The 84367-nt window shown below is 65.7% G+C and carries 79 protein-coding genes and 1 tRNA gene (1 of these 80 running past the window's edge); 38 read left to right on the top strand and 42 right to left on the bottom strand.

What is annotated here, in order from left to right:
- Positions 1-305 precede the first annotated feature (305 nt).
- The gene (locus tag ACP5M5_RS02385) at positions 306-1244 is read right to left on the bottom strand and encodes an FkbM family methyltransferase (RefSeq protein WP_427935274.1); all 939 of its coding nucleotides are present in this window, start codon (positions 1242-1244) and stop codon (positions 306-308) included.
- Here ACP5M5_RS02385 and ACP5M5_RS02380 point away from each other — a divergent pair.
- Positions 1243-2265 (top strand): glycosyltransferase family 2 protein, encoded by a 1023-nt coding sequence (locus ACP5M5_RS02380; protein ID WP_427935273.1) that lies wholly within the window; start codon positions 1243-1245, stop codon positions 2263-2265. The genes ACP5M5_RS02385 and ACP5M5_RS02380 overlap by 2 nt on opposite strands.
- Before the next feature lie 8 nt (positions 2266-2273).
- Here ACP5M5_RS02380 and xrtA read toward each other — a convergent pair whose 3' ends face one another.
- The 10 genes from xrtA to ACP5M5_RS02330 all read right to left on the bottom strand — a co-directional run bounded on the left by xrtA (position 2274) and on the right by ACP5M5_RS02330 (position 13021).
- Positions 2274-3779 (bottom strand): exosortase A, encoded by a 1506-nt coding sequence (gene xrtA, locus ACP5M5_RS02375; protein ID WP_427935272.1) that lies wholly within the window; start codon positions 3777-3779, stop codon positions 2274-2276.
- Entirely contained in the window at positions 3776-5002 is a 1227-nt protein-coding gene (locus ACP5M5_RS02370; RefSeq protein WP_427935270.1) for a TIGR03087 family PEP-CTERM/XrtA system glycosyltransferase, read from the bottom strand. Before ACP5M5_RS02370 ends, xrtA begins: the two co-directional genes overlap by 4 nt.
- Positions 5003-5008: 6 nt before the next feature.
- Positions 5009-6052 carry a FemAB family XrtA/PEP-CTERM system-associated protein gene (locus tag ACP5M5_RS02365; protein WP_427935269.1) on the bottom strand — a complete coding sequence of 348 codons (1044 nt, stop codon included), beginning with the start codon at positions 6050-6052 and terminating at the stop codon, positions 5009-5011.
- A 6-nt stretch (positions 6053-6058) separates the two neighbouring features.
- Positions 6059-6913, bottom strand: a complete 855-nt coding sequence (locus tag ACP5M5_RS02360; protein WP_427935284.1) for an XrtA system polysaccharide deacetylase — start codon at positions 6911-6913, stop codon at positions 6059-6061.
- Positions 6914-6938: 25 nt separating this feature from the next.
- Entirely contained in the window at positions 6939-7937 is a 999-nt protein-coding gene (locus ACP5M5_RS02355; protein ID WP_427935268.1) for an XrtA/PEP-CTERM system-associated ATPase, read from the bottom strand.
- 7 nt (positions 7938-7944) lie between these two features.
- Complete coding sequence (locus tag ACP5M5_RS02350; protein ID WP_427935267.1) at positions 7945-9684, bottom strand: hypothetical protein; 1740 nt, start codon at positions 9682-9684, stop codon at positions 7945-7947.
- A 32-nt stretch (positions 9685-9716) separates the two neighbouring features.
- Positions 9717-10598: a hypothetical protein gene (locus ACP5M5_RS02345; protein WP_427935265.1), complete on the bottom strand. Its 882-nt coding sequence runs from the start codon at positions 10596-10598 to the stop codon at positions 9717-9719.
- Entirely contained in the window at positions 10595-12181 is a 1587-nt protein-coding gene (locus ACP5M5_RS02340; RefSeq protein ID WP_427935263.1) for an XrtA system polysaccharide chain length determinant, read from the bottom strand. Before ACP5M5_RS02340 ends, ACP5M5_RS02345 begins: the two co-directional genes overlap by 4 nt.
- 9 nt (positions 12182-12190) lie before the next feature.
- A complete protein-coding gene (locus ACP5M5_RS02335) occupies positions 12191-12817 on the bottom strand; it encodes an XrtA/PEP-CTERM system exopolysaccharide export protein (protein ID WP_427935261.1) in 627 nt (208 codons plus the stop codon).
- A gap of 132 nt (positions 12818-12949) precedes the next feature.
- Positions 12950-13021 (bottom strand) — tRNA-Val (locus tag ACP5M5_RS02330).
- Positions 13022-13590: 569 nt separating this feature from the next.
- Between ACP5M5_RS02330 and ACP5M5_RS02325 the strand changes: the two genes are divergently transcribed.
- The 7 genes from ACP5M5_RS02325 (at position 13591) to ACP5M5_RS02295 (ending at position 25057) form a co-directional block, all read left to right on the top strand.
- Complete coding sequence (locus tag ACP5M5_RS02325; protein WP_427935260.1) at positions 13591-14958, top strand: exopolysaccharide biosynthesis polyprenyl glycosylphosphotransferase; 1368 nt, start codon at positions 13591-13593, stop codon at positions 14956-14958.
- A 40-nt stretch (positions 14959-14998) separates the two neighbouring features.
- Complete coding sequence (gene prsK / locus ACP5M5_RS02320) at positions 14999-17041, top strand: XrtA/PEP-CTERM system histidine kinase PrsK (RefSeq protein WP_427935259.1); 2043 nt, start codon at positions 14999-15001, stop codon at positions 17039-17041.
- A gap of 223 nt (positions 17042-17264) precedes the next feature.
- Positions 17265-18671 (top strand): PEP-CTERM-box response regulator transcription factor, encoded by a 1407-nt coding sequence (gene prsR / locus ACP5M5_RS02315; RefSeq protein ID WP_427935258.1) that lies wholly within the window; start codon positions 17265-17267, stop codon positions 18669-18671.
- Entirely contained in the window at positions 18671-21451 is a 2781-nt protein-coding gene (gene prsT / locus ACP5M5_RS02310; protein WP_427935257.1) for an XrtA/PEP-CTERM system TPR-repeat protein PrsT, read from the top strand. Before prsR ends, prsT begins: the two co-directional genes overlap by 1 nt.
- A 16-nt stretch (positions 21452-21467) precedes the next feature.
- A complete protein-coding gene (locus tag ACP5M5_RS02305) occupies positions 21468-22796 on the top strand; it encodes a putative O-glycosylation ligase, exosortase A system-associated (protein ID WP_427935256.1) in 1329 nt (442 codons plus the stop codon).
- Between the two features lie 205 nt (positions 22797-23001).
- Positions 23002-24204 (top strand): glycosyltransferase family 4 protein, encoded by a 1203-nt coding sequence (locus tag ACP5M5_RS02300; protein ID WP_427935254.1) that lies wholly within the window; start codon positions 23002-23004, stop codon positions 24202-24204.
- Positions 24205-24238: 34 nt separating this feature from the next.
- Positions 24239-25057 carry a class I SAM-dependent methyltransferase gene (locus tag ACP5M5_RS02295; RefSeq protein WP_427935252.1) on the top strand — a complete coding sequence of 273 codons (819 nt, stop codon included), beginning with the start codon at positions 24239-24241 and terminating at the stop codon, positions 25055-25057.
- Positions 25058-25154: 97 nt separating this feature from the next.
- On the opposite strand, the gene ACP5M5_RS02290 is transcribed toward ACP5M5_RS02295, so the two are convergent.
- The 5 genes from ACP5M5_RS02290 to hemE all read right to left on the bottom strand — a co-directional run bounded on the left by ACP5M5_RS02290 (position 25155) and on the right by hemE (position 29444).
- On the bottom strand, positions 25155-25943 hold the full coding sequence (locus ACP5M5_RS02290; RefSeq protein WP_427935251.1) for an SDR family NAD(P)-dependent oxidoreductase: 789 nt from the start codon (positions 25941-25943) through the stop codon (positions 25155-25157).
- Positions 25944-26774: a DUF6134 family protein gene (locus ACP5M5_RS02285; protein WP_427935249.1), complete on the bottom strand. Its 831-nt coding sequence runs from the start codon at positions 26772-26774 to the stop codon at positions 25944-25946.
- A gap of 83 nt (positions 26775-26857) precedes the next feature.
- The gene (hemJ, locus tag ACP5M5_RS02280) at positions 26858-27307 is read right to left on the bottom strand and encodes a protoporphyrinogen oxidase HemJ (RefSeq protein ID WP_427935247.1); all 450 of its coding nucleotides are present in this window, start codon (positions 27305-27307) and stop codon (positions 26858-26860) included.
- On the bottom strand, positions 27304-28362 hold the full coding sequence (gene hemH, locus ACP5M5_RS02275; RefSeq protein WP_427935246.1) for a ferrochelatase: 1059 nt from the start codon (positions 28360-28362) through the stop codon (positions 27304-27306). Before hemH ends, hemJ begins: the two co-directional genes overlap by 4 nt.
- A gap of 47 nt (positions 28363-28409) precedes the next feature.
- Positions 28410-29444 carry a uroporphyrinogen decarboxylase gene (hemE, locus tag ACP5M5_RS02270; protein WP_427935245.1) on the bottom strand — a complete coding sequence of 345 codons (1035 nt, stop codon included), beginning with the start codon at positions 29442-29444 and terminating at the stop codon, positions 28410-28412.
- A gap of 310 nt (positions 29445-29754) precedes the next feature.
- Between hemE and ACP5M5_RS02265 the strand changes: the two genes are divergently transcribed.
- From ACP5M5_RS02265 to ACP5M5_RS02245, 5 genes are all read left to right on the top strand, one after another.
- The gene (locus ACP5M5_RS02265) at positions 29755-30633 is read left to right on the top strand and encodes a pyruvate, water dikinase regulatory protein (RefSeq protein WP_427935244.1); all 879 of its coding nucleotides are present in this window, start codon (positions 29755-29757) and stop codon (positions 30631-30633) included.
- Positions 30630-31265 carry a Maf family protein gene (locus ACP5M5_RS02260; RefSeq protein ID WP_427935242.1) on the top strand — a complete coding sequence of 212 codons (636 nt, stop codon included), beginning with the start codon at positions 30630-30632 and terminating at the stop codon, positions 31263-31265. Before ACP5M5_RS02265 ends, ACP5M5_RS02260 begins: the two co-directional genes overlap by 4 nt.
- Before the next feature lie 207 nt (positions 31266-31472).
- Positions 31473-33194: a pyrroloquinoline quinone-dependent dehydrogenase gene (locus ACP5M5_RS02255; RefSeq protein WP_427935241.1), complete on the top strand. Its 1722-nt coding sequence runs from the start codon at positions 31473-31475 to the stop codon at positions 33192-33194.
- 69 nt (positions 33195-33263) lie between these two features.
- The gene (locus ACP5M5_RS02250) at positions 33264-33584 is read left to right on the top strand and encodes a c-type cytochrome (RefSeq protein WP_427935240.1); all 321 of its coding nucleotides are present in this window, start codon (positions 33264-33266) and stop codon (positions 33582-33584) included.
- Positions 33585-33586: 2 nt separating this feature from the next.
- Positions 33587-34348 carry a transporter substrate-binding domain-containing protein gene (locus ACP5M5_RS02245; protein WP_427935239.1) on the top strand — a complete coding sequence of 254 codons (762 nt, stop codon included), beginning with the start codon at positions 33587-33589 and terminating at the stop codon, positions 34346-34348.
- 287 nt (positions 34349-34635) lie between these two features.
- Here the strand turns inward: ACP5M5_RS02245 and radC are convergent, their stop codons facing one another.
- From radC to ACP5M5_RS02230, 3 genes are all read right to left on the bottom strand, one after another.
- Positions 34636-35340, bottom strand: coding sequence for a RadC family protein (gene radC / locus ACP5M5_RS02240; RefSeq protein ID WP_427935283.1), 705 nt, complete (start codon positions 35338-35340; stop codon positions 34636-34638).
- Positions 35341-35372: 32 nt separating this feature from the next.
- A complete protein-coding gene (gene map / locus ACP5M5_RS02235; protein WP_427935238.1) occupies positions 35373-36182 on the bottom strand; it encodes a type I methionyl aminopeptidase in 810 nt (269 codons plus the stop codon).
- 127 nt (positions 36183-36309) lie between these two features.
- A complete protein-coding gene (locus ACP5M5_RS02230; RefSeq protein WP_427935237.1) occupies positions 36310-37479 on the bottom strand; it encodes a D-alanyl-D-alanine carboxypeptidase family protein in 1170 nt (389 codons plus the stop codon).
- A 513-nt stretch (positions 37480-37992) separates the two neighbouring features.
- Between ACP5M5_RS02230 and ACP5M5_RS02225 the strand changes: the two genes are divergently transcribed.
- Entirely contained in the window at positions 37993-38379 is a 387-nt protein-coding gene (locus ACP5M5_RS02225; RefSeq protein WP_114913997.1) for a phasin family protein, read from the top strand.
- 463 nt (positions 38380-38842) lie between these two features.
- Here the strand turns inward: ACP5M5_RS02225 and ACP5M5_RS02220 are convergent, their stop codons facing one another.
- Complete coding sequence (locus tag ACP5M5_RS02220) at positions 38843-39910, bottom strand: tartrate dehydrogenase (RefSeq protein WP_427935236.1); 1068 nt, start codon at positions 39908-39910, stop codon at positions 38843-38845.
- A 91-nt stretch (positions 39911-40001) separates the two neighbouring features.
- Between ACP5M5_RS02220 and ACP5M5_RS02215 the strand changes: the two genes are divergently transcribed.
- Positions 40002-40727: an orotate phosphoribosyltransferase gene (locus tag ACP5M5_RS02215; protein ID WP_427935234.1), complete on the top strand. Its 726-nt coding sequence runs from the start codon at positions 40002-40004 to the stop codon at positions 40725-40727.
- Positions 40728-40750: 23 nt separating this feature from the next.
- Here ACP5M5_RS02215 and ACP5M5_RS02210 read toward each other — a convergent pair whose 3' ends face one another.
- The 4 genes from ACP5M5_RS02210 to ACP5M5_RS02195 form a co-directional block, all read right to left on the bottom strand.
- Positions 40751-41860, bottom strand: coding sequence for a calcium:proton antiporter (locus tag ACP5M5_RS02210; protein WP_427935232.1), 1110 nt, complete (start codon positions 41858-41860; stop codon positions 40751-40753).
- Positions 41861-42035: 175 nt separating this feature from the next.
- Positions 42036-42773, bottom strand: a complete 738-nt coding sequence (locus tag ACP5M5_RS02205; protein ID WP_427935231.1) for a TlyA family RNA methyltransferase — start codon at positions 42771-42773, stop codon at positions 42036-42038.
- Between the two features lie 12 nt (positions 42774-42785).
- Positions 42786-43712 (bottom strand): polyprenyl synthetase family protein, encoded by a 927-nt coding sequence (locus ACP5M5_RS02200; protein WP_427935229.1) that lies wholly within the window; start codon positions 43710-43712, stop codon positions 42786-42788.
- Positions 43709-43954 carry an exodeoxyribonuclease VII small subunit gene (locus ACP5M5_RS02195; RefSeq protein WP_427935227.1) on the bottom strand — a complete coding sequence of 82 codons (246 nt, stop codon included), beginning with the start codon at positions 43952-43954 and terminating at the stop codon, positions 43709-43711. Before ACP5M5_RS02195 ends, ACP5M5_RS02200 begins: the two co-directional genes overlap by 4 nt.
- Positions 43955-44173: 219 nt before the next feature.
- On the opposite strand from ACP5M5_RS02195, the gene ACP5M5_RS02190 reads away from it, so the two are divergent.
- The 3 genes from ACP5M5_RS02190 (at position 44174) to ACP5M5_RS02180 (ending at position 47695) form a co-directional block, all read left to right on the top strand.
- On the top strand, positions 44174-45346 hold the full coding sequence (locus tag ACP5M5_RS02190; RefSeq protein ID WP_427935226.1) for an acetyl-CoA C-acetyltransferase: 1173 nt from the start codon (positions 44174-44176) through the stop codon (positions 45344-45346).
- Positions 45347-45477: 131 nt separating this feature from the next.
- Positions 45478-46200, top strand: a complete 723-nt coding sequence (gene phbB / locus ACP5M5_RS02185; RefSeq protein WP_427935224.1) for an acetoacetyl-CoA reductase — start codon at positions 45478-45480, stop codon at positions 46198-46200.
- 64 nt (positions 46201-46264) lie between these two features.
- Complete coding sequence (locus tag ACP5M5_RS02180; RefSeq protein ID WP_427935222.1) at positions 46265-47695, top strand: methyl-accepting chemotaxis protein; 1431 nt, start codon at positions 46265-46267, stop codon at positions 47693-47695.
- Positions 47696-47710: 15 nt separating this feature from the next.
- Here ACP5M5_RS02180 and ACP5M5_RS02175 read toward each other — a convergent pair whose 3' ends face one another.
- The gene (locus ACP5M5_RS02175) at positions 47711-48211 is read right to left on the bottom strand and encodes a Rap1a/Tai family immunity protein (protein WP_427935220.1); all 501 of its coding nucleotides are present in this window, start codon (positions 48209-48211) and stop codon (positions 47711-47713) included.
- 223 nt (positions 48212-48434) lie between these two features.
- On the opposite strand from ACP5M5_RS02175, the gene ACP5M5_RS02170 reads away from it, so the two are divergent.
- Both ACP5M5_RS02170 and ACP5M5_RS02165 read left to right on the top strand, forming a co-directional pair.
- On the top strand, positions 48435-49556 hold the full coding sequence (locus tag ACP5M5_RS02170; RefSeq protein ID WP_427935219.1) for an NAD(P)/FAD-dependent oxidoreductase: 1122 nt from the start codon (positions 48435-48437) through the stop codon (positions 49554-49556).
- A gap of 224 nt (positions 49557-49780) precedes the next feature.
- Entirely contained in the window at positions 49781-50428 is a 648-nt protein-coding gene (locus tag ACP5M5_RS02165) for a PEP-CTERM sorting domain-containing protein (protein WP_427935218.1), read from the top strand.
- Between the two features lie 67 nt (positions 50429-50495).
- Here the strand turns inward: ACP5M5_RS02165 and ACP5M5_RS02160 are convergent, their stop codons facing one another.
- Both ACP5M5_RS02160 and ACP5M5_RS02155 read right to left on the bottom strand, forming a co-directional pair.
- The gene (locus ACP5M5_RS02160; RefSeq protein ID WP_427935216.1) at positions 50496-51224 is read right to left on the bottom strand and encodes a 2OG-Fe dioxygenase family protein; all 729 of its coding nucleotides are present in this window, start codon (positions 51222-51224) and stop codon (positions 50496-50498) included.
- Positions 51221-53554, bottom strand: a complete 2334-nt coding sequence (locus tag ACP5M5_RS02155; protein ID WP_427935215.1) for a mechanosensitive ion channel family protein — start codon at positions 53552-53554, stop codon at positions 51221-51223. The genes ACP5M5_RS02160 and ACP5M5_RS02155 overlap by 4 nt, the downstream gene beginning before the upstream one ends.
- 120 nt (positions 53555-53674) lie before the next feature.
- Between ACP5M5_RS02155 and ACP5M5_RS02150 the strand changes: the two genes are divergently transcribed.
- The 6 genes from ACP5M5_RS02150 (at position 53675) to ACP5M5_RS02125 (ending at position 59678) form a co-directional block, all read left to right on the top strand.
- The gene (locus ACP5M5_RS02150; RefSeq protein ID WP_274964291.1) at positions 53675-53854 is read left to right on the top strand and encodes a twin transmembrane helix small protein; all 180 of its coding nucleotides are present in this window, start codon (positions 53675-53677) and stop codon (positions 53852-53854) included.
- Between the two features lie 97 nt (positions 53855-53951).
- Positions 53952-54701 carry an electron transfer flavoprotein subunit beta/FixA family protein gene (locus tag ACP5M5_RS02145; protein ID WP_427935213.1) on the top strand — a complete coding sequence of 250 codons (750 nt, stop codon included), beginning with the start codon at positions 53952-53954 and terminating at the stop codon, positions 54699-54701.
- Positions 54702-54703: 2 nt separating this feature from the next.
- On the top strand, positions 54704-55642 hold the full coding sequence (locus ACP5M5_RS02140; RefSeq protein ID WP_427935211.1) for an electron transfer flavoprotein subunit alpha/FixB family protein: 939 nt from the start codon (positions 54704-54706) through the stop codon (positions 55640-55642).
- Between the two features lie 56 nt (positions 55643-55698).
- A complete protein-coding gene (locus ACP5M5_RS02135; protein WP_427935282.1) occupies positions 55699-56571 on the top strand; it encodes a 3-hydroxybutyryl-CoA dehydrogenase in 873 nt (290 codons plus the stop codon).
- Positions 56572-56725: 154 nt separating this feature from the next.
- Positions 56726-58516: an EAL domain-containing protein gene (locus ACP5M5_RS02130; protein WP_427935210.1), complete on the top strand. Its 1791-nt coding sequence runs from the start codon at positions 56726-56728 to the stop codon at positions 58514-58516.
- 151 nt (positions 58517-58667) lie between these two features.
- Positions 58668-59678 (top strand): extracellular catalytic domain type 1 short-chain-length polyhydroxyalkanoate depolymerase, encoded by a 1011-nt coding sequence (locus ACP5M5_RS02125; protein WP_427935209.1) that lies wholly within the window; start codon positions 58668-58670, stop codon positions 59676-59678.
- Between the two features lie 106 nt (positions 59679-59784).
- Here the strand turns inward: ACP5M5_RS02125 and coaBC are convergent, their stop codons facing one another.
- Together coaBC and ACP5M5_RS02115 are read right to left on the bottom strand one after the other, a co-directional pair.
- Positions 59785-60993: a bifunctional phosphopantothenoylcysteine decarboxylase/phosphopantothenate--cysteine ligase CoaBC gene (gene coaBC, locus ACP5M5_RS02120; RefSeq protein ID WP_427935208.1), complete on the bottom strand. Its 1209-nt coding sequence runs from the start codon at positions 60991-60993 to the stop codon at positions 59785-59787.
- The gene (locus ACP5M5_RS02115) at positions 60993-61757 is read right to left on the bottom strand and encodes a class I SAM-dependent methyltransferase (protein WP_427935207.1); all 765 of its coding nucleotides are present in this window, start codon (positions 61755-61757) and stop codon (positions 60993-60995) included. The genes coaBC and ACP5M5_RS02115 overlap by 1 nt, the downstream gene beginning before the upstream one ends.
- 30 nt (positions 61758-61787) lie before the next feature.
- Here ACP5M5_RS02115 and mutM point away from each other — a divergent pair, with 30 nt between their 5' ends.
- The 4 genes from mutM (at position 61788) to dnaA (ending at position 65776) form a co-directional block, all read left to right on the top strand.
- Entirely contained in the window at positions 61788-62630 is an 843-nt protein-coding gene (gene mutM, locus ACP5M5_RS02110; protein WP_427935205.1) for a bifunctional DNA-formamidopyrimidine glycosylase/DNA-(apurinic or apyrimidinic site) lyase, read from the top strand.
- A 21-nt stretch (positions 62631-62651) separates the two neighbouring features.
- Complete coding sequence (locus ACP5M5_RS02105; RefSeq protein WP_427935204.1) at positions 62652-63446, top strand: enoyl-CoA hydratase; 795 nt, start codon at positions 62652-62654, stop codon at positions 63444-63446.
- A gap of 110 nt (positions 63447-63556) precedes the next feature.
- On the top strand, positions 63557-63826 hold the full coding sequence (rpsT, locus tag ACP5M5_RS02100; protein ID WP_427935203.1) for a 30S ribosomal protein S20: 270 nt from the start codon (positions 63557-63559) through the stop codon (positions 63824-63826).
- A 429-nt stretch (positions 63827-64255) separates the two neighbouring features.
- Complete coding sequence (dnaA, locus tag ACP5M5_RS02095; RefSeq protein ID WP_427935202.1) at positions 64256-65776, top strand: chromosomal replication initiator protein DnaA; 1521 nt, start codon at positions 64256-64258, stop codon at positions 65774-65776.
- A 40-nt stretch (positions 65777-65816) separates the two neighbouring features.
- Here dnaA and ACP5M5_RS02090 read toward each other — a convergent pair whose 3' ends face one another.
- The 4 genes from ACP5M5_RS02090 to ACP5M5_RS02075 all read right to left on the bottom strand — a co-directional run bounded on the left by ACP5M5_RS02090 (position 65817) and on the right by ACP5M5_RS02075 (position 68329).
- Positions 65817-66818, bottom strand: coding sequence for a zinc-binding alcohol dehydrogenase family protein (locus tag ACP5M5_RS02090; RefSeq protein WP_427935201.1), 1002 nt, complete (start codon positions 66816-66818; stop codon positions 65817-65819).
- A 108-nt stretch (positions 66819-66926) separates the two neighbouring features.
- Positions 66927-67640 (bottom strand): M48 family metallopeptidase, encoded by a 714-nt coding sequence (locus ACP5M5_RS02085; RefSeq protein ID WP_427935200.1) that lies wholly within the window; start codon positions 67638-67640, stop codon positions 66927-66929.
- Between the two features lie 45 nt (positions 67641-67685).
- A complete protein-coding gene (locus tag ACP5M5_RS02080; protein WP_274964300.1) occupies positions 67686-67964 on the bottom strand; it encodes a DUF2312 domain-containing protein in 279 nt (92 codons plus the stop codon).
- Between the two features lie 53 nt (positions 67965-68017).
- A complete protein-coding gene (locus ACP5M5_RS02075; protein WP_427935199.1) occupies positions 68018-68329 on the bottom strand; it encodes a DUF1244 domain-containing protein in 312 nt (103 codons plus the stop codon).
- A gap of 93 nt (positions 68330-68422) precedes the next feature.
- On the opposite strand from ACP5M5_RS02075, the gene ACP5M5_RS02070 reads away from it, so the two are divergent.
- From ACP5M5_RS02070 to ACP5M5_RS02045, 6 genes are all read left to right on the top strand, one after another.
- Positions 68423-69712 carry a glycerate kinase type-2 family protein gene (locus tag ACP5M5_RS02070; protein ID WP_427935280.1) on the top strand — a complete coding sequence of 430 codons (1290 nt, stop codon included), beginning with the start codon at positions 68423-68425 and terminating at the stop codon, positions 69710-69712.
- Positions 69713-69729: 17 nt separating this feature from the next.
- A complete protein-coding gene (gene pyk / locus ACP5M5_RS02065) occupies positions 69730-71163 on the top strand; it encodes a pyruvate kinase (protein ID WP_427935197.1) in 1434 nt (477 codons plus the stop codon).
- 240 nt (positions 71164-71403) lie between these two features.
- Positions 71404-71883, top strand: a complete 480-nt coding sequence (locus ACP5M5_RS02060; RefSeq protein ID WP_427935195.1) for a DUF1203 domain-containing protein — start codon at positions 71404-71406, stop codon at positions 71881-71883.
- Positions 71880-72941 (top strand): bifunctional DNA-binding transcriptional regulator/O6-methylguanine-DNA methyltransferase Ada, encoded by a 1062-nt coding sequence (gene ada, locus ACP5M5_RS02055; protein ID WP_427935194.1) that lies wholly within the window; start codon positions 71880-71882, stop codon positions 72939-72941. The genes ACP5M5_RS02060 and ada overlap by 4 nt, the downstream gene beginning before the upstream one ends.
- Positions 72942-73085: 144 nt before the next feature.
- Positions 73086-74264 carry a lytic transglycosylase domain-containing protein gene (locus ACP5M5_RS02050; RefSeq protein WP_427935192.1) on the top strand — a complete coding sequence of 393 codons (1179 nt, stop codon included), beginning with the start codon at positions 73086-73088 and terminating at the stop codon, positions 74262-74264.
- Between the two features lie 109 nt (positions 74265-74373).
- A complete protein-coding gene (locus ACP5M5_RS02045) occupies positions 74374-75036 on the top strand; it encodes a MarC family protein (RefSeq protein WP_274964306.1) in 663 nt (220 codons plus the stop codon).
- Between the two features lie 62 nt (positions 75037-75098).
- Here the strand turns inward: ACP5M5_RS02045 and ACP5M5_RS02040 are convergent, their stop codons facing one another.
- The 6 genes from ACP5M5_RS02040 to ACP5M5_RS02015 all read right to left on the bottom strand — a co-directional run bounded on the left by ACP5M5_RS02040 (position 75099) and on the right by ACP5M5_RS02015 (position 79675).
- Entirely contained in the window at positions 75099-75896 is a 798-nt protein-coding gene (locus ACP5M5_RS02040; protein WP_427935278.1) for an exodeoxyribonuclease III, read from the bottom strand.
- 2 nt (positions 75897-75898) lie between these two features.
- Positions 75899-76588, bottom strand: a complete 690-nt coding sequence (locus ACP5M5_RS02035; protein WP_427935190.1) for a fumarylacetoacetate hydrolase family protein — start codon at positions 76586-76588, stop codon at positions 75899-75901.
- 27 nt (positions 76589-76615) lie between these two features.
- Positions 76616-77782 carry a cupin domain-containing protein gene (locus ACP5M5_RS02030; protein WP_427935188.1) on the bottom strand — a complete coding sequence of 389 codons (1167 nt, stop codon included), beginning with the start codon at positions 77780-77782 and terminating at the stop codon, positions 76616-76618.
- A gap of 140 nt (positions 77783-77922) precedes the next feature.
- Complete coding sequence (locus ACP5M5_RS02025; protein WP_427935276.1) at positions 77923-78702, bottom strand: gamma-glutamyl-gamma-aminobutyrate hydrolase family protein; 780 nt, start codon at positions 78700-78702, stop codon at positions 77923-77925.
- Positions 78703-78757: 55 nt separating this feature from the next.
- Positions 78758-79408, bottom strand: a complete 651-nt coding sequence (locus ACP5M5_RS02020) for a LolA family protein (RefSeq protein ID WP_427935186.1) — start codon at positions 79406-79408, stop codon at positions 78758-78760.
- Positions 79409-79450: 42 nt separating this feature from the next.
- Positions 79451-79675, bottom strand: a complete 225-nt coding sequence (locus tag ACP5M5_RS02015) for a hypothetical protein (RefSeq protein ID WP_427935185.1) — start codon at positions 79673-79675, stop codon at positions 79451-79453.
- Positions 79676-79755: 80 nt separating this feature from the next.
- Between ACP5M5_RS02015 and ACP5M5_RS02010 the strand changes: the two genes are divergently transcribed.
- Positions 79756-80835, top strand: a complete 1080-nt coding sequence (locus ACP5M5_RS02010; protein WP_427935183.1) for a quinone-dependent dihydroorotate dehydrogenase — start codon at positions 79756-79758, stop codon at positions 80833-80835.
- Positions 80823-81671, top strand: a complete 849-nt coding sequence (locus ACP5M5_RS02005) for a TIGR01459 family HAD-type hydrolase (protein ID WP_427935182.1) — start codon at positions 80823-80825, stop codon at positions 81669-81671. Before ACP5M5_RS02010 ends, ACP5M5_RS02005 begins: the two co-directional genes overlap by 13 nt.
- A 49-nt stretch (positions 81672-81720) precedes the next feature.
- Here the strand turns inward: ACP5M5_RS02005 and ACP5M5_RS02000 are convergent, their stop codons facing one another.
- The 3 genes in view from ACP5M5_RS02000 to ACP5M5_RS01990 are tightly spaced (at most 19 nt apart) and all read right to left on the bottom strand, a layout consistent with a single transcriptional unit that may run on beyond the window.
- Positions 81721-83001: a glycosyltransferase gene (locus ACP5M5_RS02000; protein ID WP_427935181.1), complete on the bottom strand. Its 1281-nt coding sequence runs from the start codon at positions 82999-83001 to the stop codon at positions 81721-81723.
- A 9-nt stretch (positions 83002-83010) separates the two neighbouring features.
- Positions 83011-84096, bottom strand: coding sequence for a hypothetical protein (locus ACP5M5_RS01995; protein ID WP_427935179.1), 1086 nt, complete (start codon positions 84094-84096; stop codon positions 83011-83013).
- Positions 84097-84115: 19 nt separating this feature from the next.
- A protein-coding gene (locus ACP5M5_RS01990) for a glycosyltransferase (protein ID WP_427935178.1) crosses the window boundary here: on the bottom strand, positions 84116-84367 show its end. The gene runs 2856 nt beyond the window's last position; the window shows 252 of its 3108 coding nt (coding positions 2857-3108); its start codon lies beyond the right edge, outside the window; the stop codon is at positions 84116-84118.

Genomic DNA, 84367 nt, shown 5'->3' with positions numbered 1-84367 from the left:
TTAAAAATTCATTCAATGTGTTCACGTGATCTGTGAATTTTATAAAATATTCTTAATAGGCTGCATCTTCCGTGCGCCCGGTAAAACGCCAATTCGCCCGGCGCGACGATCTATGAACGCGTGGCCAAACAACCGTCGATCTCAGAGCCCATCCTAAAATTCGGTTGATCGGCCTCGTGTCGTTTGATTCCCTCGATTTATCACAGCGTTGTTAGCGGCGCGCGGGTCGTCACGCGAAGGCTCGGTGGGATCAATCGCGCGCATCGTCTGTCCGCTGATGCTCGCCATGTTTTAAGAACTGGGTTTTAAGATGTGGCGGTCACACTCGGGCCCGGCGCCATGTCAGGAAAACGAAGGGCGGCGATCAAATCGGCGCGCTCGGCGCGGCAGGCGATATAGTTGGGGCCAAGGAAATCTTCATCGGCGATCGCGTATGGCTTGAACATCACCCCCTCGGGATAGAGCTTTCCAACCACGAAGCCGCGCGCGGTGAAAAATTTATAGTAATCCTCCAGAAAATCGCGGGTTTTAAGATTGATTTCGCCATATTCGAACTGCACGAGGTCAATCGCGTTGCGAGCGAACGCGTTTTGGAAGCCGTTAAGCACCGAAAACTCCGCCCCTTCGACGTCGATTTTCAGGAAATCGACATGCGCGATCCCATGCTCGGCAAGAAACGCATCGCCGGTGGTGACGCGTGCCGCGACCTCGGCGATCGTCGCATCATCATTCCCGTCGGCGGAAACCGTGACGGCGTCGCGGAGCGTGCTATTGGCGGTGTCATGTCGCGGCGAGAGATAGACCGTGATCGCCCCCTCATGATCGCCGAGCCCAAAGGGATGGATGGTGAGACGCTGGCCAAACGGCGCCGCGTTGACGGCGAGGGTTTCGGCGGTCGCGGGCGTGATCTCGAAGGCGTGAAGGCGTGCGTCGGGCAGCAAAGCGGCGGCGGCCAGCGACCACTCGCCGATATTCGCGCCGACGTCGAACAGCACAGATGGCTTGAACGGCGCCAGTGCCGCGAGCAGCGCCGCCTCGCCATTCAGATGGACGTCATATTGCCGGTTTTTCCACGCCTCGACGCATTGCTGCGAGAATGCGGCGAAAGCACGTGTATTGGCGTCGCGCCGGTCCCGCATCACCCGCCGCGCGAGCCACGCCGCGTTCTCCGGCCCCATCCGCGTAATCAAGCGGGCGAGCACGCGGATTTGAAATTCCGTCGTTAATCTGGTGAAATTAGGCATGAATGACACAACCCTCGAACAAAACGCGCGCGCCGGGATGACGCTTTCGATCGGCGTCGTCGTGCCCACCTATAATCGCGCCGGCTTTCTTCCCGAAACCCTCGATGCCATTCTCGGCCAGACACGGCAGCCGGACGCGATCATCGTCGTCGATGATGGCTCGACCGACGAGACGCAAGCGGTGCTCGCCCGCTATGCACCGCGGGTCAAGGCGCTGCGGATCACGAATTCGGGCGAACTGGTCGCGCGCAACACCGGCGTTGCGGCGCTCAAGACCGATCTTGTCGCGTTTTGCGACAGCGACGATCTCTGGCGCCCGGGTTTCCTCGCGGCGATGGAAGCGTTGTGGCGGGCGGAACCCGGCACCCGCGCCGCCTACGGCGATTTCGTCATCGTCCGCGATGGCGTTTGGCAAAACGAGAGCAAATTCGCCCAGGCGCCAGCCGGTTTTTGGGAAGGGCTGCGCGCGCTGGGGGCGGAGATCGGCGTGTTCGATACCGCGATCATCGCGCGCCTGATCGCCTTTCAGCCCTTTTTCCCCTCCGCCATGGTCGTCGATCGGCAGTATTTCCAGTCGGTCGGCGGCTGGGACGAAGCGGTGAGCCGGACCGTCGGCATGGATTTCGCAACCCATCTCCGCAACGCCGAACACCCGCCGCTCGGCGTGCTCCGCGCGCCGCTGGTCGGCATCAGGAAACATGGCGACAATTACTCCGCCGATGTCCAGAAAATGAATCTCGGCGATGCCCGCGTCCTCGAACACGTGCTGCGCACGCGCCCTGCTCTCGCCCCGCATGCGGCGCTGATCCGGGCGAGCATCGCGCGGCGCCGGCGCGAGGCGCTGGAAACCGCGTTCGCGCGCCGCGATTTCGCCGCCGTGCGGGAAATCCACGCCCTGCTGCCGACGGCCGAGCGGGGCGGGAAAATCGCCGTCAAACATGCCATCGCGACCTTGCCGGCGCCGCTCGCCAAACCCCTCGCCGCCGTGCTGCTCGCCGCCGGCTCGGCGCGCGCGCGATAATTTCCCCCTCATCGCGCCGCCGCCGAAGCGGCTGCGAGCGTGGTGGCGAGGTCGGGCATCGCCGCGAGGAAAGCCTCGAGCTTTGTCGCCGCCGTCGCCTCATCCATCGCGCCGGCCGGCGCCAGCACCGCAATCAGCGGCACGCCACTTGCAGCGCCAATCCCGAGGCTGCGCCACGCCTGGCGCAGGCGAAGCGTGATCCCCGGCCCGGTGGGCTCACCCGCCAGCCACAAGGCGCCGGCGACGACGCGAAACGGCGCCTCGGTCTCCGCGCGGGTCGCAATCAGCCGCCAAGGTTTCGCGGGGAGCGGCGAAATCAACGCATCATCGGCGCCCGCTTCTCCGGTGAGCACGCGCATCACCCGCAGAACGAGGCCAGGATCGGTCCGCGCCGGCAACGCCGCGACCGTCAGCCGGATCTCTCCGCCGGCGCACAGCAACGCGCGCATGGTGCCGTTGGCCACCGCGAGCAAGGCTGGCCGCGCCTCACTTGGGGCGGCGATGCAGCCGGCTGGCGCCGAAAAAGCGAGCCGCACGCCGGACGCCGCCGCCGCCCCGTCGAGCGCCATGGCGCTGAGCGGCGCGGCCAGCGCCAAGAGACCGAGCGCAAGGCCGGGCCAGAGCACCCGCGGTGCCGCAGACGGACGGGCAGGGATTGCCGGCGGCACCGCCATCGGCTCGCGGAACGGCAGCCCGCCGAGAATGAGAACAAAAGTCACGAAGGCGAAAAACCCCCAGCCATAGATCAGATGATCGGCGGTCGCGGCGCGGGCGCTGCCGATGATGTGGCCGAGCACGACGATGCCGAGCGCGCGCATGCCATTGGCGAGCACGGGGACGATCAGGGACGCGGCGATGAAAACCACCCGGCGCCCCGGGCTGCGATACATCACGCCGGCATAGAGCACCCCGAAGGCGATCGAAGCGACGAGAAAGCGGAGCCCAGCGCAGGCTTCGGCGACGTAGAATTTCCCCTCTGCGATCTCGATCGAAAAACCATCCGAGAAATAGGGAATGCCGAGCAGCGCGAGACCGTGATCGATGAAGCCAAGGGTAAAATTCTGCAAAGCCGGCACGAGAAAGCCGCCAAACGGCACCAGAAAGAACAGATAAAGCGCCGGCCAGAGCAGGCGGCGATAGAAATCCCACCCGAGACTGGCAAGCAACAAGACTTGCACCAGCGCCATCGCCGCGAGTTGCCGCCCTTCCATGATGCCGAGGCGCTCGGCGGCGAACCAGATCGCCGCCAGCGGCACGGCGGCGAGGAGTGCCAGCGGCCACGGCCGCGCGAACGCGCCGGCCAGCATCGCGCGCCGCTCCCAAAGCAGCCAGACGGCGATCGGCAGCACCAGAAAACCATGATTATAGGCAGTGGAATCCCACCAGGTCGCGACCGCGGCGTCCGCCTCGCGGTAAAACGCGAGCGCGAGCAGGATGAAGCCCGCCGCCAGCGCCGGCGCCGCCGGGCGAAACCCCGCCCACCACATGGGCGCCGACATCGTCGTCGGTTTCATGCTGGCACCTCCCCGCGCTTCACCGGCGCCGGGACGAACAGGGTATCAAGCGGCGCCAGCGTCTCCTCCCACGCGTAATGGCGTTGCATCGCCGCCCGCGCCGCCCGCCCAAGCTCCGGATGCCGCCCGGCGAGCACCGAAATGGCCGCCGCGATCATCGCCGGTGCGCCGTCCGCAACCAGGAGATCGCGCCCCGGCGCGGCGGTGATCCCCTCGAACGCCGCCGGTGTCGCGAGCACCGGCCGCGCCATCGCCATCGCCTCCAAAACCTTGTTTTGAACGCCGCGCGCGATGCGAAGCGGGGCGACGACCAAGGCGGCATGGGCGAGATAGGGGCGTGTGTCGGGCACGCGGCCGGTCACGACAACGCCAGGCAGGCGCGCAAGCTCACGCACCCCCCGCCCAGGCCGCGCGCCGACGATGTAAAATACCGGCGCCTTCCCGCCCGGCCGTGCTGCGCGCACGCCCGGCAGCACGGCCTTGGCGAACCAGATGACGGCATCCTGGTTTGGCCGATAATCCATGGTACCGGTGAAGACGATCGCCGGGCTGGCCTCGGGATAGGGGTTGGGCAGGCCGAGATCGGGGGCGAAACGAGCGAGATCGACGCCATTGGCGAGCGCGGTCACGCGCCCGCCGAGGTCTGGCGCCAAGAGCGCGAAATGCGCGCATTCCGCCGCCGAAACCAGGAACGTGTGGTCGAACTCGGCGGCGGCGGCACGCTCAAGGGCAAGCAGGGTGCGCGCCTCGCGGGCATAGAGCCAGCGCCCCGGCCAGGCGCTTGCCTCGGCGTAAGCGCGCCATTTCTCGGAATCGATATCGACCATGTCGAGAATACGCCGCCCGCCCCGCCTTCCCATCACATAGGGCGCCATCGCCGAGGAATAGACGAACACGTCACGGACGCCGCCGGCCCATTTGTCGGCGACCCAGCGGGCGAGGCCGCGATGGGAGAAATAATCGCGCGTCAGCGGCCGCCCCGGCCGCATCGCAAGGAGTGCCGTCAGCCGCCGCCGGCGGCGATGCAGCGGAAAACAGGCGAGATCGGCGCAAAATGTGCGCAAATCCGCGACATGCCGCCAATCTTCGGGATCATCGATCAGACAACCGACATGCACGCGATGATCGCGCGCGAGATGGCGAAGAATGTGAAAAGCGCGGATCTTCTCGCCCTTGTCCGGCGGATAGGGGATGCGATGGCTGAGAAAAAGCAGATCGGCCATGGCGGATCAGCCAATCCCGCGCACGATCGGCGGGCCGAGGACATTGGCGAGCGCAAGCGGCAGCCGCTTCCAGGTCGCGATCAGCAAACGGTATTTCGGGTTGAGCGGGTTGGTGTCGGGGATTGCCGCGCCCTCGGCGAGGAGATAGCGATAGCGGAGCGGCGTCGGCGAAAATCCCCAGTTTTTCTTGAAGGAAAACGCGCCGGTGCCAAGCTTGCTGCGTCCGAAATCAAAGAGCCGCACACCGCGCGCCGCAGCCCTGCGCATCACCTCCCAATACATGAAATCATTCGCCGCCCGCAAGCGCGCCCGTTCGGTGCCGCCGCCGTAATAGGGCAGTACCTCGTCACGAAAATAAAAATTCAGCACCGCCGCAACCGGCGCCCCGTCATCGAGGACGGTGAGGATATCGGCGCAATCGGCGAAAATCTCGAGCAGTAGGCGGAAATAGCGGCGGGAAAACACGGGCGTGCCAAGATTGCGCACGCTCTCGGCATAAATCCGATAAAACGGTTCGATGCTGGCGCCGACGCGCGAGGCCAGCCCGTTGCCGATACCCTTGCGCACCATCGCCCGCTGCTTGCGCGGGATCGCTTGGAGATTGGCCTCGTCCTCGGCGGCGATCGGCTTGCGGAACGTGACATAGCGCGCCGGCCCCTCGACCCAGCCATCGGCGAGCGGCGCGGCCTCGGCGGGACCATGGCGAAATTCGACACTTGGGGCGCCGCAAGCGCGCATTTTGTCGGCGGCGTAGGCGGCGAGGGCGGCGGCGGCTTCATCGTCGGCGGCGAGGGGGCCGCCATAGACGCAAAACGGGCTCGAGACCAGCGCATTGCCGAACAATAGCGAGGTCTTGTGAAACAGCGGCAGGACGCCAACGATGGCGCCATCGCGTTCGGCGAAGGCATAAAGCGGCCCATGGCCGAAAGCGCGCGCAATCACGTCACGCCAAGCGGCGCGATGGAAAAACGTGCCGGCGGGGAGGGCGGCAACGAACGCATCCCAAGCCGCGTCGGCGCGTTCGGTCAGCGGTTTGACGGTGACGGCCATGCCAGATCAAGCGGCCAAGTGTGCGGCGAAGACGCGGTCCATTCGGTCCCAGGTGAAATCGCGCAACAGCCGCTCGAGACGTCCGGCGGTCTGCGCGAGATTGACGTAATGGCGGAACCGGGCGCGGCGCGAGAGCCCCGCGACGCGCGGCTGGGCGGCGTCGATTTCCCAGGGATGGATATAGAAAATCCCGGCCCGCCGCTCCTGCCGATTGAGCCGGGCGAGGCCCTGGCGAAACAGCCGGTAAGGGAGGAGCCGGAAATAGCCGCCGCCGGCGCACGGCAGATTGCGCCCGAGCAAGCGGATAGTGGTCATCGGGATTTCCCAAAGCGCGCCATCGGCGGTGCGGAACGGCGTGCGCGGCGCCTCGGGCATGCCGTAAAGATCATGGCGGATCGGATAGACGCTGGAGCTATAGCGATAGCCCTGCTCGGCAAGCACCGAGAACGCCCAGGGGTTGCGCTGATTGATCGAGAATGTCGGGGCGCGATACCCCGCGACCGGAACGCCGCCGATCTGTTCGAGAATGGTCTTGGTGCGCGCGATATCGGCGGCGAAAGAGGCGGGGTCGAGGCGATCGACGCGGACATGGTCATAGCCGTGGCTCGCCAATTCATGCCCGCCGGCGACGATCCGCCGCACCATCGCGGGATGACGCTCGGCGATCCAGCCGAGGGTGAAGAAGGTGCCGCGCACCCCGGCCGCCGCGAAGCGATCGAGAAGGCGGGCGACATTGTCCTCGACCCGGCAGGCGATGCCCTCCCAATCGGCGCGCGCGATCACGGAAGACAGCGCCTGGACCTGGAAATAATCCTCGACATCGACCGTCATGGCATTGGCGATCGCCGCGCTTTCGCCCATCACGACCCCATCTCCCCCGTTCCGATCATCGCTTGAGACCGACATCACTGCCGAGCAGGTCAAGAAGACGCTCGAAAACCCGTTCCCGGCGCGCCACCACCTGCTCCAGCGCCTGCACCCGCTGCAGCAGATCGAACACCATCGAAACCTGCGGCTGGGCCGGCAGCGCAAGAGATTGGCCGGGCTCGGGCGTCACCGCGACCGGGGTTCCCGCGCCGAGATCGTCATTCAGTTCGCGCGCCGTGGTCTCGACCATCGGCTCGCTGATCTGCGATGTCTCCTCGAGCGCGCCATAGAGCAGAACCCGCGAACAGAGCCGGTTGATGCGGCGCGGCACGCCGCCGGTGTGGCGATAGACGGCGGCGAAGGCGCCGGCCTCGAAACTTGGATTGCTCCCAGACCAGCCGGCGGCCTTGAGACGATATTCGATATAGGCGCGGGTCTCCTCCTCGTTCAGCGGGCCGAGATGATAGGAGGCGAGAACGCGCTGGCGGAGCTGGTCGAGATCGGGGCTCGCGAGCGTGCGGCGGAATTGCGGCTGGCCGAGCAGGATGGTTTGCAACAAGGCATGCCCGCCATCGGTGATGTTGGAGAGCATACGCAATTCCTCGAGCGCCGGGATGTCGAGATTCTGCACCTCGTCAACAACGAGCAGGGTGCGCCGGCCGCACGCGCGATGATTGCGCAGCATCGCCTCGAAGTCACGTAGCAAAGCGGCCTTGTCACTGCCATCGATCCCGAACGCGGCGGCGATCAGGCGAAAGAGATCATTGCCGGAAACCTGCGTCGTCACGATCCGCGCCAACACATAGCTCGCTTGGTCGATCTCGGAGGCGAGACGCTCGACCAGCGTCGTCTTGCCGGCGCCGACCTCGCCGGTGATGATGATGAACCCCTCCTCCTGCGATAGGCCATAGACGAGATGGGCGATGGCGCGACTATGCACGCTCGATCCGAAGAAGAAGCGATGATCGGGGGTGAGCTGGAACGGCGGCAGCTCGAGCTTGTAGTATTCCTGGAACATGCACTCGCTATTGAAAGGTTTTGGTCAACCCGACGGTCACCATGTTCGCGGTCGCGCTGACGCCGGGCAAATTGCCGAGAAACTCCATATAGGTATATGTCGCGATAGCACTTAACGTTGGACTAATGGTGTAGGTGAGCGAACTCGATGCCTGAACTGTGGTGAAATTCTCCGCCGGCGACCCTGCGATATAAAACGACATCGGCCCATAGGTGAAAGAATTGGTCGCGCTCAGATCATCGGAAATCGTGTGGGTCCAAGACAGCGTCCCGTAAGACATGCGATCGGAATAAGACAGAATGCCCGGGACGACGGCGATCGCATAATCGGTCTCGTGGCTCCCGGTGAGCGAGAACGTGTCGCGGTCATAGGTGGTGGTGATGCCGGCATTAAAAAGCTTGGTCTGGAGCAATCCCTCCTCGAGGGCGAAGAACGGGTTGGCGATGGCGATCGGCGCGCCGGTCGCGGTCGAGGTGGTCTGTCCCGTCGGCAGCAGCGTCGAATTGGCGAGGTTGTTCTGGATCGCCTGCGGCGCGGTGTCGAGATATTCGGTGTAATTGGCGTTGATCTTGGTGCGTTTGGAAAGCTGATACTCGCCGTCGAGATAGGGATAGGTGAGGCCGTATTTGTGGCCGTAGGTCGCGATCACGGTGCTATCGGCGTTGGGCTTCCATTTGAAGCCGACATCCCAGATCGCATCATGGATCGCGATGTCGGGCTGCATGTTGTAGTTGATGTCTTCCCAGCCGCCGCCAAAGAGCAGCGCGAAGCTGTGCGTCAGCGCATAGGAAAATTCGTTGTCATAGATATTCTGATAGGAGTCCGGCCCCATGCCGAAGCCGTTATATTGCTGCAGATCGGCGGTGCTCTGAAGTTGCAGGCGGCCGAGGAAGTTCCCGGTGGTGAATTGCGCCTGCTCCTCGCTGGTCATCAGATTGCCGTTGAAGGGATTGAAGTAGGCGGGATACTGCGAGCTTGGCGGGATATAGCTGTCGACGCCATTGAGCCCGGCCAAGCCAAAATTTGTGTTGTTGAAGGAATACATCAGCTTGCCGGTGCCGTAATCACCGAACTGGTGCTGAATATAGGGGGCGACCGAGAAGCTGGTGATCTGCTCGGTAAAAGCCGGGTTATAGCCGAACGGGCCGATCGAGCCGCCGGGTGTGTCCTGGGTCGAGGCAAACCCCTGAAGATTGAGGAACAGCGTTTCGGGCACGAGGGTGATCGTCGCCTGCGCGGTGCCGTTCTCGTCGATCTGATTGAGCCCGGAATAGCCAGGATATATCAGGAAATTGGGATCATAGACCGCCGTCGCTTGGACACGCTGGGTATCGCCGACGATCGAGATCGAGGGGTTGATCGAGGTATAGATGTCAGAATCGCGCGGCGCGCTGATCATCAGCACGTTGTCGATATAGGTCTCGCTGACATTGAGGCTGGACGTGATCGCCCACGCCGGCGGCGTGCCGCCCGCTGGCGGCGGCGCCGGGGCGGCCGGGGTGAGCGGCGTCGGCAACACGTCGGGGTTGGCGAGCGGCGGCGCGCCGAGATTGACTTGCGCCACCGCGATCGGTGAGGCCGGGGCGGCCGGCGGGGCGGGGAGCAGAGCGGCGTCCTGCGCCCGGGCTGCGGTACCGCCGAGACCAAGCCCGCCCGCGCCGAGCACCAGGCCGGCGGCGATCCGCCGAAAATACCCGCCGGCATGGCGGCGAGGGCAGGCCGCGGCGCTACCGCAAAAAGCGCTCATGTGATGACCACCCTGCCTCCCGTCCGACGCGATCAGTAATAATAGGCGCCGAAGGTGCTCTTTGTCGTCAACTGAGATTTGTTGAGCAAGAGAGTGATCGTCGAACACGCGGCGATGAGATCGAGCGAGGACTCCACCTCGCCGCGCTTTGTCCGCTCGGCCTCGACCACGAAAACAATCTGCCCGACCACCGGGGCGAGCGCGCTCGGGTCGCTCGTCGAAAGGCAAGGCGGCGCATCGAGCATGATCACCATCGAGGAGAAGCGGCGGGCCAACCGCTCGACGGTGGTCGCAATCGACACCTTGGCGGCGAGATCACCGCGGCCAGGACCGACACCGCCGATCGGCAGGATCGACAGGGTCTCAAGCCGCGTCGGCACCACCAGCGCCTCGGGGCGTGGCATGAGGCCAGCGCCGAAATCGAGCAAGCCGGGCTGTTCGGTGAGGTTGAGATGGTGTGAGAGCGACGTATGTTTGGCATCGGCATCGACGAGCAATACCTGGCGCGCGCCGAAATGTGCGATGGCGGCGGCAAGGTTGAGGGCGACGAAGCTTTTGCCCTCATTCGGCCGGGAACTGGTGATCATCACCAGGTTTGAGAGGCCAGAGCTCTGTTGGCCGGGTTTGGCGCCGGCGTCGAGCTGGCGCAGAACCTGGCTCTGGACGAGGCGGAATTCCTCGGCCACGCGGTCGCGCTTGCGCCCCCAAGGGATCATGCCGGCTTGCTCCAAAACCGCCAACTCGAGGGGCGGCGGCGGCACGAAGGCGGCGGGAGAAAGCGGCGCCGTCCGCGCGGCGGGAGCCTCCTCGCTGGGCGCTGGCGGCAACGGCGCCGAGCGAGTGAGCTCCTCGAGACCACGGAGATGCTTCGCCGCGCGCTCGATGAGATGAGACGTCTTGGTTTGCACCGTCACACGAACCTCGCCAGCCAATGCGAGCCCGGCATGGCGGCGAACCAATGCGGCCCGGTGATGAAGGCGCCGAACATGAAAACCAGCAGGATGACGCCAAACCCGAAGGTGATGATGGGCATCATCGCCGCGCCCCGCGGTCCGTGCGAGGTCAGCGAAATGCCACCGAGCACCGGCAGGCCGAAGCTGCGGAGATCGTTCGCGGTATAGAAGCAGGAATCGAGATGCGCGAGCAGCAGCGCAAGGCCCGCGCCACCGCCGAGCCCGGCGACCAGCACGCCGGCCATCAGCAAGGCACGCTTTGGCGCCACCGGCGCCCGCGGCATCTGCGGCGGATCGATGATTTGGAGGCGCAGCTTGTCGGCATCGGTATCGGCCGCCGAGGAGAGCCGCATCACCTCACGCCGGCTGAGCAATTCCTCATAGGTCTTGCGGACCACCGCGTAATCGCGATCGAGATCCATGTATTCGGCCTGCAACCCCGGCTCGTTGCGCACGATCGCGGCGAGCCGATCGCGCGATTTGATCGCCTCGTCACGCTGGCGACGGAGCGAATTCACCGTCGCCTCGGCGTCAAGCAGGCGAACCTTGATCTGGTCGTAGACCGCGTTCGGCAAACCATGTCCCGCGTTGGCGCCAGCATGCGCGCCGCCGCCGCCGCCGGCGCCGGCGCCGGTATAAGGCGCGGCTTTCAGCGCCTCGACCAAGCGGCGCGCGGCGATCACCTCGGGGTGGTCCTCGGTATATTTCAATCGCAGCTCACGGAGTTTCTTCTCCGCGGCGATGAGATCGGGGTCGGCGGCGGCGGCGCCGGCGTTGTGCTGCAGCGCCGCCCGTCCCGCTTCTGACATCTGTAGCGGCGAATTCGAGTGGAGATCTTGGGCGAGCATGTCACGCTTGGCGATCGCATCGGCGAGTTCGCCTTCGAGCTGAGTGACCTGCGCGCGTGCCGCTTCCAGCCCGCCGACCCCGCCATTCGCGTCAGAGGGCAGCAGCTCCATGTATTTGGCCTGAAACTCGGCCCGTCGATGCTCGGCCTCACGCAGCTTGGCCTCATATTCGGCGATCTGGGCATCGAGGAAGCGTCCCGCGTTCTGCATCTGCGAGCGATTGGTGCCGGTCGCGCTTTCGACGAAAATGGTGATCAGCGTCTGCACCACGTCATAGGCAAGGCGCGGGCGGGTGTTGCGGTAGGTGATGGTGAAAAGGTTATTGGTCTGTGACTGGATGCGGATCGCCGTCGCCAATTGCTCGATCAGCGCGTTGCGGCGGACCGGATCGGGGGCAAGCAGGTCGAGATCGGTCTTCGAAATCAGCTTTTCGAGATTGGGCCGGCTGAGCAAAGTGCGCTGCAGGAGATCGACCTGGTTCGCCGGCGTGCTGTCGATGGCGAGCCCCCGCAGCAGCGGCGTGAGCACGGCGTCGGCATCGACATAGAGCCGCGTGCTCGCCTCATATTGATTGGGCATCAGCACGACACCGACCCAGCCGCCAAGACAGAGAAGCCAAGCGCCGGCGAGCGCGAGCCACCGCCGCCGCCAGGCGCCGACGAGGTAGCGATGCAGAAGCGTGGAAAGCTGGTCCATCGCCCCCACTCAGAACCAGGATTGCGGAATGATCAGCGTATCGCCTGGCTTCATTTCGACATTCTGCGACACATCGCCATCCTTCAAGAGACTGCTCAGCTTGATGTGGATGATTTCCTGCTGGCCGTTGGCGCCACGGCGGACGATCACCGAACGGTTGCCGGCGGCGTATTTGGTCAGCCCCTTGGCCTCGATCATCACGTCGAGCACCGTCAGATGGTCGCGATAGGGGATCGCCATCGGGTCGGCGGCCTCGCCGATCACCCGCACCTGGCGGTCAAACGGCCCGACGAAGGAGTGCATCATCACCGTCACCGTCGGGTCTTTGACGTATTTCTTCAGCTTCTCGGCGATGTCTTCGCCGAGCTGGGTCGGAGTCTTGCCGGCCGCCATCATGTCGGGGACCAGCGGCACCGAAATCCGCCCGTCGGGCCTGACCGGCAGCGCGGTGACGCTGAGATCGGCCGCCTGATAAACGAAGATCGACAGCGTATCGCCGGGGCCGATGATATAATCGCTGGCGGTGGCCGGGGTGCTGGTATTGGTCGGATCAAGCGCCTTCGGCGCCGGTGAACACGCCCCGACCAAGACCCCGATGAGGGCCAAGGCGACGATCCCCAAAGTCACTCGCTTCATGCTCACCACCGCCCGCGCGTTACGTCGCCGTCCAAGATCAGCTGTTATTAGTAGAGGTTCACCGTCGAAGACATCCCATCCGATCCCAGCAGACCCGCTTTTGGCGGACCAGGCGCAGCGCCGCGGCTGGCATAGGCGCGGAAGGAATTGAACCCCCAGCCTCTGCCATGTGATGGCAGCGCTCTGCCGTTGAGCTACACGCCTTCAAAATGCCGCCACAGTCACGCCACCTTACCTCGGCAGGAAATAGCAAAGAGATTATTTTTTTGTAAAGTTTGCTCCGATCGACACCCAAGCTTACCGACCCGGCGGTGACGCCGCCACCAAAAATTAACAATCCCTTCACATCGATGGCATGGCAGCCGCATTGACGGTGGCTTAACATCATCGTTGACATAGCTTCAACATCCGTCGTAAATTTTGCCTCAGATGGCAGAAATTAGTACATAACCGAAGGTTGTTGTCGGTTCGATATGAGATAAATAAATAGAACCGTTAGGTAAATTGCTCAAATGTTCATTTTTAAAATACAACTTTCATAAAAAATTTCATTCGTGAAGAGTGATTAGCATGGCGATTAAAATCGCATCAACCCTTGGGTTGTGTTGAATTAACGAATGTTCGGGGAACAGGGGTCGGCGCCGATCATGGAGTCATGCGGTTTTTTGAATGATGCCGAAATATCGACCGAGCCGTGAGAGTTCGGTGCCTGCTTCAGAGTCATCACGGTGTGATTTTCGAGACGCCCTCCGGAGTGTTGCTGTGAGGATACGATGACCAAAATATTCGGCCATTACATGCCTTCGGAAATGCTGATGCTGTGGCTGGTCGAGGCCGCGCTCAGCTTTACGCTGATCGCTGCCCTGCTCGCCTTCGGCGCGACCGGCCTCTTGCCGGCGAACCAGTCCGTCTACGGCGGCGCAGTCCAGGCGGTTGACGTCGCGGCACTGATCACGCTTGCCTTCGGTCTCGCGGGCTCGGCGCTCGGGCTCTATCGGCGGGAAACGCTACTTTATACGCGGCAGCTGCTGGTCAATATCGGTATCGTCGCGCTCATCGTGCTGCCGGCGCTGGCGATGTTCGCGCCTCTCTTTCATACCGATCTCTTCGCTCTGCTCGCCAGCCGGGAGGCGCTATGGCTGCCGCGTATCCTGTTCGCCTGGCTGCTTTGTCTCGCCCTCACCCGCTCACTCTTTCGCGTCGCCCTCCGCCATGGGGTTTTCGCCCACCATATCCTGGTGTTGGGCGACCCCGATAATATCCGCGGAACGCCCGCGCCGCGGCTCGATGACGCCGGCTTTTTTACCATTGCCGCGTCCGTGAGCGACCCTGCCGCGCTCGATCCGGACGCGCTGCGCGCGCGTAAAATCTGGGGGATCGTGATCGCCGCCGCCGCCCGCGCAAGCCTGCCGGCGGCGGCGCTTTTGCGTTGCAAGAGTGCCGGTATCCGTATCTTCGACGAGGTCGACTTCCGCGAACGCCGCTTCCGTCGCCTCGATCTCGACCGCTTGCCACCGGACTGGCTGGTTTTTGCCGAGCGCGCCTTCGCGAGCCGGCTCGATCAGGCCTTCAAACGCGGCTTCGATCTCCTGCTCAGCGTCATGATGCTGATCCTGGTGCTGCCGCTCATGCTGCTCGCCGCCCTCGCCATCCGCCTCGATAGCGCGGGGCCGGTGTTTTACCGCCAGGAGCGCGTCGGGCTGCACGGCAGGACCTTCATGCTGCTGAAATTCCGCAGCATGCGCACCGACGCCGAGGCCGCCGGGCCGACTTGGGCCGCCGCCCATGATCCCCGCATAACCCGCGTCGGCGGCTTTCTGCGCCGCACCCGGATCGACGAACTGCCGCAACTAATCAATGTGCTCCGCGGCGAGATGAGCCTCATCGGGCCGCGCCCCGAGCGGCCGCATTTCGTCGCTAAGCTCGCCGCCGCGATCCCCCGTTACCATGATCGCAGCTTCGTCAAACCCGGCATCACCGGCTGGGCGCAGGTCAATTTCCCCTATGGCGCCTCGATCGAAGATGCCCGGATGAAGCTCGCCTACGATCTCTATTATGTCGCTCGTCGCAATTTTTTCCTCGATCTGCTCATCCTCTTCTCCACCGTCCGGGTGATCCTGTTCCGCGAAGGCGCTCGCTGATCCCGCGACAGGGTGAGAAAAATCGCGTATCTCGGCAGGAATGGCATGGATCGACCCTTTCCTCTATCCGGTTTGCGCCGCGGCTTATCTCGCGCTCGCGCTGTTCGTCGCGCTCGCGGGGCAAAAGCGGCGTAAGGGGCTGGTGCTGAGCGACGTCGCCCTGGTCATCGCCAGTCTGGCCACGGCCGCCTGGGCCGCCGCCATCGCCACCGCTCCGGAAACACCGCTCGCCGCCCTGCCCGGGGGGCTCGAATTGGCGCGTGATGCCGCTTGGTACGGCTTTGGCCTCCTTTTGCTGCCGTCACCGTCGCCCGGGATCAGGCCGCTTCGTCGTCCCCTGGTTGGCTTTGGTGTGATCGTTCTCGTCTTTGCCGTTGGCGCCGCGTTCATCGCCCCCTCCTCCGGCGCGGAAATGACCCTCGCCTCGCCGGCGATCGCGGCCAGGCTCGGTTTCGCCGTCGCCAATCTGCTGCTCATCGAAAATCTCTACCGCAACAGCCGTCCCGAGCGACGCTGGCATATCAACCTGCTTTGCATCGCGCTCGGTGCCCTGTTTGCCTATGATCTCGCGCTTTACGCGGACGCGGTGCTGTTTCGCCGGCTGTCGCCACCGCTTTTCGCCGGCCAGGCCATCGTCGTCGCTGGCCTCGCGCCGCTCATCGCGTTGGCGACGCTGCGCAACCGCAAGCACGGAATCACCCTTCAGATTTCCCGCAGCGTCGTCTTCCACACGACGACGCTGATCGGAAGTGGGCTTTTCCTCCTTGCCCTCGCCGCCGCCGGCGAAGTCTTCCGGCGCTTCGGCGCGAATTGGGGAACGCTCGCGGAAATTTCTTTTCTTTTCGGCGGTCTGGTGATCATCGCGGTGCTGCTCAGCTCCGGCTCGGCGCGTTCGCGCCTGACCGCGCTGGTCGTCGATCATTTCTTTACCACTCGCTACGATTATCGCCGGGAATGGATGCGCTGTATCACCGCCCTCGCGACACCCGACCCCGCCGTCCCCCTGCACGAGCGGGTGATCCGCGCGACCGCCGAGGTGGTGGACAGCCCCGGCGGCGTCCTGTTTCTGCGCGCCGCCGAGGAAACCGGATTCCACTGGGGGGGCTCGCTCAACCTGCCGCCGGCCGGTGTCATGCTCGGGTCCGACCACCCCCTGCTCGCCCGGCTGGACGCGGGCGAGCAGGTGCTCGTCGCCGCGCCTGGAACCGCGCCCTGGATCGAGGGCTTTCCGCCGCTCTGGCTCGCGGTGCCGCTGGTCCATGCCGGGCGGCTGATCGGGCTGATCCTGCTGTCCCCGCCACGGGCCCCCTTCCGTCTCGACGGCGAGGTCTTCACGCTCCTCCGCACCATCGGCCAGCAGGTTGCGGTGTTCCTCGCCGAACAGCGCGCAACCCAAAGCCTGGTCGAAACCCGGCATCTGCGCGAATACGGCCAACGCTTTGCCTTCGTCGCCCACGATATCAAGAATGTCTCGAGCCAGCTCTCGATTTTGCTCGCCAACGCCGAATTCCACCTCGACAACCCCGATTTCCAGCGCGACATGCTGGCGACCGTGCGCGCCGCGGTGGCAAAAATCACCGCTCTTCTGGCGCGCCTCAACGCCTCCGAGAGCGACACCCCGGCAAGCGCCGTCGCGCCACTCGAGCGGATCGCCGCCATCGCCGCGACCTTGCGCCAAAGCCGCGGTGTGCCGATCGCGATCGCACCGGCCCAACCCTGCGGCAAAATCGCCATGCCCCTCGAAGCCTTCGACGCCGTCATCACCCATCTTCTCGACAATGCCCTCGACGCCGAGGCGAGTGCTGGCCGTCCGGGCCATGTCGAAGTCCGGCTGCGCGAGGAAAGCGGCGCCGTGGTGATCGAGATCAGCGACCGCGGCACCGGCATGAGCGCGGATTTCATCCGCGACGAATTGTTCCGCCCCTTCCGCTCTTCCAAACACAGCGGATCTGGAATCGGGGCTTTCCAAGCGCGCGCCCTGCTCCAAAAGGCCGGCGGCAGCCTGCACGTCACCAGCACGCTCGGCGAAGGCACCACCATGCGCCTGTCGCTCCCTCTCGTCAGCCACCCCGTCACCGCATGACGCGCGAAAGCAGCAAGGCCAGGGCCGCTGCCCCTGGACCCCGCCAGGGACACTGTCTCTGGACCCTATTGCGCAAGGATTTTTCTGGAGGGGCGCGACAAAACGCCGGCTGGCGCTCCGTTGCGCCCCTCCAGAAAAATCCTCCCGGGATGTGGGTCTGGGGGCACTGCCCCCAGCGGGTCCAGGGCAGCGCCCTGGCCTTGCTCCCCACAGGCGGCGTGTCATGAGTGTCGCGAAATTATTGATCGTCGAGGATGATGAGGGGTTATGCGGCCAGTATCGCTGGGCGTTTCCCGGTCTCAAGCCGATCATCACCCATCGTCGGGCGCAAGCGTTGGCGGCGCTGGCCAAGGAGCGCCCGGGAGTGGTGGTGCTCGATCTCGGCCTGCCGCCCGATCCTGACGGGGTGAGCGAGGGGTTTGCGACGCTCGAGGAGATTTTGCGCGCCGCACCTGCGACCAAGGTTATTCTCGCAACCGGCGCCAATGAGCGCGAGAACGCGCTCCGTGCGGTGGCCGCTGGGGCCTATGATTTCTACGAAAAGCCGATCGATATCGCGGTCTTGCGCGGGATCATCGATCGCGCGATGCGCCTTTATGAGCTGGAAGCGGAGAATAAGCGTCTCGCCGAAGCGGCGGCGCAGAGCCCGCTGCCGCGCATCATCACCGCCGCCGAGCCGATGCTGAAAATCTGCCGCGACATCGAGAAGCTGGCGACAGCCAACGTGCCGGTGCTGCTGCTCGGCGAAAGCGGCACCGGGAAGGAAGCGTTGGCGCGGGCGCTGCACGATCTCGGGCCGCGCGCCAAGGGGCCGTTCATCGCCCTCAATTGCGGCGCCATCCCAGAGAATTTGCTGGAGAGCGAACTTTTCGGCCATGAGCGCGGCGCCTTCACCGGCGCCGTCAAGCAGACCATCGGCAAGATCGAGATGGCGCATCTCGGCACCCTTTTTCTCGACGAAATCGGCGATCTGCCGCACCCGCTGCAGGTCAAACTGCTGCGCGTCCTTCAGGATCAGGTGGTTGAGCGGATCGGCGGGCGGCAGCGGATCCAGGTCGATGTGCGCATCGTCTCGGCGACCAACCAGGGGATCGAGGCCGAGGTCGCAGCCGGGCGGTTTCGTGGCGATCTCTTCTACCGTCTCAATTCGGTGACGCTGCGCATCCCGCCGCTCCGCGCCCGCGAGGGTGATGCGGTGCTGCTCGCGCGCTATTTCCTGCATCGCTTCAATGGCGAGTTCCACCGCAACGTGCGCGGCTTGAGCGAAGCGGCGGTCGCGGCGCTCGCCGCCCATGACTGGCCGGGCAATGTGCGCGAGCTGGAGAACAGGGTGAAGCGGGCGGTGGTGATGAACGAGACGCGCCTGATCGAGCCCGTCGACCTCGAACTCGCCGAGCCGGTGAGCGCGAGCAGCGATGACGGCGAACCATGTCTCGATCTCCGCGCCGCGCGAAGCCGGGCCGAGCGCGAGGTGATCGAACGGGCATTGGCCCGCAGTGGCGGAAATCTCTCGCATGCGGCACAATTGCTTGGCGTCAGCCGCACGACCTTGTACGGATTACTGCGAACCCATGGCCTCGACGCCTCGCTCCCCGACGGGGCTGCGCAAGACATAACGGAAAACCGATAATGCTCGCATCTCACCCGCGTCCTTCCCGACTGGCCCGGCTCGCGCTCACCGGCACGGCGCTGGCGGCGCTGCTTTGGCCAGGGTTTGCCATGGCTGCCGATCATTACGCCAAGGCGCAGGCGCTGCTCGCTGCCGGCGATCTGCGCGGCGCGCAGATCGAACTCCGCAACGCCGTGCGGGACGATCCCGAGAATGGCCGCGCGCATCTCGGCCTCGCCGATGTCGATCTCCGCCTCGGCGATCCCGCGGCGGCGGAAAAGGAAGCGGGCAAAGCGCGCGATCTCGGCACCGAGCCGCGGCGCGCGACGGAAATTCTGCTGCAATCCTATCTCGACCAGCAGCGCCCGCGCGATTTGCTGCAGACGTTTCCGGCGACCGGCAATCCGCCCGATCTCGCGCCGACCATTCTCGCCGCCCGCGCCCGCGCCGAGCTGATGCTCGACCAGGTGGACAAGGCCGCCGCCGATATCGACGCCGCCAAGGCCATCGCGCCTGACTCACCCGAGGTTCTGCTCACCGCCTCGCAAGTCGCCAGCGCCAAGGGCGACCCCAAGGCTGCGGAAGCGGCGATCGCGGCAGTGCTCAAGGCCGATCCAGAGAACGCTGCGGCGTTGCGGCGCAAGGCACAGTTCACGGCCAATGCGGGCGACCGCGCCGGCGCGATCACGATCCTCGATGGTGTCATCGCGCACGATCCCAACGACATCGTCGCCCACTTGCAGCGCGCCGATCTCCTGATCGCGAACCGCCAGAACGACAAGGCGAAGGAGGATATCGCCGTCGTCCAGAAAATGCTGCCAAACAACGCCCAGGCAGTCTATCTCCACGCCCTGATCCTGGCCGAGGCCGGGGATTTCAAGGGCGCCGGCGCCGATATGGAAAAGCTCTCGAGCGTGCTTTCGCGCATGCCGAACGCTTACTACATCGACGCCTTAGTCAAAAACCAGCTCGGCGAGCGTGAGCAAGCGCTCGATTCGGCCCGGCGCTACGTCGCCCGTTTCCCCAATGATGCGCGCGGCGTCGCCCTTCTGGTCCAGATCGACATGGCGCGCCACGCCCCGGATGATGCGATCGCGGCGCTCAACAAAGCGATCCTGCTCAATGACAAGAATCCCGCTTTGCATGAGTTGCTGGGCCAGGTCTATCTCGCGACCGGCAAGCTCGCGCCGGCGATCGCGAGCTATGAAACGGCGAGCGCGCTGGCGCCCGATAATGCCGCGCTTTTGAGCCGGCTCGGGGAATTGAAGCTCGATGCCGGCGACAATGACGGCGCGGCGGCGGCGTTCGAGCGCTCACTCGCGCTCGATCCCAAGCAAGCCAAGGCTGGCGAGATGCTGGTCCTCACCGGGATCGTCGCCGGGGATTTCAGCCAGGCCGAGAGCCATCTTGCCGAACTCAAGAAGCAGGAGGGTGACAGCGCCGTGGTCGGCAATCTCACCGGCCTCCTGAAACTCGCGGAGATGGATTATCCCGCCGCCGAAGCGGCCTTCGCCGGTGTCATCAAAGCCCATCCTGAGGCCATCGCCGCCAAGCTCAGCCTCGCGCGGCTACAATTGCTCGAAGGGCAGAATGACGATGCCTGGAAATTACTCGACGAGGTGCTTGCCAAACAGCCGGGGAACCGCACCGCGCTCACTATCGCCGTCGCCGCCCGCGAGCAGCAGGGCGATACGAAAGCAGCACTCGCGCTGCTTGCGCAAGCGCATGCGGCCATGCCGAACGACGCCGCCATCGCCGCGAGCTATGCCGGGCTGCTGCTGCGCACCAATGACGCCAAAGGGGCGCTCTCGGTCACTCTCGGCAAAGATCAGCCGGCAGCGGTCGCGCTGCTGATGGTTCAGGCGGCAGCGCAGGCTTCGCTCGGCCTCAATGACACCGCGCGCGACACCTACCGCCAAATCCTCACCCTCGATCCCTCGCAGACGACGGCGCGGATCAATCTCGTGCGCTTGCTGGTCCAGGCCAAAGATTATAGCGGCGCCGACGCGGTGATCGATGCCGGGCTCAAAGCCTATCCCGCCAATTACGAGCTGATGCAGGCCTCGCTCGGCGTCGCCCTCGCCTCGGGTGGCGCCGATGCGGCGCTGGCGCGCGCCGCCAGCCTCGCCAAGGACGCGGCGCATCTGCCGGCCGCGCGCGCCTTGCCGGGGGATTTCTACATGTCGCAAAAAAATTATGACGCGGCGGCGAAAGCCTATGAAACGGCCGCCGCCGACCAGCCTTCGACGATGCTCGTGCTGCGCGAGGCGGCGGCGGAAAACGCCGGCGGCCACAAGAAAGCGGCGATGGCAACGCTCAGCGACTGGGTCGGAAGCCATGCCGACGACGTGCCGGCGCTGGTCGCGCTTGCCGATTTCGAAATCGCCGACCATCAATACCCGGTGGCGGCCGGGCATCTGGAGACCGTGCTCGGCCATCAGCCGAACAATATCATCGCCCTCAATAATCTCGCCTGGATCGATCAACAGCTCGGCAAGCCGGAGGCGCTGAAACTCGCCGAGCGCGCCTATCTCCTCGCCCCCGGCGCGCAGACCGCCGATACGCTCGGCTATATCCTGACGCAGGCGAAAAACCCGACCGGACTTGCCTTATTGCGTCAGGCACACGCCGAATTGCCGGGCGATCCCGCCATTCAGTATCACCTCGCAACCGCGCTGGCAGCAAGCGGGCACCGCGACGAGGCAGTCACGCTCTTGACCCCGATCACGGGCGACAAAGTCAATTTCCCCGAAAAAGACGGCGCTCGCCAATTGCTCGCCGATCTCAACGCCGGCAAGTAGGGGCGGCGGACGGGCGATGCGCAATCTCGCTTTCATCGCCGCGATGATGGGCGGCATGCTGCCGATGACGATCGCACGCCCGTTCGTCGGCGTCATCCTCTGGTGTTGGATCTCGTTTCAGAACCCGCACGAACTTACCTGGGGCATGTCGATGACCATCCCCTGGGCGATGATGATTTTTTTTGCCACCGTCATGGGCTGCTTCGCCGCGCGTGAGCCCAAATCCTTCCCGATCAACGCGACCACCGTGCTGATCATCCTGTTCATCATCCTGATCTCGCTCACCTCGCTCGCTGCCCTCGCGCCGCCCGACATGGTGGAATATAAATGGTCGTTTGTCGCGAAATCCTTTTTCGCGCAGCTGCTGATCTTCGCGCTGCTCACCGAACGCCGGCGCATTCATGCCTTGATTTGGGTGATGGTGGTTTCGCTCGGCTATTATGGGCTGCGCGGCGGCGTTTTTACCTTGACCCATGCCGGCAATTACCGGGTTCTGGGCCCGCCGATGACGATGATCACCGACAATAATCATCTCGCCGCGGGTCTCCTCGTTTGCATGCCGATGATGAATTATCTGCGCATGCAGTCGCGTCATCGCCTGGTGCGTCTTGGGCTCTTGGTGGTGATGATGTTTACGTTATTCTCGGTGCTCGGCAGCTACTCGCGCGGCGCCTTGATCGGGCTTGCCGCGATGTCGCTGTTTCTGTGGTGGAACAGCCCGCACAAAATCGTCTCGGCGACGGTGGTCGGCGTTGCGCTCGCCGGCGCGATCTCGTTCATGCCGCCGAGCTGGACGGCGCGGATGTCAACGATCGGCGCCGAGCACGTTGACGATTCAGCACAGGGACGCCTCAATATTTGGCACGCCTCATGGAAAATCGCCCTCGCCCGCCCGCTTACCGGCGGCGGTTTCTATGCGCCGTATCGGCAAAACATCGTTGACGAATATGATTACGGCACGACCGCGCGCGCCGTGCACAGCATCTATTTCGAGGTGATCGGCGAACATGGGTTCCCGACATTTTTCGTCTGGCTCGGGATCACGCTCGCCGGGATCGTCAACACTGTCCGCATCATCCGCGCGACGCGCAAACGGCCCGAGCTGCGCTGGTGTTACGATCTCGCCAAGATGGCGCAGGTCTCGATCATCGCCTATCTCGTCGCCGGCACGTTTCTTTCGCTTTGCTATTGGGATTTCTATTTCACCTTGCTGATGGGGGTCGCCGCGACCTGGGAGCGGGTCAAGGCAGCGACGCGCGTGCCGGCAGCGGCCCGCGCAACCCCGCTTGCCGCACGCGCGGCTCCCGCCGCAGGCGGCGCCGCGCTGCCCGCGCCGCGCGGCTGACCGCCATGGATACGCTCTATTTCCTGTCCTGCATCGGCGGCATTTTCTGGCTCGCGCTCTGGAGTATTCGCGACCCACATCGAAGCTCGCGCTTCTGGTGGCCCTTCGACATGAAGGACGATGATGCGGCCCCAACCCCCGCGCCGACTCCCTCGGGTCCGCCACGCAGCCCCCGCCGCAACGAGCGGCCAGCGCCCCGCGCGGCATGGACGCCTCGCCGGCGCGCGACGTGACCACACCGCTTCGCCTGCTCACCTTCAGCACGCTGTACCCCAACGCGGCGCGGCCCAATCACGGCGTCTTCGTGGAAAATCGTCTGCGCCATTTGCTGGCGAGCGAGGCGATCGTCAGCTCGGTGGTGGCGCCGGTGCCGTTTTTTCCCTTCACCTCGCCGCGTTTTGGCGCCTGGTCAGCCTATGCGCGAGCGCCACGTTTCGAGGTCAGGCATGGGATCGAGGTGTATCATCCGCGCTATGGCGTCATCCCCAAACTCGGCACCGCGCTCGCGCCGTTTCTCCTCTATCACGCCGCCCGGCAAGCGATCGAAATTTTGATCGCGCGCGGCCTGCGCTTCGATATCATCGACGCCCATTACGTCTATCCCGATGGGGTCGCCGCGACCTGGCTCGGGCGCTGCTTCAAACGCCCGGTGGTGATCACCGCGCGTGGCTCGGATGTGACGCAATTACCCGATTACGTCGTCCCGCGCCGGCTCATTCAACGCGCCATCGCTGACTCCGATCGCCTGATTTCGGTCAGCGCCGGGCTCAAGGAAGCGCTGATCGACCTTGGCGCGCCACCCGACAAAGTGACGGTACTGCGAAACGGTGTCGATCTCGCGATGTTTCGCCCGCACGCGCGCGAGGCTACCCGTCTCGCGCTCGGCCTCGACGGCCCGACACTGATTTCGGTCGGGCATCTCATCCCGCGCAAGGGGCACGATAAAGTGATCGAGGCGCTGGCGGCGCTGCCGGGGTTCCGCCTGCTCATCCTCGGCGAAGGGCCGGAACGGGCACGGCTCGAAGCGCTGATCGCAGCGCGCGGGCTCGGCGGGCGGGCGCACCTCCTCGGCGCGGTGCCGCATGAGAGCCTCGCGGGTTATTACAGCGCCGCTGACGCGCTGGTGCTGGCGTCGAGCCGAGAGGGCTGGGCGAACGTTCTCTTGGAGGCGATGGCTTGCGGAACCCCGGTGATCGCGAGCAAAATCCCCGGCAACCCGGAAGTGGTCACGGCGCCGGAAGCGGGGCTAATCGTTGAGGAAAATTCTCCTCACGGGATCGCCGCGGCTATCCGCCGGCTCTTTGCCGCTCTTCCCGGGCGGGATGCGACCCGCGCCTATGCCGAACGTTTCGGCTGGGCGGAAACCAGCGCTGGGCAGGCAACGCTGTTTCGCGCGCTGATGTCTTGATTTTTGTCGATCGCGGCAACGAGAAAGAGACGACATGGACGACCTCGACGACATGGACGAGCGCCAGCGCCGTGAATTCGAATATCACCGCGCATTCGCCGCCCGCCATCGCGACAAAAGCGAAACGCCGGTCGATCTTGATGTCGTCAGCCCGGGGCCGCGGCGGCGCTGGAACGCGTATTGGTCGTCTTATGACGCGATCATGGCGCTCTCAGTCGCCGGCAAGAAAGTACTGGTGCCGGGCTGCGGTTTCGGCGAGGATGCGATCCGGGTCGCGACACTCGGCGCAGACGTTTACGCCGCCGACCTTTCCCCCGATCTCATCGCCATCGCCCGTGCCCGCGCCGAACGCATGGGAATTGCTGGGATTCATTTTGACGTCATGCCGGCAGAGCGGATGACCTATGACGAGAATTTCTTCGATCTCGTCTATTTCAATGACATTTTGCACCATGTCGATATTCCGCGCACCCTCGCCGAAGTGCGGCGGGTGTTGCGCGCGGGCGGCAGCGTCGTCGCCAATGAGCTTTATACCCATTCACTCTCTCAAAAAATTCGCGAGAGCCGCCTGGTCTCTCGCGTCCTTTATCGCCGCATGGTGCCGTTCATTTACGGCACCAGCAATCCGTACATCACCGAGGATGAACGCAAGATCAATGAACGGGAATTAGCGATGATCGAGGGCATTCTACTGGCACCCGTTTGCGAGTATTTCCTGCTGCTCGGCGGCCGCTTGGTGCCGCCTTACTGGCCACGGGTCGGCGCCTTCGATCACGCGATGCTCAACCTCATCCCGTCGCTCGGGCGGCTCCTCGCCGGACGCGTGCTGGTGGTCGGGACGGTGCGAAAATAGCGGCCGGATCGCGCCGCAGACTTGCCCAGACAAGCAATCAATCATGTTTGCTTTTTTGTCGTGACATCGCGCGGGGAAAAAAGCCCCAGCGAGCGTGTCAGCCGCGGCCGCGGGCGAGAGCACCGAGCGCGAAAAACCATCGCCAAGGCAGCAGCCGCGCCAGTTTCAAAAGCCAGACGGTCGGCCGCGGAAAAGCGATTTCAAAGCCGGTGCCGGCGAGACCCCGCTGGATGCGCAAAGCCGCCGCCTCGGCGCTGAGGAGAAAGGGTTTGGACGCGGTATTGGCGGCGATCATCGGGGTTGCGACGAAGCCGGGATTGATCACCTGCACCAGAATGCCGCTCTCGGCGGCCTCGAAGCGGAGCGAACTCGCCATGTGGATCAAGGCTGCTTTGCTGGCGCCATAGACGCTGGCGCGGGGGAGGCCGAGATAGCCGGCTACGGAGGCGACAATGCCGATCTGACCAAGCCGGCGGGCACGCATGCCGGGCAAAACAGCGGCAAGCATATTGGCGACGCCCAGCACATTGACCGCCATCACGTGCGCAAAAGCCTCAGCGTCGAAATCGCTCAATCCCATCCGCCGCCACACCCCGGCATTGGCAATCGCAAGGGCAACCGGCCGGCCGGCTTCAGCCTCGATTCTGGCGAGCGCGGCAGCCATCGCCGGCGCGTCGGTGACGTCGGCGGGGATGACGAAAACCCGTTCGGCGGGATAATGTTGTGCGAAGGCTTGCAATTCCGCCTCTCGCCGCGCGGTCAATGCGACCGTCCAGCCCTCATCGAGCAAAAACCGCGCGAGTTCGCGCCCGATCCCAGACGAGGCGCCGGTGATCCACGCAACGCCGTCTTCCGGCCGCGCCGGTCGTGGCCCGCGCTCTGTCATTCAGAGCCTCTCATAGGTGATATGTGAGCCGTCCGAGCCGGTGAGGGCCAAACCAACCCAATGTTTCGGCGGCGGCGTCTCGCCGGGCTTTGCCTTGTCCTCGGCATACCAGAGATGGACATTGAGATCACCGCTCGCAGCGTAATGGACGGCCTCGATGCGGTCCCCATTGGCGGCCGAGATGGTTTCCGGACCGAGCGCGACGATTTTGGCATGGAGCAGCTTGCCGTTGATATTATCAATCAGCGGCGCGCTCAGGGTGCGAGGATTCCAATACGTCGTGACGATCGCGCCCTCGGGAGCGGCATATTTTTCCTTGATCGTCTCGACCCAGAGCGTGCCACCCTCGCGATGGGCGATGACCTTGATGTGGGTGCCATTATCGTTGGTTTTGGAGTCAAAGCGGGTGAGCGTGTCACCATCCCAGAGTTCAGTGCTTTCGTTATTATAACGATAAAGCGGGATCGGCCCAAGCTTGACCGCAATATCGATCACCACCTTCACGATGAGCGGGCCGAGCACGGGCGGCGATTTTTCCGGCGCCGGCGCCGGCGCAGGCTTGGCGTTACCAGGGGGGCTGCCAGCGGCAGCGGTCGTGGCCGCGGGCGGCGGCTGATCGGTGCGGCCTTTTTGGGTAAAGGTCAGGCCATGGGTGCCGATGACGTTGCCATTGCGCATGATGCGAAAGCGAAGGCTGCCACTCGCCGGCACTGGTAAATCGGCGCCGGGCTGGGCGGGGGCGTTCTTGCTTGCGGTCGCGGCAAAAACTCGTGCTGGCACCACGAGCCCCATGCCCAGCGCGACCAATCCTCGCCGTCGAAGCAGCATCATATCCGATCTCCCTTTGCCGAAGCTTGCCGGCACGATCCCTTGTCGGCAAGCCACGATGCAGCGAGCAGAAAAGCCATACTGCCTTATGGCCGGACGATCACCATGATCACGATCACGATCATCAAAACCGTCGGGATCTCATTGGCGATACGATAAAATTTCGCGCCATGGCGATTGCGGTCGTGAAGGAACTCGCGCCGCCAGCGAGACAGCGCGCCATGAAACCCCGACATCAGCAAAACCGCGAGCAATTTGACATGCCACCAGCCGGCCTGCCAGGTGATCACGCCAGGGGTGAGGACGAGGAGGATACCAAAGCTCCAGGTCGCGATCATCGCCGGATTGATGATCTGCTTCAAGAGCCGCCGCTCCATCACCTTGAACTGTTCGGAAGCCGACGATCCCGGCGCCACGGCGCAGTGATAGACATAGAGCCGTGGCAGATAGAACAAACCGGCCATCCAGGCGATCACCGCCATCACATGAAACGCCTTGATCCAGTGATAGAGCGGTGTGAGAAACGCAAGCGTCATGATCGATCTCCAAAGGGGCAGCCGCCATGGCGCGCAGCGCAGACCCGCCCGCCCTGATGGCTGCAAAGCCCCGGCCCGCGCGCCAGCGCCGCCTCTGCCAAAGCGGCGAGAGCGGCAATGAAGCCGGGATCGTCGTTTTGCGCCGGCACGCGGAAATAGCCTGGCACGCCATGTTTTTTGGCGACCTCGGCATATTCGATATCGAGTTCGACGAGGGTTTCGGAATGGTCTGAGACGAAAGCGATCGGCGCGACGACGAGGGCGACACCCTCCTCCCCGGCGCGCATGATTTCGGCTTCGGTGCTCGGCTCCAGCCATTTTTGCGGCGTCGCCCGGGATTGATAACACACCCGCCAATCGAGATCAGGCTCGCCCAGCGCCGCCGCGATGGCGCTCGCACTCACTTCCACCTGTGCCTGATAGGGATCGCCGCCTTTGACGATCACCTCCGGCAGACCATGCGCCGAAAATAAGAGGCGAAGCGGTATGCCTGGCGCAAGCTGCGCACGCGCCGCAGCGATCGTGTGACGAACCAGGGCGGCGCTCGCGGCGATAAAGCCAGGATCGTCCGACCAGCAGCAAAGCGTCGTCACCGGCGCTGCAAGGCCAGCGCGCGCCGCCGCTTCACGCCAAGCGGCGAGCGAGCTTGCGGTGGTGGTGGTCGAAAATTGCGGATAGAGAGGGAGAAGCAATACCCGCTCCGGCTTCCAGGCGGCAACCGCGCGCGCAGTTTCGGTGCTGAATGGATGCCAGTAGCGCATGGCAATGAACACCCGCACCGGGTCGGAAAACCGCGCGGCAAGCGCCTTCGCCTGCCGTTCGGTGAGTTCGAGAAGTGGCGATTTCCCACCCATCAGCGCGTAGTTCGCGCGCGCCGGCGCGCGCCGCGCGCGCGCGATCCAGCGGGCGAGAAAAGGGCGGATGAAGAAAGGGACGCGCAAAATCGCCGGATCAGTAAAAAGGTTTTTCAAAAATGGTCCAACCGCTTCCATCCGGTCGGGCCCGCCGAGATTAAAGAGAACGATGGCGGTGCGAGGGAGATCCGTGTCCGGCATGCTCCGGTCAGGTAATGCCATGCCGGAAGCGGTCAAGCCGTCCAAAATCATGCCGTCTCGCCGCCGCTGCGCACCAAGGCGATGAGTTCGGCGACATGGGCCGGCGGCGTTTCCGGGAGGATGCCATGGCCGAGATTGAAGACATGCGCGCGCCCGCGCAACGCACCGAGAAGCCGCCTGACCTCGGCGATCATCGGCGCGCCGCCGGCAAGCAGCGCCACCGGGTCCAAATTGCCTTGCAAGGCAACCGGTGGCGCGACCAGGGAGGCGGCCAGCGCCGGATCGGTCGCGGTATCCATCCCCACCGCGTCAACCCCACTGATCGCCGCATAGAGGCCGAGCTGGCCGCCGGCGAGGCGCGGAAACCCGATCACCGGCACCTCTGGAAATTGCTTGCCAAGCGCGCTTTTGATCCGCGCCGCCGGGTTGGCAACATACTGACGAAACAGAGAAGTCGGCAGAACACCGGCCCAGCTATCGAACAGCATCACCGCCTCTGCCCCGGCTTCGATCTGGAGCGCAAGACTGGTGATCGTCGCCTCGGTCAGCACCGCGAGCAAATGCTCGAAATCCCGCGGCTCGCGATAGGCGATGGCGCGCGTGCGGGCGTGGTCTTTCGAACCGCCGCCCTCGATCATGTAACAGGCGACGGTGAAGGGTGCCCCGGCAAAGCCGATCAGCGCCGTATCCTCGCCAAGCCCGACGCGGACCCGCGCGATCGCTTCCATAACCGGCGCGAGTGCGACCTCAAGCCGGCGAAGATCGAGACCGGCGGTATCTTCGGGCTGCCAACGCGGCAGCACTGGGCCTTCGCCGTCTGCAAAGCGCAGGCCATAGCCGAGCGCCCAGGGGAGTATCAAAATATCGCTGAACAGAATCGCGCCATCCATGCCGAAACGCCGCACCGGCTGCAGCGTGGCTTCGGCAGCAAGCTCGGGCGTCGTGCAGAGGGTAATGAAATCGCCGGCGCGAGCGCGCAGGGCGCGATATTCCGGCAAATAGCGCCCGGCCTGGCGCATTAGCCAGAGCGGCGGCGGCCAGGATGGCGTCCCCCGCAGGACCGAGACCAGCTTTTTCGCCACACCCTATCCTTTCGCCGCTATCCTTCTCCTCTTAAAGAGAAGAGAGATAAAAGAAAATATGAGGCTTGAGTGGAACCCTGTGGATTATGGGGTACCCACCAAAGCACCGTCTTATCATTATCTTGTCCACAGCGTGATGGCGGCGCAACCGCCCGGAAAAGCGGCTTATTTCTGACCTATCCCGAGTCGGCGGATTGAGCCGCGGCGAGCTTGCACAGGATCTCGTCGCGTGCCGCGTTATCCCCACTATTCACAGCCGCGATGACAGAAGCGGCTGTTTTTCCCGCTTATCCCCGCTATCCTCGCTCCCATGACCCACCAACGCATGAACCTCCATCTCGTCTCGGATGCGACCGGCGAGACCCTCAATTCGGTTGCCCGCGCGACCGTCGCCCAGTTCGAGCATGTCGAAATCGTTTATCATCGTTGGTCGCTGATCCGCTCGCGCTTGCAACTCCATCGTGTCCTCGAAGGGATCGAGGCCGAGCCGGGGCCGGTCTTGTCGACGCTCGTCGATCGCGCACTTCGCCATGAGCTGGATGTGTTTTGCGAGCGTTTGGGGATTGGCGTCGTCAATGTTCTTGACCCGGTGATCGCCGTTCTCCAAGAAAAGATTGGCGAGGTGGCGACCGCGCGGCCGGGGCGACAATATGTTCTGGACGCTGATTATTTTCGCCGCATCGATGCCATGCACTACGTTCTCGCCCACGATGACGGGCAGGCGGAAGCCGGCATCGCCGAAGCCGATGTCTGTCTCGTGGGCGTCTCGCGCAGTTCGAAGACGCCAACCGCCTTCTATCTCGCCAATCGCGGCGTTAAGGCGGCGAACGTGCCGCTCGTTCCCAATCTTCCGGTGCCCGCGGTGCTCGAGAATTTATCCTGTCCGATCATCGGCTTGACGATCGAGGCGCAGGCTCTGATCGATATCCGGCGGCATCGCTTGCGCTTGATCGGCGCGCCGGGCCTGGCGCGCCATGATGCGGCCGACTATGTCGATGAGGAGGCGGTGAAAGCCGAATTGCTCTGGGCGCGGCGGCTTTGCGCTCGGCAAGGCTGGCCGGTGATCGATGTCACCCGCCGCTCGATCGAGGAGACGGCGGCGGCGGTCTTGCTGCGCATGGAGGAATGGCACGCCCGCCGGGCGCGCAAAAGCGAAAGCGGCGAAAACGCCGCCCACAGCGTGCCGTGACACTGGTTCTCGCGAGTGCCTCGGCGGTGCGTCTCTCCTTGCTGAAGGGCGCTGGCCTTTCGGTGGTGGCAAAGCCGGCGGCGATCGATGAGGCGGCGATCAAGGCGGCGGCGCGGGCCGAGGCGGCCGATGTCGCCGACACCGCGCTTTTGCTCGCCGAGATGAAGGCAAGGCGAGTGGCGCGGGCAGCACCCGCGGCGTTGGTCATCGGTGCCGATCAGATTCTCGTCCAGGGTGGGGAATGGTTCGACAAACCCGCCGATCTCGCCGCTGCTGCCAAGCAATTGCGCCGTCTCGCCGGTGTTTGGCACGAACTGGTCACCGCGGTCGTCTGTTGGCGTGGTGATGCGGTGCTGTGGCGCCATGTCGCGCGGCCGCGTCTTCGCATGCGCCCGCTGTCAGACGCGGCACTCGCCGCCTATCTCGCCGCCGAGGGCGAGCGGGTGCTTTCCTCGGTCGGCGCCTATCGTCTCGAAGGGCCGGGGATCCAGTTGTTCGAGGCCATCGACGGCGAGTATTTCAGTATCCTCGGCTTGCCACTCCTGCCGCTCCTTGGGTTTCTTCGTCAGCATTTCGGATGCGAATGGCTTTCCGCCACGACGGGCGAGGAAACGTCGTTGCCTCCCCCGTGACACTGGTAACATTCATGTGTTATATACCACGGCGATCAACCCCGAGGCTATGGCGGCTTTGCGCCCGTCCGGCTGACGGAAATGTGGTCTGGCGACAAACCACGATGTTCAACGGCTATTGATCACGCCTATCAATCTCAGGCATGCTTGGCGCGGCAGCGAAACACGTTCCGCGTTACGTCTTAACCGATGAGGGAGGAAATCTCGATGAAGCAAAAACAGCGCAGGCTCGCGCTATCGCTCACCGTTGCGGTGGGGGCGACTTTGGCCGCCTCGACCGCGATGGCGCAAGCGATCGACAGCAAGCGGATCGAAGCCAATAACCCGAATGATTGGCTCACCTACCACGGATCTTACAACTCCTATCACTATAGCGGGTTGACCCAGATCAATGCGAAGAACGTCAAGGATCTTTCGGTCGCCTGGATCCACATTCCCGGCCACTCGACGCGCGGCCTGCAATCGATGCCGCTGGTCGCCGACGGTATTCTTTATTACTCCGGCTCCTATAGCCGCGTCTTTGCGATCGACGGCGCGACCGGACAGGTCCTCTGGTCCTATTTCCCAGAACTCGACGATGCCCTCGTCGCCCGCCAGACCCATTCACCCTATAACCGCGGCGTCGCCCTCGGCGAGGGCAAAGTGTTCGTCGGCACCGTCGATGGCCGCCTGATCGCCCTCGACATGAAGACCGGCAAGCCGGTTTGGGACACCAAACTGATCGACAGCCAAAAGCTCACCATCGGTTTCACGGGAGCGCCGCTCTATGTCAATGGCGAGGTGGTGATCGGCTCGCAAGGCGGCGAATGGCCGGTGCGTGGCAAGATCTACGCGGTCGACGCGACCACTGGCAAGCTGCGGTGGGACTTCAACACCATCGCCCCGACCGAAGAGACCAAGAAGACCTGGGGCAATGATTCCTGGCGGGTCGGCGGCGGCGGCGGCTGGATGCCGGGTGGCTATGACGCCGAAACCAATACCATCTGGTGGGGCACCTCGAACGGCGCACCGCTCTACGATTGGTCCGGCCCCGATTGGATGCACACCGGCGCCCGCCCCGGCACCAATCTCTATATTAGCTCGGTGCTCGGCCTCGATGCCGCCTCCGGCAAGCTGAAATTCTTCCATCAGGAGAACCCGCACGACGTGTGGGATTTCGATAGCGCCGTCGGCGAATTCCTGATGATCGATCGCGGCGGCCAGAAATACGTCGTCCACCCCAACAAGGGCGGCTATATTTTCGTCTATGACCGCAGCGCCAACGTCAAAAACGTCTGGCCGATCTCGCATAACATCAATTACGCGAAGATCGACCCCAAGACCGGCGAATTGACCGACCGCCGCGACATGACCGCCGGCAAGCAGGCCGAAGTGCTGTGCCCGCACATCTCCGGCGGGGTGAGCTGGAATGCCGGCTCTTATGACCCGAAAACCGGGCTCTATTACAAAATCGGCAATGAATGGTGCATGCATCTCGACATCGTCAAAACGACGCCGGTGACCGAGCCGCAGGTGCAGCTCAATATCGGCGCCAATTTCACCATCGCGCCGCCCCCCAATGGCCCGATCTATGGCCATCTCGATGCCCGTGATCCGATCACCGGGCAGACCAAGTGGGAGGTTCGCTTCCCCGAACCGCCGCTCGCCAGCGTTCTCTCCACCGGCGGCGACCTCGTCTTTGTTCCCGATGCCCGTGGCACGGTCCACGCCTATGACGCGACCACCGGCAAAGAATTGTGGAACCATGGCGATGGCACCGGCCATCAGGGTGGCATTATCAGTTACGCCGCGCATGGCAAGCAATATGTCGCGGTTGTTGCCGGCTTTGGCGGTATGGCGAGCGATGACTATGCGCCGACCTTCGGCGGCGTCTTCAAAAGCATGCCCCGTGATGACGGCGCTCTGGTCGTCTACAGCCTCTCGAAGTAATCTCTGAGTGATCGCAACCGGCGAGACGTGATGTCTCGCCGGTTGTTTTTTGGAAATTTTGTCAAGCCGATGAAAAATCTCATACTTTGCTCGGCGGTTGCCATCGCTGCGATGGTCTCCGCGGTGCCGGCAGTGGCACAACCGGCCGATCAGGCCTCGCATTTGGATGTCAATCAGCTCTTTGCCACCACCTGCGGCTGGTGCCATAGTGATGGCGGTCGGGTCGCCGGCAAGGGGCCGCAATTGATGAACACCAAACGCAGCGATGATTTCATTCGCTATCGCATCAAGCATGGCAAGGAAGGCGCCATGCCGGCCTTCGGCAGCACCCTCAACGACGCCGATATCGACAAAATCATTCAGTATATTCGCGCCCTGAAACCGGAGTAGCCATGAGATATTTGCTCGCCGCCGCGATCTTCTCTGTCTTCGCGGCCCATGCCGAAGCGCGTTCGCTCGATGTTATCCGCGCCCGCGGCGTGCTCGGCGTTTGCGCGCATCCCAATGCGCTGCCCTTTTCCAGCAAATCCGGCAATCCGCCGGGCTTTCAGATCGAGCTGGCGCGTGCCATCGCCGCCAAGATCGGCGTCGCCATGGAGCCGGATTGGGTAGTCACCGGCTTTCAAATCCGTGCAGCCAACTGTGATATCATGCTCGACACCATCGAGAATCGCGAGGCGCAGGAAGAATCGAATCTCAAGACCTCGAAACCCTATTACCGCACCGGCGCGGCGCTGGTGGTGCCAGCGGGCAGCAAAATCACCTCATTCGAGGCGCTTGGTCCCGAGACCAAGGTCGGCGTTCTTCTCGGCTCGACGGCGGCGATGGCCCTCGGCCAGCGCCATATCGGCATTTCGATCTTTGGCTTTGAAGATGACGCGCTCGACGGTCTGGCCCACCATGAGGTCGATGCGGTGATGGTGACGCCGGCGGCGGCAGGCTATTACAATCTCCGTCACCCCGACCATCCGGTGCAAATCATCGGGCTCGATGAGCGTGATCCCGGTCTCGCTTGGAATGTCTCGGTCGGCATGGTGAAGCCTGATGCCGATCTGCGGGCTGCGATCGACGCGGCGTTGGCGAGCTTGGCCGCCGATGGCACCATCGCGCAAATCTACCGCCGTTACGGGATCACCCTGCTCGCGCCGAAATAGCGCTCTCCGGGATGCCGGTCGCGCGCTGCTGGCCCGGCCGGTCCACGCCAGCACGCTCGCGTTGGCCTGAGACATTAGAGCAAGGTAGGTTTTGATTGAACCATCCTGTTCAATCAAAACCGGCCAACTTGCTCGCCAAAATAGGTTTAGAGCGTGATCGACTTAAACCGATCGCGCTCTAGTGTTCTGCCCCTGAAATGCTTTGGCATTTCAGGGATCAGCAGGCCACTGAAAACAAAAAAAGCGAGTGTCCATGACATTCGCTTACGAATGTCTGAAAAGGGACACTAGAGCAGTTTCCGCTCGCGCAGACTGACCCAGCGGCCATTGCCGATGATCACGTGGTCATGCAGCACGATCGCGAGAGCTTCGGCTGCCTTGCGGGTCTCGGCGGTCATGGCGATATCCTCGCGCGAGGGCGTGGGGTCGCCGCTCGGATGGTTGTGGACCAGGATGATCGCCGCGGCGTGCAGTTCCAACGCCCGTTTCACCACTTCGCGCGGATAGACCGGGGTGTGATTGACGGTGCCGCGCGCCTGCACCTCGTCGGCGAGCAGGTGGTTGCGGGAATCGAGGAACAGCACGCGGAACTGTTCCACCCGCTCACGCGCGAGCGCGGCATTGAGATAATCCATCAGCCGTGCCCAGTTATCGAGCAGCGGCCGGTCCCTGATCTCGCTTCGCGCAAGGCGGAGTGCTGCCGCCTGGACAGTTTTCAGCGCCGCCGCGCCGGCCTCACCGAGGCCCTCGATCGTGCGCAAATCGGCGAGCGGTCCGGCAATCGCGCCGGCGAAACTGCCGAATCGCGCGAGCAGAGCCTTGGCGATCGCCTTGGTGTCACGCCGCGGCAGCGCGGTGAACAGCACCATTTCCAGCAATTCGTGATCGGCGAGCGATTCCGCCCCGGCGGCGAGGAGACGCGCGCGCATCCGCGCTCGATGCCCCTCAGCGCCGGCCGGTTTGCGGGGCTGCGGCGCCGCGCTTGAAAACAGGTCGGGAGGCGGGGGCGCGGACACGCGCGCGCTCAACCGGCGATGGGGTAAGGGGGTTTCTCGTAGCCGGCGGGCGAGAGGGTAAAAATCTCGCAGCCCGCCTCGGTGACGCCGAGCATATGCTCGAATTGTGCCGAGAGGCTGCGATCGCGGGTCACGGCGGTCCAGCCATCGTCGAGGATTTTCACCTCGGCGCGGCCGACATTGACCATCGGCTCGATGGTGAAGACCATCCCTGGGCGAAGCGTGATCCCGTCGCCGCGGCGGCCGAAATGGAGGATATTGGGCGGCTCGTGGAAACGCCGGCCGATGCCATGGCCGCAGAAATCCCGCACCACGCTGAAGCGCTTGGCTTCGACGAAGCTCTGGATGGCAAAGCCGATATCGCCGAGCGTCGCCCCCGGTTTGACCGCCGCGATGCCGCGCAGCAAGGCCTCATGGGTGACATCGATCAGCACCCGGGCGCGGGTCGAGGCGTTGCCCGCGACATACATCCGGCTGCTGTCGCCGTGCCAGCCGTCGAGGATCACAGTGACATCGATGTTGACGATATCGCCCTCGTCGAGGCGACGCTCACCCGGAATGCCGTGGCAGACGACATGGTTGATCGAGGTGCAGATCGATTTGGGAAAGCCGCGATAATGGAGCGGTGCCGGCACCGCGCCGTGGGCGACGATGAACTCATGGCACAGAGAGTCGAGTTCAGCGGTGCTGATGCCGGGGCGGACATGCGGGGTGATCATGTCGAGGGTTTCGGCGGCGAGCCGCCCGGCCGCACGCAGCCCGGCGAAATCGGCTTCCTGATAAAGCGTGACACGCCGGGCATCGGCTCCGCCGTCCATGGTCTGATCCCTTTGCTCCCGTATCTGGGACGATGCCGCCGCACCTCCCGCGATCATTGAGGAAAGATGCGCAACCGAGCGGCACGGCGCAAGGGTCTAGGCGTGGCTAATCCTCGGCCAGGTCGGCTCAGGTCAGCGTTGGCGGCACCGGCAATGGCTTCTGGGCAGGGGCATGGCTGAGCGCGGGCGCGCCGGCATGGCCCGGCGCGTGGGGCTTATGGTGCGGCGAGAGATGGTCTGAGGCGTTATGCACGAGATGGGCGTGTTTTTTGTGCCAGCGCGAGGCGGCGGCGAGCCGGGTCGGCGGCGGTCCGCCCGGGCGGCGGAGCGCTGGCGGCAATGTCGCGGCATGGGCGGTCGCGATCAGGCCCCAATTCGCCCCGCCGGCTTTCTTGCCGCTCGCGCGGGCAAGCAGGATCCCGCTTCCCGGCACGCCAAGGCTGGAAAAACCCTGATCGAGAAGTGCCGCCATATGCTGATCGCGCTCCGGGTTGGAACTGGCACCCAGCACGACGCCGATCAGCCGGGTGTCACCGCGCACCGCGCTGGTGATGAGATTATGGCCGGCGGCCTCGGTATAGCCGGTCTTGAGCCCGTCCGCGCCCTCGTAGGTCGTGAGCATATGGTCGTGATTGGGGATCAGGCGGCCATGGAAGACGAAGCCGGGGACGCTGAAATAGCGATATTGATCGGGATAGTCCTGGATGATGTGGCGGGCGAGGATGGCAAGGTCACGCGCGGTGGTGACCTGCTCGGGGTCGGGAAGGCCGGAGGCGTTGCGGAACGTGGTATGCGACATGCCGAGCGCGCGGGCGCGCAGCGTCATCATTTGAGCGAAACGCATCTCCGAGCCGCCGAGCATTTCCCCGAGGGCCGCGGCGGCGTCATTGGCGGATTTGGTGACCAAGGCGAGAACGGCCTGCTCGACGGTGAGGCGCGTTCCCGGGCGGAGATCGAGTTTGGACGGCTCCTGAGACGCGGCATAGGCCGACACCGGCACCCGATCCGAAAGCGCGATCCGCCGGTCGCGCAGCGCCTCGAAGGTGAGATAAAGGGTCATGAGCTTGGTGAGGCTCGCCGGATAGCGCGCGGCGTCGGGATTGGCGGCATAGAGCACGCGGCCCGACGCCGCGTCGATCACCATCGCGCTGTAGCGGTCAGAGCCGATCTGCGCGCGGGCGACGCCGGGCAGCAACGCCAGCGCCAGCAAAAACAGGACGGCGAGGCGCAGCCTCTGGCCGCCGCGTCGTGCGCCAGCGTGACCCTCCCCGTCTGGCACGCCCGTCAAAAACGCCATCCTCGTCTTCCCTATTGTCATGCCGCCATGAGTGTAGCGGCGGGGACGCTTTCCTGTCCAGGTGGAAATCTCAAAATTCAGTCTGCCTTTGAAGGGGTTAAGGAACAATTTTCAGGCGGCGTGCAGAAGCGCGCAAAACCGCGTGGCGAAAAGCCGGCACGCGCAACGGCATGATTTTTTTTGCGGCGCACAAAAATCCCTTGACCGCCTCTATCGGTCGATTTATATTCGCGTTGTTGCAGTGCAGCAAGGCCGGGGTCGCCGGCTGGTCCGGGTCAGCCGAACAGGCCGGTGCGGGCGCCGAAAAGGCGGCTTATTTCCTGAGAATAGCTCCGGATCAGCACGCCTGCCACAGACGATAGATGGAGATGCAACGTGGCGACGAAACCCAAAGCAGTCGCGGTCGCATCGGCCGCGCACGGTGCGGCGCGCGAGGCTCATGGTGAGCCTGCCGCCGCCGCGCCGCAAGAAGCAGTGATCCCGGCTGCTCCGACGAAGCAGGGAAAAACAACGATGATGGAGTTTCCCATGAAGGAACAGATGGACAAGGCAATCAAGGCGACCGAGGATTTCGTCACCTTCGGTCAGGGCAATGTCGAGGCGCTGGTGAAGTCGAGCCAGATCTGGGCGGCCGGCGTGCAGGATCTCTCGAAGCAGTTTGCCGCCTCGGCGCAGGCGCAGTTCGAGGAGACGGTGAACGTGTTCAAGGCGCTGAGCGGCGTCAAGTCGCTCAAGGACGCGGTGGATCTTCACTCCAATCTCGCCCGCACCACGTTCGAGAAGTCGGTGGCCGAGGCCGGCCGCTTCACCGATGCCTCCTTCAAGCTCGCCGAGCAGGCGACGGCGCCGCTGCTCGCGCGCGTCACCCTCGCGGCCGATAAATTCACCAAAACCGCCTAACGCATCATCGCCGACGCTTCCCGGAACGCTCGCCTTCCCGGCGTTTCCGGGGAGCGCAAAATGGCGGTGATACGAAGCCTGGAACCCGCTGCGGGTTCCGGGCTTTTTCGTGTCTCCAGGCTTTTTCGTGTCTATTGACGGGCGACGTCTTGACCGGCGGCGCTCGCCCGGGTTCTCTTGCGCTTATGCATTCTTCCGCCCCCCCCGCCGCGAAAGACCGCACATCGCCGCGCGAAAGCCCGGCGGCGCAAGCCGCCCGCGCCGCGCGGCAAGCCAAGGAAGCCGAGGCGCTTCGCGCTAATCTCGCCAAACGCAAAGCCCAAAGCCGCGTCCGCAAAGACGCGGGCGCGCCGTCGCCGCCCGCAACCGCGGGATAAACCACCAGCCTAAAGGCCGCATCCCCGGGGCGAGCAACCGGCTGACCGCGGTTGCCTCCCGGCGAAGGCCGGGTCTCCGGCGTTTTTTACCCGGCCACGCGCGCGGCCAGCGCCTGGCCGATTTCCTCGGTGCTGGCGGTGCCGCCGAGATCACGGGTGCGCGGGCCGGGCTCAGTGAGGAGAGCGGCGATCGCGGCCTCGATCGCCCGCGCCGCGTCTTTTTCGCCGAGATGATCGAGCATCATGGCCGCCGACCAGATCTGGCCGATCGGGTTGCAAATGCCGCGGCCGGCGATATCCGGCGCCGAGCCGTGCACCGGCTCGAACATCGAAGGATAGCGGCGTTCAGGATTGATATTGGCCGAGGGCGCGATTCCGATCGAGCCGGCGACGGCGGGGCCGAGATCGCTCAGGATATCGCCAAACAGGTTGGAGCCGACGACGACATCGAACCAGTCCGGGTGCTGGACGAAATGGGCGCAGAGAATGTCGATATGAAACTGCGCCGTGGTCACGTCCGGGTATTCCCGCGCCATCAGCGCGAAGCGCTCGTCCCAATAGGGCATGGTGACGGTGATGCCGTTCGATTTGGTCGCCGAGGTCAGGTGCTTGCGTGGCCGCGAGCGTGCCAGCTCGAAGGCGTGGCGGAGCACGCGATCGACCCCATGGCGGGTGAAGACGCTTTGCTGGGTCGCGAATTCGCGCTCCGTGCCGACGAAGGCACGGCCGCCGATATCGGAATATTCGCCCTCGGTGTTTTCGCGCACGACGATGAAATCGATCTCCGCCGGCCCGCGCCCGGCGAGCGGCGTGCGCATGCCCGGCAATAGCCGGCAGGGACGCAGATTGACATATTGATCAAAGCCGCGGCGGAGCGGAATGAGGAGCCCCCAAAGCGAGACATGATCAGGAACCCCGGGCCAGCCGACGGCGCCGAGGAAGATCGCATCATGGCCAGCGAGGCGCTCCAACCCATCCGCCGGCATCATCGCGCCGGTGCGCTGGTAGGTTTCGCACGACCAATCATAATGATCGAGGGCGAGGGAGAAGCCGAAGCGGCGCGAAGCCGCTTCCAGCACCCGCAACCCTTCGGGCACGGTTTCCTTGCCGATGCCATCCCCCGGGATCACCGCGATGCGATAGGTGCGCGCCATGTCTCTCTCCGTAAAGCCCTGCCAATGATGGACCACGGAAGGCAATCCGGCTAGACCGGGGCCGCTTCATCGGGGGTTGGCGGAGGGTGCCATGGCGGCGAGTGAGATGACGGATTGGGATCGCGGCGCGGCGCTGACCACGGCGCGGATTTTGCTCGAGATCGGGGCGGTGAATTTCCGCCCCGAGGCACCCTACACCCTGACCTCGGGCTGGAAATCGCCAGTCTATATCGATTGCCGGCGGATCATCTATTTCCCCCGCGCGCGGGCCAAGATCTGTGCGCTGGCGGTCGAGAAGATCGGCCGCCAGATTGGCTATGAGAGCGTCGACGTGGTGGTCGGCGGCGAGACCGCGGGCATTCCCTTCGCCGCCTGGATCGCCGATCGGATGCTGGCGCCGATGGCCTATATCCGCAAGAAGCCGAAAGGGTTCGGCCGCGATGCCCTGATCGAGGGTGATGTGCCGGAGGGCAAGCGGACGCTGCTGGTCGAGGATCTGACCACCGATGGGCAGTCAAAAATCCAGTTCGCGCAAGCGCTGCGGGACGCCGGCGCGATCATCGAGCATGCGTTCGTGGTGTTTTTCTACGGTGTTTTCCCGGGCAGCCTGCAGACCCTGGCGGGGATGGGAATTAGGCTCCATCATCTCGCGACCTGGTGGGACGTGCTCGATGCCGGCAAGGATCGCGGCCATTTTTCCGAGGCCGCGCTCACCGGCGTGCGGCGCTTCCTCGAAGACCCGGTCGCGTGGTCGGCAGCGCATGGCGGGGTCGCGAGCGCCGAGGAGGCGGCACGGCACAAGGCCGTGAAACGCTGAACCGGCTCCCCCGCTGATCGCCCTCAGGGCTGGAAGGCGAGAAACAGAAACGTCGCGAAAATCACCAGATGCACCAGCCCGTGCAGGACATGGGCGCGGCCGGTCGCGAAAGTGATGGTGCTGACAAGCATGGTGAGCGCGAGAAGCACCATGCCCGCCGGCTCCAGCCCGAGCACGAGCGGCATCCCGAGATAGAGCGAGACGATGGCCGCGGCCGGAAACGTCATGCCGATGGTCGCGAGCGCCGAGCCGAGCGCGAGATTGAGCGAGGTCTGCAGCGCATCGTTGCGGGCCGCCGCCACCGCGGCGATCGCCTCGGGCAGCAGGATCAGGATGGCGACGATGAGCCCCGTCACCTGCGGCGGCGCGCCCACGGCGAGGCGGCCGAGTTCGACGACGACGGCGAATTTCTTGGAAAGCAGCACGACCACGACGAGCGCGACGACCAAAAGCCCGCCGCTCATCGTCAAACGCCACCGTGATGGCACGAAATCCACGGCATGCGCGGCGGCGGGCGTGACGAAATAGTCGCGATGGCGCACCGTCTGGATATAGAGGAAGGCGCCGTAGAGCAGCAGCGTCACCACCGCGACGAACGCGAGCTGGACCGGGGCGTAAAGAGGCCCCGGCGCTTGCTCGGTGAAATTCGGCAGAATGAGCGTCAGTGTCGCCAGCACGATCAGAACGGTGAGATAGATGCCGACACCGGAGACGCGAAAGCTCGGCTCGCGGTAGCGGAGACCGCCGACCAGGATGCAGAGCCCGGAAAGGCCGGTGCAGACCGTCATCACCACGGCGTACACCGTATCGCGGGCCAGCGTCGCCGCGTTGGCGTCGCCCGAGATCATCACCGAGGCGATCAGCGCGACCTCGATGATCGTGACGGCGGCGGTCAGGATCAAGGTGCCATAGGGTTCGCCGGCGCGATGCGCGATCACCTCGGCATGATAGACGGCAGAGAAGATCGCCCCGAACAGCGCCGGGAACAACAAGACCGCGAGTGCGATCCCGGCCGCGCCGGGCGCGAGGTGCGCTGCGAACCCGAATGCTGCCGCAATCGCGTAAAACACCACCGCCAGCAGCGGCGCGATCCAGGTCCATCGCGGCATTCGGGTGATAGGGGCATGCGTCATGAAAACCTCGTGCCGGAGCGAAACGGTCCGGTCAAGCGCCGCCCCGCGGCTCATACCAGCCAGCCGAAAGAATGACTCGTCGCTTGAAGACGGCTGGCTGGTATCTTTTTGATGTTGCGCGGAGCCGCCACACCCACCCTGCGCGCATACCGGTCAGCGATTTCGCTGCCCGGTATCAGTCACGCAAGGCCGCGATCAGGAATTCGCGGTTGCCGTCGGCACCGGTGATTGGGCTCGGCGTAAGCCCAAGCACCCGCCAGCCCGAGAGCCCCGCCCACCAGGCGGCAATGCGCGCGCACACCGCCTCATGCACCGCCGGATCACGCACGATGCCGCCTTTGCCGATGCCCTCGCGCCCGGCCTCGAATTGCGGCTTAATCAGCGCGACCGCGAACGACCCCGGTGCGGCCAGCGCCAGCGGCGCCGGTAAAACCGTTTCCAGCCCGATGAAACTCGCATCCGCGACCACGCAGCCGACCGCCTCGGGGATCAGCGTCGCATCGAGAAAGCGGGCATTGGTGCGCTCATGCACGACGACCCTGGCATCCTGGCGCAGCTTCCAGGCGAGCTGCCCGTGCCCGACATCGACGGCGTAAACCCGCGTCGCGCCGCGCGCGAGCAGGACCTCGGTGAAACCGCCGGTCGAGGCGCCGATATCGAGCCCGACCCGCCCGGAAGGCGAGAGCCCGAAATGATCAAGGGCATGGGCGAGCTTGATGCCGCCGCGTGAGACCCAGGGGTGATCCTCGCCGCGGAGCGCAAGCGGCGCGTCCTCGGCAAGCAACTCGCCGGATTTCTCGACCCGCCGCGTCCCGGAGAGAACTTTCCCGGCGAGAATCAGCGCCTGCGCGCGCGCTCGGCTTTCGGCAAGGCCGCGCGCCAGCAGAAGCTGATCGGCACGGAGCCTTGCCATCCGCCGCCGCCGTCAGTGCCGGCGCGCGACGACGAAGCGGGCCAGCGCCCGGAGATGGGCGGCGCGCTCGCCGAACATTTCGAGATGCGCCGCCGCTTGCTCGGCGAGCAGCAGCGCCTGGGCGCGGGCGCGCTCGGGGCCGAGGATGGCGACCAGCGTCGCCTTGCCGGCGGCCTGGTCCTTGCCGGCGGTCTTGCCGGTCTCCTCGGTGGTGCCGAGGGCGTCGAGGAGATCATCGGCGATCTGAAAGGCGGCGCCGAGATCGCGCCCGTACCAGGCCAGCGCCTGGCGCTGGGTGTGTGGCGCGCGGCCGAGAATGGCGCCGGCCTCGGCGCTGAACTGAATAAGCCTGCCGGTTTTCAGCGCCTGTAGGCGCGCGATTTCGGCCTCGCTCAGCTCCTTCCCCTCCGCCGCCATGTCGATCATCTGGCCGCCGACCATGCCGCGCGCGCCGGCGGCATGCGCGAGCCCGAGCACCAGATCGGCGCGCGCCTGCGGGTCGGAATGGGTGTCGGGCTCGGCCAGCACCTCGAAGGCGCGGGTCTGCAAGGCATCGCCGGCAAGGATCGCGGTCGCTTCGTCGAAGGCGCGATGGGTGCTCGGGCGGCCGCGGCGGAGATCATCGTCATCCATCGCCGGCAAATCGTCATGCACCAGCGAATAGGCATGGAGCATTTCGACCGCGGCAGCGACGCGGGCGGCGCAGGTGGCATTCACCATGAACAGCGCCGCACTTTCCAGCACCAAAAAGGCGCGGAGCCGCTTGCCGCCGCCGAGCGTCGCGTAACGCATGGCCTCGAACAACCGCGCCTCCCGCCCCTCCGGCACCATGAGCAGGGTCTCGAGCGCGGCCTCGACCCGCGCGGCGGCAGCGGCGAGCGCTGCCGTGAGCCTGGGGTCGGGCGCGTCATTGGGCGCCGGGGGCTGAGCCTTACTCATGGCGCCACCGGGCGGGTGGCGAGCCCGTTCTCGGTCGTGACGATGGCGTTGATGCGCGCTTCAACCTCGGCGAGCCGCGCCTCGCAATGCTGGCGAAGGGCGGTGCCGCGCTCATAGGCGGCGAGCGCCTCGTCCAGCGTCTGCCGCCCCTCCTCGAGAGCGCGCACGATCTGCTCGAGTTCGGCCATCGCGTCCTCGAAGGAAAGCTCGGCGACCGGACGGGGCGGCGCGGTGGCAGGCATGGGGAGATCCTCCGGCGCGGGGGTTGTCAAACGCCTGCTCCTATCCCGCCGGTGCCGCGACGCCAACCCCCACGCGACACGCTCGTCTTGATCCACCCCCTGGCGGGCAGGGCACGGGCGGCTTAGGCTTGCCTGCGAGACCCTCATCCCGGACCAGACGCCGCTTGGCGACGTGTCCGCCGCACTGGGTCCATCACGGCTTCAGGAGGAAGTGACATCATGGAAGATATCGTCATCGCCGCCGCCGCCCGCACGCCGGTTGGCAGCTTCAACGGCGCATTCGCGGCGGTGCCCGCGCATATGCTTGGTGCAACCGCGCTTTCGGCCGCGATCGGCCGCGCCAAACTCGAGCCCGGCGAGGTCGACGAGGTGATTCTCGGCCAGATCCTCGCCGCCGGCCAGGGCATGAACCCGGCCCGCCAGGCGGCCCGCGCTGCCGGCATCCCGGACGACAAAACCGCATTCGGGATCAATCAGGTCTGCGGCTCGGGGCTGCGCGCCGTCGCTCTGGCGGCACAACAGGTGATGAGCGGCGAGAGCAAGATCGTCGTCGCCGGCGGCCAGGAAAGCATGAGCCTCGCGCAGCACGCGGCGCATCTTCGCGCCGGGGTGAAAATGGGCGATCTCGGCTTCGTCGATACCATGATCAAAGACGGGCTCTGGGATATTTTCAACGGCTATCACATGGGCGTCACCGCCGAGAACGTCGCCCGCGCCTATCAGATCACCCGCGAGGAGCAGGATGCCTTCGCCCTCGCCTCCCAGCAGAAGGCGAGTGCCGCGCAGAAAGCCGGGCGTTTCCAGAGCGAGATCGCGCCGGTCACGGTGAAGGGCCGCAAGGGTGACGTGGTGGTATCCGAAGACGAATATATCCGCCACGATGCCTCCCTCGAAGCGATGACGAAGCTGCGGCCGGCCTTCACCAAGGACGGCACGGTGACGGCGGCGAACGCGAGCGGCATTAATGATGGCGCCGCCGCCCTCGTCGTGATGACGGCGAGCGAGGCGGCCAAGCGCGGGCTCGCGCCGCTTGCCCGCATCGCTGCGTTCGCGACCGCCGGCGTCGATCCGGCGCTGATGGGCACCGGCCCGATCCCGGCCTCGCGCAAGGCGCTGGCGCGCGCCGGCTGGAAGGTCGAGGATCTCGACCTGATCGAGGCCAACGAGGCGTTCGCGGCGCAGGCCTGCGCCGTCAATAAGGATCTCGGCTGGGATCCGGCGAAGGTGAACGTCAATGGCGGCGCGATCGCGATCGGCCACCCGATCGGCGCTTCCGGGGCGCGCATCCTCGTGACACTGCTCGCCGAAATGGCCCGGCGCGATGCGCATAAGGGCCTGGCGACACTCTGCATCGGCGGCGGCATGGGCGTTGCCATGTGCGTCGAGCGCTGAGCGATGCGCAACCCCTCCCCGCCCAGGCCAGGCGGGGCGGGGTGCTGCGCTGCAACATTGATTTCGCTCAACATTATCCCAGCGCGGCATGCTAACCTGACGGCGTCGAACGTTCATAACGGGAGGTAAACATGGAACGGGTCGCATTGGTCACCGGGGGGACGCGGGGCATTGGCGCGGCGATTTCGCGGGCGCTGAAAGCCGCTGGCCACCGCGTGGTCGCGAGCTATGCCGGCAATGATTCGGCGGCCAGGGCTTTCGCCGAGGAAACCGGGATCGCGGTGCTGCGCTTTGACGCCGGCGATTATGGCGCCTGTGAGGTCGCGGTCGCGGAAATCGCCAAGGAACATGGCCCGATCGCCGTGCTCGTCAACAATGCCGGCATCACCCGCGATACCACCCTTGCACGCATGACGCGCGAGATGTGGGATGTGGTGATCGCAACCAACCTCACCTCGTGCTTCAATCTCTGCAAGCTCACCTTCGAGGGGATGCGGGCGGCGAAATTCGGCCGCGTGATCAATATCAGCAGCATCAACGGCCAGGCCGGGCAATATGGGCAAGTGAATTATTCCGCCGCCAAGGCCGGGATGATCGGCTTCACCAAGGCGTTGGCCCAGGAAGGCGCCCGCTACGGCATCACCGTCAACGCCGTCGCCCCGGGTTATATCGACACCGAGATGGTGCGCGCGGTGCCGGCCGAGGCTCTGCAGAAGGTCATCGCCAAAATCCCGGTCGGCCGTCTCGGCCAGGCCGAGGAAATCGCCCGCGCGGTGGTGTTTCTCGCGGCCGAGGAGGCCGGTTTCGTCACCGGCGCGACGCTCGCCATCAATGGCGGCCAATATATGACCTGAGCGCGATTAATCGAAAGGTAGGTTTTCGGCGCTAAACTGTTCCCCGACCGCAAGGAGAGGGGCAATGCCGCTGGATGCGTATCATGAGCGGGCGGGCGACCCACCGAAGGTGGAGGTGACAGCGCCGGCCCGCATCATCGCGGAGATCGCCGAGAATATCGGCCGGCTTTCGGTCGATATCGCCGATCTCGTGGGCGATGTGCAGGAGGTCAACACCCATCTCGAGGGACAATCGAACCAGGTCCGGGAAATCGGCACCGCCAGCGACGAAATCATCACCGCCAACCGCCTGATCGCCGAGACGGCTGCAGAAAATGCCCGCATGGCGGGGGCGGCGCGCCAGGATACCGAGGTTTCGGCGGCCGAGGTGCGGGCCTCGCTCGGCGCCATTGAGCGGCTGGTCGCTGCCGCCGGCACCATCCGCAGCCAGGTCGGCGCCTTCGGCGAGGCGATCGCGACGGTCGGCAAAGTTTCCCAGAATATCGACCGCATCGCCCGTCAGACCAATCTTCTCGCCCTGAATGCGACCATCGAGGCGGCGCGGGCCGGCGAGGCCGGGCGCGGCTTCGCCGTCGTCGCGAGCGAGGTCAAGGCGCTCGCCAAGCAGACCAGCGCCGCGACCGCCGAGATCGGCGCGACGCTCGCCGCCCTCACCGAGGCTTTGCAGCTTCTGCTCCGCCACGCCGAGGATGGGGCGCGCGAGGCGCATGAGGTAGGCAAAAGCGCCGATGTCATCAATCAGGCGATGCAGACGGTGAGTAGCGCGGTCGTGGCGGTCGAGACCAATGCCGGGCGGATTGGCGGTGCGACCAACGAGATCACCGCCCGTTGCGAGCAATTCGCGGAGCTGGTCGATGCCATGAAAGCTGGCATCACCCGCTCGGCGGCGACCCTGGCGACCGCCGCCGGCCGCGGCGGCACGCTTTTGGAGGCCAGCGAGCGGATCATGGTCCGCACCGCCGATTCTGGCTTTGAGACGGTGGACAGCAAATTCATCGCCGCCGCGAGAGAGACCGCGGCGCGGATCGAGGCGGCGTTCGCTGAAGCCCTGAGCGCTGGCACGATCACCGAGGCCGATCTGTTCGACAAGGATCTCCGCCCGATTTCCGGCACCGATCCGCAGCAATTCATGACCCGCTATATCGATTTCCTCGATCGCGTTCTGCCGCCACTGCATGATCCGGTGCTGGCGCTCGATCCGCGGGTCGTCTGGTGCGCCTGCACCGATCATAATCTCCTGATCCCGACCCATAATCCGCAATATCGCAAACCGCACGGGGCGGATCCGCTGTGGAATGCCGCCAATGGCCGCAACCGTCGCCGCTATACCGACAAAACCGCGCAGGCGGTGGCGACCAGCGGCGCACCGTTTTTATTGCAGACCTATCGTCGCGATATGGGCGGCGGCAAATTCGCCCTGATGAAAGACGCTTCCGCCCCGATCCGGGTCAATGGCCGGATCTGGGGCGGGTTGCGGGTCTGTTATCGTATCTGAGGCTTGGATCGGGGCTTATTGCATCGGTCCCGGCGGCGACCATTGAAAGGTTTTGCGGTGGCAGGGGTAGTTATTGATGAAATAACGCAACACCCCGCTCGCTGCCGGCTCGTCCAGATATTGCGGATTGCTTTGGACCCAGGAGACGAGCCCGGCGACGGACTGGCGCCGCGTCGGCGCCGGGTTGGGGAGGCAGACTTTGCGCTTGTTATGGCGCGGCCCCATCGTGTCGAGGAGATGGAAATCGAGCACCGCCGCCTCATAGCCGGCGCAAAGGCTGGTTCCCGCAACATAGTAGGGATTATCGTTGCGCAGCGTGCAGGCGAGCGCGAGGTCGCGGAGATTATGAATGTCGAGCGGATTCGCGACCGACATCGGTTGGGTGGTAACCGGCGTCATGGCGGTTGCCGCCATGGTTGATTGACCTGTCGCGGGCGCGCTCCCATTGGCCGCCGATTGCGCGAGCGCTGGACCCGCGACGAGCAGGCTGAGGCAGCCGAGAACAGCAAAACGCATCGAATGTCTCCGTCACGCACAGAAAAGTGAACGAAAGAGCCTGGATTTTTCCGCTCGCGCTGGGCCATCCTGTCGCCCGGCAAGCGTGACCCTTTTGTGCCGGGGTTCGTAGCGCGTTTTGGCGCGAACGCCCCGCATGGTTTCGTGTCACTTTTGTGACTTTTTTGTTGCAGGGCGGTGCGCCGCTCTTGCCAAATCCTGCCATCCGGTAGAGTTTTCACCCATGGACGAGCATCACGTCGATATCCTGGTCATCGGCGCGGGGATGGCCGGCGCGAGTGCTGCCGCCGCGCTCGCGCGCGCGGCGAGCGGGCGCAAGATCGCGCTGATCGAAGCCGAGGATACGCCGGGTTATCATAGTACCGGCCGCTCGGCGGCGATCTGGATTCTCAATTACGGTCCCCCGGATGTCCATGTCCTGACCCGCCTCTCGCGCGGGTTTTTCGATGCGCCGCCGCCCGGCTTTAGCGATCATCCGCTCAGCCATCGTCGCGCCGTGTTGTTTCTCGCTCCGCCCGAGCAGGCCGAGGCGCTGGCGACCCTGATTGCCGAGGGCGAAGCGGTGCGTGAGATCGGGCTCGCCGAGGTCGCGCGCCGGGTGCCGGCGCTGCGCCCCCGCTATGCCATTGGCGCGGCGATCGAGGAGGATGCTTTCGATATCGACGTTGCCGCCTTGCATCAGGGATTTTTGCGCGAATTTCGCCGCGCGGGCGGCTTGCTCGCGCTCCATGCCCGCGCCCGGACGATTGAGCGCAGCCAGGGACTTTGGCGGGTTGCGACGGAGGCGGGCGACGCGCGGTTCCTCTCCCCGATCGTCATCAACGCCGCCGGCGCCTGGGGCGATGAGGTCGCGCAGGCGGCCGGGGTAGCGCCGCTCGGCCTCGTGCCCAAGCGCCGCACCGGTGCGATCATCGATCCCGCCCCCTTCGCGGTCGTCGACTGGCCTTTGGTGCAAGATGTCGTGCAAAGCTGGTATGTCCGCCCGGAAGCGCGCACGCGGCTGATGGTGACGCCGGCGGATGCCACCCCGACCCACCCGCATGATGTGCAGCCCGATGAGATCGATATCGCGATCGGTATTGACCGCATGCAGCAGGCGCTCACGATCGCGGTGCGGCGGGTCGAGCGAAGCTGGGCGGGCCTGCGCAGCTTCACGCCCGATGGCAGCCTTGCCTTCGGCTGGGACCGCGCCGCTGAGGGATTTTTCTGGTGTGTTGGGCAAGGCGGCTATGGCATCCAGACCGCGCCGGCGGCGGGCGCGCTGGTGGCGGCGATGGTGCTCGGGCAGGACGCCGGCGCGGCTGGCGAAATCATCGCCCGCATCGATCCCGGCCGTTTCGCCTGAATTGTGAGGATCGACGGTATCGGCGAGCCGGGGGGCACGACGACGTCGAGATGCCGTTTGACGGCGTGGTGGGATCGGCCATCGCAGCTCACGCGGAATTGATGAGAGGAAAATGCGTTCGCCGTTGCCTTCACGAGACATGATTTTTTACCATTTGATACTTTTTTCGACTGGCGGCGCATCGTGAAAAATTAAGATGTTCGGGAGAGGAGGAATTTAGGGCTATGCGTTCGATCAAGCGGTTTGTGGCGTTGGCGACTCTGTTTGGTTTTGGGTTTCTCGCGCGTGCGGCCTGGGCGACCCCGGTGCTGGATCAGGACTACACACCCACGCCGAACATCCAAAATGCCGCCTTTTCCGGGGGATCTTTTCGAAGAGCGGAAACCTTCACGGTCGGAATCGCTGGAACGTTGGCCGAAATCACCGTTGATACGAATTCCTCGAACAGTTCGTTCACGGGCGTCAACATTCTGTCCACCTCGGGCGGCACACCGACGACGACGGTTCTGGACGTTGGAACCTTCGATTCGACAAACGCGGCTGGTGTTTCCACCTTCACGGTTTCCCTGCCGGTAACGGTCGGTGAGGTATTGGGGATCGAGCCGATCGGAAACAACGGCACCGACTGGTTGCAGCACAGCACCTACCCGCAGCCTTATGCGGGTGGTTCGGATTTCGTGCTCAACCCGAGCATATTTGGCCCCGATTTCACATCCACTTATGCTGGCGACGGGTTTGCCACCTATGTCGATCCACCGGGCTCGTCCTCGGTGCCCGAGCCGATGAGCCTCGCGATCCTCGCGAGTGGAGTCATTGGCCTGACATTCGCGCGCCGCAAGACGAGGGAGCGAGAATTTCTTCCCAATGAGTAGTAAACACGCCAAGAAGACAGGATAAAGTCTTTTTGCTTCTTTTTCTTCAGAAAAAGAAGATTTTTTCTTACCCCCTCGCCCCCGCCGTTTTACGGTGAAACGTCACCACCAAAACATCACGATGGGACGGCGCGCCGGTATCCACCGGCGCCACCGGGGTGACACCGTGATAGACGCGGTGGTCATCGACCAGGGCGGCATCGAAGGGGGCGGCGAGGGTGAAGCTCCCGAGCAATTTGCCATCAAGGTCATGAATGCTCGTCTCACCGCGCTCGATGTTCTCGCGCCCGATCATCAGGACGAGCACGTAATCGACCCCGTCGCGGTGCAATCCCTCTGGCGTCGGCTTGCCGGGGGCGCCGGCGCGCGCCTCGATGCGGAATTGGTGCGCCTCGATATGCCAGGCGACATTCGGGCATAGCCCGTCGAAAAGCGCGCGGCAGAAGCGGAGGATGGTCGTGAAGCTTGCGCTCGCCGCGATATCGTCGCGGATTGGTTCGAACCAGCGCGCGATGCCGCCATTGAGGGGGTTATAGTCGCGTGACTGATAATGCGGCTGATGCGGGGCGCGCGGGATAGCCGGCTCACCGGGGACGGCAGTGAACACCGCGAAGCGGCGTTTGCGGTAGCGCCCGCCATCGGCCATGTAGGTGTCGTGGCCGAGTTCGTTCCAGCTTGCGGCGAACCTCGCCCAGTCGTCGAGGGCGCCGTGTCTCAGCAATTCGGCCCGCATCGCCGCCGCCGGGACGAAGGCGAAGCCGCGTGCTGCGATCGCGCGGCCGGTATCGTCGCTCATTGCGCCGCTTCTTGCCGCGATGGTTCGGCTTGCGCCGGCGCCTGCTGACCCGGCGGGGTCAGCAGCAGCACGGTCTGGGTCGGATTGGCGATCTCGATGCCGAGTTCCTCGAAGCGCTTTTTCATGCGCCGCTGGAACTCGCGCTGCACCCCCCAGCGGGCGCTGTCGGTGCAGACGATTTGGCCGGCGATGGTAACGACAGCGCCTTCGATCTTATCGACGCCCCAGAGCTGCAGATCGCTCAGCATGCCGCGCTGATAGGCGGGATCCTTGCGCATCCCGGCGGCGACCTCGCGCAGCGCCTCGCAGACGCGATCGGTATCCTCTTTGTAGGCGACACTGACATTGACCGCGGCATTGCCGAGACCGCGATTGCTGTTGCTGACCGTGGTCACCGCGCTGAAGGGGATGATGTGCACCGAGCCGTCGCTGGCGCGCAGCCGGATGGTGCGCACCGAAAGCGCCTCGACCGAGCCCGAAACCCCGGCCAGCGTCACCCAATCCCCGACCTGCATCGCGTTTTCGAGGAGCAGGAAGACCCCGGTGATGAGATCCTGCACCAGTTTTTGCGAGCCAAAGCCGATGGCGACGCCGACGATGCCGGCGCCGGCGAGCAAGGGCGCGATGTTGACGCCAATTTCAGAAAGTGCGACCGGGGCTGCGATCAGGAACAAAACCACCGCGAGCGCCGCGCGGATCATCGGCAGCAGCGTGCGCATGCGGCTCGCCCGCGCCATATGACCCTGGCTGGTGAGGCGCGTCACCTGGCGCAGAATCAGCTCATTGGCCCCCTCCCACACCACGAGCACGAGAAACAGGACCAACGCGATGGTCACCAGCGCCGAGACCACCCGTTCGCCGAGGGCGCCGTCGCTGAACCAGTCGAAAGCGCCGAACCCCCATGCCTGCAGGAGCGAGACCAGGATGATCGCGGTGATGATGCCCGAGACGATAGCGCGCAACAGGCGATGATAGCTGCGCGCCCGCGCCGAGATGCCGGCCAGCCCCGGCACCACCTCGAGCCCGGCGATCGGCTCGGCGCCGACATGGAACATGCGGTCGAGGGCGCCGAGCAAGACTTGCCGCGCCGCTCGCCCGGCGATGAGAACGACGACGCTCAGCGCCCCGATCTTGAGCAGTAAGCGATAGCCGTCCGGCACGCCGAGCGCCCAAACCAGCCAGAGGCCGAGAATGGCGATGATTGCGACATGATGCCAAAGCCGCGCCGCCCGCTTGCGCGCGAGCGCGAGCGGGCCGCCGTCATCCTTGCGCGGCGCGATCCAGCCGGCGACCAGCCGGCGGTTCTTGAACACCACCACCACCAGCATGACGTGGACGATGAGGGCGATGATCTTGAGCAGCGCGTCATGGGCATCCGGGTCGAGGCCGAAGACCAGGCCGACCTCGGCGAGGGCATAGCCGAAAACACTGACCGCGATCAGCCGCCGTACCCAGCGGGTGATCGCGAGCGCGGCGGCATCGCCGAGCCCGAAGACCCGCATCCCGGGATTGTCCGGCGAGAGCAGGGAACGCACCGCCGCCATCACCACCTGCACTGTCACGAAGGCATCGACGACGGCGAGGATCACCACCTGCGTCGAGGCCGAGCCGGCGAGCGGCGTGCTGAGCAGAGCATAGACGAAGCCGAGCAGGATGACCGAGGGCACCAGTTCGAGCAGAAACCGCAGCAGAACGAAGGGCAAGCGCGCGAACGGGATCGCGATCACCGGCGTATCCCTCTCCGCGGACGCGGCGGCCAGCGGCTCATCGGCGATCGCGGGTTCGGTCTCGGGGGGCGGCGGCGCTTCGGCGCCACCGCCAACCACCGCCTCAAGGCCGCGCCGCGGCCGGCGCAAGGCGCGTTCGGCGAGGATATCGGCGGCGAGCCCGATCGCGAGGATCAGGACGAGACGCCAGAGAGCGGCGAAGAAACGCGCCTGGGCATAGGGGTCGGTCGCGGTTTCACGCAGCCAGTCGCCGATCGCCTGGAAATCGGTCACCGCCTGGACGCTTTGGACAATCCGCTTCGAGCCCACTTGCAGCCGGCTCGCGGCATCGACCAGGATCTGGGCGCCGAGGCTGTTGGGCGCCAGTGGTAAAGCGAGCGGCGCCGCGGGCGTCGGGGCGGGCGGCAGATGGGCCTCACCCGAGGCGGCGGCGAGGGCGCGGAGGGCGGCGATCAGCTTCGCGCGCTTTTCCGGGTTCTGCAGATCGGCGATCACTTCTTGCGCGGTCTGCCGGTCGAGCGCCGGCGCCGGCGGCGATTGCGCGCCGACGCGCCAAGACCCCGCGCATATCAGAAGCAGAGCGAGAGCCAGCGCACGCATCATGGCCTTTCCGACCATAGCCGCGGAGCGCTGTCAACGGCCGCGGCGGCGCGGCGCTTTTTTCCGCCGAGGGGGGATGCGCGCCGGCTCTCGGCGCGCTATGCCGGCGCGATGCGGGCGGCATTGTCGTTTTTTCTGATCTTGGTGATGGCCGGCGTGCTCGGCGTCCTCGTGCTCGGGATCATCGGGGTCGCGCGCGGCGGCGATCCGCGCCGCTCGAACCAATTGATGCGCTGGCGGGTGATCCTGCAAGCGGCGGCCCTGCTGCTGCTCGCCCTGCTGCTCAGCCTCGGGCGCTCTTAAGGCGCAAGGCGCCGCCCCTCAGTTTGACAGGCCCCGAGAGCGCTGCCTAATTTCGCCCGGGCTCCGAGGTCCGGGCATGTCAGGGAACGCAACGCCGATGAAGCTTCTTGTCGCCGTCAAACGGGTTGTCGATTACAACGTCAAGGTGCGGGTGAGGAGCGACGGCAGCGGCGTTGAAACCGCGGGCGTGAAAATGTCGATGAACCCGTTCGACGAAATTGCCGTCGAGGAGGCCGTTCGCCTCAAGGAAAAAGGCGTCGTCGAGGAAATCATCGCGGTCTCGATGGGGGGGGGCGCCTGCGCCGAAACCATCCGCACCGCGCTCGCGATGGGAGCCGATCGCGGCATCCTGGTTGAAACCGATGTCGAGCTGCAACCGCTCGCGGTTGCGAAGCTGCTTAAGGCGATCGTCGTCAAGGAAGCGCCGCAGCTCGTCATTCTCGGTAAACAAGCGATCGATGACGACATGAACGCGACCGGGCAGATGCTCGCCGCCCTCCTCGGCTGGCCGCAAGGGACGTTCGCGAGCAGGCTTTCGATCGCGGACGGGCGCGCCGAGGTGACGCGCGAGATTGATGGCGGGCTGGAAACCGTGTCCCTCACGTTGCCGGCGATCGTCACCACTGATCTTCGCCTCAACGAGCCGCGTTATGCGAGTCTCCCCAACATCATGAAGGCGCGGAAAAAACCGATCGAGACGCTGACCCCGGCGGCACTCGGCGTCGATCCGGCGCCACGCCTTCAGGTTCTCAAAACCACCGAGCCGCCGCGCCGCCAGGCCGGGGTCAAGGTCGGCTCGGTCGCGGAGCTGGTGGACAAGCTGAAAAACGAAGCCAAGGTGATCTGACCATGACCGCACTCGTCCTTCTCGACCATGACGGAAAGGCGATCAAGCAGCCGGCGCGAAGCGCGGTCGCGGCGGCGCAAAAGCTCGGCGAGGTGCATGTCCTCGTCGCCGGCGAGGGGATCGGCGCGGTCGCGCAAGCGGCGGCGAAGCTGCCTGGGGTTGCGAAAGTCATCGCCGCCGATGCGCCCGCCTATGCCCATGGCCTCGCCGAGCCGCTCGCCGATCTCCTGGTCGCCCTCGCCCCCGACTATACCCATCTCCTCGCCGCGGCGACCGCGAGCGGCAAGAACGTCATGCCACGCGCCGCGGCCTTGCTCGACGTGCAGCCGATCAGCGATATTTCGGCGGTGCTCGACGCGGACACTTTCGTCCGCCCGATCTATGCCGGCAACGCGCTGGCGACGGTGAAATCGACGGACGCGAAAAAAGTGATCACCGTGCGCGCGACGGGCTTCGACCCGGTCGCCGCCGAGGGCGGTTCGGCGGAGATTGTCGCGGCGCCGACCCTGGCCGCGCCGGAGACCTCGCGCTTCGTCTCTGCGGAACTCTCCAAAAGTGAGCGGCCGGAGCTGACGGCGGCGCGGATCGTCATCTCCGGCGGGCGCGGGATGCAGAGCGGCGAGAATTTTCACCTGCTCGACGCCATCGCCGACAAGCTGCACGCCGCCGTCGGCGCCTCGCGCGCCGCGGTCGATGCCGGGTTCGTGCCCAACGACTATCAGGTCGGCCAGACCGGCAAGATCGTTGCGCCCGAGCTTTATATCGCGGTCGGGATTTCCGGCGCGATCCAGCATCTCGCCGGTATGAAAGACAGCAAAGTCATCGTCGCCATCAATAAGGACGAGGAAGCGCCGATCTTCCAGGTCGCCGATTATGGGCTGGTCGCCGATTTGTTCAAGGCGCTGCCGGAACTGTCCGAGGCGCTGGAGAACGTGTCGTGAGCGTCGGTCTCACTGGCATCGCTGCGAGCCCGGCGGAGACACCGGTCGCGGTGCCAATGATCCGGAAAATCGGCGTCATCGGCGCCGGGCTGATGGGCAACGGGATCAGCCATGTCGCGGCCATCGCCGGCCTCGATGTCATCATGATGGACGTCAAACCCGAGGCGCTGACGCGGGCGATGGAAACCATTGCGCGCAACATGGACCGGCAGATCAAATCCGGCCAGATCACCGTCGACGACAAAGCGGCCGCGCTCGCACGCATCAAGACCGCTGGCGATTTTTCCGGCTTCGGCGATTGCGACCTGGTGATCGAGGCAACCAGCGAGAAAGAGGAGCTAAAGCGCGCGGTCTATGCCAGCCTCACGCCGCATCTCCGCCCCGATTGCCTGATCGCTTCCAACACCTCCTCGATCTCGATCACCCGGCTCGGCGCCAGCACCGATCGGCCGGAAAAATTCATCGGCATGCATTTCATGAATCCGGTGCCGGTGATGAAGCTGGTCGAGATCATCCGCGGCATCGCGACCGACGAGCCGACCTTTCGCGCGATCTGCGCTCTGGCCGAAAAGCTTGGCAAGACCATCGCGGTTGCCGAGGATTTTCCCGCCTTCATCGTCAACCGCATCCTGGTGCCGATGATCAACGAGGCGGTCTATGCGCTTTATGAGGGCGTCGCCTCGGTCGCGGCGATCGATACCGCGTTGCGGCTCGGCGCCAATCACCGCATGGGGCCTCTCGAACTCGCTGATTTCATCGGCCTCGACACCTGTCTCGCGATCATGCAGGTGCTCTATGAAGGGCTCGCCGACAGCAAATATCGCCCCTGCCCGCTTCTCGTGAAATATGTCGAGGCCGGCTGGCTGGGTCGCAAGACCGGGCGCGGCTTTTACGATTACACCCAGACCCCGCCCCGTCCGACACGCTGACGTCGTCTGCCCCGCCGGCTTCGTCGCGCTGCCCGGGGACGACGTTAAAAATCAAGTCCATCATCGCGTTAGCGGTTCGGTAAGGCTTTTCGCGCATAGTGCGCGGAGAGATGCTCCGTTTCCGCCCGTGCCGGGCAAGCGAACAGGGGGATGCGTGCTCGCCGCAAGCGATGAAGCAAGGCGTCTGGAAGCGCTGCGACAACTCGCGTTGCTCGATACGCCGCCGAACGACGAATTCGATCGCATCACCCTGCTCGCCGCGCGCTGCTTCGCTGTCCCGATCGCGATGATTTCGCTGATCGACGCCGAACGGCAATGGGTCAAATCCCGCCATGGCCTCGATTTCACCGAAATGCCGCGCACGGCCTCGTTTTGCGATCACGCCATCCGTGGCGATGAAAGCCTGGTGGTCAGCGATGCGCGCGAAGACCCGAGATTTCGCGACCACCCCTTGGTCACCGGCGCGCCGCATCTCCGCTTTTACGCCGGGGCGCCGCTGATCACCCGTGACCGCTACGCGATCGGCACGCTTGCCATCCTTGATAGCACGCCGCGCACGCTCACCGCCGCCGAACGCCACTCGCTCGAAATCCTCGCCGCCCAGGTGATGGCGCTTATCGAGCTTCGCCATTCCTCGGGGCGCCTGCACCCGACCAGCCTGCTCCCGAACGCCGCCCAATTCTGCGAGGATCTCGCCGATCTCACCCGCCGCCAGCGCGGCCAGAGCCGGCTTTTCGTGATGCTCGACATCGCCGATCCGGATCACCTGCCAACCTATCTCACGATGCTCGGTCCGCGTTGGGAACGGGATTTGCCGACGGCGATGACCCGCGGCATCCGCGCCGCGTTCGGGGAAGGTATTCCGATCTATCATCCGCTCTCGCTTCGCTTCGGCTTTCTGCTTGACCCATCGGTGACTATCGGCTGGCAGGAAAAGCTCGACCAGATGGCCGTTCATCTCCGCCGGCTGATCAGCGAGACTTTGCCGCTCGCGCTCTATCCCAGCATCGGGGTGGTGCCGTTCCGGCTCGGCGATTTCATGGACAAGGCCCTGCTGCAACGCGGCGTTCTCGCCGCGCACGAGGCGCGGGCGGTCGGGCGGGTATTGACCACGGCGCGCGGCCAAAGCGCCGCCGATGACTGGCATGATGCGCATATGCTGCTCGGCGAACTGCGCCGCGCCCTCGATGCGCCCGACCAGTTGACGCTCGTCTTTCAGCCGCGGCTTGATTTCCGCAGCGGCCTCTGCCGCGCGGTCGAGGCGCTGATCCGCTGGAACCACCCGACGCTCGGCCCGGTCTCGCCCGGCGAATTCATCCCGCTCGTCGAAAATACCGCGCTGATGACCGATCTCACCTTCTGGGTCATGGATGCCGCGATGCGCGAGATCGCCGAATTTCACCAAAAAGGGCAGCCGCTTCGCGTTTCGATCAATGTCTCGGCCGGGGATTTACAAAACAGCGACATCGTCGGGCGCATCACGACGCTGCTCCGTCGCTATCGCCTGCCCCCAGAGGCGATCGAACTCGAATTCACCGAAAGCAGCTTGCTGCCCAACCGCACCATCGTGCACCAGCAATTGCGCGCGATCCGCGATCTTGGCGTCGAGATCGCGATCGATGATTTTGGCACCGGCTATAGCAACCTTGCCTATCTCAAATCCATGCCGGCCAGCGTCGTCAAGCTCGACCAATCCTTCATCCGCGTCCTCGCGACCAGCGCGCGTGACCGCGCGATCGTCAAGGCGGCGATCCTGATGGCCCATGAGCTGGGGTACCGGGTGGTCGCTGAGGGGGTGGAAACGGCGGAAATCTGCGCCTTGGTTGCCGGCTGGAGCTGTGACGAGGGGCAGGGCTATCATATCGGGCGGCCGATGGCAGCCGAGACCCTGGCGCTCTGGCTCGCCGATCATGCCTTACCGGCGGTCGCGGTGTCGCTGCCGTGACCCGGCCGCCGCCGCCGCGAGAAAGTGGCCGCAGACGATCAGCCATGCGTTCTGCGCAATGGTGCGCTGTCACCCTTATGCGAGACTATGCTGCAATGCAGCAAACACGACCCCATATCGCGAAAGCGTTCCCCAAGAAAGGGCGGATCACATGCTTTCGTCGTCGTTTTCACAGCCTATTCTCCCGCCACGCCTCGCGCTCGCGCGGCTTCGCCACAGCCTCTCGCGGCGTTGGCGAAGCGGGTTCGAGCGCTTCCTGATGCCCTGGGACGGACCGGCCGAGAGCGAATGGCTCGACATCGCGGACTTCGGGTCGAACCCTGGGCGGCTCGCGATGCGGGTTTTTCGTCCGACGACGGCGATGCTGCCCGGGGCGCCGCTGGTGATGGTGTTGCATGGGTGTGGTCAGGGCGCCGGGGAATTCGCCACCAGCGGCGGCTGGGTCGAGGCGGCGATCCGGCATGGCTGGGTGCTGCTGCTACCCGAGCAGGCCATCAGCAACAACCATGCGCGCTGCTTCTCCTGGTACAGCCACGGCGATACCCATCGCGGCCGCGGCGAGGTGCTGTCGCTCCGACAAATGATCCAGACCGCGCTTCGCCGCTTTCGCTGCGATCGGACACAGGTCTTCGTCGCCGGGCTTTCCGCCGGCGGCGCGATGGCGGCGGCGCTGCTGGCCGCCTATCCCGAGACCTTCGCCGCCGGCGCGGTCGTCGCCGGGCTTCCGGTCGGCTGCGCGAGCAATGCTAGCGAAGCGTTTTTGCGCATGCATGATGCGGGGCCGGCTAACATGACTCCAGCCGCTTGGGCGACCTTGATCACCGCCCAGTGCGGTCACAAAGGGCGCTGGCCGCGGCTTTCCATCTGGCATGGCGAGGCCGACCGGGTGGTCGATCCCGGCAATGGCGAGAATCTCGTTCGGCAATGGACGGCGCTGCATGGGCTCGACGTCGGGGACGCGGCGGCAAACCAGGTCTCTCCCGGGGTCACCCGGCGGACCTGGGGACATAAGGCAGAGCCGAACGTCGAGGCCTGGTCGATCGCCGGCCTCGATCACGGTTTTCCGGTCGGCGCGGACGCGGCGCGCCGTCGCCCAGCCTCACAATGGGTGCTCGGCGCCGAAATCGACGCGACCGAAGCAATCGCCCGCTTCTGGCACTGACGTCTTCCGGCGTAAGGCACGGGAGAGGCAGGCGAGGGCGCTGCCCTCGACCCGCTGGGGGCAGCGCCCCCAGACCCGCATCACTCGACCGGCGCGATCGGCCTTCCTACGCCCCTTCGGCGAAATGCGTGGCGATGCGCGCGGCGAGCGTGCGCGCGACCGCGTCCTTCGTCATGCGCGGCCAGGTCTCCGTGCCCGCCGCGGTGATCAGCAACACCGCGTTTTCGGCGCCCCCCATGATACCGGTCGCGGGCGAGACATCGTTGGCGACGATCCAGTCACAGCCCTTGCGCGCGCGCTTGGCGGTGGCGTGGGCGGCAAGATGTTCGGTCTCGGCGGCGAAGCCGACCACGAGACGCGGCCGGGCCGGGCCGGCGGCGGCGAGTTCGGCGAGGATATCGGGATTGGCGGTGAGTTCGAGGACCGGCGGCGCGGTGGCGGTTTTTTTCATTTTTTCCTGGGCGGCATGGGTCACGCGCCAATCCGCGACGGCCGCGGCGCAGACGGCGATCGCGGCGGGCAGGGCAGCGAAAACCGCATCGCGCATTTCCCGCGCGGTCTCGACATGGCAAACGGTAACCCCCGGCGGATCGGCGAGCGCGACCGGCCCGGCGACCAGCGTCACCCGCGCGCCGAGGGCGGCCAGCGCCGCGGCGATGGCATGGCCCTGGCGGCCAGAGCTGCGGTTGGCAATGTAGCGCACCGGGTCGATCGGCTCCTGAGTCGGGCCGCTGGTGACGATCGCGTGCTGCCCGGCAAGGGGACCCCCGTGCGCAAGCAGTGCTGCGATGGCATCGAAGATCGCGCGCGGCTCGGCCAAACGCCCGGGGCCGAATTCATGGCACGCCATTTCCCCCTCGTCCGGCCCGACGATATGAACGCCGCGCGCGGCAAGCGTCGCCAGGTTCGCGGCCGTCGCCGGGTGCTGCCACATGCGCACATTCATCGCCGGCGCGACCAGCACATTCTTGTCGGTCGCGAGGAGAAGCGTGGTCGCGAGGTCATCGGCAAGACCGGCCGCCATCCGCGCGAGGATATGCGCGGTCGCCGGCGCGACCACCACGAGATCGGCGGCACGCGAGAGCTGGATATGGCCGATCTCGGCCTCGTCGGTGAGCGAGAAGAGGTTCTGATAGACGGTATTTTCGGCGAGCGTCTGGACGGCGAGCGGGGTCACGAACTCCGCCCCGGCGCGGGTCAAAACCGGGGTTACCGCGCATCCCGCGCCGCGCAGCAAGCGGATCAGTTCCAAAGCCTTATAGGCGGCGATGCCGCCGGCAATGATAAGGAGAACCCGTTTTCCGGCCAGCGTCATCAAAGCCGCCAGCCGGCATGGATGGCGACGATCCCGCCGGCGAGGCTCTCGACGGCGACCCGGGCAAACCCGGTTTTGCGCATCATCGCGGCGAGGGTTTCCTGGTCGGGAAAGGTGCGGATGCTTTCGGCGAGGTATTGATAGCTCTCGGAATCGTGGGCAACGATGCGGCCAAGGCGCGGCAGCACCGCAAACGACCAGGCGTCATAGAGCGGCACCAGGGCGGCGACCTGGACGCGGCTGAATTCCAGGCAGAAAAACCGTCCGCCGGGGCGCAGCACCCGCAGCGCTTCGGCAAGAACGGCCTCTTTGTCGGTGCAGTTGCGCAGACCAAAGGCGATCGTGACGCGGTCCACGGTGCGGTCGGGGAGCGGCAGCGCCTCGGCATCGGCGATCAGAAAATCGAGCCCGCGGACGATCCCGCGCGCCCGCGCCCGTTCGCGCCCGACCGCGAGCATCGCCGGATTGATATCGGAGAGGATCGCCCGCCCGCCGCCCGCAGCCAACCAGCCGAAGCTGATATCGCCCGTGCCGCCGGCGAGATCGAGCAGGGTGTCGCCGCTCCGCGGCGCGAGCCGGTCGATGAAACGCCGTTTCCAGGCGCGATGGAGCCCAAGCGACATCAGATCGTTCATCAGATCATAGCGACGGGCGACACTTTCGAAGACGGCGCGCACCATCGGCTTCTTCGCCGCGCGCGGGACGGCGCGAAAGCCGAAATCGGTGGTCCCCGTGGTGGCCTCGTGGCTTGGGCTGTTGCTCATGATGGGTTTCCTATAGCCTGAAAGCTGATCATGCCGGAACTCCCCGAAGTTGAGACGGTGATGCGCGCAATGGCGGGGCGGCTGCTCGGCCAGGTGATCGCGCGGGCGGAGCTTCGCCGCGCCGATCTTCGCCGTCCGGTGCCGCCCGACCTCGTCGCCGCGCTCACCGGCGCGCGGGTGAGCGGCTTTCGCCGCCGCGCGAAATATATTCTCATGCGGCTCGCCGGCGGGCAAAGCGTGCTTTGGCATCTCGGCATGTCGGGCCGCATCCTGCTCATGCCGCCTGGGGCCAACGTGCCCGAGCCGGCGCATTGCCACCTGCTCCTGATGACCGAGGCGGGGTTTCGGCTCGGCTTCATAGATCCGCGCCGCTTCGGCCTCGTCGATCTCGTGGCCAGCGGTGCCGAGGATGCGCATCCGCTGCTCGCCGGGCTCGGGCCGGAGCCGCTGGAGGAGGGCTTCACCCCGGCCCGGCTCGCGGCCAGCCTTGCCGGGCGGCAGAGCCCGATCAAATCGGTGCTGCTCGATCAGCGGGTGGTCGCTGGGCTCGGCAATATCTATGTCGCGGAGGCGCTGTTTCGCGCCGGCCTCCATCCCGCGCGCTTGGCCGGTGACATCTCGCGCGCTGGCACGACCCGCCTGGTCGCCGCGATCCGTGAGACGCTGACCGAGGCGATCGCCGCCGGTGGCTCGTCCTTGCGCGATTACGTTCAGCCCGATGGCGAACTCGGCTATTTCCAGCACGCGTGGCGGGTCTATGGCCGGGCCGGCGCGCCGTGCCCGGTTTGTCCCGGCGCGCCGCGTTGCGCCGGGGTTGCGCGTTTCGTGCAAGCCGGGCGAAGTTCGTTCTATTGTCCGCGCCGGCAACGCTGAGACGAGAGGGAGAGACATAGCATGGCACCAGAGATGATCGTGGTCGAAACCGTGGGCAAGGCGGGGATCATTCGCCTCAACCGCCCGCAGGCGTTGAATGCGCTCTGCGACCGGCTGATGGCCGAACTCGGGGCGCAATTGCGCGCTTTCGACGCGGATCCGGCGATCGCGGCGATCATCCTCACCGGCTCGGAAAAGGCCTTCGCCGCCGGCGCCGACATCAAGGAAATGCTGCCGCGCCGCTATCCGGAGGTGATGCGTGAGGATTTCATCGCGCCCTGGGAAATCGTCACCACGGTGAAGAAGCCGGTGATCGCCGCGGTTGCCGGGTTCGCGTTGGGCGGCGGCTGCGAACTCGCGATGATGTGTGACATCATCCTCGCCGCCGAGACCGCGAAATTCGGCCAGCCGGAGATCAATCTCGGGGTCATCCCCGGCGCCGGCGGCACGCAGCGCCTGACGCGCGCAATCGGCAAGGCCAAGGCGATGGAGATGATCCTGACCGGGCGCATGATGGACGCCCATGAAGCCGAACGCGCCAATCTTGTCGCCCGCGTCGTGCCCGCCGCCGATCTTATGGCCGAGGCGCTGACGCTCGCCGAAAAAATGGCGGCGCTGTCGCCGGTCGCGCTCGCGGTCGCGAAGCAAGCGGTCAATCGGGCGTTCGAGACCACGCTCAGCGAGGGGGTGCGGGTCGAGCGCTCGCTCTTCCTGCCGCTCTTCGGAACGGCGGATCAGCAGGAGGGCATGGCAGCCTTCGCGGAAAAGCGCAAGCCCCGGTTTTCCGGCTGGCGCGGCGGCGAGCCCGGCGCCTGATGGGTGCCGCCGCTTGACAGGCCCGGCGGCGCTTTCTAGAAGGCGCTTCCTGGCTCGAAAGGGTATCCGCCCGTTCGGGGTGTTCGGCTTTTTGATGATGATGAGGGGCCATGGCCAATACCGCTTCGGCGCGCAAGCGCATCCGCCAGACGGCACGCCGCACCGAGCGTAACCGCGCCCGGAAGTCGCGCGTGCGGACCTTCATCCGCAAGGTCGAGGCGGCGATCGCCGGGGGCGATAAGGAGGCGGCGGTGACCGCGCTGCGTCTCGCCGAGCCCGAGCTGCAACGCGCCGCCGGCAAGGGCGTGCTGCCGAAAAACACCGCGTCGCGCAAGATCTCGCGGCTGGCAGCGCGCATCAAGGCACTTGCGCTTTCGTAAAAATTTCTCCCCTGCCATCTTGACGGCGGCGGGTCGCGCGGTCGAAAACGACAAATCCGTGTCAGACTATCGATGCGGGGTGTTTTTTCCTGACCAATTTCTCTGCCGTATGCGCCCGCCGTAAAAGTAAAAAATGCCTTGCTCGGCTGGGCAAGTCGGTATTTTTTTGCTGTTTTTATAGGTATGCCTCGCGATATGCACTAATTTTGTCTTGGCCACTTTCTCGGTTGCTTCCGCCGAACCTTCGGTTTAGTGTCCGCCCTTCTCAATTCTGTCTGTAGACGATGGTTTGTTGACGTAGCTCGCGAGAGCGGCGGCGCGATAGACGTAATCGGTGGTTTTGGGCGTCTCCACGATCTCCGTGGCGAACGGAGGGCTAGAGAGTGGGGGGCGTGAGAGGTGGGCGAGGCAGTGTCAGGCAACAGCGGCATGGATCGGGAGCGCAGTCTTGCCGCGGCTTTTGCCAGCGGCTTCGAGCCATTGGCGAGTACGGACAAAGCCGCCGAGGGCGAGGCGCCGGTGGGCGCCGGGGTCGATGGCGAGCTTGCCAAGCAATGGAGCCGGGTGCGGAGCCGCTTGCAGGCGGATGTCGGCGAGGTCGAATATCGCTCCTGGCTGCGCCAGATGGTGCTCGCCGGGTGTGACGGCGACGAGATCACCATTCTGCTGCCGACGCGCTTTCTTCGTGACTGGGTGCGCCGCCATTATGGCGAGCGCTTGGTGCTGCTCTGGCAGATGGAAAACCCGGCGGTGCGCCGGGTCGATATGCGGGCTGGCACGCTCAGGGGACGGGGTGCGTCGGCGGGCGGGGGGTTCGCGGAAAGCCTCGCGAGCCCGCCGCAATCATTGGCGCCGCCGCCGGTGGCAAAGCCAAGCGCGGCCGCTGTAAGGGCCGGAGCCGCGCCGGAACGTTCGCCGCCCGATACCGCCGGCCTCGACAAGCGCTTCGATTTCGACAATTTCGTCGTCGGTAAACCCAACGAATTCGCCTATGCCTGTGCCCGCCGTGTCGCCGAACAGCCGGCGATGCCCGGCTTCAACCCGCTGTTTCTCTATGGCGGGGTCGGCCTCGGCAAGACCCACCTGATGCATGCCATCGCCTGGGATTTGATCGGCCGCGGCGGCGGACGGATCTCGGTCGCCTATATGTCAGCCGAAAAATTCATGCACCGCTTCATCACCGCGATCCGCAGCCAGGCGACGATGGAGTTCAAGGAGCAACTCCGCGGCGCCGACGTGCTGATGGTCGATGATCTCCAATTCCTGATCGGGAAAGACAACACCCAGGAAGAATTTTTTCACACGTTCAACGCGCTGGTCGATGCCGGCAAGCAGATCGTGGTCTCTGCCGACAAATCCCCCTCCGATCTCTCGGGGCTTGAGGACCGTCTGCGCACCCGGCTCGGCTGCGGCATGGTCGCCGATCTGCACGCCACCACCTTCGAGCTGCGGCTTTCCATCCTGGAGACGAAGGCGAGCCGCGCCGGGGTCGCGGTGCCGGCCAAGGTGATGGATTTCCTCGCCCACAAGATCACCACCAATGTCCGCGAACTCGAAGGCGCGCTCAACCGTCTGATCGCGCATGCTAATCTCTTCGGGCGGCCGATCACGCTCGAGACCACCCAGGAAGTCTTGCACGACATCCTCAAGGCGCATGACCGGCGCATCACCATCGAGGAAATCCAGCGCAAGGTTTCCGAGCATTGGAATATCCGCCTGACCGACATGGCCTCGGCCCGGCGCGCCCGCAACGTCGCGCGGCCGCGGCAGGTCGCGATGTATCTCGCGAAACAGCTCACCAGCCGCAGCCTTCCCGAGATCGGCCGCAAATTCGGCAACCGCGACCACACCACCGTCATGCACGCCGTCGCCCGCGTCAGCGAGCTCATGGAACGCGACGCTGCGTTCGCCGAAGACGTCGAATTGCTGCGCCGGATGCTCGAATCCTGAAGGAAAACCGATCGCGCCGCGGATCGGCTCGGCGGTCGCGCTAAAACCCCTCGAGCACGATTTTTCCGCGCATCGTGCCGCTTTCGATGCGGCGATGGGCGCGGGTCAGATTGGCGGCGTCGATGCGGCCGAAATTCTCGGCGAGGATCGTCTCAATCACCCCCTCATCGACCAAAGCCGCGACCTGCTCCAGAATGCGTTGCTGCTCCGCCATGTCCGGCGTCTCGAACAGGCTGCGGGTGAACATCGCCTCCCAATGCAACGAGACCGATTTCTGTTTGAGATCGCGGACATCGATCGGCGCCGGATCGTCAATCAGGCCGATCCGTCCTTGCGGCCGGATGGCGCGCACCAGCGCCGGCCAGTGCTGATCGGAGGCGTTGGTCGAGAAGATGACATCGACGCTGCGAAACCCGAGTTCGGCGAGCTGGGCGGGAATGTCGCCGCGATAGTCGATGACGTGATGGGCGCCGAGGCGCTTGCACCAATCGACGCTTTCCGGGCGGCTCGCGGTCGCGATGACGGTGAGCGCGGTGAGGCGGCGGGCGAGCTGGATCGCCATCGAGCCGACGCCGCCGGCGCCGCCAACGATCAAAAGGCTGCCCGCCGCCGCGCGTGGCACCTGCAGGCGGTCAAACAGCATCTCCCAGGCGGTGAGCGTTGCCAGCGGCATCGCCGCCGCCTCGGCGAAGCCGAGCCGGCGTGGCCGCCGCCCGACCAGGCGTTCATCGACGATCTGGTATTCCGCATTGGCGCCGGCACGGTTGATGGCGCCGGCATACCAAACCTCGTCCCCGACGCCGAAATGCGTCACCCCGGCGCCGAGTGCCCGCACCACGCCGGCGGCATCGAAGCCGAGCACCCGCTTCTCGCCGACCGGATCGGCCTGGCGGCGGAGCTTGGTATCGACCGGATTGACCGCGACCGCCTTGACCTCGACCAGCAAGTCGCGCTGGCGCGGCGCGGGATCGGGAAGGGTGGTATCGAACAGGGCGTCTTCCGCGTCGATCGGGCGGCAATGGGTATAGACGACGGCCTTCATGGCGTTCGTTCCCCCCGGGATTTTATCAATTTCACCAGAGCCATTCTCTCAGAGCGCGGCCTCTATCAGAGCATCGGCCAGCCGCTTGGCAAGCCACAAAACCGCGCGTCAGCCAATCCTGAGCAAGCGCGCGCCCTCGCCGGTAAGCCAGCGCACGCCCTCAGCCCGCCACGGCGTCAAGTCCTCGACCAAACTCCAGAAACACGGGCCGTGATCCATGTGGCGCAGATGGGCGACCTCATGGGCCGCGACATAATCCTGCACGAAGGGCGGGGCCATGACCAGCCGCCAGCTAAAGCTCAACACCCCATCGCGGGCGCAACTGCCCCAGCGCGTCCGCGTGTCCTTGACGCTGATGCGCGCCGGGCGCCGGCCGATCATCGCCGCTTTGGCGAGCGCGAGCGCTGAAAACCGCCGGCGCGCTTCGGCGCGCAGGAAATCGCCGACCCGGCGGGTCAGGAACTCCGCCCCGCCGGTGACGTAGAGCGTGCCCGAAGCGAGCCAGGCGCTGCCGCGCGCGCCGGCGGGATCGCCGTCTGGCAGATGGCGAATGCGATGCGAAAGCCCGTTGATCGGAATCTCGGCGCCATCGGCGAACGCGATGGCGCGCGGCAGGGCGGCGATGCGCTCGGCGACCCAATCGGCGTGGGTCATGAGGAGCGCGATCCCGGCCCGCCGCCCGGCCCGCGCCGGCAACGTCACCACGACGCCGCCGCCGCGCGGATCGATACGCAAACTGACCCGCCGCGCCTGCGCATGCCGGCGCCAGCGCACCATGGTCGGCCCGCCGGGAAGCGTGAGAATCTCCTCAGTCGCATTCATAGCAACAAATCTGCCGGGTTTCGCGCCCCGCCGCAACCGCGTCGGCTACATGCCGAGCGCCCGGCGATAGAGATCGAGCAAGGTCTCCTGCTCCTCGATCTCGGCCGGCTGCTGGCGGCGCAGCCGGATCAGCTGGCGCAGCACTTTGACATCGAACCCGGCCGATTTGGCCTCGGCGAACACGTCCTTGATGTCATCGGCGAGGGCCTTTTTCTCCTCCTCCAGCCGCTCGATGCGCTCGACGAGGCTGCGCAGCCGCTCGGCGGCGATGCCGCCGGTCTCGGGCTCCGCCTTGGTCTCCTTGGTCACATCTCTCAGCGCCATGCCATCGCCTCCATCCGTTGGGCGGGCCGGGGTAGCTTGGCGGCTCGCCGCGGTCAATGATCGCGATGGGATTGCGCGAAGGCTGCCTTTTGCGCTTCGCTCGCCGGCTTTTGATATTTCGCCTGCCACTCCTTGTAGGGCATGCCGTAGATGATTTCCCGCGCCTCGGGGTCGGTCAGGGCGATGCCGGCTTCCTCGGCCGCCTCGCGATACCAGCGCGAGAGACAGTTGCGGCAGAAGCCGGCGAGGTTCATGAGATCGATGTTCTGGACGTCACTCCGCTCGCGGAGATGGGCGACGAGGCGGCGGAACGCGGCGGCTTCGAGCGCGATGCGGGTCGCATCGTCGGCGGTGGGCTTTGTCATGGCTGGCCTCCTGGGGTTAGTCTCCATCCCGCCTAGATGGCGCCGCCGGTGGCGCTTCGCCATAGCGCGGCGGCGGCGGGGAGGGAAAACGTCATGGCGTTCGAGGAAGCGGCGGCACGAGAGATTTTGCGAGCGGTGTTCGATGCCGCGGTCGCCAGCGCCGATCCGCGCCGCGTGCTCGCCGCCCATCTGCCGCCGCCGCCGCGCGGCCGGGTGGTCGTCGTCGGGGCCGGCAAATCGGCGGCGGTGATGGCGCAGGCGGTGGAAGCGGCCTGGCCGGCGGTTTCGCTTTCCGGCCTCGTCGTCACCCGTTATGGCCACGCCGTGCCGACGCGCCGGATCGAGGTCGTCGAGGCCGCCCATCCGGTGCCGGATACCGCCGGCGAAGCGGCGGCGCGGCGCATCCTCGGCCTGGTGCAGGGGTTGCAGCCGGAGGATCTGGTGCTCGCGCTTATTTCGGGCGGCGCCTCGGCGCTGCTCGCGCTGCCGGCGCCCGGCGTGACGCTCGCCGACAAGCAGGCGATCAATCGCGCCCTCCTCGCCTCGGGGGCGACGATCGGCGAGATGAATACGGTGCGCAAGCATCTCTCGGCGATCAAGGGCGGGCGGCTTGCCGCCTGCGCGCGCCCGGCGCGGCTCGTTACACTTGCGATCAGCGACGTCCCCGGCGACGATCCGGCGGTCATCGGCTCCGGCCCGACGGTGCCCGATCCCTCCACCACGGGAGAAGCGCGTGAGATTCTCGCCCGCTATCACATCAGCCCGCCGGCTGCCGTCCGCGCTCATCTCGCCACCGCGGCGGCGGAGACGCCCAAGCCCGGCGATCTGCCCCACGCCTCCTTTCAGCTCATCGCAACCCCGGCGCTGGCGCTTGCGGCCGCCGCCGCGCGCGCGCGCGACGCCGGTCTTACGCCGCTCATTCTCGGCGATGCGCTCGAGGGCGAGAGCCGCGAACTCGGCACCGTGCTCGCCGGTATCGCGACCAGCGTGCGCCGCAACGGCCAGCCGCTGTCCCCACCCGCGCTGCTGCTCTCGGGTGGCGAGACGACGGTGACGCTCGCCGCCGCCGCCGCGCCAGGTGCCGGCCCGGCGCGCGGTGGGCGCAATACCGAATGTCTGCTCGGCCTCGCGCTCGCGCTGGCCGGCGCGCCGGGGATTTTCGCCCTCGCCGGCGACAGCGACGGCATCGACGGCACCGAGGATGCGGCCGGCGCGATCATCACGCCGACAACCCTCGCCCGCGCCCGTGCGGCCGGGCTCGACCCGCGCGCTGCCCTCGCTGCCCACGACAGCTACGGCCTGTTCGCGGCGCTCGGCGATCTCGTCGTCACCGGCCCGACGCTGACCAATGTCAATGATATCCGCGCCATTCTGATCGCATGAAGGGGATTCCGACCCGGATGAGCCCACACCCCCATCTCCGCCGCCGCCGTCGCACCAAGATCATCGCGACCATCGGCCCGGCGAGTTCGACGCCGGAAATTCTGGCACGGCTGTTTCAGACCGGGGCGGATGTGTTCCGGCTCAATTTCTCGCACGGGACGCATGCGGATCACGCCGCGCGGATCGAGGCGATCCGCGCGCTAGAGGTGGAATTCGGGCGGCCGATCGGCATTCTCGCCGATGTGCAAGGGCCGAAATTGCGTGTCGGGCGGTTTGGCGGCGGGCGAGTGCATCTGCAGACCGGGCAGGCATTCCGCCTCGACCTCAACCCGACGCCGGGCAATTCCCGCCGCGTCGAACTGCCGCATCCCGAGATCATCGAAGCGGCGCGGATCGGCACCATGCTGTTGCTCGATGACGGCAAATTGCGCCTTCGCGTCACCCATAAGCGTGACGACCATCTCGAGACCGAAATCGTGGTCGGCGGCCCGCTGTCTGACCGCAAAGGGGTCAACGTTCCCGATATCGTGCTGCCGATCCCGGCGCTCACCGAAAAAGACCGCGCCGATCTTGCCTTCGCCCTCGATCATGGCGCCGATTGCATCGGCCTCTCCTTCGTCCAGCGCCCCGAGGATGTCGCCGAAGCGCGCGAAATCGCCGCCGGGCGCGCCTGGATCATGACCAAGCTCGAAAAGCCGCAGGCGCTCGATAATCTCGACGCCATTCTGGCGCTTTCGGATGCGGTGATGGTGGCGCGCGGCGATCTCGGCGTCGAATTGCCGCCCGAGGAGGTGCCGCTCGCGCAAAAGCGCATCGTCAGCGCGGCGCGCGCGCTCGGCCGCCCGGTGGTGGTCGCGACCCAGATGCTGGAGAGCATGATCAACGCGCCGGCGCCGACCCGCGCCGAGGCCTCCGATGTCGCGACCGCGGTGTTCGAGGGCGCAGACGCGGTGATGCTGTCGGCCGAGACCGCGGCCGGGCAATATCCGTTCGAGGCGGTCAATATCATGGACCGCATCGTCGCCCGCGTTGAGCGCGATCCCGGCTGGCGCGCGGTCACCGAGGCGGCGCGGCCGCGGCCGGAGCATTCCTCCGCCGACGCCATCGCCGCTGCCGCCCGCGCGGTTGCGCACACGATCGAGGCCAAGGCCATCGCCGCCTTCACGTCCTCGGGCAGCACCGCGCTCCGCGTCGCCCGCGAGCGGCCCGATTGCCCGGTGCTCGGCCTCACCCCCGATGTCATGACGGCGCGGCGGATGGCCTTCACCTGGGGGGTGCATGCGCTGATCACGCCGCTCACCCATTCGATGACCGAGACCGTCGCGCGGGCGCTTCGCCTCGTCGAGCAGGAAGGTTTTGCCAGCAGCGGCGAAGAGATCGTTGTCGTTGCCGGCGTGCCCTTCGGCAAACCCGGCACGACGAATGCGCTCCGCGTCGCCAGAGTCAAGTAATCACTTCTTTTGAAGAAAAGAAGCAAAAGGACTTTTGTCCCGATGTCTCGGAGTGGCAACTGCCTCGGCACGGGCAGTGCCGCAGGCACTGCCCAACGGGAAAGGTTTTTTGGTTCTTTTTTTCAAAAAAGACCCCCATTTCATACCAACCTCTCCGAGGATTTGGCCGCAAGAAACGGAACGCGTTGGTAGGGGCGGGGCGTTAGGTGAGCTTCACCAACACTCACAGGAGCCCTTGCCATGAACGCCGTCCCTGCTTTCCGCATTCTCGGCCTTCCGGCGGAACCGTTTGCACCATTTTTCGCGATGAGCGATGCCGAACTCGCCGCACAGGGCGCTGTTCGCCGGATCGCCGACGACCGCGTTCCCGGCTATCCATGCCGCGTCAGCCTCACCGATTCACACCCGGGCGACACCCTGCTGTTGGTCAACTACGAACACCACGCTGTCCACTCCCCCTACCGCATGCGGTTTGCCATCTATGTGCGCGAAGGAGAGACGCGGTTCGACGCCGTGAACCAGGTTCCCGAGCAGCTCCGGCTTCGCACCCTTGCCGTCCGCGGCTTCGACGCTGCGGGGATGATGCGCGACCGGGCCCTGGTCGACGGGCGCGAGGTCGAGACCGAGATCGCTCACCTGTTCGCGGACGAGGAAACCGCTTATCTGCATATCCATTTTGCCGCCCCCGGCTGCTATGCGGCAAGAGTGGAACGCGCATGAGCATTTTTCACACTGAAGCGACGCGGCGGGAGGCGGTCGCCGCCCGTGACCGGGCTGCCGATGGGGCTTTCGTTTATGCCGTCACCACCACCGGCGTCTATTGCCGGCCGAGCTGCCCGGCACGGCGCGCCAAGCCCGAGCATCTCCGTTTCTTCGCGGATCCAGCGGCGGCGGCTCGGGCCGGGTTTCGCCCCTGCCGCCGCTGCCGGCCTGACGAGCCGACGGCGAGCCGGCACGCGGCGGCGATCGAAGCCGCGTGCCGCCTGATCGAAGCGGCCGAGACGCCGCCCGATCTCGGCGCCATCGCCGCGCGTGCGGGCCTCAGCCGGTTTCATTTCCATCGTGTCTTCAAGGCGGCGACCGGCCTCACCCCGAAAGCCTACGCCGCTGGATGGCGTGCCAAACGCGTCCGCGCCGCCCTCGCCGCAGGGGCCTCGGTGACAGAGGCGATCTATGACGCGGGGTTCGGCACGAGCAGCCGATTCTACGCCGAGGCTTCGCGGCGGCTCGGCATGGCGCCGCGCGCCTGGCGCGGCGGCGGCGCGGGGGCGCGTCTCCGTTTTGCCCTCTGTGCCACCAGTCTCGGCGCCATCCTGGTCGCGGCGAGCGAACAGGGCATCGCCGCGATCGAACTCGGTGATGAGCGCGAGGCCCTGCTCGCCGATTTCCAGGCGCGTTTCCCCGAGGCCGAGCTGATCGGCGGTGATGCGGATTTCGCACGTTTGGTCGCGCGCGTCGTCGCCCTGGTCGAGCATCCGGAGAGGGCGGCTGATCTTCCGCTCGATATCCGAGGGACCGCGTTTCAAGAGCGGGTTTGGCGCGCGCTTCAGGCGATTCCACCCGGCATGACGGTGTCCTACGCGGCGCTCGCCGAACGCATCGGCGCCAAGGGCGCGGCACGCGCCGTCGCCGGCGCCTGTGCGGCCAACCCGCTCGCGGTTGCCATTCCCTGCCATCGTGTGGTGCGCAGCGACGGCGCGCTGTCCGGCTATGCCTGGGGGGTTGGCCGCAAGCGCGCTCTGCTGGCGCGTGAGGCGGCGGCGAAAAACAAGCCTTGACCGCAGGAGCTGTTTTCATATAGTGGCTTAGACGCCGTTTCTCAGAGATTTTGTCAGCAAAGCTGTGCGAGCCTTGGGGGCGGGTCGTTTTTTGGGAGTTTTTGCCCTGCCCGAGCGGGGCAAACCGGCCGGGAGTCGATCCGGATGTCATCGCCGCCTCTGTCCCGATTGGCCATCCGTCTGGTCCTGCTCCTGCTCCCCGTCCTGCTCGCCGCCTGCGCTGGCCATTCCACGCTGACCGCGCGCGAGGAAGCCGCCCGCTACGCCGCCGAGGCGCGCCGCCACTATCCGCCGCCGGGCCCGCCCAATGACCCCTGGGGCCCTTACATCACCGAGGCGTCACGACGGTTCGATGTTCCGGATCGCTGGATCCGCGCGGTCATGAAGGTCGAATCCGGCGGGCATGAGTTCCTCGCCGGCCGGCCGATCACCTCGTCGGTCGGGGCGATGGGGCTGATGCAGCTGATGCCGGCAACCTATGAGGAAATGCGGGCGGAAAACCATCTCGGCGAGGATCCCTATGATCCGCACAACAACATCCTCGCCGGCGCCGCCTATTTGCGGGCCATGTATGACCTCTATGGCATCCCGGCCTTCCTCGCCGCCTATAATGCCGGGCCGCGCCGGCTCGATACCTATCTCGCTGGCGCCGCGCCGCTTCCGGATGAAACGCGGCGCTACGTCGCCATGATCGCGCCGGCGATCGCCGGCACCTATCCCGCCCGGCGCTCGCCGTCCGAGCAGCTCGCCTATAACCGGATCCCTGATATCGTGCCGCCGGGGCGGCGTGGCAGCCAGATGCTGTTTGCCGCAAAGAGCGCGCCGCCGCCCAGCGCGCGCAGCGCGCCGCCGGTTCAGGTCGCGAGCCGCTCCTTGATCGCGCCGGTGACCGCCGAGCCCTTGCCGCCGCTCCCAGCACCGGCGCCGGCGCCGGCATCGCACTCGAGCCTCGCCCTTGCCGCCTATGTGCCGCCCATCCCGGCGAGCGGCGGGCATGGCGGGTCTGCCGGCTTTCACCTGATTTCCCAGGCCGTCGCCGAGCCGCTGCCAATGCGGCGGGGCGAGGCGGCCGGGCATGATTGGGCGATCCAGGTCGGCGCCTTCGCCAGCGCCGCGCAAGCGCATGCGGCGGCGCTCGCCGCGCGCGACGCCGCCCATCTCAGCGCCGGCCAGCCGCTGGTCGGCACAGTGCAGCAGGCCCGCGCCCGGCTCTATCGCGCCCGCCTCACCGGGCTTTCCCGCGCCGCCGCGATCGATGCCTGCGAACGCCTGACGAAGAGCCACGGCACGTGCCTGGTGCTCTCGCCAGACGCCCAATCCTGAGTGCGCCGGCGCGATCTTTCCCGGAAAATTGTTCGCCCCGGCGGTTGCCGCGCGTGGCGCGAGCGGGCATGCCGACGTTTCCCGTAACCATCCCGGAGGGGTCCGCAAGATGTTCTGGTCGGCGGCCATCAAGAGCGTGCTGCTCGCCTTCCCGGCGCTATTTTCGATCGTCAACCCGATCGGCGGCGCGCTGATTTTTCACGAGGCAACCGCCGATCGCAGCCCCGCGGAACGCGCCTGGATCGCCGGCCGGGTCGGGATCTACGCCACCCTGGTGCTGCTCGGCTCGCTCCTCGCCGGCACCTATATTCTCAATTTCTTCGGCATTTCTCTCGCCGCGCTGCGCATCGCCGGCGGCCTGGTGATTGCCGTCAAGGCCTGGGAACTGCTCTCGGGGCCCGAGCACAAGGCGCGGCCGGCCGAGCGCGCCGCGGCGCCGGCGGGGGAGGCGGCGGCGATCGCGTTTTTTCCGCTCACCATGCCGCTCACCGCCGGCCCCGGCGCGATCTCGGTTTCCATCGCCCTGGCCTCCGAGCGACCGCATGAGGGGATCGCGGTCGGCGGCTTCTTTCTCGGCGCCTCGCTCGCCGCCTGCGCCCTTTCGCTGCTGATCTGGGTCATGTACCGCTCCGCCGACCGGCTGATCGGGTTTCTCGGCCCGACCGGCGTTGCAACGCTCAGCCGCCTGATCGCCTTCGTGCTGCTCTGCATCGGCACCCAGATCACCATCGACGGCGTGCAGGCGACCTTGAAACCGGTGTTTGCGCAGTAGCGGAAAAGGAAGAAAAGAGGTTCTTTTTTGAAAAAAAGAACCAAAAAACTTTATCCCGCTAGTCAGAGAGAAAGCGTCACCGCGACCGGTACGTGATCAGAGGCTTGCGGCCAATCGCGCGCGTCTTTCAGCGTGATCTGATCCCGGAGTGCGGGGATAAGATCAGGGGTTGCCCAGACGTGATCGAGCCGTCGGCCACGATCGGAGGCGCGCCAGTCGCGATTGCGATAGGACCACCAGGTGAAATGCTTTTCCGCCGCCGGCACGAAATGGCGGACCGCATCGACGAAGCCGGTCTCCAGCCACGCCGCGAGCCCCGCCGTCTCGGGCGGGGTGTGGCTTACGACATCGAGCAATTGGCGATGGCTCCAGACATCGGTCTCGAGCGGCGCGATGTTGAGATCGCCGACGATGACGGTGCGGGAAAGCGCAGGCTGGGCCGCGAAAAAATCCCGCACTTCGGCGATGAAGGCGAGCTTGTGGGCGAATTTCGGGTTGGTTGCCGGGTCCGGGACGTCGCCGCCAGCCGGGACATAGAAATCATGGAGATCGAGCGGCCCGCCCGCGGTCTCGAGGCGGACGGCGAGATGCCGGCAATCGTTCTTGCCGCACCAATCGGGAAACCCCTCCAGCACCGTGATCGGCCGGCGCGAGAGAATGGCGACACCATTATAGCTCTTCATGCCGCGATGGGCGATGTGGGGAAAACCGAGCGCCCGCACCGCGTCCGCCGGAAACAGCGCATCCTCGACCTTGGTCTCCTGAAGGCAAAGCACGTCCGGGTTGAGCGCCGCAACGAGATCGGCCAGACGCGGCAGGCGAAGACGGAGCGAGTTGATGTTCCAGGTGGCAATGCGCAGACTCACGCGACTATCCTGGTCGCGACCGTGCCGACCCCCGCGATCTCGCCCGCCAGCCTATCGCTGCGCTTGATGGCGGCGACACCCTCCGGGGTGCCGGTGAAGATCAGATCGCCGGGCGCGAGCCGCACCAGCCGCGAAAGCGCGGCGATGATCTCGGGCACGCTCCAGATCATGTCGGCGAGATCGGCGGCCTGGCGCACCGTGCCATTGACGCTGAGCGCAATCCGCCCCCGCGCCGGATGGCCGATCCTCGTCGCCGGGGCGATGGCGCCGATTGGGGCGCTGGCGTCGAACCCCTTGGCCATGTCCCAGGGGCGGCCGGCTTTCTTTGCCTCCGCTTGCAGATCGCGCCGCGTCAGATCGATGCCGGCGGCATAGCCGAAGACATGCGAAAGCGCATCGCGCGCCGCGATGTCGGCGCCGCCGGTCGCGATCGCCACCACCAACTCCATTTCGTGATGAAGATCCGCGGTCGCCGGCGGATAGGGGCAGTCCGCGCCGTCGATGACCACCGCATCCGCGGGCTTGGTGAAAAAGAACGGCGCCTCGCGTTCCGGATCGCCGCCCATCTCGCGCGAATGGGCGGCATAGTTGCGCCCGACGCAAAAGATGCGGCGGAGCGGGAACATCCCGCCGCCGGCGACCTGCACCACCGCTTGCGGTGGCGGCGGGATGACATAATCGGCCATGAGACACGCTCCTCGCACAGAAGGGAGTTAGGCGATGATCACCTTACGCTTGGGGAAACGCGCCACGACGTCAAGCGGCAGGTTGAAATGCTCGGCGACGAGCTGGGCCGGGTTGCGCGCCAGCCAGTCGCTGATCGAGATGTCACCATAAACGCCGCTATTGAGGACGACGAGGACGCGAAGCGGCTCAGTGCCGGTATTTTCGATGTAATGGCCATAGCCGCGCGGCACATAGCCAACATCTCCGGCGCGATAGTCCCAGGTCACCGCCCGCGCCGTCGAGCCGAACACCGTCATCCGCCCTTGGCCGGAGAAGTAGTATTGCCACTCATCGGCATGCGGATGCCAATGGAGTTCGCGGACCGCGCCGGGATTGATGTCCTCGATGACCCCGGTCATCGTCGTCGAGATCGGAAACTCCTTCGAAGAAACGATGCGGACGGTACCGCCCGGCGCCTCGATCGGGCGCTGGGCGAGCAACGGATAGCGATGGGTTTGCGGCGCCGAGACGAGACTGCCGACCGCCGGCTCGAGCGGCAGCGGCGGCGGCACCGTGCCGGGCATGATATAAAGCTCGTGGTCGGGGATTTTCGCAAACGCGGCGGCGGTAACGCCGAGGTTTTTCGCCAGCACCTCGGGCGGGGTGTGCGCCAGCCAGTCGGTCACGCTGAACGTGCCGAATTCGGAAAAAGCGCCGTCATCGAACACCAGCATGAACTCGCAGCCATCCGGCCCCAGGCCCTGGATGGAATGGCCGTAGCCGCGCGGGAAATACCAGACATCGCCAGGGCCGAACTCATTGGTTTCGGCATTGCCGTCGGGATCGATCACCGTCGTGCGGGCGTGGCCACGCAGCATGAACGCCCACTCGGCGGCGAGCGCATGCCAGTGGAGTTCGCGATAAGCGCCGGCATAAAGCCGCATATTCACCGCCGCCAGCGCTTTCGAGGCGGGAAATTCGGCGACCGTCGCCTCCCGCGCCCAGCCGCCTTTATTCTCTTTTTTGTGGCTGTTGGCGAAAACATATTTGAAGCTCGGAAGCTCGCCATGATCGGTCGGCAGACGCGGCGTGACGGCGGGCTCGGGCGCAGGCAGTTCGGGCTCGGCGGCGTTCGCCGTGGCTGCCGCGGCGATCAGGCCGGTGCTGGCCGCCGCCGACAACAGGCCGCGGCGCGAGACGGGGAGAGTGGGCATCCGGGCGTTTCCTTTCTAAGCGCTGGCAAAAGCGTTTCGGCGAATTCAAAGTGCGAATGGATCGCATTTGCAGCGCGGATGTCCAGAGGAAGGAAGCATGGCAACCATGCCGCAACAAGGCGTCACAAAGTCGTGAGGCGCTAGGCCGCCGTGGTTTCGCGCCTGCCGGCCGGGGCGAGGGCGGCGGCGAAATCGGCGAAAATACGAGCCGAGAGCGGATTGGTCGCGAAATCATACTCCGGGTGCCATTGCACGCCGACGGCGTAGCCCGCTTCCCGGCCATCCGGCCGCGTCACCACCCGCACCGCTTCGATGGTGCCGTCGATCGCCACGGCTTCGACCACCAAGCCCGGTGCGGGCCGGTCGATCCCCTGATTATGGAGTGAATTGACGGCGATGTCGGTCGTTCCGGCGAGGCGATGAAGCCAGCCGCCCGGTGTTGCCCGCACCCGATGGGCAAGCCCGGTGCGCACTGGCGCGAAGGGCTGCAGCGGCGTCGAATGGTCGATATGGCCGGGGAGATCCTGCAGCCGCTGATGCAGCGTGCCGCCGAGCGCGACGTTCAGCTCCTGCAAACCGCGGCAGATCGCGAGCACCGGCATGCCGGCGGCGATCGCGGCGCGCAGCAGCGGCAGAGTCGTCGCATCGCGGGCGGCATCTTCGGGCGCGCCTTCTGGCTGCGGCGGGCCGCCGTAATTCTCCGGCGCGACGTTGGAGCGGCTGCCAGTAAAGATCAGCCCGTCGAGCCGGGCGAGCAGGGCGGCGATGTCGGCCTCGGCGCCATTGGCCGGGATCAAGAGCGGCACCCCGCCCACCACCCGATCCACCGCCCGGACATAGGTGTCAGAGGCGGCGTGGTTAGGCATGCCGTAGATGCCGAAGGTTTTCATGCAGCAGGAAATGCCGATCAGAGGTTTCATCATGCAAGACCGATGGGATCGCCCGCGATTATGGCGGCATTGCGGCGGGCGGCGGTTATCGCTTGGGGCCGGTCGGTGGCGTCGGGGTGACCTTGAACTCAAACAAGGCCTCGGGAAACTGGCCGCCGATCTCGATATCGCTAAGGCTGACGCGGGTTTCGCGCCGCTGCTCGTCGAGCACGATCCATTGCCGAAGTGAAAGCGGATCGGTGTCGAAAGCGAGGCTCAGCGAGCCTTGCCACCAGCGCTCGGCGCGCAGCACCGTCACCTGGATCAGGCCGGGGACGCGGGTGATATCGGTGATCAGAATATTGCCCGAGAGCTTGATCTCGGGGGCGAGAATAATCGAGAGCGGCGTGTCGCCAAGGGCGACCTCGCTGGTTTGGCCGAGTTGCGAGTCGTGGAAATAGACGTCACCGTGATTGGCGACCAGAAGATAGGGCACTGGCGGGTCGTATTCGAAGCGGAGTTTGCCCGGCCGGTCGATCCAGGCGGTGCCATGGCTGTCGCTGCCATCTGGCGCGATCTGCTCGAAACGCGCTTTCAGGGTGTGGATGGCGTTGAGATAGGCCTCGATACGCGCGATATCGGCGCGATCCTGCGCGGTCAGCGTCATGGCGCTGATCGCGCTGGCGCGGCGCGCAAGGAGCAGGGGGGCGAGGGTAAGGCATGCGAGAGCGGCGCGGCGGGCGATCATGACGCGCATGTGGCACGCCGCTCCCGGCGAGAAAACCCCTCGCCCGCCATATCAGCCCCGCGCGCGCAGAATCTCGGCGGCATGGCGGGCGGCGCCGGCTGCGGTGAGGAAAAATCGCCCGTCGCGATGCTCAACGCAACCAAGATGCGCGAGCCGCGCGAGGCAGGGGACATCTTTCATGGCAGCGTCCGCTTCCGGCCGGCCGGCGGCCCCGCTCAGAAACAGCCGATGCAGGGCGGCGCGGCAGCAGGTTTCGAGATAGGGTTCCGACCACATCGCCGCGACTTTGCGCTTTGATCGGCGAATGACAAGGGCCGGGCTTTGCCGTCCGGCGTTTTTGCCGCGAAGATGGCGCGATGGCCGGTCTGCTTCCCACCCTCGCGTTGCCGCTCTTGCGCCACTTGCCGCCCGAGACCGCGCATGCCCTCGCCTTGCGCGGCCTTGGCCTCGGGCTTGCCGGGCGTGAGCGCGCGCGCGTCGATCCGCGCATTGCCCAGACCCTGTTCGGCCGGCATTTCCCGAACCCGATCGGGCTCGCCGCCGGCTTCGACAAGAATGCCGTCGCCGTTCGCCCGCTGATGGCGCTCGGCTTCGGCTTCGTCGAGATCGGCACTGTGACGCCGCTGCCCCAGCCCGGCAATCCGCGCCCGCGCCTCTTTCGCCTCGACGCCGAGCGCGCCCTGATCAACCGGCTCGGCTTTCCCGGGGAAGGTTTGGCGCGCGTTCTGCCCCGTCTTGCGGCACTCGGGCCGCGTTCGGTGCCGCTCGGCGCCAATATCGGCCTCAACAAGGAAGGCGCCGTTCCCGAGCGCGATTATCCTGCCCTCGCGATCGCCTTGGCGCCGCATGTCGATTACCTCACGCTCAACATCTCCTCGCCGAACACGCCGGGGCTCCGTGATTTGCAGGCAAGCGCGCGGCTTGCCGCCATTCTCGCCGCGGTCAAGCGGGCCTTGCCTGAGGCGGCGCCGCCACTCTTGGTGAAAATCGCCCCCGATCTCAGCGAGGAAGCGCTCGCGGCGGTGGTCGAGACCGCGTTCGCCGGAGGGGCTGCCGGCTTGATCATCGGCAATACCAGCGTCCGCCGTCCGCCCGGGTTGCGTTCGCCCCACGCCGGCGAGGCGGGCGGGCTTTCCGGCCCGCCTTTGTTTGCGCACGCGCGTGTGATGCTCGCCCGCGCCGCCCGCCTCGCCGCGGGCCGCCTCACGCTCGTCGGCTGCGGCGGCGTCGGCACCGGCGCCGAGGTGCTGGCGATGGTCCGCGCCGGCGCCCATCTGGTTCAACTTTACACCGCCTTCGTCTATCAAGGGGCGGCGCTGCTCCCGCGGCTGCGGCGCGAACTTCTGGTCGCGCTCGATGCGGGCGGGTTCGCGCGCCTCGAAGACGCGCGCGGCGTCGATATCGCCTCTCTCGCGGAGACATCATGGAACATCTGACCGGCCTTGCCCCCCTCGTCCCGCGCTATCGCGGCTTCATCGTCGATCTCTGGGGGGTGGTGCATGACGGAATCCGCCCCTATCCCGGCGCGGTCGATTGCTTGCGACGTTTGCAGCAGGCGGGAAAGCGGGTGGTACTGCTTTCTAACGCGCCGCGGATCGCGAGCGTCGCGCAAGCGGCGATGCGTGAGATGGGGATCCATGATGACCTCTATAACGGCATCATGACCAGTGGCGAGGCAACGCGCGACCGGCTCGCGCGGCGTGACGATCCGTTCTTCGCCGCTCTCGGGCGACATCTCTATCATCTCGGCCCGGCACGCGACCGCAACGTCTTCGCCGGGCTCGATTACACCCCGGTTGCGACCCCCGGGGCGGCCGATTTCGTCGTCAATACCGGGCCCGACGAGACCGCCGGCCTGGTCGATCTCCCCGCTTATGAGGACATCCTCCGCGCCTGCCGGGCGCGCGATTTGCCCATGGTCTGCGCCAATCCCGATCTCGAGGTGATCCGCGACGGCGCCGCCGTGCTTTGCGCCGGCGCGCTCGCCCAGCGCTATGAGGCGCTCGGCGGCAAGGTGTCTTGGATCGGCAAGCCCGACCCCGCCATCTATCAGCCGACATTGGCCATGCTCGGCTGCCCGCCGGAAACCGTGCTCGCGATCGGGGACGCGCTCCGCACCGACATCGCCGGGGCAAAGGCGGCGGGGCTCGCGAGCTGCTGGGTGATCGGCGGCATCCATAACGCGCTGCTCGGCAACCCGCAGGCGATCGAGGAGGCCGCCGCCGGCGAGGGTGTCACCCCGGTCGCCGCCATTCCGGCGCTCTGCTGGTAGGACGGACAAAAGTTTTTTTGGTTCTTTTTTTCAAAAAAGAACGCGCTTCCTACCCTTTTCTTCCCGCCTTCGCCCGTGTGCGACGTGACGCGGGGGCGAGCATTTCCGGCCGCGTGCCGGAGATGCGCTCGATCAACCCGGCCATCGCGTCGAGATAGTCGGCCATCGCGAGATGGCGTTCGGCATAGCGGCGGGCATTGGCGCGCAGACGCGCCGAGAGCGCGCGGTCCTCGAGCACCGTGAGCACCCGCTCGGCGAGCCCGGCGGGGTCGAGGAAGGGGGTGAGGAGGCCGTTTTCGCCGTCGCGGATGAATTCGCGCACCGGCTCGGTATCGCTGCCGATCACTGCGCAGCCGCTTGCCAGCGCCTCGCGCAGCGACCAGGAGGCGACGAACGGGTAGGTGAGATAGACATGCGCGTCCGAGCGCTGCAAAAGCCGCCGGTAATCGCCGTAATCGATGCGCCCGACGAGATGGACGCGGCGCTCGTCGATAGAGGCTTTCACTTCATTGAAAAAAAAGTCCCGCCAGGTGCCGTTGGCAAGCTTGGCGCCATAGCTCACGCCGTCGCCGCCGACCAGGATGACGCGGAGATCGCGCCGCGCGCGAAAAAGATGCCGCAGCGCCCGCATCATGATGTGATAGCCGCGATAGGGTTCGAGATCGCGGGCGACGAAAGTCACCAGCTTTTCCCCTGGCGCGACGGTAACGTCCTTGAGCGCGAACGGGGTTTGCGCCGCCAGGGGGTCGGGCTGGCAGAGTTCGAGATCGGCGCCCTCGGGGACGATGGTGATGCGCGGGCGCGCCCAATCGGGGTAGGTCGCGTGCTGAAAGCGGGTCGGCGTCTGGCCATGGCCGGGGAGGTTGAGCGCCAGCAGATTGACCGTGTTCTTGATCCGAATATTGGAGAGCATGTGCGGCGCGGTCGGAAACTCGGGGTCGAAGCCGACATCGAGCCCGTCAGTGTGATAGAAAAACTCGAAATAGCCGAGCATCGGCACGCCCGGCCAGATATCGCAGAGATCGAGCATTTCGCCCCAGCCGTGATGGCCGATGATGATGTCGGGCTGAAAGCCGAGCTCGCGCAATTGCGCCGCGGCCCGCGCCACCGCTTCGGCGCGGATCATCGCCGGCTCGAGTTCGCGCAAGTTACGGTGCGCGTCCTGGCTCGGCTCGCGGCCGAGGCGATAGACGAGCTTGCGCACCCCAGCAATCATATTCTGGTTGTCGTCGGTCAGAAATAGAATTTCGTGCCGCTTCGTCGCCGCCAGATAGCGCAGCAGATGAAGATATTGGCCGGGGAAATTCTGGTGGACGAAGAGGAATTTCACGCCGTGCCGTCACCGTCCACGTCGGGGTGGGGCCGCTTTGCCGGTACGGCCGGTTTTGCCGGCCGGTTTTGCCGGCGCTTTGCCGGGCGCGGGTTTCGCCGGGGGTTTGGCCGGCGGAGATTTCGCCGCCGCCGGCTTGGCCGGTGCCTCACCACCGCTGCCCGCCTGACGCCGCTGCAAAACGATCTGAAACGCTTCCAAGGGCGCCAAGCTTTCGGCCTCGCAGGCCTCGCCATCGGCGACCGGGCCGATCGCAGTGCCGTCAACGAAGGTTGCGGAATAGGTGCAGCGATGGGTCTCGCGGGCCTTGCCACGCAGCCGCACACGCAGCCCGAGCAGCGGCAGCGCCATGCCGCGGCTGCCGCAGAGCTGCCCACCCTCGACCCAGGGCGAGAGCCAACCCCGCCCGAGCACCGCCTGATATTCGATGTCCGCCGGCGCCACCTCGCCGCGCGGCGAAAGCGCGAATCCCTCGACCCAGCGCTTGCTGCCGCGATCGCCGATCCACTCGCCGAGCATCGCGCCGATATCGCCGCGGAGCTGAACGTGCGCCGCGATCTCGAAATTGCCGTGCAGTGGGAGCGCCGCGCCGGCCGGCGCCACGCCCGGCGCGGCGCCAGCGGGAGGCACCACCGGCGCCGCGGCGCCGGAGGCGAGCGGCGGGCGGCGCGGGTCGGCGACGGCCGGCATGGCGCGGCCAGCGGCAGGCGCGCCGGCGGCCTCCTCGGCCAGCCGCAGCACTTGCAGGCGCGGGGCGTTTTCCGGCCCGCCCGGGGCCTGATAGATCGTCACCAGAATCTGCGCCGGCCCCTCGCTCACCCGCACGAGGGCGGCATCGGCGGCGCCGCTTAGCCAGCCATCGGGCCGAAACGCGGTGATGCTCACCGCCTGCGGCCGGCTGGCAGCCCCGGGCGGCAGCGAAATCCGCACCCCAGGCAGGCCTGACCCGTCCTCGTTACGCTTGGCGCCGGGGGTCTGGACGATGCAGAAAAGCCCCGTCTCCAATGTCATCAAATGCCCCGAAACACGCAATTCGGAAAACATCTTCTGGCCGAGCTTGGCGGTGGGCGCGGCGGCGGCGGTGGCGTCTGACATTGCGTGTATTCCTGCTCTGTTAGAGAGGTAACGATTTTGACGAGGGTCCATGTATTTCTCTAGCGGTATCAAGCGGATCAGTAAACCGCGTTGATCGCGCCGCAATCTCGGCCGCGTGCAGCAAGGCGTTATTCACCGCCGACGCCGGCAAATCAAGCCCGAGCAACAGGCCGCGTCCCGAAGCCCGGATACGTTCGGCCTGGGCGCCGAGATCGAAGGCGACGACGAAAAGCCCGGCGCGCCAGAGTTCGCTCAGCGTATAACACCAGGT

Source organism: Acidibrevibacterium sp. (genome assembly GCF_049965395.1).
Lineage (GTDB): Bacteria > Pseudomonadota > Alphaproteobacteria > Acetobacterales > Acetobacteraceae > Acidibrevibacterium > Acidibrevibacterium fodinaquatile.
This window is presented reverse-complemented; position numbering and strand designations above follow the sequence as displayed.

Coding starts and splice junctions, on each gene's coding strand:
- hemJ (WP_427935247.1), bottom strand. CDS start 27,307: ATGACGCTTGCGTTTCTCACACCGCTCTATCACTGGATCAAGGCGTTT.
- ACP5M5_RS02265 (WP_427935244.1), top strand. CDS start 29,755: ATGACCCACCAACGCATGAACCTCCATCTCGTCTCGGATGCGACCGGC.
- ACP5M5_RS02015 (WP_427935185.1), bottom strand. CDS start 79,675: ATGTGGTCGGAACCCTATCTCGAAACCTGCTGCCGCGCCGCCCTGCAT.
- ACP5M5_RS02125 (WP_427935209.1), top strand. CDS start 58,668: ATGCTTTCGTCGTCGTTTTCACAGCCTATTCTCCCGCCACGCCTCGCG.
- ACP5M5_RS02195 (WP_427935227.1), bottom strand. CDS start 43,954: ATGCCTGCCACCGCGCCGCCCCGTCCGGTCGCCGAGCTTTCCTTCGAG.
- ACP5M5_RS02045 (WP_274964306.1), top strand. CDS start 74,374: ATGTTCTGGTCGGCGGCCATCAAGAGCGTGCTGCTCGCCTTCCCGGCG.
- ACP5M5_RS02210 (WP_427935232.1), bottom strand. CDS start 41,860: ATGACGCATGCCCCTATCACCCGAATGCCGCGATGGACCTGGATCGCG.
- ACP5M5_RS02035 (WP_427935190.1), bottom strand. CDS start 76,588: ATGGCCGATTATGTCATCCCGCCGCCACCGCAAGCGGTGGTGCAGGTC.
- ACP5M5_RS02170 (WP_427935219.1), top strand. CDS start 48,435: ATGGACGAGCATCACGTCGATATCCTGGTCATCGGCGCGGGGATGGCC.
- ACP5M5_RS02205 (WP_427935231.1), bottom strand. CDS start 42,773: ATGGCAAGGCTCCGTGCCGATCAGCTTCTGCTGGCGCGCGGCCTTGCC.
- ACP5M5_RS02135 (WP_427935282.1), top strand. CDS start 55,699: ATGATCCGGAAAATCGGCGTCATCGGCGCCGGGCTGATGGGCAACGGG.
- rpsT (WP_427935203.1), top strand. CDS start 63,557: ATGGCCAATACCGCTTCGGCGCGCAAGCGCATCCGCCAGACGGCACGC.
- prsT (WP_427935257.1), top strand. CDS start 18,671: ATGCTCGCATCTCACCCGCGTCCTTCCCGACTGGCCCGGCTCGCGCTC.
- ACP5M5_RS02220 (WP_427935236.1), bottom strand. CDS start 39,910: ATGGCGCGCACCTATCGCATCGCGGTGATCCCGGGGGATGGCATCGGC.
- ACP5M5_RS01995 (WP_427935179.1), bottom strand. CDS start 84,096: ATGTCAGACGCCACCGCCGCCGCCGCGCCCACCGCCAAGCTCGGCCAG.
- ACP5M5_RS02290 (WP_427935251.1), bottom strand. CDS start 25,943: ATGACAGAGCGCGGGCCACGACCGGCGCGGCCGGAAGACGGCGTTGCG.
- prsR (WP_427935258.1), top strand. CDS start 17,265: ATGAGTGTCGCGAAATTATTGATCGTCGAGGATGATGAGGGGTTATGC.
- ACP5M5_RS02350 (WP_427935267.1), bottom strand. CDS start 9,684: ATGAGCGCTTTTTGCGGTAGCGCCGCGGCCTGCCCTCGCCGCCATGCC.
- ACP5M5_RS02025 (WP_427935276.1), bottom strand. CDS start 78,702: ATGAAACCTCTGATCGGCATTTCCTGCTGCATGAAAACCTTCGGCATC.
- ACP5M5_RS02200 (WP_427935229.1), bottom strand. CDS start 43,712: ATGAGTAAGGCTCAGCCCCCGGCGCCCAATGACGCGCCCGACCCCAGG.
- phbB (WP_427935224.1), top strand. CDS start 45,478: ATGGAACGGGTCGCATTGGTCACCGGGGGGACGCGGGGCATTGGCGCG.
- ACP5M5_RS02005 (WP_427935182.1), top strand. CDS start 80,823: ATGGAACATCTGACCGGCCTTGCCCCCCTCGTCCCGCGCTATCGCGGC.
- ACP5M5_RS02140 (WP_427935211.1), top strand. CDS start 54,704: ATGACCGCACTCGTCCTTCTCGACCATGACGGAAAGGCGATCAAGCAG.
- ACP5M5_RS02250 (WP_427935240.1), top strand. CDS start 33,264: ATGAAAAATCTCATACTTTGCTCGGCGGTTGCCATCGCTGCGATGGTC.
- ACP5M5_RS02370 (WP_427935270.1), bottom strand. CDS start 5,002: ATGGCCGATCTGCTTTTTCTCAGCCATCGCATCCCCTATCCGCCGGAC.
- ACP5M5_RS02325 (WP_427935260.1), top strand. CDS start 13,591: ATGACCAAAATATTCGGCCATTACATGCCTTCGGAAATGCTGATGCTG.
- ACP5M5_RS02060 (WP_427935195.1), top strand. CDS start 71,404: ATGAACGCCGTCCCTGCTTTCCGCATTCTCGGCCTTCCGGCGGAACCG.
- ACP5M5_RS02080 (WP_274964300.1), bottom strand. CDS start 67,964: ATGGCGCTGAGAGATGTGACCAAGGAGACCAAGGCGGAGCCCGAGACC.
- ACP5M5_RS02075 (WP_427935199.1), bottom strand. CDS start 68,329: ATGACAAAGCCCACCGCCGACGATGCGACCCGCATCGCGCTCGAAGCC.
- hemH (WP_427935246.1), bottom strand. CDS start 28,362: ATGCCGGACACGGATCTCCCTCGCACCGCCATCGTTCTCTTTAATCTC.
- ACP5M5_RS02090 (WP_427935201.1), bottom strand. CDS start 66,818: ATGAAGGCCGTCGTCTATACCCATTGCCGCCCGATCGACGCGGAAGAC.
- ACP5M5_RS02385 (WP_427935274.1), bottom strand. CDS start 1,244: ATGCCTAATTTCACCAGATTAACGACGGAATTTCAAATCCGCGTGCTC.
- ACP5M5_RS02340 (WP_427935263.1), bottom strand. CDS start 12,181: ATGGACCAGCTTTCCACGCTTCTGCATCGCTACCTCGTCGGCGCCTGG.
- ACP5M5_RS02225 (WP_114913997.1), top strand. CDS start 37,993: ATGATGGAGTTTCCCATGAAGGAACAGATGGACAAGGCAATCAAGGCG.
- ACP5M5_RS02155 (WP_427935215.1), bottom strand. CDS start 53,554: ATGATGCGTGCGCTGGCTCTCGCTCTGCTTCTGATATGCGCGGGGTCT.
- ACP5M5_RS02030 (WP_427935188.1), bottom strand. CDS start 77,782: ATGCCCACTCTCCCCGTCTCGCGCCGCGGCCTGTTGTCGGCGGCGGCC.
- ACP5M5_RS02305 (WP_427935256.1), top strand. CDS start 21,468: ATGCGCAATCTCGCTTTCATCGCCGCGATGATGGGCGGCATGCTGCCG.
- pyk (WP_427935197.1), top strand. CDS start 69,730: ATGAGCCCACACCCCCATCTCCGCCGCCGCCGTCGCACCAAGATCATC.
- ACP5M5_RS02165 (WP_427935218.1), top strand. CDS start 49,781: ATGCGTTCGATCAAGCGGTTTGTGGCGTTGGCGACTCTGTTTGGTTTT.
- ACP5M5_RS02085 (WP_427935200.1), bottom strand. CDS start 67,640: ATGAATGCGACTGAGGAGATTCTCACGCTTCCCGGCGGGCCGACCATG.
- ACP5M5_RS02070 (WP_427935280.1), top strand. CDS start 68,423: ATGGCGTTCGAGGAAGCGGCGGCACGAGAGATTTTGCGAGCGGTGTTC.
- prsK (WP_427935259.1), top strand. CDS start 14,999: ATGGCATGGATCGACCCTTTCCTCTATCCGGTTTGCGCCGCGGCTTAT.
- ACP5M5_RS02295 (WP_427935252.1), top strand. CDS start 24,239: ATGGACGACCTCGACGACATGGACGAGCGCCAGCGCCGTGAATTCGAA.
- ACP5M5_RS02245 (WP_427935239.1), top strand. CDS start 33,587: ATGAGATATTTGCTCGCCGCCGCGATCTTCTCTGTCTTCGCGGCCCAT.
- xrtA (WP_427935272.1), bottom strand. CDS start 3,779: ATGAAACCGACGACGATGTCGGCGCCCATGTGGTGGGCGGGGTTTCGC.
- ACP5M5_RS02380 (WP_427935273.1), top strand. CDS start 1,243: ATGAATGACACAACCCTCGAACAAAACGCGCGCGCCGGGATGACGCTT.
- ACP5M5_RS02160 (WP_427935216.1), bottom strand. CDS start 51,224: ATGAGCGACGATACCGGCCGCGCGATCGCAGCACGCGGCTTCGCCTTC.
- ACP5M5_RS02010 (WP_427935183.1), top strand. CDS start 79,756: ATGGCCGGTCTGCTTCCCACCCTCGCGTTGCCGCTCTTGCGCCACTTG.
- ACP5M5_RS02355 (WP_427935268.1), bottom strand. CDS start 7,937: ATGTTCCAGGAATACTACAAGCTCGAGCTGCCGCCGTTCCAGCTCACC.
- map (WP_427935238.1), bottom strand. CDS start 36,182: ATGGACGGCGGAGCCGATGCCCGGCGTGTCACGCTTTATCAGGAAGCC.
- ACP5M5_RS02215 (WP_427935234.1), top strand. CDS start 40,002: ATGGCGGCGAGTGAGATGACGGATTGGGATCGCGGCGCGGCGCTGACC.
- ACP5M5_RS02365 (WP_427935269.1), bottom strand. CDS start 6,052: ATGGCCGTCACCGTCAAACCGCTGACCGAACGCGCCGACGCGGCTTGG.
- ACP5M5_RS02145 (WP_427935213.1), top strand. CDS start 53,952: ATGAAGCTTCTTGTCGCCGTCAAACGGGTTGTCGATTACAACGTCAAG.
- ACP5M5_RS02115 (WP_427935207.1), bottom strand. CDS start 61,757: ATGAGCAACAGCCCAAGCCACGAGGCCACCACGGGGACCACCGATTTC.
- dnaA (WP_427935202.1), top strand. CDS start 64,256: ATGGATCGGGAGCGCAGTCTTGCCGCGGCTTTTGCCAGCGGCTTCGAG.
- ACP5M5_RS02175 (WP_427935220.1), bottom strand. CDS start 48,211: ATGCGTTTTGCTGTTCTCGGCTGCCTCAGCCTGCTCGTCGCGGGTCCA.
- ACP5M5_RS02300 (WP_427935254.1), top strand. CDS start 23,002: ATGGACGCCTCGCCGGCGCGCGACGTGACCACACCGCTTCGCCTGCTC.
- mutM (WP_427935205.1), top strand. CDS start 61,788: ATGCCGGAACTCCCCGAAGTTGAGACGGTGATGCGCGCAATGGCGGGG.
- ACP5M5_RS02335 (WP_427935261.1), bottom strand. CDS start 12,817: ATGAAGCGAGTGACTTTGGGGATCGTCGCCTTGGCCCTCATCGGGGTC.
- ada (WP_427935194.1), top strand. CDS start 71,880: ATGAGCATTTTTCACACTGAAGCGACGCGGCGGGAGGCGGTCGCCGCC.
- ACP5M5_RS02050 (WP_427935192.1), top strand. CDS start 73,086: ATGTCATCGCCGCCTCTGTCCCGATTGGCCATCCGTCTGGTCCTGCTC.
- ACP5M5_RS02255 (WP_427935241.1), top strand. CDS start 31,473: ATGAAGCAAAAACAGCGCAGGCTCGCGCTATCGCTCACCGTTGCGGTG.
- ACP5M5_RS02285 (WP_427935249.1), bottom strand. CDS start 26,774: ATGATGCTGCTTCGACGGCGAGGATTGGTCGCGCTGGGCATGGGGCTC.
- ACP5M5_RS02230 (WP_427935237.1), bottom strand. CDS start 37,479: ATGGCGTTTTTGACGGGCGTGCCAGACGGGGAGGGTCACGCTGGCGCA.
- ACP5M5_RS02190 (WP_427935226.1), top strand. CDS start 44,174: ATGGAAGATATCGTCATCGCCGCCGCCGCCCGCACGCCGGTTGGCAGC.
- ACP5M5_RS02180 (WP_427935222.1), top strand. CDS start 46,265: ATGCCGCTGGATGCGTATCATGAGCGGGCGGGCGACCCACCGAAGGTG.
- ACP5M5_RS02105 (WP_427935204.1), top strand. CDS start 62,652: ATGGCACCAGAGATGATCGTGGTCGAAACCGTGGGCAAGGCGGGGATC.
- ACP5M5_RS02020 (WP_427935186.1), bottom strand. CDS start 79,408: ATGCGCGTCATGATCGCCCGCCGCGCCGCTCTCGCATGCCTTACCCTC.
- coaBC (WP_427935208.1), bottom strand. CDS start 60,993: ATGACGCTGGCCGGAAAACGGGTTCTCCTTATCATTGCCGGCGGCATC.
- ACP5M5_RS02360 (WP_427935284.1), bottom strand. CDS start 6,913: ATGGGCGAAAGCGCGGCGATCGCCAATGCCATGACGGTCGATGTCGAG.